This is a genomic window from Methylocystis sp. Se48 (genome assembly GCF_056269425.1).
Genome location: NZ_CM149850.1, coordinates 334,348 through 437,500 on the forward strand (window position 1 = coordinate 334,348; position 103,153 = coordinate 437,500).

Annotated in this window: 97 protein-coding genes, 1 tRNA gene, 2 pseudogenes and 1 other annotated feature (1 of these 101 cut by a window edge); of the genes and pseudogenes, 51 read left to right on the plus strand and 49 right to left on the minus strand. The window is 65.6% G+C overall.

The genetic code is table 11. From position 1 onward, the window contains the following. Positions 1-422 carry the 5' portion of a GcrA family cell cycle regulator gene (locus tag ACV959_RS01670; RefSeq protein ID WP_475738202.1) on the minus strand. The gene continues 106 nt to the left of window position 1, outside the view, so only the first 422 of its 528 coding nucleotides appear in the window; its start codon is at positions 420-422; its stop codon lies off the left edge, out of view. Positions 423-867: 445 nt separating this feature from the next. Between ACV959_RS01670 and ACV959_RS01675 the strand changes: the two genes are divergently transcribed. From ACV959_RS01675 to ACV959_RS01685, 3 genes are read left to right on the plus strand one after another with little or no spacing between them, the layout of a single operon-like run. Then, entirely contained in the window at positions 868-2,064 is a 1,197-nt protein-coding gene (locus tag ACV959_RS01675) for an acetylornithine transaminase (protein WP_475738203.1), read from the plus strand. Next, complete coding sequence (gene argF / locus ACV959_RS01680; protein WP_475738204.1) at positions 2,064-3,008, plus strand: ornithine carbamoyltransferase; 945 nt, start codon at positions 2,064-2,066, stop codon at positions 3,006-3,008. The genes ACV959_RS01675 and argF overlap by 1 nt, the downstream gene beginning before the upstream one ends. Then, positions 3,008-3,961 carry an Hsp33 family molecular chaperone gene (locus ACV959_RS01685; RefSeq protein ID WP_475738205.1) on the plus strand — a complete coding sequence of 318 codons (954 nt, stop codon included), beginning with the start codon at positions 3,008-3,010 and terminating at the stop codon, positions 3,959-3,961. The genes argF and ACV959_RS01685 overlap by 1 nt, the downstream gene beginning before the upstream one ends. Here ACV959_RS01685 and ACV959_RS01690 read toward each other — a convergent pair. After that, a complete protein-coding gene (locus ACV959_RS01690) occupies positions 3,937-5,355 on the minus strand; it encodes a sensor histidine kinase (RefSeq protein WP_475738206.1) in 1,419 nt (472 codons plus the stop codon). The genes ACV959_RS01685 and ACV959_RS01690 overlap by 25 nt on opposite strands. Before the next feature lie 275 nt (positions 5,356-5,630). Between ACV959_RS01690 and ACV959_RS01695 the strand changes: the two genes are divergently transcribed. The 3 genes from ACV959_RS01695 (at position 5,631) to ACV959_RS01705 (ending at position 9,146) form a co-directional block, all read left to right on the plus strand. Further along, a complete protein-coding gene (locus tag ACV959_RS01695) occupies positions 5,631-6,749 on the plus strand; it encodes a hypothetical protein (RefSeq protein ID WP_475738207.1) in 1,119 nt (372 codons plus the stop codon). 76 nt (positions 6,750-6,825) lie between these two features. Then, complete coding sequence (locus ACV959_RS01700; RefSeq protein WP_475738208.1) at positions 6,826-7,560, plus strand: fumarylacetoacetate hydrolase family protein; 735 nt, start codon at positions 6,826-6,828, stop codon at positions 7,558-7,560. Between the two features lie 83 nt (positions 7,561-7,643). Further along, a complete protein-coding gene (locus ACV959_RS01705) occupies positions 7,644-9,146 on the plus strand; it encodes a pyridoxal phosphate-dependent decarboxylase family protein (RefSeq protein ID WP_475738209.1) in 1,503 nt (500 codons plus the stop codon). A 39-nt stretch (positions 9,147-9,185) separates the two neighbouring features. Here the strand turns inward: ACV959_RS01705 and ACV959_RS01710 are convergent, their stop codons facing one another. From ACV959_RS01710 to lspA, 8 genes and pseudogenes are all read right to left on the minus strand, one after another. After that, the gene (locus tag ACV959_RS01710; protein WP_475738210.1) at positions 9,186-9,620 is read right to left on the minus strand and encodes an EamA family transporter; all 435 of its coding nucleotides are present in this window, start codon (positions 9,618-9,620) and stop codon (positions 9,186-9,188) included. Between the two features lie 23 nt (positions 9,621-9,643). After that, on the minus strand, positions 9,644-10,729 hold the full coding sequence (locus tag ACV959_RS01715; protein WP_475738211.1) for a bile acid:sodium symporter family protein: 1,086 nt from the start codon (positions 10,727-10,729) through the stop codon (positions 9,644-9,646). Positions 10,730-10,995: 266 nt separating this feature from the next. Next, positions 10,996-11,823, minus strand: a pseudogene (locus ACV959_RS01720) (IS701 family transposase); the annotation flags it as partial. A gap of 38 nt (positions 11,824-11,861) precedes the next feature. Beyond that, positions 11,862-12,086 (minus strand): hypothetical protein, encoded by a 225-nt coding sequence (locus ACV959_RS01725; protein WP_475738212.1) that lies wholly within the window; start codon positions 12,084-12,086, stop codon positions 11,862-11,864. A 149-nt stretch (positions 12,087-12,235) separates the two neighbouring features. Further along, positions 12,236-13,519: a M16 family metallopeptidase gene (locus ACV959_RS01730; RefSeq protein WP_475738213.1), complete on the minus strand. Its 1,284-nt coding sequence runs from the start codon at positions 13,517-13,519 to the stop codon at positions 12,236-12,238. A 55-nt stretch (positions 13,520-13,574) separates the two neighbouring features. Next, a complete protein-coding gene (locus tag ACV959_RS01735) occupies positions 13,575-14,912 on the minus strand; it encodes a M16 family metallopeptidase (protein WP_475738214.1) in 1,338 nt (445 codons plus the stop codon). 72 nt (positions 14,913-14,984) lie between these two features. After that, complete coding sequence (locus ACV959_RS01740) at positions 14,985-15,689, minus strand: hypothetical protein (RefSeq protein ID WP_475738215.1); 705 nt, start codon at positions 15,687-15,689, stop codon at positions 14,985-14,987. Between the two features lie 113 nt (positions 15,690-15,802). Continuing rightward, complete coding sequence (gene lspA / locus ACV959_RS01745) at positions 15,803-16,315, minus strand: signal peptidase II (protein ID WP_475738216.1); 513 nt, start codon at positions 16,313-16,315, stop codon at positions 15,803-15,805. A 229-nt stretch (positions 16,316-16,544) separates the two neighbouring features. Between lspA and groES (ACV959_RS01750) the strand changes: the two genes are divergently transcribed. The 13 genes from groES (ACV959_RS01750) (at position 16,545) to ACV959_RS01810 (ending at position 27,232) form a co-directional block, all read left to right on the plus strand. Beyond that, positions 16,545-16,832, plus strand: coding sequence for a co-chaperone GroES (gene groES, locus ACV959_RS01750; protein ID WP_475738217.1), 288 nt, complete (start codon positions 16,545-16,547; stop codon positions 16,830-16,832). 43 nt (positions 16,833-16,875) lie between these two features. Next, positions 16,876-18,510 (plus strand): chaperonin GroEL, encoded by a 1,635-nt coding sequence (groL, locus tag ACV959_RS01755; RefSeq protein ID WP_475738218.1) that lies wholly within the window; start codon positions 16,876-16,878, stop codon positions 18,508-18,510. A gap of 338 nt (positions 18,511-18,848) precedes the next feature. Continuing rightward, positions 18,849-18,995 (plus strand): aa3-type cytochrome c oxidase subunit IV, encoded by a 147-nt coding sequence (locus ACV959_RS01760; protein ID WP_475738219.1) that lies wholly within the window; start codon positions 18,849-18,851, stop codon positions 18,993-18,995. Positions 18,996-19,075: 80 nt separating this feature from the next. Beyond that, complete coding sequence (locus ACV959_RS01765; RefSeq protein WP_475738220.1) at positions 19,076-20,209, plus strand: Re/Si-specific NAD(P)(+) transhydrogenase subunit alpha; 1,134 nt, start codon at positions 19,076-19,078, stop codon at positions 20,207-20,209. Between the two features lie 34 nt (positions 20,210-20,243). Continuing rightward, positions 20,244-20,693, plus strand: a complete 450-nt coding sequence (locus ACV959_RS01770; protein ID WP_475738221.1) for an NAD(P) transhydrogenase subunit alpha part 2 — start codon at positions 20,244-20,246, stop codon at positions 20,691-20,693. A 4-nt stretch (positions 20,694-20,697) separates the two neighbouring features. Beyond that, complete coding sequence (locus ACV959_RS01775) at positions 20,698-22,095, plus strand: NAD(P)(+) transhydrogenase (Re/Si-specific) subunit beta (protein WP_475738222.1); 1,398 nt, start codon at positions 20,698-20,700, stop codon at positions 22,093-22,095. A 344-nt stretch (positions 22,096-22,439) separates the two neighbouring features. Beyond that, the gene (locus tag ACV959_RS01780) at positions 22,440-22,856 is read left to right on the plus strand and encodes a DUF2946 family protein (RefSeq protein WP_475738223.1); all 417 of its coding nucleotides are present in this window, start codon (positions 22,440-22,442) and stop codon (positions 22,854-22,856) included. A gap of 169 nt (positions 22,857-23,025) precedes the next feature. Beyond that, entirely contained in the window at positions 23,026-23,670 is a 645-nt protein-coding gene (locus ACV959_RS01785) for a MotA/TolQ/ExbB proton channel family protein (RefSeq protein WP_475738224.1), read from the plus strand. Position 23,671: 1 nt separating this feature from the next. Beyond that, positions 23,672-24,154: an ExbD/TolR family protein gene (locus tag ACV959_RS01790; RefSeq protein WP_475738225.1), complete on the plus strand. Its 483-nt coding sequence runs from the start codon at positions 23,672-23,674 to the stop codon at positions 24,152-24,154. Continuing rightward, a complete protein-coding gene (locus ACV959_RS01795; protein WP_475738226.1) occupies positions 24,151-24,864 on the plus strand; it encodes an energy transducer TonB in 714 nt (237 codons plus the stop codon). The genes ACV959_RS01790 and ACV959_RS01795 overlap by 4 nt, the downstream gene beginning before the upstream one ends. Positions 24,865-24,925: 61 nt before the next feature. Further along, positions 24,926-25,399: an energy transducer TonB gene (locus tag ACV959_RS01800; protein WP_475738227.1), complete on the plus strand. Its 474-nt coding sequence runs from the start codon at positions 24,926-24,928 to the stop codon at positions 25,397-25,399. A gap of 58 nt (positions 25,400-25,457) precedes the next feature. Continuing rightward, the gene (locus ACV959_RS01805) at positions 25,458-26,747 is read left to right on the plus strand and encodes a sialidase family protein (protein ID WP_475738228.1); all 1,290 of its coding nucleotides are present in this window, start codon (positions 25,458-25,460) and stop codon (positions 26,745-26,747) included. A 5-nt stretch (positions 26,748-26,752) separates the two neighbouring features. Next, positions 26,753-27,232, plus strand: a complete 480-nt coding sequence (locus ACV959_RS01810; protein ID WP_475738229.1) for a TlpA family protein disulfide reductase — start codon at positions 26,753-26,755, stop codon at positions 27,230-27,232. A gap of 4 nt (positions 27,233-27,236) precedes the next feature. Here ACV959_RS01810 and ACV959_RS01815 read toward each other — a convergent pair whose 3' ends face one another. The 3 genes from ACV959_RS01815 to ACV959_RS01825 form a co-directional block, all read right to left on the minus strand. After that, positions 27,237-27,821, minus strand: a complete 585-nt coding sequence (locus ACV959_RS01815) for a cob(I)yrinic acid a,c-diamide adenosyltransferase (protein WP_475738230.1) — start codon at positions 27,819-27,821, stop codon at positions 27,237-27,239. A gap of 3 nt (positions 27,822-27,824) precedes the next feature. Beyond that, positions 27,825-28,019 (minus strand): twin transmembrane helix small protein, encoded by a 195-nt coding sequence (locus ACV959_RS01820; protein ID WP_475738231.1) that lies wholly within the window; start codon positions 28,017-28,019, stop codon positions 27,825-27,827. A 61-nt stretch (positions 28,020-28,080) separates the two neighbouring features. Beyond that, entirely contained in the window at positions 28,081-30,540 is a 2,460-nt protein-coding gene (locus ACV959_RS01825) for a TIGR02302 family protein (protein ID WP_475738232.1), read from the minus strand. Between the two features lie 130 nt (positions 30,541-30,670). Here ACV959_RS01825 and ACV959_RS01830 point away from each other — a divergent pair, with 130 nt between their 5' ends. After that, on the plus strand, positions 30,671-31,177 hold the full coding sequence (locus ACV959_RS01830) for a hypothetical protein (RefSeq protein WP_475738233.1): 507 nt from the start codon (positions 30,671-30,673) through the stop codon (positions 31,175-31,177). A gap of 68 nt (positions 31,178-31,245) precedes the next feature. Here the strand turns inward: ACV959_RS01830 and ACV959_RS01835 are convergent, their stop codons facing one another. Continuing rightward, on the minus strand, positions 31,246-32,571 hold the full coding sequence (locus ACV959_RS01835; RefSeq protein WP_475738234.1) for a dihydroorotase: 1,326 nt from the start codon (positions 32,569-32,571) through the stop codon (positions 31,246-31,248). A gap of 94 nt (positions 32,572-32,665) precedes the next feature. Here ACV959_RS01835 and ygfZ point away from each other — a divergent pair, with 94 nt between their 5' ends. Beyond that, positions 32,666-33,496 (plus strand): CAF17-like 4Fe-4S cluster assembly/insertion protein YgfZ, encoded by an 831-nt coding sequence (gene ygfZ, locus ACV959_RS01840; RefSeq protein ID WP_475738235.1) that lies wholly within the window; start codon positions 32,666-32,668, stop codon positions 33,494-33,496. Here ygfZ and ACV959_RS01845 read toward each other — a convergent pair. The 3 genes from ACV959_RS01845 to ACV959_RS01855 form a co-directional block, all read right to left on the minus strand. Beyond that, positions 33,493-35,283: a hydrogenase maturation protein gene (locus ACV959_RS01845; RefSeq protein ID WP_475738236.1), complete on the minus strand. Its 1,791-nt coding sequence runs from the start codon at positions 35,281-35,283 to the stop codon at positions 33,493-33,495. The two genes, ygfZ and ACV959_RS01845, sit on opposite strands and share 4 nt — an antisense overlap. Further along, positions 35,280-36,320 (minus strand): GlxA family transcriptional regulator, encoded by a 1,041-nt coding sequence (locus ACV959_RS01850; RefSeq protein WP_475739730.1) that lies wholly within the window; start codon positions 36,318-36,320, stop codon positions 35,280-35,282. Before ACV959_RS01850 ends, ACV959_RS01845 begins: the two co-directional genes overlap by 4 nt. Before the next feature lie 229 nt (positions 36,321-36,549). Continuing rightward, the gene (locus ACV959_RS01855) at positions 36,550-36,708 is read right to left on the minus strand and encodes a hypothetical protein (RefSeq protein ID WP_475738237.1); all 159 of its coding nucleotides are present in this window, start codon (positions 36,706-36,708) and stop codon (positions 36,550-36,552) included. Positions 36,709-36,931: 223 nt separating this feature from the next. On the opposite strand from ACV959_RS01855, the gene mch reads away from it, so the two are divergent. Then, positions 36,932-37,912 carry a methenyltetrahydromethanopterin cyclohydrolase gene (gene mch / locus ACV959_RS01860; protein WP_475738238.1) on the plus strand — a complete coding sequence of 327 codons (981 nt, stop codon included), beginning with the start codon at positions 36,932-36,934 and terminating at the stop codon, positions 37,910-37,912. A gap of 63 nt (positions 37,913-37,975) precedes the next feature. Beyond that, the gene (locus ACV959_RS01865; protein WP_475738239.1) at positions 37,976-38,953 is read left to right on the plus strand and encodes a RimK family alpha-L-glutamate ligase; all 978 of its coding nucleotides are present in this window, start codon (positions 37,976-37,978) and stop codon (positions 38,951-38,953) included. 176 nt (positions 38,954-39,129) lie between these two features. On the opposite strand, the gene ACV959_RS01870 is transcribed toward ACV959_RS01865, so the two are convergent. Continuing rightward, entirely contained in the window at positions 39,130-40,107 is a 978-nt protein-coding gene (locus ACV959_RS01870) for an SAM-dependent methyltransferase (protein WP_475738240.1), read from the minus strand. A 411-nt stretch (positions 40,108-40,518) separates the two neighbouring features. Here ACV959_RS01870 and ACV959_RS01875 point away from each other — a divergent pair, with 411 nt between their 5' ends. From ACV959_RS01875 to fae (ACV959_RS01885), 3 genes are all read left to right on the plus strand, one after another. Beyond that, entirely contained in the window at positions 40,519-41,424 is a 906-nt protein-coding gene (locus tag ACV959_RS01875) for a triphosphoribosyl-dephospho-CoA synthase (protein WP_475738241.1), read from the plus strand. Between the two features lie 139 nt (positions 41,425-41,563). Further along, complete coding sequence (gene fae / locus ACV959_RS01880; RefSeq protein WP_475738242.1) at positions 41,564-42,073, plus strand: formaldehyde-activating enzyme; 510 nt, start codon at positions 41,564-41,566, stop codon at positions 42,071-42,073. Positions 42,074-42,245: 172 nt separating this feature from the next. Then, positions 42,246-42,815, plus strand: coding sequence for a formaldehyde-activating enzyme (fae, locus tag ACV959_RS01885; RefSeq protein WP_475738243.1), 570 nt, complete (start codon positions 42,246-42,248; stop codon positions 42,813-42,815). Positions 42,816-42,860: 45 nt separating this feature from the next. Here fae (ACV959_RS01885) and ACV959_RS01890 read toward each other — a convergent pair whose 3' ends face one another. Beyond that, positions 42,861-43,565: a HisA/HisF-related TIM barrel protein gene (locus ACV959_RS01890; protein ID WP_475738244.1), complete on the minus strand. Its 705-nt coding sequence runs from the start codon at positions 43,563-43,565 to the stop codon at positions 42,861-42,863. Between ACV959_RS01890 and ACV959_RS01895 the strand changes: the two genes are divergently transcribed. Then, positions 43,564-44,208 carry a hypothetical protein gene (locus ACV959_RS01895; protein WP_475738245.1) on the plus strand — a complete coding sequence of 215 codons (645 nt, stop codon included), beginning with the start codon at positions 43,564-43,566 and terminating at the stop codon, positions 44,206-44,208. The genes ACV959_RS01890 and ACV959_RS01895 overlap by 2 nt on opposite strands. A 9-nt stretch (positions 44,209-44,217) precedes the next feature. On the opposite strand, the gene ACV959_RS01900 is transcribed toward ACV959_RS01895, so the two are convergent. The 4 genes from ACV959_RS01900 to ACV959_RS01915 all read right to left on the minus strand — a co-directional run bounded on the left by ACV959_RS01900 (position 44,218) and on the right by ACV959_RS01915 (position 48,305). Next, entirely contained in the window at positions 44,218-44,772 is a 555-nt protein-coding gene (locus tag ACV959_RS01900) for a PQQ-dependent catabolism-associated CXXCW motif protein (RefSeq protein ID WP_475738246.1), read from the minus strand. Further along, positions 44,769-45,662 carry a substrate-binding domain-containing protein gene (locus tag ACV959_RS01905; protein WP_475738247.1) on the minus strand — a complete coding sequence of 298 codons (894 nt, stop codon included), beginning with the start codon at positions 45,660-45,662 and terminating at the stop codon, positions 44,769-44,771. The genes ACV959_RS01900 and ACV959_RS01905 overlap by 4 nt, the downstream gene beginning before the upstream one ends. Before the next feature lie 161 nt (positions 45,663-45,823). Continuing rightward, positions 45,824-46,288, minus strand: a complete 465-nt coding sequence (locus ACV959_RS01910) for a c-type cytochrome, methanol metabolism-related (RefSeq protein WP_475739731.1) — start codon at positions 46,286-46,288, stop codon at positions 45,824-45,826. 151 nt (positions 46,289-46,439) lie between these two features. Beyond that, on the minus strand, positions 46,440-48,305 hold the full coding sequence (locus ACV959_RS01915) for a methanol/ethanol family PQQ-dependent dehydrogenase (protein WP_475738248.1): 1,866 nt from the start codon (positions 48,303-48,305) through the stop codon (positions 46,440-46,442). Between the two features lie 286 nt (positions 48,306-48,591). Between ACV959_RS01915 and ACV959_RS01920 the strand changes: the two genes are divergently transcribed. Beyond that, the gene (locus tag ACV959_RS01920) at positions 48,592-49,527 is read left to right on the plus strand and encodes a quinoprotein relay system zinc metallohydrolase 2 (protein WP_475738249.1); all 936 of its coding nucleotides are present in this window, start codon (positions 48,592-48,594) and stop codon (positions 49,525-49,527) included. A gap of 67 nt (positions 49,528-49,594) precedes the next feature. Continuing rightward, positions 49,595-50,386 carry a quinoprotein dehydrogenase-associated SoxYZ-like carrier gene (locus ACV959_RS01925; protein WP_475738250.1) on the plus strand — a complete coding sequence of 264 codons (792 nt, stop codon included), beginning with the start codon at positions 49,595-49,597 and terminating at the stop codon, positions 50,384-50,386. Positions 50,387-50,393: 7 nt separating this feature from the next. Here the strand turns inward: ACV959_RS01925 and sorB are convergent, their stop codons facing one another. The 6 genes from sorB to ACV959_RS01955 form a co-directional block, all read right to left on the minus strand. Then, entirely contained in the window at positions 50,394-50,705 is a 312-nt protein-coding gene (gene sorB, locus ACV959_RS01930) for a SorB family sulfite dehydrogenase c-type cytochrome subunit (RefSeq protein WP_475738251.1), read from the minus strand. A 12-nt stretch (positions 50,706-50,717) separates the two neighbouring features. Then, on the minus strand, positions 50,718-51,911 hold the full coding sequence (gene sorA, locus ACV959_RS01935) for a SorA family sulfite dehydrogenase catalytic subunit (protein ID WP_475738252.1): 1,194 nt from the start codon (positions 51,909-51,911) through the stop codon (positions 50,718-50,720). Between the two features lie 107 nt (positions 51,912-52,018). Further along, a complete protein-coding gene (locus tag ACV959_RS01940) occupies positions 52,019-52,174 on the minus strand; it encodes a hypothetical protein (RefSeq protein ID WP_475738253.1) in 156 nt (51 codons plus the stop codon). A 142-nt stretch (positions 52,175-52,316) separates the two neighbouring features. Next, positions 52,317-54,248, minus strand: a complete 1,932-nt coding sequence (gene cobT, locus ACV959_RS01945; protein WP_475738254.1) for a cobaltochelatase subunit CobT — start codon at positions 54,246-54,248, stop codon at positions 52,317-52,319. 135 nt (positions 54,249-54,383) lie between these two features. Beyond that, positions 54,384-54,683: a hypothetical protein gene (locus tag ACV959_RS01950; protein ID WP_475738255.1), complete on the minus strand. Its 300-nt coding sequence runs from the start codon at positions 54,681-54,683 to the stop codon at positions 54,384-54,386. A gap of 90 nt (positions 54,684-54,773) precedes the next feature. After that, positions 54,774-55,001: an FmdB family zinc ribbon protein gene (locus tag ACV959_RS01955; RefSeq protein ID WP_475738256.1), complete on the minus strand. Its 228-nt coding sequence runs from the start codon at positions 54,999-55,001 to the stop codon at positions 54,774-54,776. A gap of 388 nt (positions 55,002-55,389) precedes the next feature. Here ACV959_RS01955 and ACV959_RS01960 point away from each other — a divergent pair. Then, positions 55,390-56,633 (plus strand): annotated as a pseudogene (locus tag ACV959_RS01960) (IS3 family transposase). Next, positions 55,686-55,802, plus strand: a sequence feature (AL1L pseudoknot). Its footprint overlaps the pseudogene before it by 117 nt. A 75-nt stretch (positions 56,634-56,708) precedes the next feature. Here the strand turns inward: ACV959_RS01960 and ACV959_RS01965 are convergent. Then, complete coding sequence (locus tag ACV959_RS01965) at positions 56,709-57,182, minus strand: NUDIX hydrolase (RefSeq protein WP_475738257.1); 474 nt, start codon at positions 57,180-57,182, stop codon at positions 56,709-56,711. Positions 57,183-57,267: 85 nt separating this feature from the next. Here ACV959_RS01965 and ACV959_RS01970 point away from each other — a divergent pair, with 85 nt between their 5' ends. After that, complete coding sequence (locus ACV959_RS01970) at positions 57,268-57,834, plus strand: L,D-transpeptidase (RefSeq protein WP_475738258.1); 567 nt, start codon at positions 57,268-57,270, stop codon at positions 57,832-57,834. A gap of 3 nt (positions 57,835-57,837) precedes the next feature. On the opposite strand, the gene ACV959_RS01975 is transcribed toward ACV959_RS01970, so the two are convergent. The 3 genes from ACV959_RS01975 to groES (ACV959_RS01985) form a co-directional block, all read right to left on the minus strand. After that, positions 57,838-58,878, minus strand: coding sequence for a trypsin-like peptidase domain-containing protein (locus ACV959_RS01975; RefSeq protein WP_475738259.1), 1,041 nt, complete (start codon positions 58,876-58,878; stop codon positions 57,838-57,840). Between the two features lie 76 nt (positions 58,879-58,954). Continuing rightward, entirely contained in the window at positions 58,955-60,580 is a 1,626-nt protein-coding gene (gene groL / locus ACV959_RS01980) for a chaperonin GroEL (RefSeq protein ID WP_475738260.1), read from the minus strand. Positions 60,581-60,625: 45 nt separating this feature from the next. Then, the gene (gene groES, locus ACV959_RS01985; RefSeq protein ID WP_475738261.1) at positions 60,626-60,943 is read right to left on the minus strand and encodes a co-chaperone GroES; all 318 of its coding nucleotides are present in this window, start codon (positions 60,941-60,943) and stop codon (positions 60,626-60,628) included. A 236-nt stretch (positions 60,944-61,179) separates the two neighbouring features. Between groES (ACV959_RS01985) and ACV959_RS01990 the strand changes: the two genes are divergently transcribed. Further along, positions 61,180-61,449, plus strand: a complete 270-nt coding sequence (locus ACV959_RS01990; protein ID WP_475738262.1) for an usg protein — start codon at positions 61,180-61,182, stop codon at positions 61,447-61,449. Between the two features lie 159 nt (positions 61,450-61,608). Here the strand turns inward: ACV959_RS01990 and ACV959_RS01995 are convergent, their stop codons facing one another. The 5 genes from ACV959_RS01995 to ACV959_RS02015 form a co-directional block, all read right to left on the minus strand. Further along, positions 61,609-63,168, minus strand: a complete 1,560-nt coding sequence (locus ACV959_RS01995) for an efflux transporter outer membrane subunit (RefSeq protein ID WP_475738263.1) — start codon at positions 63,166-63,168, stop codon at positions 61,609-61,611. Position 63,169: 1 nt separating this feature from the next. Beyond that, a complete protein-coding gene (locus ACV959_RS02000) occupies positions 63,170-66,334 on the minus strand; it encodes an efflux RND transporter permease subunit (RefSeq protein ID WP_475738264.1) in 3,165 nt (1,054 codons plus the stop codon). Next, positions 66,327-67,334: an efflux RND transporter periplasmic adaptor subunit gene (locus tag ACV959_RS02005; RefSeq protein WP_475738265.1), complete on the minus strand. Its 1,008-nt coding sequence runs from the start codon at positions 67,332-67,334 to the stop codon at positions 66,327-66,329. The genes ACV959_RS02000 and ACV959_RS02005 overlap by 8 nt, the downstream gene beginning before the upstream one ends. Positions 67,335-67,733: 399 nt before the next feature. Continuing rightward, complete coding sequence (locus ACV959_RS02010; protein WP_475738266.1) at positions 67,734-69,113, minus strand: sensor histidine kinase; 1,380 nt, start codon at positions 69,111-69,113, stop codon at positions 67,734-67,736. A gap of 14 nt (positions 69,114-69,127) precedes the next feature. After that, entirely contained in the window at positions 69,128-69,847 is a 720-nt protein-coding gene (locus ACV959_RS02015) for a response regulator (protein WP_475739733.1), read from the minus strand. 305 nt (positions 69,848-70,152) lie between these two features. Between ACV959_RS02015 and ACV959_RS02020 the strand changes: the two genes are divergently transcribed. The 10 genes from ACV959_RS02020 to tnpC all read left to right on the plus strand — a co-directional run bounded on the left by ACV959_RS02020 (position 70,153) and on the right by tnpC (position 81,664). Beyond that, complete coding sequence (locus ACV959_RS02020; protein WP_475738267.1) at positions 70,153-71,808, plus strand: SulP family inorganic anion transporter; 1,656 nt, start codon at positions 70,153-70,155, stop codon at positions 71,806-71,808. A 37-nt stretch (positions 71,809-71,845) separates the two neighbouring features. Then, positions 71,846-73,843, plus strand: a complete 1,998-nt coding sequence (gene hyfB, locus ACV959_RS02025; RefSeq protein ID WP_475738268.1) for a hydrogenase 4 subunit B — start codon at positions 71,846-71,848, stop codon at positions 73,841-73,843. Then, complete coding sequence (locus ACV959_RS02030) at positions 73,840-74,793, plus strand: respiratory chain complex I subunit 1 family protein (protein WP_475738269.1); 954 nt, start codon at positions 73,840-73,842, stop codon at positions 74,791-74,793. Before hyfB ends, ACV959_RS02030 begins: the two co-directional genes overlap by 4 nt. Next, the gene (locus ACV959_RS02035; protein WP_475738270.1) at positions 74,793-75,455 is read left to right on the plus strand and encodes a hydrogenase-4 component E; all 663 of its coding nucleotides are present in this window, start codon (positions 74,793-74,795) and stop codon (positions 75,453-75,455) included. The genes ACV959_RS02030 and ACV959_RS02035 overlap by 1 nt, the downstream gene beginning before the upstream one ends. Beyond that, entirely contained in the window at positions 75,452-76,900 is a 1,449-nt protein-coding gene (locus ACV959_RS02040) for a hydrogenase 4 subunit F (protein ID WP_475738271.1), read from the plus strand. The genes ACV959_RS02035 and ACV959_RS02040 overlap by 4 nt, the downstream gene beginning before the upstream one ends. A 53-nt stretch (positions 76,901-76,953) precedes the next feature. After that, positions 76,954-78,435, plus strand: coding sequence for a hydrogenase large subunit (locus tag ACV959_RS02045; protein ID WP_475739735.1), 1,482 nt, complete (start codon positions 76,954-76,956; stop codon positions 78,433-78,435). A 14-nt stretch (positions 78,436-78,449) separates the two neighbouring features. Then, the gene (locus ACV959_RS02050; RefSeq protein ID WP_475738272.1) at positions 78,450-78,974 is read left to right on the plus strand and encodes an NADH-quinone oxidoreductase subunit B family protein; all 525 of its coding nucleotides are present in this window, start codon (positions 78,450-78,452) and stop codon (positions 78,972-78,974) included. Positions 78,975-79,256: 282 nt separating this feature from the next. After that, complete coding sequence (tnpA, locus tag ACV959_RS02055) at positions 79,257-79,709, plus strand: IS66-like element accessory protein TnpA (protein WP_475736305.1); 453 nt, start codon at positions 79,257-79,259, stop codon at positions 79,707-79,709. Continuing rightward, on the plus strand, positions 79,706-80,062 hold the full coding sequence (gene tnpB / locus ACV959_RS02060; protein WP_475736306.1) for an IS66 family insertion sequence element accessory protein TnpB: 357 nt from the start codon (positions 79,706-79,708) through the stop codon (positions 80,060-80,062). The genes tnpA and tnpB overlap by 4 nt, the downstream gene beginning before the upstream one ends. A 69-nt stretch (positions 80,063-80,131) precedes the next feature. Beyond that, the gene (gene tnpC, locus ACV959_RS02065; RefSeq protein WP_475736307.1) at positions 80,132-81,664 is read left to right on the plus strand and encodes an IS66 family transposase; all 1,533 of its coding nucleotides are present in this window, start codon (positions 80,132-80,134) and stop codon (positions 81,662-81,664) included. A 248-nt stretch (positions 81,665-81,912) separates the two neighbouring features. On the opposite strand, the gene ACV959_RS02070 is transcribed toward tnpC, so the two are convergent. From ACV959_RS02070 to ACV959_RS02105, 8 genes are all read right to left on the minus strand, one after another. Then, positions 81,913-83,733, minus strand: a complete 1,821-nt coding sequence (locus ACV959_RS02070) for a hypothetical protein (protein WP_475738273.1) — start codon at positions 83,731-83,733, stop codon at positions 81,913-81,915. 95 nt (positions 83,734-83,828) lie between these two features. Continuing rightward, entirely contained in the window at positions 83,829-86,414 is a 2,586-nt protein-coding gene (locus ACV959_RS02075) for a TonB-dependent receptor (RefSeq protein ID WP_475738274.1), read from the minus strand. Between the two features lie 97 nt (positions 86,415-86,511). Beyond that, on the minus strand, positions 86,512-87,528 hold the full coding sequence (locus ACV959_RS02080; protein WP_475738275.1) for an outer membrane protein: 1,017 nt from the start codon (positions 87,526-87,528) through the stop codon (positions 86,512-86,514). Positions 87,529-87,692: 164 nt separating this feature from the next. Continuing rightward, positions 87,693-88,094 (minus strand): hypothetical protein, encoded by a 402-nt coding sequence (locus ACV959_RS02085; RefSeq protein WP_475738276.1) that lies wholly within the window; start codon positions 88,092-88,094, stop codon positions 87,693-87,695. Between the two features lie 135 nt (positions 88,095-88,229). Next, positions 88,230-88,841, minus strand: a complete 612-nt coding sequence (locus tag ACV959_RS02090) for a MotA/TolQ/ExbB proton channel family protein (RefSeq protein ID WP_475738277.1) — start codon at positions 88,839-88,841, stop codon at positions 88,230-88,232. Between the two features lie 37 nt (positions 88,842-88,878). Next, positions 88,879-89,616: an energy transducer TonB gene (locus tag ACV959_RS02095; RefSeq protein WP_475738278.1), complete on the minus strand. Its 738-nt coding sequence runs from the start codon at positions 89,614-89,616 to the stop codon at positions 88,879-88,881. A gap of 669 nt (positions 89,617-90,285) precedes the next feature. Further along, positions 90,286-90,552, minus strand: a complete 267-nt coding sequence (locus ACV959_RS02100) for a hypothetical protein (RefSeq protein ID WP_475738279.1) — start codon at positions 90,550-90,552, stop codon at positions 90,286-90,288. Between the two features lie 148 nt (positions 90,553-90,700). Continuing rightward, positions 90,701-91,792 (minus strand): fatty acid desaturase, encoded by a 1,092-nt coding sequence (locus ACV959_RS02105; protein ID WP_475738280.1) that lies wholly within the window; start codon positions 91,790-91,792, stop codon positions 90,701-90,703. A 948-nt stretch (positions 91,793-92,740) separates the two neighbouring features. Between ACV959_RS02105 and ACV959_RS02110 the strand changes: the two genes are divergently transcribed. The 4 genes from ACV959_RS02110 to ACV959_RS02125 all read left to right on the plus strand — a co-directional run bounded on the left by ACV959_RS02110 (position 92,741) and on the right by ACV959_RS02125 (position 95,646). Next, the gene (locus tag ACV959_RS02110; RefSeq protein WP_475738281.1) at positions 92,741-93,694 is read left to right on the plus strand and encodes a choice-of-anchor Q domain-containing protein; all 954 of its coding nucleotides are present in this window, start codon (positions 92,741-92,743) and stop codon (positions 93,692-93,694) included. Between the two features lie 217 nt (positions 93,695-93,911). Continuing rightward, positions 93,912-94,364 (plus strand): helix-turn-helix domain-containing protein, encoded by a 453-nt coding sequence (locus tag ACV959_RS02115; RefSeq protein WP_475738282.1) that lies wholly within the window; start codon positions 93,912-93,914, stop codon positions 94,362-94,364. Positions 94,365-94,838: 474 nt separating this feature from the next. Next, entirely contained in the window at positions 94,839-95,267 is a 429-nt protein-coding gene (locus ACV959_RS02120) for a universal stress protein (protein ID WP_475738283.1), read from the plus strand. 46 nt (positions 95,268-95,313) lie between these two features. Further along, positions 95,314-95,646: a c-type cytochrome gene (locus ACV959_RS02125; protein WP_475738284.1), complete on the plus strand. Its 333-nt coding sequence runs from the start codon at positions 95,314-95,316 to the stop codon at positions 95,644-95,646. 22 nt (positions 95,647-95,668) lie between these two features. Here the strand turns inward: ACV959_RS02125 and ACV959_RS02130 are convergent, their stop codons facing one another. Further along, complete coding sequence (locus tag ACV959_RS02130) at positions 95,669-95,920, minus strand: con-10 family general stress protein (protein ID WP_475738285.1); 252 nt, start codon at positions 95,918-95,920, stop codon at positions 95,669-95,671. Positions 95,921-96,242: 322 nt separating this feature from the next. Here ACV959_RS02130 and scpA point away from each other — a divergent pair, with 322 nt between their 5' ends. Together scpA and ACV959_RS02140 are read left to right on the plus strand one after the other, a co-directional pair. After that, positions 96,243-98,405: a methylmalonyl-CoA mutase gene (gene scpA, locus ACV959_RS02135; protein ID WP_475738286.1), complete on the plus strand. Its 2,163-nt coding sequence runs from the start codon at positions 96,243-96,245 to the stop codon at positions 98,403-98,405. Between the two features lie 88 nt (positions 98,406-98,493). Further along, on the plus strand, positions 98,494-99,174 hold the full coding sequence (locus tag ACV959_RS02140; RefSeq protein ID WP_475738287.1) for a sulfate transporter family protein: 681 nt from the start codon (positions 98,494-98,496) through the stop codon (positions 99,172-99,174). A 16-nt stretch (positions 99,175-99,190) separates the two neighbouring features. On the opposite strand, the gene ACV959_RS02145 is transcribed toward ACV959_RS02140, so the two are convergent. Beyond that, on the minus strand, positions 99,191-100,198 hold the full coding sequence (locus ACV959_RS02145; protein ID WP_475738288.1) for a complex I NDUFA9 subunit family protein: 1,008 nt from the start codon (positions 100,196-100,198) through the stop codon (positions 99,191-99,193). Positions 100,199-100,393: 195 nt separating this feature from the next. Here ACV959_RS02145 and ACV959_RS02150 point away from each other — a divergent pair. The 3 genes from ACV959_RS02150 to ACV959_RS02160 all read left to right on the plus strand — a co-directional run bounded on the left by ACV959_RS02150 (position 100,394) and on the right by ACV959_RS02160 (position 101,871). Then, a tRNA-Leu gene (locus tag ACV959_RS02150) sits at positions 100,394-100,478 on the plus strand. 282 nt (positions 100,479-100,760) lie between these two features. Then, positions 100,761-101,591: an ArsA-related P-loop ATPase gene (locus ACV959_RS02155; protein WP_475738289.1), complete on the plus strand. Its 831-nt coding sequence runs from the start codon at positions 100,761-100,763 to the stop codon at positions 101,589-101,591. Between the two features lie 13 nt (positions 101,592-101,604). Continuing rightward, complete coding sequence (locus ACV959_RS02160; protein WP_475738290.1) at positions 101,605-101,871, plus strand: hypothetical protein; 267 nt, start codon at positions 101,605-101,607, stop codon at positions 101,869-101,871. A 354-nt stretch (positions 101,872-102,225) separates the two neighbouring features. Here ACV959_RS02160 and ACV959_RS02165 read toward each other — a convergent pair whose 3' ends face one another. Beyond that, a complete protein-coding gene (locus tag ACV959_RS02165; protein WP_475738291.1) occupies positions 102,226-103,035 on the minus strand; it encodes a lytic murein transglycosylase in 810 nt (269 codons plus the stop codon). Positions 103,036-103,153: the final 118 nt, after the last annotated feature.

A 103,153-nucleotide genomic window follows, 5' to 3' on the forward strand; every position in this document is an offset into this window, starting at 1 on the left:
GGCGACTTGCCGCCGCAGAAGCGGAATTCCGGCGACGTCGGATCGCCCATTGGCCAGCGGCACATGGACTCGCGCAACTCCATCAGGGTCACGCGCTCCGTCATCGGAATGACGACTTCCTCCTCGGGAACCGCGCGCGCGACCACCATCGCCTGCGGCGCGAATGCGAGCGCGACATTGCCGTGCACGGCGTGTCCCGCCGCGCGGGGCGCGGGGGCGGCGGGACGCGGCGCCGTCTTGGCGGCGCGCGGACGCGGCGCGCTCGCCGTCTTGGCGCGCTCCGCCAATCCGAGACGATGAATCTTCCCGATCACGGCGTTGCGCGTGATGCCGGGTCCAAGTTCCGCAGCGACCTGACTCGCGCTGAGGCCGTCGCTCCATAGTTTACGCAACAGCTCGACGCGTTCATCGGTCCAAGACATGTGTGACCTCCAACCGGCCGGTTCGAGCGCGCATGGCGGAATCAGCCGCCCCTCGCTGCACTGGCGCAAGCCAGCGGCGATATGACGCGCATCGAGACTCGAGAGACGTCGCGCGGAAAGAACGCGACCGCGCCGACGAGAAAATTTACTGGAGCAGTTGAATCATGCGCAAGAGTCGCTGGCAAGCAAAAGGGGGCGTTCTCAACAGGGATTGTCCCCGCTTTCCGTCGCAGGTGTTGCGCGCAAGACTCACTCGCCTCGCAATTGCCCTGGAAAAGCGCCAAATTCGCCCGCGCCGCGCAATCGCTTCGCCGTTTCCGGCGATTTGACCGGACGCGCCGTCCCGCATAAAATCATGTGTCAAATGGCCGCCCTGAAAGGGGCGGCGCTTTGTTTTTGGGCTCGGGCCGCGGCGGGCGGAGTCCTTGTCGCTTGGAGCATGGTTTTGACTTCTGCGCTGTATCCGACCTATGCGCGGGCCGACATCGCCTTTTCGCACGGCGAGGGCGCATGGCTCGTCGCCGAGAACGGCGACCGCTATCTCGACTTCGCCTCGGGCGTGGCCGTTCTGTCGCTGGGTCATGAGCATCCGCATCTCGTCGCCGCGCTGAAGGCCGCCGCCGAAAAGCCCTGGCACGTCTCCAATCTGTTCCGAATTCCGCAGGCCGAGCGCCTCGCCGAGCGTCTCGTCGAGGCGACTTTCGCGGACGTCGTGTTCTTCGCCAATTCCGGCGCCGAGGCGGTCGAATGCGCGATCAAGACCGTGCGCAAATATCATGCGGCGAACGGCCAGCCCGACCGCTATCGCCTGATTACTTTCGAGGGCGCCTTTCACGGCCGCACGCTCGCGACCATCGCCGCCGGCGGAAACCCGAAATATCTCGAAGGCTTCGGTCCGCCCGTCACGGGCTTCGACCAGGTTCCCTTCGCCGATCTCAAGGCGGTCGAGGCGGCGATTTCGGACGAGACCGCCGGCGTGCTGCTGGAGCCCGTGCAGGGCGAGGGCGGATTGCGCGTCTTTCCGAATGATTTCCTGGTCGCGCTGCGCGCGCTCTGCGACGCCCGCGGCCTGCTTCTCGCGCTGGACGAAGTCCAGTGCGGCGTCGGCCGGACCGGCAAGTTTCTCGCCTGCGAACATTCCGGCGTCGCGCCGGACGTCGTGGCGCTCGCCAAGGGCCTCGGCGGCGGCTTCCCGCTCGGCGCCTGTCTCGCGACGCGCGAGGCCGCGAAGGGCATGACGCTCGGCGCGCATGGCTCGACCTTCGGCGGGAATCCGCTGGCGGCGACCGTCGGCGGCGCGGTGCTCGACGTCGTGCTGTCGGAAGGATTTCTCGCGCGCGTCGCCGCGCTCGGCGCGCTGCTGCGCCAGCGTCTCGCGGAGATCGAGGACCGCTATCCGGGCGTCGTTCAGGAGGTGCGCGGCGAGGGGTTGATGTTCGGCCTCAAGACGCGCGTTCCAAACGGCGATTTCGCCGCCGCCGCGCGCGCGGAAGGGTTGCTCACCGTTCTCGCCGGCGACAATGTGGTGCGCCTGTTGCCGCCCCTCATCATCGACGAAAGCCATATCGCCGAAGCGGCGGCGCGCCTCTCGAAGGCCTGCGAGCGCCTGTCCGCTCCGGGCAAACAATTGGGAGCGGCCTGATGACCGCGCATTCCATGACGCGGCCGCGTCATTTTCTCGATCTGTCGGATTTTTCGGGCGCGGAGCTGCGCCATATCCTCGGCCTCGCCAAATCCCTGAAGGCGAAACGCGTCAAGGGCGCGGCGCCAAGCGAGCGGCCGCTCGCCGGCAAATATCTCGCCATGGTGTTCGACAAGCCGTCGACGCGCACGCGCGTCTCCTTCGACGTCGCCATGCGCGACCTCGGAGGCGAGACGATCATGCTCACGGGCGCCGAAATGCAGATCGGCCGCGGCGAGACCATCGCCGACACGGCGCGCGTCCTGTCGCGCTTCGTCGACGCCATCATGATCCGCATTCTCTCGCACGACGATCTCGCGGAGCTTGCGCGCCACGCGGGCGTGCCGGTCATCAACGGCCTGACCAAGCTTTCGCATCCCTGCCAGATCATGGCGGACGTTCTCACTTTCGAGGAGCGCGTCGGCCCGATCGAGGGACGAACCATCGCCTGGGTCGGGGACTCGAACAACGTGCTCGCGAGTTGGGTCCACGCCGCCGCGCGCTTCGGATTCGCGATCAATGTCGCGACGCCGGCGGAGCTCGCGCCGCCGCAGAGCCTTCTCGACTGGGCCAAGGCCAATGACGCGGCGGTGAATGTGACGCGCGATCCCTATGCGGCCGTCGCTGGCGCCTCGGCCGTCGTCACCGATTGCTGGGTGTCGATGGGCGACAAGGACGAGGATTTCCGCCGCCGGGCGCTGGCGCCCTATCAGGTGGACGCGAAGCTGATGCGCGCCGCGGCGCCGGACGCCGTCTTCATGCATTGCCTGCCCGCGCATCGCGGAGAGGAAGTCACGGACGAGGTGATGGACGGGCCGCAGTCGGTCGTCTTCGACGAGGCTGAAAACCGCCTCCATGCCCAAAAGGGCGTGCTCGCCTGGTGCCTCGCGCCGGGGCTCGCCTGATGGCGGAGGCGCCGAGCCGGCCGGTCTCGTCGGAAGCGAGGGACGATCGGACGACGCCCTTCGCCGTGGAGGCGCTCGACCTGCGCGGGCGGCTCGTGCGGCTCGGCCCGACCGTCGACGCAATCCTGAAGCATTACGATTATCCGCCGCGTGTCGCGCGCCTTCTGGGCGAGGCCATCGCGCTCGCGACCCTGCTCGGCTCCATCCTTGAGTCGCACGGCCGTTTCCAGCTCCAGACGCGCAGCGACGGCCCCGTGGACATGCTCGTCGTCGATTACGACGCGCCGGGCAAGCTACGCGGCTTCGCGCGGTTCGACGCGGCGCGTCTTGACGAGATCGCCGATCCGGCGCCGGCGGCGCTGCTCGGGCGGGGCCATCTCGCGCTGACCATCGAGCGCGAGGAGGACGCCGCGCGTTATCAGGGCGTCGTGCCGCTCGAGGGCGAAAGCCTCGCGGAAGCCGCGCATATGTATTTCCGCCAGTCCGAGCAAATTCCCTCCTTCGTGCGGCTCGCGGTCGGCGAGATCGTCACGGCGCGGGGCCGCAGCTGGCGGGCGGGCGGACTGCTTCTGCAATATTTGCCCGCGGCGGGCGCCCGCGTCCGCGACCTCGCGCCCGGCGACGCGCCATCGGAGGCGGAGGCCGCGGAGGAGGACGACGCCTGGGCGGAAGGACAGGCCCTCGCCGGCACGCTCGAAGACCATGAGCTCGTCGATCCTGCGCTGTCGGGCGAGCGTCTGCTGTTCCGGCTCTTCCATGAGCGGGGCGTGAAGGTGTTCGGCGAGCGCGCGGTCGAGGAATTCTGCCGTTGCTCCTCGGCGCGGATCGAGCGCCTGCTGAAAAGCTTCACGCCGCAGGAGCGCGCCGACATGGTGGGCGACGACGGCCGCATCGGCGTCACCTGCGAGTTCTGCGCGACCTACCGCAGCTACGATCCCGCCGATTTCGCCTGATCCGCGCCGTTTGCCGCCGGCGCGGTCACCCGCACTCGCGTTCCGCCTCCCGGCGCGCTGTCGATCTCGAAACCTGCCCCGGCGAGCTGCGCGCGTTCGCGCATCCCCGTCACGCCGAAATGGCCCGGCGCCGGCGCCTGCGGATCGAAACCGCAGCCGTCGTCCTCGACGACCAGCTCCGCGCCGCCCTCGCCGGTTCGCAGCGTCACGCGCACGCGTCGCGCGCCGGAATGGAGTTCGACGTTGCGCAGCGCCTCCCGCAGGACGGCGCCGAACAGCCGCTCGGTCGCGTCCGGCAGGACGTCGAACCCCGTCATGTCGAGCGTCACCGCCAACTCCCCCCATCTCTGCGCAAATTCGGCCGCAATGGCGCGCAAGTCCTTTTCCTCGCGCCGCGCCGCGCGGGTTTGCGCGATGGCGTCGCGCGCTTCCCACAAGCCCTGCCGCGCCTGCGCGTCGAGCGCCGCGAGGGCCGCCCTGGTCTGCGGGTCTCCCGTCGTCTTCGCGATGAGCCGCGCTTCGGCGATCATCGTCACAATCGAGCGCACCAGCGTATCGTGCAGTTCGTGCGCGATGCGCATCCTCTCGTTCGCGACGGCGGCGGCGCGCGCCTCCTCCTGCGCCCTTTCGCGTTCGACCCGCAGCCGCCGCTCGGCGGTCACGTCGCGCGCCACGGCCTGAAATTCGCCGCCCGCCTCGTCGTCGAGGAAGCGCACCTCCCAGGCGAGCCAGACGGCGCGGCCCCGCGCGTCGCGCGCCGCCATTTCGAATGAGGCGGCGCCGTCGGCCGCCGCGCCCAGGCGGCAGGGGGAATTGTCCGGCGCTGGAAAAAGCCTGTCGAGCGCCTCGCCGATCAACGCATCCTGCGGACGGCCGAAAAAGGCCGCGGCCGCGCGGTTGACGAAAACGATCTTGCAATCGGGCCGGAAGCGCAGCACGAGATCGGCGGAGGCTTCGACGATGTCGCGGTAGAGCGCGTCGGCGACGCGCAGCCGCGCCGCCGCGGCGTCCGCCTGTTGCCGCAAAATCTGTCTTTCGCGCCGGTCCGAGGCCATCAGCCGGTCGATCTGCTCGCCGGCGTGGTCCGGCGCGGTGACGGCGACGAAGACCCGCGCGCGCGCGTTCCAGGAGATCGAAACGGTGACGCGCGGCGCGCCGGCCCACGCGCGCACCGAGGGCAGAACCATCTCTCCGCCCCTCTCTCGCAAGTTCTCCAGGTTTCCTTCCATGTGCATCAGCAGCGGCGCGTCGCAGGCGGGCTTTCCGGCGGGCGGCAGCCAGTCGCACAGCGATCCGAGGCGGTTTGCGACGATAAGGCGCTCGTCGAAAATCGCGAGCCCGAACTGCCCGCGCTCCAGCGCCTCTCCAAAAATTTCCTCGTCCGGGAACGGCATGCGGAAAACATAGCCAAGTCCGCGGGCGGCAATCCATATCCGATATGCGCACTTTAGAGAGATTCGCATATCTGGCGGCGGCGCCCCCCCCCCCGCGCGACCGGATCCAGCGCTGCAACCCGGGCTGGACAGCTTTCTTGAACAAGGTTTCAAAATCTCATTGCGACTCGGAGAGAGCGCATTATCCTGTAGAGCCTCAGTTGGGGCGGCGGTTCGCAACGCGTGGCGTTTCCATGTTTGTGCGCCGGAAGCCCAATTTTCGGAGGTTTGCCGCCATGAGCTTCAAAATGTTCGATGTGGTTATTGGAACTTGCTTTTTTTTCACTCTCGCGAGCCTCGTCTGTTCCGGCGTCAGGGAGCTGATCGATTCCTGGCTCGGCACGCGCGGGAAATTGCTCGAACAAACTCTTAGAGAAATGCTGGACGATCCCACGCCGATGGAGACGATCTCCAGGCAAAAGAACCAGAGCGGCCAAACAAAAGAAAAAAGCATACTTCTCCGTTTTTATGATCATCCATTGATTTATTCGCAATTCAAGGGAGATTATCGCGCGCCGATTTTGGAAGAGGACCGATCCGGCGCTAAGTCTCCAGCGCCGCGGAAGGCCAGACTGCCTGCCTACATCGACAGAAAAACTTTTCAAGACGCGCTGTTTGCGGTGATGAAGGACATCGTGGCGGGCGAGGAGACCCCAACGCCCAAGCCGGACGAAGCCGATGATAAAAATAAACAATTCAAGGCTTTGCGTGAAGCCGTCGCCAAGTCCGATTTCAGGGTGAAGGGAGACCCTGACAAAAAAGCGCTCGTCCCCAGTCCCCGGTTACGGAAGGCGTTTCTATGGGCGCTCGACGACGCCGGCGAGGATTTCGAGAAGGCGAAAAACAATCTCGGCGATTGGTTCGAGGCCTCGGTGGAGCGGACGCAAGGACGCTACAAGAGAAATACCCAGGCTTATCTCTTCGGCATCGGGCTGTTCGTCGCCATGGCGCTCAATATGAACGCCGTGGATGTCGTCAAAGAGTTGTATGTCTCGGATCAATTTAGAGACCAAGCGCTGAGCGACGCGATTAAATTTTGGGAAGAGAAAAAAGACCCGCGGCCGGAGAGCGGCGGGGCGCCTACCGGGACGGATGACGGAGAAATCAAAAAGGAGATCGAAAAATATCTCAATCGGCTGGATGAAATCCACGCGCCGATCGGCTGGACGGACGCGGCCCTGGCGGATTTCAAAACCTTCGATCGCGAAAGGATCGCGCTGCATATCGCCGGATGGACGCTCACCGCCATAGCGATGGTGTTCGGAGCCGCTTTCTGGTTCGATCTGCTCAACATGCTGCTGCCGATCAGAACGAGCCGGAGGCCCGAGGAAGGCGCCGAAGCGCGAGAAAAATAGCGGCCGACAGTGCGGCGCCGGCGCTCCCCGAAAAATCGTTTGATTTTTGGCGTCGGCGGCCCCATGGCGTGTCGCCATGCAGTATCCCGCCTTCGTCATTCCCCCGCCGCCGCTCCCCTCGATCGCCGTCGCCGGCGAGACTCGGCGCTTTCCGGTGCGGCGCATTTTCTGTGTGGCGCTCAACTACGCGGAGCATGCGCGCGAGATGGGCAAGGAGCCCGGCGCCGAGCCGCCCTTCTTCTTCGCCAAGCCGGGCGACGCGATCGTCGCGAGCGGGACGGCGATTCCCTTTCCGAGCCTCACCGGCAACCTCCATCACGAGATCGAACTCGTCGCGGCGCTGCGCGCGGGCGGCGCGGACATTGCGCCGGAGCGGGCGCTCGACTGCGTGTACGGCTATGCGGCGGGGATCGACCTCACGCGCCGGGACATGCAGACGGCCGCGCGCAACGCCGGGCGGCCCTGGGACATGTCCAAGGGCTTCGACAATTCGGCGCCCATTGGCGCTCTCCGGCCGGCGGCCGAGATCGGCCATCCGGCGCGCGGCCGCATCGCGCTTTCCGTCAATGGCGCGCCGCGCCAGCAGGGCGACCTTGCCGACATGATCTGGAGCCTGCCGCAGATCATCGCCGAACTGTCGCGCCATGTCGCGCTCGCGCCGGGCGACCTCATCTTCACCGGCACGCCGCCCGGCGTCGGCGCCATGCGGCCGGGCGACCGGGCGGAGGGGACGATCGAGGGCGTGGGCGCGGTCAGCGTCGCATTCGCCCCGGACGGTTGCGCGGACCCGGCAAAGGCGGCTATTGGCTAGCGGTGTGAACCGCCGGGAGACGCGCGGCGTATGCCTCATCTGACCGCCTTTGCGCCGCGAGTAGGGCGCGTGAGCGCCGCGACATGACCAAGCCGGTCGATCTCGACCCCGAGGACTGGGACGCCTTTCGCGCCGAGAGCCATCGCGCGCTCGATCTCATGATCGACTATCTGCGCGGCCTGCGCGAACGCCCGGTCTGGGTTCCGCCGAGCGAGGAGGCGCGCGCCCGCTTCGACCGCGACCTGCCCGCGCAGGGCCGCGACCTCTCCGCCGTGCTCGCGGATTTCGACCGTTACATCAAGCCTTTCGCCACCGGCAATATTCATCCCATGTTCATGGGCTGGGTGCAGGGCGCCGGCACGCCGGTCGGCATGATCGCGGAGATGCTCGCCGCCGGAATGAACTCCAATTGCGGCGGCCGCAACCATATCGCGATCGACGTCGAGCGCCAGATCGCCAAATGGATGGCGCAGGTCTTCGGCTTCCCGCAGGACGCTTCCGGCATTTTCGTCACCGGCACGTCGATGGCGAATTTCCTTTCGCTGCTTGTCGCGCGCGATCAGGCCTATGGCGACAAGGACGTTCGGCTCAACGGGCTTTGCGCGCGCGAGGGCCAGCTTATCGCCTACGCCTCGCGCGAGGCGCACAATTGCGTGCGGCAGGCGATGGAGCTCGCCGGACTCGGGGCGCGGCATCTGCGGCTCATCCCGTCGGACGAGAACCGGCGGATGAAGATCAGCTATCTGCGCCACGCCATTTCCGCCGACCGCGCGGCGGGCTTCCGGCCCTTTCTTGTGGTGGGAACGGCGGGCACGGTGGATACGGGCGCGGTCGATCCGCTGGACCGGCTCGCGGACGTGGCCCATACGGAAGATCTCTGGTTTCACGTCGACGGCGCCTTCGGGGCGCTCGCCGCGCTCTCGCCGCAGCTCAAGCCTTTGGTGAAGGGGCTGGAGCGGGCGGACTCCATCGCCTTCGATTTCCACAAATGGCTGCATGTGCCCTATGACGCGGGCTTCTTCCTCGTGCGTGACCCTGCGGCCCACAAGCGCGCTTTCGCGGCCAACGCCGCCTATCTCTCGCGCGCCCCGCGCGGCCTCGCGGCGGGCGACACCTGGCCCTGCGACCTCGGCCCGGACCTCTCGCGCGGCTTTCGCGCGCTCAAGGCCTGGATCACGATCGAGACCTACGGGACGAAGAAGCTCGCGGACTGCATCGAGCAATGCTGCCGCATGGCGAAGCGGCTCGAAGGCTGGATCGAAAAGTCCGACAGTTTCGTCATGCGCGCGCCGGTCGGGCTCAATATCGTCTGCTTCGGGGTGAAGGGCGACGCCGACGGCTCGCTCGCCCGCGAGATCGTGATGGAGCTGCACGAGCGCGGCGAGGCGGCCCCCTCGCTCACTATTCTCGACGGCGTCCCGGCCATTCGCGCGGCGATCATCAATCACCGCACCCATGAGGCCGACATCGACGCCTTCACGGTCTTCCTCGAGGCCGCGCTGCGCCGCGCCCGCAAGGAGCCGCACGACTTCGGCGCGCTCATCGAGCCGCACGGGCCAGGCAAGACGCGGCTCTCGGAGGATTGAAGCGCCGGCCTGTCCGCGCGCCCGCGATTCCGCTCTCCGTCAGCTCTTGTAGGCGACAAAAACGGCGCCAGCGGCGATGAGGCAGATCCCGAACCAGTTTCTAGGAGAGAGGCGTTCTCCGAGGATGAGCGCCCCGAATATCGCCACGAACACGACGCTCAACTTGTCGATCGGCGCGACTTTTGCCGCGTCGCCGAGCTTCAACGCGCGAAAATAGCAGACCCAGGAGGCGCCGGTCGCGAGTCCCGACAGGAGCAGGAAGAAATAGGTGCGTCCAGAGATTGACCCGGGCGGTTGCCATTGGCCGGTGGCGAAAAGGAATGCGGCGAGCGCGCACAGGATGACGATCGTGCGAACGAAAGTTGCAAAATCCGAATTGACGTTTTCAACGCCAATCTTGGCGAAGATGGCCGTCAGCGCCGCGAAGACGGCCGAAAGAAGAGCCCAGAGCCGCCAGGAGTTGAATTGACCCATCTGCATTCCTTCGCCTTGGCTGATCAATGGCCCCTTTCGGCGGCTGCGGCCTTTCGGCCGCCGAACCGCATCAGGCCGGCGTCGACGGTCGACGCGAACAAGTGCTGGACGAGATTGTAAAAAATGATCGGAAGCATCACCCGCGGGTGATCCGCCAGCGCGACCGACGCGAGAACAAGACCGGAGCCGTTGTTGTTCATGCCAAGACCAAACATGAGAGAGGCCGTTTCCGAGCGGTTCGCCTTCATCAGCCTCGCGACCAGAAGGCCCCCGCCAAATCCCGCAATGCACAGCAGCGCGACGACGGCGGCCGCGATGAAGAGAAAATCGCGGTCCGGCGCGGATACGACCTCCGGCAAAACAAGAGTCGCGTTCGAATAATTCAGGGTGACCAGGACCAGAAAGTTGAAAAGCTTCACATAAGGGAGCATGCGCCCATAAAGGCGATCTCCCAGAAAGGCGCGGAAGGCGATCCCCGACAGGGACGGCAGGATGACCCAGGCGCCGAGAAAAGACATGGCTTCGCCGGAAGCCAATTCATGCAAGTCCTCCGAATAGTCGCCTGCCGTCAGGAATCCGACCGTGTGAAGAACGAGAGGGGTCGTCAGGGGACTGAACAGGGTCGTGACCAAGACAAGGCCGAGGCTGAGGACAAGGCTTCCGCTCGCGTTTTGAGCCCAGGCGGTGGATGCGCCCGCGATCGGCATCGCCGCGACGAGCGCAAGCCCCACCAGCAGCTGCTGCGCCTCCTCCGGATTGTGCCAGAGAGTCATCGTGACGCTGACCCCGAAAATCATGGCGAGCGGCGCGGCGAGGTTTCCAAGAAGGCCGAGGAAGATCATCGGCGCCTTGCGGCCGGCGCTCGCGAGTTCTTTTATCGAAACGCCAAGTCCCGCATTGAAGAGCAGCGCGGCGAGCATGACCGGCGGCAAGGCGAGTTTGATGTCGCCGAAGGGCGTGTGCGCGAGCCCCAAATCCGCCTTGCGGATCCAGAGACCGAACTGAGGGAGGAGCGCCGCCGCGAAATAGGAAATAATAATCAGCCAGATCAAATATTTGTGCAGAAAATGGACCAGCGCCGCCGGACGGCTGTGCGGTTCCGCACTCATTTTCCCTCCTGTCTCTGAAGAGCCTGGTTCGGATCCGAAGCGGCCCGCGACAAAACAGCCCCAAGCTTGTCGGCGCGCGCCCCGCGCCAAGAACTTCAGTCTATCGTGCGCTTTCCGACGGCATGTTTCCGATCGGTTTCGGCCGACGCTGTCGCGGCCCGGGTTGCGACGGTCCCGGAGACGCCCTGACGATCAGCCGCATTTTTGTGTCACGGATGAGACGCCGCCTGCGGCGTCTCCTCGGGACGCGGAAATCCACCGGAGACTGCCGTTTCGGCGCCCGCGCCCGCCGAGAGCCGGCGCCAGGCGGAGGCCGGCAAGCCGTCCGCAATTTCTTTGGCTGCGCCCGAAATCAATTTCGACTTGCCCCAGGAGTGGAACGGCTCGTTGGATTTGACGCCCAGCACGTAGCCTTTGCCAGCGCGCCGCAAGGCCATTTCGATATCGCCGACGCCCTAGACTGTGTCGGCCGCTACGAAGGAGAATGGGACCTTCGCTTTGATCGCTCTTTCGATCATAGCGAGCGCCAGCGCCGGCTTGGTCGCAAAGCCGCCAGACGCGCTGTCGACGATCTCCTGCGGAATATGCGCCTTGGCCATGCGCGCTTTATCCTCGGTCCAGCTCTTGGGCGGATAAAGCTCGCGGTCGATGAACGCATGGCCGCGCTCTGTGGCGCAGCACGCGAAAACGCCGATCTGGCAATTCGCGATCTTCCCCGCTGAGCCTGTATATTGCCGTGCGACGCCGCAGGAGGCCTTACCCTGCTTCAGAAACCCCGTCTCGTCGACAAGGAGAACCGCATCTTCGTCCGCCAAGGCTTCGAGCGCATAATCGCGCACAATGTCGCGCAGCCCATCCGCGCTCCAGCGCGCGCGACCCAGAATTGCCTGCCGCCGCCACGGTCCCGGATCGCCCGCCGCTTCGGCGCGCATCCAGCCCGTCTTGCGCCGCTCTTCGCCCAGCAACCCGTCCAGAAAGCGCTCCGCCAATCGCGCCACGCGCTCCTGCGTGAACAGAGGCCGCATCCGACGCTTCACGTCACGCAGAGACGACGCCCACAACTCCAGCGTCGTTTCGATCGAAGCTCCCGACATCCCATGATCCCCTTGCCGAATCATGGCGTCCCATCGAGTCAGAACTCCAAATATAATGCAACTGTAATGATATAATGCAACTCTAATGCTAAAGCGCGGAGTTGACCAACCGTAGGGGTATCTTCCTCGTGGTCGCTTTCCCAAGCAATTAGGCGTTCAACCGAAACATGCGCTGCTTTTCCTGCATCTTCAGGGCCCACCTTAGCGCGGCTCCGAGCCCACCTCAGCAATTCCCGCTTCACAAGTGCTTTGATGGCAGCCATCTTGCCCCCCATTCAGCAGGACAGCTTTCGGGCGGACACGCCCTGAGCCCTGGGGCGCGATCGTTGACCACAAGCATAGCTTTCCAAAGCATTGAATGATCGATACTCAACATCTCCGCCATACTGGTGCGACAATCCCGACTCTCCCCTCACACCCCCTCGGGCCGTCCCACCATCGTCACCAGCAGCTTGCCGTCGCCGAAGAGCTTCTTCGCCGCGCGCTTGCAGTCCTCCAGACCCACGGCGGCGATCTCGCCGTTGCGCTCGTCGAGATAGCTCGGCTCGAAGCCGTCCTGCTGCAAATGCACGAGCTGGCTCGCGATTTTGGTCGAGGTGTCGAAGCGCAGGGCGTAGGAGCCGATGAGGAACTTCTTGGCCTTGTCGAGTTCGTCCTCGGTCGGGCCCTCCTCGGCGAAGCGGCGGACTTCCTCCTCGATCACGCGCAGGGCCTCGCCGGCGCGCTCGTTCTTGGTGGCGGCGGCGCCGATCAGCATCGGGCACTGTTCGTATTCGTTGAGCTGCGAATAGACGCTGTAGGCCATGCCGCGCTTCTCGCGCACCTCGCGGAAGAGCCGCGCGGTGAACGTGCCGCCGCCGAGAATGTGGTTGGCGACGACGACGGCGAAGTAATCGGGATCGCGCTTGGCGACGCCGGGGCGCCCGAAACGGATCGTCGTCTGGGGAATGTCGAGGTCGACCAGCCGGCGCGACCCGACCCCGGCGATGGTCGTCGCCGGGACGGGCGCGAGATCGTTTCGCGCCTCGAGCGGCCCGAAGGTTTCGTCTAGAAGACCCGACAGCGTCCGCGCGTCGATCGCGCCCACGACGGCGATGTGGAGATCCTTTCTCGAAAACAGCCGCTCGCGCAAGGCCACGAGATCGGGGCGCGAAAGCGTGTCCATCGAGGCGAGATCCCCGCGCGCCGGGCGGCCATAGGGATGACCCGGGAAAGCGGCCTCGCGAAAGGCCTTCGCCGCCATGGCGTCGGGGTCGTTGGCGTCGCGCTTCAGTTCCGCGACGAGCTGGCTGCGCACGCGCGCGACGTCGGCCTCCGCGAGATGCGCCTCGGTGAGCGCGAGCCGCAGCAGCGCGAACGCCTTGTCGACGTTTTTCGACAGCGTCTGCAAATGGCCGGAGATCGCGTCGCGGTCGGCGCCGAAGCCCAGATGGATCGCGAGTTCGTCCACCGCGCGATGAAAGCCGCGCGCGTCATAGTGGCCCGCGCCTTCGTCGAGCAGGCCCGCGAGCAACGTGGCGAGGCCCGGCTTGTCGGCCGGATCCTGCGCCGCGCCGCCGCGCAGCGAAAATTCGAGCGCGACGAGCGGCACGGCGTAGCTCTCGACGAGCCAGGCGGTGACGCCGCCGGGCGTGACGATCCGCTGCACATGCTCGGCGCGGGAGGCCGTGGAGACGGCGGGGGCGTGGGCGGTCATGGGGAAGTCCCGATAAAAGAGAACGGCCGGCGACGCGGCGCCGGCCCGGAAGGGTTCAGGCGGCGTCGGCTGGCAGCAGAAAGCCGGTCACGGCGCGGCGCTTGTCGAGCCATTTGCGCGCGGCGGCGGAGACGTCCTCGGCGGTCACGGCCTCCATGCGCTCGGGCCAGGCGATGACGTCCTCGATGGTGAGGCCCGTGGCCAGCGCCTCGCCATACCAGCGGGCGAGCGAGGCCTGGCTGTCCTGCGCATAGATGGCGTCCGCGACGAGGCGCGTCTTGGCGCGCTGGAGATGCGCGGGGTCGACGGGGGTCTCGGCGAAGCGTTTCAGCACGCCGTCGATCGCCTCGTCGAGTTCCTCGAGCGAGACGCCGGGCGCCGGCGTCGCATAGACCCACAGGCGCGTGTCGTCCACGGCCGAGCCGAGATAATAGGCGCCCGCGCCCACCGCGAGCTTATCCTCCACGACGAGCTTTTCGTACAAGGCGCTGGTCGCGCCGCCGCCGAGCATATAGGCGAGCGTCTCCAGCGCCTCGGCCTCGCCGGGCGCGGCGGTGCGGTAGGACGGCACGAGAAAGACGCGCTCATGCGCAGGCTGCTCGACCTTCTCGTCGGCGAGCGACACGAGCCGATGCGCGCGATGCGGCGGCTCCTTGGTGCGGGCGCGGCGCGGCGGCTCGGCGCGCGCGGGGATGCGGCCGTAGGTCTCCTGGGCGAGACGCAGAACCTCCTCCGCTTCGACGTCGCCGGCGACGATCAGTATGGCGTTTTCGGGCGTGTAGAAGCGGCTGTAATAGTCGAGCGCGTCCTCGCGGCTCAGGCTCTCGATCTCGTGATACCAGCCGATGATCGGCGTGCCGTAGGGGTGATGGGCGAAAAGCGCCGCCTGCACGGCTTCGTCGAGCTGTGCGGCGGGATCGTTGTCGGTGCGCATCCGGCGCTCCTCGAGCACCACCTCGCGCTCGGGCGTCACCACCTCGTCGGTCAGCGTCAGATTGCTCATCCGGTCCGCCTCGAAGGCCATGAGCGTGGCGAGATGCTCCTTGCCGATGCGCTGGAAATAGGCGGTGTAGTCGTAGCTCGTGAAGGCGTTCTCCTGGCCGCCAAGTTCCGCGACGAGATTGGAGAACTCGCCCTGCGGATGGTTTTTGGTGCCCTTGAACATCAGATGTTCGAGGAAATGGGCGATGCCGGATTTCCCGATCGGATCGTCCGCCGCGCCGTTCTTGTACCAAATCATATGGGTGACGACGGGCGTGCGCGCGTCCGGGATGACGACGATCTCCAGCCCGTTGTCCAGTCTGAAATGCGAAACATTGGCGCTGGCGCGCGCCGATCCGCCGGCCGCGCCCGGGGTGAGCGAAACGGTCGGCGGCGTGAGCGACGAGGTCATGAACAGGCCTTTCCCGCGGCGCCCGGCCGCGCAAATCAGGAGACGGTTTCTCCCAATATAGGCCCAAATCCGCTAGTTGTCAGAGCCCTTGAGGAAGCTTGGCATCATACTGGACAAAAGCCCCCCGCCGCCGCTCTGGGCCTGCCCCGCAGGCATGCGGGCGCCGGGCTGCGCCACGGGATCGTTGTCGCTCCCCTCGCCGCCGACATAGCGCAAGGGGTTCCACCAGCTCGTTTTCTTGGCGTCCGTGTCGCGCACCTTGCTCAGATCCTGCGTCGGGCGGCGATAGCCCGAGGGCGGCTCGGTGAGCAGGCGCCGGCTCGGCTCGTCCAGCACCGGTCCGCTGGTGCGGGCGCCAGCGTTGAGCGCGCGCTGGAGGAAACCGGGTTCGTCGTCCGTGCCAGGCGCGTAATCGGGCTTGGGGCCGCGAATGCGCTCGAGGAGGCCCGGATTTTTCTCCGGCGGGGGCGCGTTTGGCACCCTGGCGTAGCGGTCCGAATTGCGGCGGCGCTCGCCGGGCTCGCCCGACGGCCAGCCGCCTGGCCGGTCCGCCGTCTCCTTGGGCGGCGGCAGGTCGCCGATCCGCGGCGGCAGCACGAGCTTTGGCCGTTCGCTGTAATCGATCGACTTGGCGGTGGGATCCGAGGACACCCCGACCAGCTCCATCACGGAGCTGACGGTCGATTTGTCGTCATAAGCCAGCGCCGGCGCGGCATAAGCCGCCGCGAGGCCAGCGAGCGCGCCCAGAGCGTGGCGCCGCGACCGTGCGAGCTTCATGCGTGCAACTCCTCTGCCCCGCAGGGCGATCTGAACGGCCTTCGGGGACGCCGCGCGCCCCGAACGACAGACCATGTGCGCGACTTGTTGGCGATTTAGTGGCGAAGGCGGAGTCACGCGCCCTCTTCGGGCGCGGAAGCGGGCGCGAACAGGCTCTCGTAGAGCAGCAGCGCGACTCCCGCCGTGATGGCGACGTCGGCGACGTTGAAGACGTAATTGGCGAGCGGCCCCACCGGCAGCGTCGTGTGAAGATAAAAGAAATCCGCCACCGCGCCGCGCGTCAGGCGGTCGGCGGCGTTGCCGAGCGCCCCGCCGATGACGAGCCCGAGCGCGAGCGCCGTCAGCCGGTCGCGGGCGCGGGTCATCCAGAAGGTCAGCCCGGCGACAATGACGCCCTGCGCCGCGAGCAGCCCCGCGCGAGCAAACCCCTCGTGCGCCGGAAACAGCGAATAGGAGACGCCGTAGTTCCAGGAGAGAACGACGTCGAGGAAGGGGGCGAGCGCAATCGGCTGCCGGGCCTCGATCCCGAAGACGTCAAGCATCCAGTATTTGTGCGCCTGGTCGAGCAGCGCGGCGGCGAGCGCGGCGAACAGCCCGAGGGCGCGCGGAGACTTCCAGCCGGACAAGGCGCCACTCCCTGACGAGGAGACCTTGCGACGCCTAGTAAGGCCTCGCGCCGCCGGCGGCAATCGGGGGCGTTTCGCTTCCACATCCAATCGCCTTGACTTCGGGCGCGCGCCGCCATATGTCCGGCGCGTTGTTGGCACTCGTCGCTAGAGAGTGCCAGCACATTTCGCTTATGGCTTGCGGCGGGCGCAGCAATGCGCCCCAAGCGCAGAAAAGGAAGACATTGCAATGGCGTTCCGTCCCCTGCACGACCGCGTCGTGGTCAAGCGCATCGAAGGCGAGGAAAAGACCAAGGGCGGCATCATCATCCCCGACACCGCCAAGGAAAAGCCCCAGGAGGGCAAGGTCGTGGCTGTGGGCCCCGGCGCCCGCGACGAGAACGGCAAGCTCAATCCGCTGGACGTCAAGGCCGGCGACCGCGTGCTCTTCGGCAAATGGTCCGGCACCGAAGTCAAGATCGACGGCGAAGATCTGCTCATCATGAAGGAAAGCGACATTTTGGGCATCGTCGACTAACTCGACACCGCCCCAACGCTTACAATTTTCTCAGGAGTTTCAAATGGCTGCCAAAGACGTACGCTTCTCCACCGACGCCCGCGATCGCATTCTGCGCGGCGTGGACATTCTGGCCAATGCGGTGAAAGTGACTCTGGGCCCCAAGGGCCGCAACGTCGTCATTGAAAAGAGCTTCGGCGCGCCCCGAATCACCAAGGACGGCGTCACCGTCGCCAAGGAGATCGAGCTGGCCGACAAATTCGAGAATCTCGGCGCCCAGCTCGTCCGTGAAGTCGCCTCCAAGCAGAACGACACGGCCGGCGACGGCACCACCACCGCGACCGTCCTCGCCGCCGCCATCGCCAAGGAAGGCGCCAAGGCCGTCGCCGCCGGGCTCAACCCGATGGATCTGAAGCGCGGCATCGACCTCGCCGTCGAGGCCATCGTCGCCGACCTCAAGACCCACTCGAAGAAGGTCACCTCCAACGACGAGATCGCCCAGGTCGGCACCATCTCGGCGAACGGCGACCGCTTCATCGGAGAAGAGATCGCCAAGGCGATGCAGAAGGTCGGCAACGAGGGCGTCATCACGGTCGAGGAGGCCAAGAGCCTCGAGACCGAGACGGACATCGTCGAGGGCATGCAGTTCGATCGCGGCTATCTCTCGCCCTACTTCATCACCAACGCCGAGAAGATGATCGCCGAGCTCGACGACGCTTACATTCTCATCCACGAGAAGAAGCTGTCGACGCTGCAGCCGCTGCTGCCGATTCTCGAGGCGGTCGTCCAGACCGGCAAGCCGCTCGTCATCGTCGCCGAAGACATCGAGGGCGAGGCGCTGGCCACGCTCGTCGTCAACAAGCTGCGCGGCGGCCTGAAGATCGCGGCCGTGAAGGCGCCGGGCTTCGGCGACCGCCGCAAGGCCATGCTCGAAGACATCGCCATCCTCACGGGCGGCCAGATGATCGCGGAAGACCTCGGCATCAAGCTCGAGAACGTGACGCTCCCCATGCTTGGCAAGGCGAAGCGCGTGCGCATCGAGAAGGAGAACACCACGATCATCGACGGCGCCGGCGACAAGAAGGACATTGAGGCGCGCATCGCGCAGATCAAGTCTCAGATCGAGGAGACGACCTCCGACTACGACCGCGAGAAGCTCCAGGAGCGTCTCGCCAAGCTCGCGGGCGGCGTCGCGGTGATCCGCGTCGGCGGCGCGACGGAAGTCGAAGTCAAGGAGAAGAAGGACCGCGTCGACGACGCCCTCAACGCCACCCGCGCGGCGGTCGAGGAAGGCATTTCGCCCGGCGGCGGCGTCGCGCTGCTGCGCGCCATCAAGGCGCTGGACGGCGTGAAAACCGAGAATGGCGACCAGAAGACCGGCGTCGAGATCGTGCGCAAGGCAATTCAGGCTCCGGCGCGCCAGATCGTCGACAACGCCGGCGGCGACGGCGCCGTGGTGGTCGGCAAGCTGCTGGAGGCGACCGACTACGCCTACGGCTTCGACGCCCAGAAGGGCGAGTACGGCGACCTCGTGAAGCTCGGCATCATCGACCCGACCAAGGTCGTGCGCACAGCGCTGCAGGACGCCGCCTCGATCGCGAGCCTCGTCATCACGACGGAAGCCACGATCGTCGAGGCCCCTAAGAAGGAAACCGCTCCGGCGATGCCGGCCGGCGGCATGGGCGGCATGGACTTCTAAGTCCGTCCAACGCGAAAATTGGCGAGCCCCGGGGAAACCCGGGGCTTGTCGCGTTGCATCATCCGCGTCGCCCAGAAGGATTCCCTTACGCCGCGCGTTGGGGAACATCGGCGGATTGGAAGGAAAAATTTACTTCGCCCTTGCGAAACGGCCGACCAAGGATCCCCGAACGCCGAGCGGCCGATTTCATGCGGGACCGGGGATGGGGGCCATTGTGCGCTCGCGACGAAAGCGCGCGGTCGCCAGGCGTTGCGATACGCGGCCCGCTCGGTTAGCATTCGCCCCGAGCGCGGCGGGTCTGTTCGCGCGTCAAACCGCAAGTTTTGGGAGAAGCTTCGATGGCGAGCAATCGCGGGTCGGCGTCCATGGACGCGGACTGGGCCGAACACGTTAAGACTTACAACGGTTTCCTCTGGCTGCTCAAATTTTCGGCGGCGGCCTCGGCGATAACGCTGCTGGCGCTTTTCTTCCTCTTCGCGCGGTAAAACGCGCCCAGCCCCTCACGCCAAGCCGTCAGGGGCTCCCGTGACGGCGACGGTTTTCGATTTGCAAACCGGAGTTCGTCATGCGCATCGCCGTATTGGCTGAAACGGACAAGAACGAGCCGCGAGTCGCGGCGACGCCTGAAACCGTCAAGAAATTCGTCGGTCTCGGCGCGGAGGTTGCGGTGCAGGCCGGGGCCGGCGCCGGGGCTGGCGTATCGGACGCCGACTACGCCGCCGCCGGCGCGCTCATCGGTCCCGACCCCGCCACGACCCTCGCCGGGGCGGACGTGCTGTTGCGCGTGCGCCGGCCTGCGGCGGCCGAACTCGCCGGCGCCAAGCAGAACCTCGCCGTCATCTCGATCATGGACCCCTTCGGCAATGAGTCGGCGCTCGCCGATCTCGCGAAAGCGGGCGTCATCGCCTTCGCCATGGAGTTCATGCCGCGCATCACCCGCGCGCAATCCATGGACGTCCTGTCCTCTCAGGCCAATCTTGCGGGCTATCGCGCAGTGATCGACGCGGCCGCCGAATACGGGCGCTCCTTCCCCATGATGATGACCGCCGCGGGCACGGTGCCGGCCGCCAAGGTCTTCGTCATGGGCGTCGGCGTCGCGGGCCTTCAGGCCATCGCCACGGCGCGCCGCCTCGGCGCCATCGTGACCGCGACCGACGTGCGTCCGGCCACGAAGGAGCAGGTCGAGTCGCTCGGCGCCAAATTCCTCGCGGTCGAAAACGAGGAGTTCCAGCAGGCGCAAACCGCCGGCGGCTACGCCAAGGAGATGTCGAAGGAATATCAGGCCGCGCAGGCGGAGCTGACTGCGAGCCACATCGCCAAGCAAGACGTGGTCATCGCCACGGCGCTCATCCCCGGCCGCCCGGCGCCGCGGCTGATCACCGCCGACATGGTGCGCTCCATGCGCGCCGGGTCCGTGATCGTCGACCTCGCGGCGGAGCGCGGCGGCAATTGCGAGCTGACGCGGCCGGGCGAAACGGCGATCGAAAACGGCGTGAAAATCGTCGGCGCGCTCAATCTTCCGGGCCGCATGGCCTCGACCGCCTCGAGCCTCTACGCCAAGAATCTGCTCGCCTTCGTCGAGACAATGATTTCGAAGGATACGAAGCAGCTGTCGATCAACTGGGACGACGAACTCGTGAAGGCGACCGCGCTCACGCGCGACGGCGTCGTCACGGACGAGCGCTTCAAACAGGCCTGAGCCGAAAAATCCCTCCAACACAGGGCGTCGAACAATGACCGATTCAACGCAGCAATTGCTCGAAAAGGCGCGGGCCGCGGCGGAGGCCGCCCGGCAGATGGCCGAACAGGCCCAGCAATATTCCGACCAGATCGCCCAGACCGCCGCGGCGATGACCTCGCACGGCCTCGCCGGCGGCGCGATCGACCCCGTCGTCTTCCGGCTGGCGATTTTCGTGCTCGCAGTTTTCGTCGGATATTACGTCGTCTGGTCCGTGACGCCGGCGCTGCATACGCCGCTGATGTCCGTCACCAACGCCATTTCCTCGGTCATCGTGGTCGGCGCCCTGCTCTCGGTCGGCGTCGAGGCCTCGAGCGTCAACGATACGGGGGCGGGCTGGGCGCGATGGTTCGGCTTCGTCGCGCTAATCCTCGCCTGCGTGAACATCTTCGGCGGCTTCCTCGTGACCGAACGCATGCTCGCCATGTACAAGAAGAAGGGCTGACGCCATGAGCGCCAATCTCGCAGCCCTTCTCTACCTCGTCGCCGGCGTGCTGTTCATCCTCGCGCTGCGCGGCCTCTCCTCCCCCGCAACCTCCCGCGAGGGCAACCGCTACGGCATGATCGGCATGGCCGTCGCCGTGGCGACGACGCTGCTCCTGCATCTGCCGCCCTTCTTCGGCTTCGTGCTGATCCTGGTCGGCGCGGCGGCCGGCGGCGGCGTGGGCGCCTATGTCGCGCAGCGCATTCCGATGACGGCGATGCCCGAACTCGTGGCCTTCTTCCATTCGCTCGTCGGCCTCGCCGCCGTGCTCGTGGCGGGGAGCGCCTTTTTCGCGCCCCACGCTTTCGGCATCGGCGCGCCTGGCCATATCGAGGGCGGCAGCCTCTTCGAAATGTCGCTCGGCGCGGCGATCGGCGCGATCACCTTCACCGGCTCGATCATCGCCTTTCTCAAGCTCTCCGAGCGTATGAGCGGCAAGCCGATCCTGCTGCCCGAGCGCCATACGATCAACATCATGCTCGGCGTGGCCCTCGCGGCGCTAATCCTGCTGTTCGTCATGACGGAGTCGGGCTTCTGGCTGTTCCTGCTGATCCTCGTCTCCTTCGTGCTGGGCGTGACGCTCATCATCCCGATCGGCGGCGCGGACATGCCGGTGGTCGTCTCCATGCTCAACTCCTATTCGGGCTGGGCGGCGGCGGGCATCGGCTTCACGCTCGGCAATCTCGCGCTCATCATCACCGGCGCCCTCGTCGGCTCCTCTGGCGCCATCCTCTCCTACATCATGTGCAAGGGGATGAACCGCAGCTTCATCTCGGTGATTCTCGGCGGTTTCGGCGGCGAGACGGTCGCGGCGGGGGGCGCAAAGGAGCAGCGCAACGTCAAGCAGGGTTCGCCCGAGGACGCCGCCTATATCATGCAAAACGCCGGCAAGATCATCATCGTGCCCGGCTACGGCATGGCGGTGGCCCAGGCGCAGCATGCGCTGCGCGAAATGGCGGACCTTCTGAAGAAGGAAGGCGTCGAGGTCAGCTACGCGATTCACCCGGTCGCGGGCCGCATGCCGGGGCACATGAACGTGCTGCTCGCCGAAGCCAATGTGCCTTACGACGAGGTCTTCGAACTCGAGGACATCAACTCGGAGTTCGGACAGGCTGACGTCGCCTTCGTCATCGGCGCCAACGACGTGACGAATCCAGCGGCGAAAACCGACAAGTCCTCGGCCATCTACGGCATGCCGATCCTCGACGTCGAGAAGGCGAAGACGGTGCTCTTCCTCAAGCGCGGCATGGGCTCCGGCTATGCAGGCGTGGAGAACGAGCTGTTCTTTCGCCCGAACACCATGATGCTCTTCGGTGACGCCAAGAAAACGGTGGAGGCGATCGTCAAATCGCTCTCGCACTGACCTGGCGCCGCGGACATGGCGCCAAGGGCATGGCGCCAAGGACATGGCGCCGAGCGGAAAAAAGACGCCTGGGAGGAAACTCCCGGGCGTCTTTCATTCCGTCTCCAAATGCGGCGGGCGTTGTCGGCGAACGGACGCGCCGGCGCGGCCGCATGAAGGTTTTGCGCCGCAATTCGTCGCCAATGACGTTTCCGCGCCGCCGCGCGCATCTCGCGGGATGAACCCGCTCCGGCCCCGACGACGTTAACCATCGCCGGACGAACGTCCCAAAAAGCCTCTTGGACTCGACCGCGCGCGGGTCGCCGCGCGTTGTCAAAGATTAAAAAATCCATTAAGAGGCTTTTATGTCACAGTTGCGCATCATGGGCGTCAATATGCGCGCGGCGATCGCGTTCGTCGCGGCATGGGCGCTGATGTTCAGCGTCGCAACTACTGGCGCGGTCGCGGCCAGCGCGAACGACATCGTTCTCAAAAACAGCGGCGCCGCGCGCGTCGGCCTCTTCGCCTGTTTTAAGCGTCATATGACGCAGGGCGCCGCCGCCGAAGACGAAAAGACGTCGCAAAAGCAGGGCTCCAGGAGCCATCATTGTCCCTGCTGCCTCGCGGCCCACGCCGCAGCGGCGGTTTTGCCGGATCGGACCGATGTCGGAATCCGGTCCACCGCGCCGCCCGCGCGATTCAATCACGTCGTGGCACCGTCGCGCGCGCCGGCGAGCGTCGCGCTCCGCGCGGTCAATGGCGCGCGGGCGCCGCCCGCCTAATTTGGAACTCTTCCGATCGGCTCAGCGCAGCATTGGCCCTTGCGGCGCATGCTTTAAGATCGCCGATCCAGGGACGCCGTGGCTGCGTCCGGATCTGAACGCGAAAAATAGAAATCGGACGTCGGCCGTCGCGCGGAAGCGCGCGCGGCGTCAAGGATGAGTGAGTTCCATGGATCATACGTCGCTTTCCCCTCTCGCCATGTTCATGAACGCCGGCGCCGTCGGCAAGGTCGTCATGGCGATGCTGCTGCTCGCTTCGGTCTGGACCTGGGTTCTGATCATTGAAGCGACCGCCGCCGTCATCCGCATCGGCAAGGCCACGAAGGAAGCCCGCGCGGGCGGTTCCGCCGGCCTGCTCGAGCCCATCGCCGCCGCCGGCCGCGAATCTCTCGCGCTCGATCTTCCGGACGAAACGATAGGCGACAAGCGCGAGCGCATCGCCGAGAACATGAGTCGCGCGGCGCGCGAGTTCCTCACCAAGGCGGAAGGCGGCCTGCCGAACCTCGCGGTCATCTCCTCCGTCGCGCCCTTCGTCGGCCTGTTCGGCACGGTTTGGGGCATCATGACGAGCTTCGCCGGCATCGCCCAGTCGCAGGACACAAGTCTCGCGGTCGTCGCGCCAGGCATCGCGGAAGCGCTCGCCGCCACGGCCTATGGCCTCGCGGCCGCCATTCCGGCGTCCGTTGGTTACAACCGCATCGGCGCCGCCTTCGCCCGCCTGGGCCAGCAGGTCGCGCATTACATCGAGGACGAGGCGCTGCGCATGACAAGCCAGCCCAACGCCCGCCGCCAGTCGCAGAAGGAGGCCGCATAACATGGCTCTCCCCTCCCGCTTCAAAAACAACAATGACCTCTACCAGCCGCTCGCCGACATCAACGTGACGCCGCTCGTCGACGTCATGCTCGTGCTGCTCATCATCTTCATGGTGACGGCCCCGCTGCTCGCGAAGGGCGTCAAGGTCAACCTCCCGCAGGCGAGTTCGGCCCAGCCGATCAACCAGAAGGATCCGATCGTCGTCACCGTCGGCAAGGACGGCAAGACGTCGCTTGGCGCCGACGAGGTGTCTCCGGAGGCGCTGATCGACGGCATTCGCGCCATGATGGGCGACGACCGCACCCGCGTCGTGCATGTGCGCGGCGACACCGAGGCGGTCTATGGCGAAGTCGTCGCGGTGATGGACCGGCTCGCGACGAATGGCATCACCCATATCGCGATCATGACCAATTCGCGCAGCAAGACCGGCTCCGCCGCCAAGCCGGCCGCCGCGCCCGCGCCCGCCGGAGGAGCCGCGAAATGACGGATTTCGCCTTGAGTCCCGAATATGCGCGCGGGCGGGAAGGGCCGCCCGCGGGTCCGCCGCCGGTCAATCCGCCCTGGCTGCGGCCGGTGGCGATCGTGGCCATCGTCGCCGCCCACCTCGCCGTCTTCGCGGCCTTCATCCTGGGGCCGAAGCCGGAGCCCCTGTCGCTCGCCGAACATTACGTCGATATCGAAAGCGGCGACTTCATCGAGCAGCAGGAAGTAAGCGCAGCGGAGGATACGCCGCCCCCGGTGACGGTCGACCAGCCCGATCTCGCGCTGCCGCCGCCGGTGGTGATGGACCCTGACGCCGTTCCGCTCGCCGTGAAGAAGGACGACGTCGACAAGGTCCAAAAAAAGCAGGAAGAGCGCAAGGAAGTCGAGCGCGCCGAGCAGCGCCGCGAGGCGCAGGCCCGCCGTCACGCCGGTTCGCCGGAAGGCCGCGGCCAATCCGGCGGCGCGGCCTCCGCGACCTGCCTCGCCCATGTGGCCGCGTCGCTGCGCGCACATACGCCCGGCGCGACGAGTCTCGGACCGGGAACCGCCCATGTGACGTTCCACGTCAATCCGGGCGGCGGGATTTCGGGCGTGTCGGCTTCCGGCTCGACCCCAGCCCATGCGGCGCTGGCGCGGCGCATCGTCGCCTCCTCGCGCGGTCCCGGAAACTGCGGCTCGGCCTTCGTCAGCCAGGCCTTTGCGTTCCATTGACGCGGGCGCGGCGAGCGCCCTTTTTCGGCTCGCCGCGTTCCTCATGTTTGGAATTAGAATCATGACTTCATTCCGTCTGGGCGGCGCCGCGCTCGCTTGTCTCCTCGCTCTTGGCGGCGGAGCGCGGTCGGAAGCCGCAAAACCCGCCGCGCCGCCGTCTCCGGCGGCGCCCGTACCCACCCCGAAGCCCACCCCCGCGGCGCCTGTCGCCGCGCCGGCCCAGAAGCCCGCATCGCCCCCGCCCGCCGCCGCGAGCGTCGCGCCCGCGGCGCAGGCCGGCATGTCGCAGAGCAAATATCTCAGCGCGCTCTACAGCGAGATCGCGAAGCGCACGCCTCAGGACAACGCCGCCGGCCCCGGAGAAGTGACCGCAAGTTTTGTCGTCGGACCGACCGGCAAGGTCGAGAAAGTCACGATCGACAAGACGACGAGTCCCGCCCATGCCGAGATCGTGAAGAAGATTTTGGCGGGGGTGACGGCGCCGCCGCCGCCCGGCGGCTCGATGGACGTGGGGCAGACCTTCCGGTTCCGTTGATCGCACAGAACCCCTGGAGCAGGGCTGTCCGACCGGACGCCCGTCGAAAGGCAAAAAAATGCAGCCGACCTCCGCCTTCGCGCGCCGCGCGCGCCTGTTCGCCGCCGCCGCTCTCGGCCTCTCGACGGCCGCCCACGCGGAGACCGCCCCGGCCGACGCCGGAGCGGCGACGCCGCCCGCCTCGCGCATGGACCACGCCCATCCCGCGCCCGCCTGCGCCGACCCGAAGCCGGACTGCGCCGCGACGGTCAATCCATCGTTCGACAGGAAAGGCCGGCTCTGGCTGGCCTTCTCCGTCGGAAAGTCGGTCTATGTCTCATCTTCCGCCGACGGCGGAAAAACCTTCTCCGCGCCCGCGACCGTCGCCACGGTCGGCGACGGGGTCATCGACGCCCATGGCGACGCGCGCCCCAAAGTCGTCGCGCTGGACGACGGAACGCTTATCGCGAGCTACGCCACGCGGCCCGAAAAGCAGATGATCGGCACGATCTTCACCGCGCGCTCGACGGACGGCGGCAAAACCTTCTCCGCGCCCCAGGCGATGCTGTCAGAAGGCGGCCAGCGTTTCGAGAGCTTCGTCGTCACGCCCAAGGGGCGCGTCTACGCCGCCTGGCTCGACAAGACCAATCTCCTCAAGGCCAAGGCGGAGGGCAAGGAATTCCACGGCAGCGGCGTCGCCTTCGGCTGGTCGGACGACAGGGGCCAGACCTTCGCTGGCAAGAAAATCCTGATGGATCACGCCTGCGAATGCTGCCGCATGGCCGCGGCGCTCGACCGCGACGGCCTGCCCGTCTTCGCCTGGCGGCAGGTCTTCGACGGCGACATTCGCGATCACTACGCCGCAAAGCTCTCGGCGGATGGCGCGACGCTCACGGGCGGCCGCGTCTCCGACGACGACTGGGCGATCAACAGCTGCCCGCATCACGGCCCCGGCCTTGCCGTCGACGGCGCCGGCGTCTGGCACGTCGCCTGGTTCACCAAGGGCAAGAACCGTCAGGGCCTGTTCTATGCGCGCAGCGCCGACGGCGGCAAAAGCTTCTCGGCGCCGGAGAAATTCGGCGACGACGCCAGGGCGCCCGGCCATCCGGTCCTCATCGCCGCGAAGGGCCGGCTCTACCGCGTCTGGAAGGAGTTCGACGGAACGACGACGACGATCCCGATGCAGCTCTCGCGCGACGGCGGCAAGAGCTGGAGCGCGCCGCGCGTGATGGCGCAGACGGCGGACGCCTCCGATCATCCCGAACTCGTCGCAAGCAAGGGCGCGGCCTATCTCTCCTGGGCGACGCACAAGGAAGGCTACCGGCTGATCCCGCTCCCGAGAGACGAAAAGAACGCGGCGGCCCGGTGATCGCAATGCTTCGAGTCATTGCCTGCGTCCTCGCCTTCGCCCTTGCCTCGACCGGCGCCGGCGCGCTCGAGTTCAGGCCCTACCGGCGCGGCGACTTCGCCGCGCTCGTCGGGGCGCACGCCGGGCGGCCGCTGATGATCCACTTTTGGTCCCTTGCCTGCCCGCCGTGCCTCGCCGAATTGCCGCATTGGGCGAAGATGATCGACGCGCGCAAGGACATTGACGTCGTGCTCGTGAACACGGACGGCGAAGAAGACCAGCAGCGCGCCGCCGCCCGGCTCGAAAAGGCCGGGCTGACGAAAGCTGCGCATTACGTCTTCGCAGACGATTTCGTCGAGAAACTCTATTTCGAGGCGGACAAGAGCTGGCGCGGCGAACTGCCCTTCACCGCGCTCGTTGCGCCCGACGGCGCCGTGACCACCGTGACCGGCGCGATCGACGACCCGCTGGTGACGAAGTGGCTGGAGAAGCGCGGCGGGAAGTGACGCCTCAGCGCGTCGCGCCCGGCTTCCACAGCACGTCGCCCCTCTCGCGGTTCACATAGCGCGAGGCGACGAAGAGAAAATCCGACAGGCGGTTCACATAGGCGAGCGCGGTGGGCGAGAGCTCCTCGCCTTCCGTCTCCATCAGCGTCACCATCACGCGCTCGGCGCGCCGGCAGATGGTTCGCGCCATGTGGAGATGCGCGGCCGCCGCCGTCCCGCCGGGCAGCACGAAGGAGCGCAGGGGCGCGAGGGCGGCGTTGAGTTCGTCGATCTCCTTTTCGATCCGCTCGACCTGCGAGGGGACGATCGCGAGGCGCATCGCCGGATCGAGCGGGTTCTCGGGATCGTGCGGCGTCGCGAGTTCGGCGCCGAGATCGAAGAGATCGTTCTGGATGCGCTCCAGCATGGCGTCGAGCGCCGCGTCGCGCGGCTCCAGCGCGAGGCGCGCGACGCCGATCGCGGCGTTGGTTTCGTCGATCGCGCCATAGGCCTCGACGCGAATGTCGTCCTTGCGGCGGCGCGCGCCCGTCGCGAGCGAGGTGGCCCCCGTGTCCCCGCCCCGCGTGTAAATCCTGTCAAGCTTGACCACCGGTCACCGCCCCCGGAAATAGAGAACCGTCAGCGCCAGCGCGATCGCGACGAATTGCAGGCCGACGCGCCAGCGCATGAGCGTCTGCGAGCGCTCCGGCGACCCCTCGCCGCCGCGGATCATGTTGAAAAAGCCCGCGAGGAGCACGAGAAACACCGCCGCCGCGACGATGAAGACCAGAATGTTCGAAAAGGCCATGAGGCTCCCCGCGGATTGGTTTCGAGCCAAGTAGAGAAGCCCCGGCGCGAGAGCAAGCCGTTTATCGCCGCAGCAGCCGCTGCAGATAATCGAGCTCCTCCGCCGGCCGTTCCGGCTGCCCGAGACGGCGGCGCAACTCTTCCTGCACGCGGCGGGCGCGTTGCGTCGGCGGCAGGCCGAGCGGATCGTATTTTTCGCGCGAGGCGTTCTGCCCGTGATTGCCGGAACGGCCGAGCGGGTCGCGGCCCTTGCCGTAGCGGCCGCGTGAACGGCCGGCGCCCTTGCCCTGCCCGTCTTCGCCCTCCTGGCCTTCGCCGCGCATCGCCTCGGCCATTTTGTCCGCGCCCTTGCGCAGCGCGTCGACCGCGCGGCCCTGCGCGTCGACGGCCTTGCCGCGCCCCTCCCCGTTGGGACCGAGCGCCTGCTCCGCCTCCTTCATCGCCTTGCGCGCCTCGTCGAGCTGTTCGCCGGCCTCGCCCGCCTCGTCCCGGAGCGCGTCCTGCTGGCGCTCGAGCTTTTCGCGCAGCGCCTTCTGGCGTTCGCGCTCGGCGCCGGACTCCCCGCCCGGCTGTTGCGGCTGGCCCTTCCTCCCGCCGCGCTGCGGCTTGCGGTCCTCTTCGCCCGCGGGATCGTTCATGCCCTGGAAGGTGTCGTCGCGCAGTTGCTGCTCCTCGCGCGAGAGCTGGTCGAGTTCGCTCAGCGCGCGCTGCATCTGGCGCCGGCGCTGGCTCTGCGCGGCGCTCTCGCCGCCGCCCTCCTCGGCCGTCTGGGCGTTTTCCATGATGTCCTGCAACTCGTCGAGAAGCTTCTGCGCCTGCGCCGCGTCGCCCGATTTCGCCGCTTTCTCGATGTCGTCGAGCATGCCCTGCAAGTCTTCGGGCGTGACGCTGTCGGGATCGTCCGCGCTTTCGCGCGGCGGCGCGCCCGGCTGCCGGGGCCGGGCGCCGAGCTGCTCCAGAAACTTGTTCAACGCCTCGCGCAAGTCCTGCGTGCGCTTGGCGATTTCCTCGTCGTTCGCGCCGCGCGCCATGGCGTCGCGCAGCGCCTGCTCGGCGGCGCGGAGGTCGCGTTCGACCTGCGACATGTCGCCGTCCTCGAGGCTCAGCGCCATCGCCCAAAGCATGTCGGCGACGCCGCGCAAGTCGTCGTCGCTGCGCCGCCCTTCGAGGCCGCGGCGCGCGGCGCGCAGGCCGAGATGGATCGCCGAGGGCGTCTGGAACGCCTCCGGCGCGAGAGAGAGCGCCTCGAGCGCGGCGCGCACGCTGGCGCGCGCTTCCGGATCGAGCGCGAGAATGCGCCGCTGCTCCACGAGCGCCCGCGCCAGCGGCTTCACGAAGCGGCGCTGCGGCAGCGTCGTTTCGATCGCATCGGAGACGCCCTCGTTCCCGGCGGCGTCTTTCGCCACGAGCCGCATCGTGACCCGCGCGCCCGCATAGGGACTGTCCGCGAGATCCAACGTCGCCCGGCCCTCGCCGAGGCCCCCTGGCCCCGCCGGCGGCTCGAGCGGCAGGCGCGGCGGCTCGTAAAGCGCCCGGCGCCCGCCCGTGGCTGAGAAAACGGCCTCCGCGCCGACGACGCCGTAATCGTCGTCCACGCGATAGGAGAGCGTCATGGAGCCGCGCGCATTGTTGCGGGGCGCGCCGTCGACGGCGATCGACGGCGGACGATCGGGCGTCGCCGCGACGTCGAAAGTCCGGCCGTCCGGGAGCGACAGCCGCGCCGGGCCGGAGAGCCTGTAGAGGCGATTTTTCCGCTCGGCGCCCTCGCCGGGAGTGAGCGCGCCATCGACGGCGACGGAGGCGTCGGCGGGCCGCAGCCGCAGCAGCGAATTGACCGGCGCCTCGACCGCCCCTCCCTCCTGCGGCAGCACGATCGGCGGCTTGCCCGTGTAGGCCGGCGGATCGAACCAGGCGTCGACGCGCTGGGAAGGCCCCAGAAAACCGCCGGCGCGCCAGTCGAAGGCGGCGGCGATCCGCGCGCCCTTCTCGTCTCCCGCGATAAATCCGGCGGCGACGGCGGCCACGAGCGCGGCGGCGCGAAGCGCGTAAGGGTCTCGCTCCGGCAGGCGCGGACGCGGCGGGGCGACGGGCGTTCGCGCGAGCGCCGCCGATAGCCGCCGGCGATGAAGGCTCCACAGCGCGACCGTGGCCGCATCGGCGCCCTCGGCGCCCGCGAGCGTGTCGTCGAGCGAGGCCGCGGGCTTCAGCGCCCCGCCGGCGGCGGCGTCGAGCCGGGCGGCGGCGGCGGCCCGGCCCGGCAGGCCGCGGGCGATCTCGCGCGCGACGAGGAACAGCCCGGCGAAGCCGAAGGCGGCGACGCCCGCCATCCGCCCCTCGAGCGGCAGCGCGCGCCAGAGCCCGAGCCAGGAAAGCGCGACGAAGAACAGTCCGAGGGTCGCGAAGGCCGCGGCGAGCCGCAGCGCGCGTTCGGCGAGGAGCGCCCGGGCCGAGCGCCTTAGCGCGGCGTCGAGGGTCGCGTCGCCTGCGGGGCGCCGCGCGTCATTCTCGGGAAGTTCGTCCATTGGCGCTCCGGCGGGACGGCGAATTCCGTCCAGATGGCGGTTCGACGGCGACTATACAATCCCGCCGCGCAAACGCTAAGAAAAGGGGTCCGAATTCGCCTTTTGGGCGGCGGGGCGGTTAAGATGGCCCATGATCCGCCCCCGCAAGGCCGCGCCCGATCTCGTCTCGGCGCCGCTCACAGACCTCGCCGTCCTACCCCGGCCGACGGCCGCGATCTACGACAAGATCCTCGCGGCGCTCGAAAAGAACGACGTCGAGGCGCTGCGCATCCCGATCGACTGGAACGAGGTGCGTCCCCTCCTCGCGAAGAGCGGAACCTTCCCGGCCGGGACTGATCCGATCGAGATCCTGAAGGCGCTCTCCTTCGACCGGAAGGGGCGCGAGACTGTCGCGATCGCCCGCGCCGTTCTGTCGCAGCCCTTCGTGAAAATCGTGCGCGGGCCCGTGACGCTTTTCGAATGGCCCGCCTTCGCGCGTCATCCGGCTCCGCCCGCGACCGAAGAGGAGGCGCGGATGCGATGGGCCTGTGTGCGTTTCGCGGATCTGGCCCGCTCCAACGCCGAGGGGCGGCCGCGTCCGCTTCGCATCGGCGTCGCCGCCGACGGCGTCTGGCACTATTTCTGGAGCGAGGATTGATCGACCCGACGGAAGGAATGGCGCCATGATCGCAAACAGGGATCGACGGCGCGCCTGCCTCACGTAAGCTACAGCGCCGCCTGGAACCGGATCGGCCTTCCCGTCGAAGGCGTGACTAGCTCGCCCTCCCACATCACGCGCGCGCCGCGCACGAATGTTCCCACCGGCCAGCCCGTCGCCTCCATGCCGTCGAAGGGCGTCCAGCCGACGCGGGACGCGACCCAGGAATTGCGGATCGTCTCGCGGCGCGCGAGATCAACGACGGTGAGATCGGCGTCGTAGCCCTTGGCGACGCGCCCCTTGCCAGCCATGCCGAAGAGGCGGTTCGGCCCGGCGCTCGTCAGATCGACGACGCGCGCGAGCGTGAGTTTTCCCTTGTTCACGGCGTCGAGCAGGAGCGGCACGATGGTCTGCACGCCGGGCATGCCCGAGGGGCTTTTCGGATAAGGCTGCGCCTTTTCCTCCAGCGTATGCGGCGCGTGATCCGAGCCGATCACGTCGACGACCCCCTGCCGCAGGCCCTCCCAAATCGCGTCGCGATGGCGGGCCTCGCGCACCGGCGGATTCATCTGCGCCAGGGTTCCGATGCGTTGATAGGCTTCCGCGTCGAGCACGAGATGATTGGGCGTGACTTCGACGCTGGCGATGTCCTTGTGCTGCGCGAGCAGCGCGATTTCTTCCGCCGTGGTGACGTGCAGAACGTGAATGAGCGCCCGCTTCTCGCGCGCGATGCGCAGAAGCCGCTGCGTCGAGCGCAGCGCCGTCTCCACGTCGCGCCAGACGGGATGCGAACCCGGATCGCCCTCGACGCGCAGCGGCTTGCGTTCTTCGAGGCGATCCTCGTCCTCGCTGTGGAAGGCCGCGCGGCGGCGGGTGTGGGACAAGACCTCGGCGACGCCGGCGTCGTCCGCGACGAGGAGCGAGCCCGTCGACGACCCCATGAAGACCTTGACCCCGGCCGCGCCCGGCAGACGCTCGAGCTCGGAGAGGTCCTTGGCGTTTTCATGCGTGCCGCCGATCCAGAAGGCGAAGTCGCAATGCATTCGGCCAGTCCCGCGCGCGACCTTGTCGGCGAGCGCCGCCTCGCTGGTCGTCAGCGGGTTGGTGTTCGGCATTTCGAACACCGCGGTCACGCCGCCCATGACGGCGCTGCGCGAGCCGGATTCGAGATCTTCCTTGTGAGAAAGGCCCGGCTCGCGGAAATGCACCTGCGTATCGACGACGCCGGGGAGGATATGAAGGCCCCGGCAGTCGATTCGTTCGCCCGCCGCGGCGCGGGAGAGGTCGCCGATTTCGGCGATCTTGCCGCCGCTGATTCCGACGTCGCGCAGGCCTTCCCCGTCCTGGTTGACGAGCGTGCCCCCCGAAAGGATGACGTCGAAACTTTGCGGCATGGATGGCGCCTCGCTTGCAATTTTCCCGCCTCTAGATAAGCGCAGGCGGCTGACGCGCCAAGCGTGCGCGATCCGACAAGATGGGACCGACATCATGACAACGGCGATCCTGCTCGAGGACCGCGGCGTAATCGACGTATCCGGCGAAGACGCGGCCAGATTCCTTCACAATCTCGTAACGAACGACATTCTGTCGCTGACGGCCGGTCAGGCGCGTTTCGCGGCGCTGCTCACGCCGCAGGGGAAAATCCTTTTCGACTTTGTCGTCTTCGCGCTGGGAGAGGGGCGTTTCCTCCTCGATTGTCCGCTTTCGCTCGCCGCGGATCTCGCAAAGCGGCTGACCATGTACAAGCTTCGCGCCAAAATCACGGTCGCCGATCTGAGCGACCGTTTGGAGGTCGTCGCCTTTCCCGACGCCGACGCGCCTCCGGCCGTCGCGGCGGTCGCAGCCGCGCCCGATCCGCGCGCCGCAGCGCTCGGCTGGCGGGCGATCGCCGAAAAGGGAAGCCTTCCCGCGCCCGGCGCGCTCGCGGATTACGAGACGCGCCGCATTCGCGCCGGCGTTCCGAAAGGCGGGGTGGATTTCAACTACGCCGACGCCTTTCCGCACGAGGCGGACATGGACCTCCTCGCGGGCCTCGATTTCAAGAAGGGCTGCTATGTCGGGCAGGAGGTGGTCTCGCGCATGAAGCACCGCGGCCTCGTGCGCAAACGCGTGACGCCTTATCGCGCGGCGGGCGGCGCGCCCGCGCCGGGCGAGGCGATCCGCGCGGGCGAAATCGAGATCGGGATTACGGGGTCGGCCGCAGGCGAAGAAGGCCTCGCCCTCATCCGCCTCGACCGCCTCGCGGACGCCAGAGAGAAAGGCGAGCCGCCGACGGCCGGGGGGGTCGCTCTGGAGTTCAGGGAGCCCCCCGTGAATTAGACCGCCAGCGACATGCCCGTCTCGACCGGCGGCGGCGCCGGCAAGGCGTCGGGCGCGCGACCTTTGTAGACGAATTTCCGCCGCGCGAGGTGATAGGCCGGATCGGGGCCAAAGAAATTGACGTTCATCCGCGCGAGTTCCTCCGCGCGATAGTTGGCGAGCGGCTTCACGCGTTCGTCGCGCACGCGCTTCTCGTGCTTTTCGCGCAGGAGACTCCAGAAATCGAGGCGGCGTGCGATCTCGACCGCCAGCGTCGCGACGCGCCGTTCGAATTCCGCGACGTCGCCGCCGAGAACCTCGTCGACGAAGCCGATCGCCTTCGCCTCCGCCGTTCCCATTGGCAGACAGGCCTCGGTCAATTCCCGGGCGCGGTCAGGCCCCACGCGCCGGGGTAGCGCGTAAGTCCAGTATTCCGAACCGTAGAGGCCGCCCATGCTCTTGTAATGCGGATTGAGCACCACGCCCTCGCGCGCGACGACGCGATCCGCCGCGAGCGCGAGGATCGCGCCGCCCGCGCCGGCGTTGCCGCGCATCGCGGCCACCACGACATGCGACATGGTGTTGAGGATTTCACAGACGAGATCGTCGATGGCGTTGATGTTGCGCCAGGATTCGAGCGCGGGGTCCTCCGCCGCCTCGATGACGTTCAAATGGATGCCGTTGGAGAAGAAATCCTTGCCGCCATGCAGGACGATGACGCGCGTCGGCCGGGCGCGCGCGAAGAGGAAGGCGTCGCGCAGGCGGTAGCATTGCTCCGTGCTCATCGCGCCGTTGTAGAATTCGAAGAAGATGTGGCCCACGCCGTTGCGCTCGACGTAGCGGATTTCGCGGTAGGTGCGGCAGTCGATTTCCGCGACGACGGGCAGGACCGCCTCGGGCACGCCCCGCAGCAACGGACCCAACGCCTGCGCCGCCGGCAGTTTGATCCCCGCGATGGGACAGAACTCCGCGTCGCAGAAGGCGCAGCCCATTCCGGCGCCCGCGAGACGGCAATTCGCCTGATGCGCGTCGGCGCGCGCCTTGAGATGCGTGATCCAAACGGCGCCGTCGACCGTCGCGCGGCAGATGGCGCCGTCGCGTTTCGCGACAATGCTTCCCGGCGTCCCCCTGAGCCGATCTTCGTGATGCGCGCCATAGAGGAACATGGGCAGGCCGAAGAGCGAATCGAGGACGCCCGGCGCGCTGTCGGCGGCCCTGATCTTTCGCACGACCGCATCGGTCGAATCCCGCATCCAGTCGATCGCGCGGTCCTTCTGCGTCATCGCCGGACGCAGCCGGCCGCGCACGCCGGGCCGCGAATAGTCGAGCGGCGTCGGACGGAATCCGCCGGACGCGAATTTCTCCACCGCCTCCAGAACGCCGCGCACCGCGGCTTCCGTCACCTCGTTGCGATAAAGCCCGCCCTTGGCGTCGGCGACCGGAGGCAGCGGAAATTCATGGCTCGCCCAGATCGGCCCGGCGTCCATTTCGGCGGCGGCCTGCAACACGGTCACGCCCCAACGCCCCTCGCCCTCCATGATCGCCCAGTCGAGCGAGGACGGCCCGCGGTCGCCGACGATGCCCGGATGCACGATGAGACAGACGCGCGTCGACCAGATCGCCTCCGGCACGGCGGCCTTCAGCATCGGCGCGACGATGAGGTCCGGGTTTTCGGCCGCGACGGCGCCGAGCATCGCCCGGTCGCTGTCGGCGATGGAGACCGACACTTCGTGGCCGCGCCCCGTCAGCTCGATCAGCAGGCGCTGGCTGAGACTGTTGTGCGCGGTCGTCAAAAAAAGGATCTTCATATTTCCCCTCCATTGCCTGAAAAACTCGTCTGGAATCGTTCCCGGTATTCGTGCGGCCCCACGTCGAGATGCCGCCTGAAGGCGCGCCGCATGCGCTCGATCGTCGCGAAGCCGGAAATTTCGGCGATCGTCTGGAGGGACAGACGCGATTGCTCAAGCCGGCAGCGCGCCGCCTCGACGCGCGCATATTCGACGAAGCGGGCGGGCGTCATGCCGGTTTCGGCGAGAAAGCGCCGCGCGAAATTGCGCGGGCTCATGGCGACCTGGCTCGCGAGCCGCTCGACAGTGAGATTTTCGCGGGAATTGCCAAGTATCCAGGACTTCAGCTCGGCGATGTCGCGGCAGCTGGTTTCTTCCCCCTGCAGAAAGGGGCTGAACTGCGTCTGCCCGCCGGGGCGGCGCAGAAAGACGACCAGCATTCCCGCGACCATGCGCGGCGCCTCGCGGCCCAGATCCTCTTCGATCAGCATCAAGGCGAGGTCGATCCCGGCGGTGATGCCGCCGGAGGTGTAGACGCCGCCATCGCGCACGAAGATGCGGTTGGGTTCGACGACGAGGGAGGGATAGGCGGCCGCGAGCTGGTCGCAAAACATCCAGTGGGTCGTGACCCTGCGATTTTCCAGCAAGCCGGCGCGGGCCAGCAGGAATGCGCCGGTGCAAACCGAGGCGAGGCGCCGCACGCGGGAGGACATGCCCTTGATCCAGTCGATCAGCGCCTGATCCGCACAGGCCGCGACGGGATCCTCCCCGCCCACGACGATCAATGTGTCGAGCCCGCCGGCGATGTCCGCGCAACCATGCGGCGCGAGAACCGTCAGCCCGCATTTGCTTTCCACCAGGCCGCGCGCGGCGGCGATGACCAGTAATTCATAACCAGGCTCGTTCTCCCGGCCTGTCATTTCCATAATACGATTCGCGTAATAAAAAGCATCCAAAGGACCGCACAAATCGACGATTTCGAAGTTGTCGAAAATTAAAAGCCCAATTCTTCTGACACGCTGGGGAATTTCTCGACTGCCAGCAGTTCTTTTGTAAATATCTGGATCAAACGGAAGCTTTACATTGTTCATGAACTCTATTGTCTCGCCGGGAACGGCGAACCGCAACGACAAAATCAGATCGAATTCTGCCATTTCCCCAACCGCACCGCCTCGACGGCTTCCGGGGATGGGGCGGGTCGACGGCCGCCGGGCGCGGCAAGGCGCGCCGCGCGAAGGTCAGCGCCGCGGCGCGGCAAGTTTCAGCAAACGATATGACGCCGGAAAGTCAGCGGTGGACCACGTCCAACGCCACGTCGAGGGCGCGCACGACGCCGACATTCGCGAGGATCACGCCCATGACGGCGATGATGACCGCGGCGAGATCGCGGAAGGGAAACTTCTTCGGCCGGGCGGCGGCCTCCTGATCCGCAAATCGCATGTCCATGTCATCATCCCCCTCCGCCCGCGCAGAGGCCGCGTAAGCGGTCTTTGCGAAACCTATGTGACGGAGGTTAAAAACCCTCCGATCCTGTCGCACGGCCGGGCGGCTTTCGTTTCGGTACAAAGCCCGATAAATTCCCGCCCGCCGCCGCCAACGGACTGGTCTGTGATATTACGCCAAAATCAAGACTGGTAGAGCCACAGAAAATTCAAAGGAAGGACCACAAGTGAGCGCAAGCGAAAACTCGGGCGGCCGCGCGACGGCCAGCGTCAACTCTCTGGCGGGCGAGATCGTCGACCGGCTCGTCGCCGGCGCCGGGCGCTATCGCGTGTCGGCGTCGCGCGGCAGCCTCGGGGAGTTGCTGATCGACGCGGGCGCCAAGACGGCGGGCGGCGTGGATGCGGGGCTGTTGCTCACCGAAATCTGCATGGGCGGACTGGGCAGGGTCACGCTCTCCCACGCGCCGGGAGCCGCGAAATGGCCGTTCTGGCTGACGGTCGCGAGCAATGATCCGGTCGTCGCCTGCCTCGCCAGCCAATACGCCGGCTGGAGCCTGCAACACGATAAATTCTTCGCGCTCGGCTCCGGGCCCGGCCGCGCCCAGGCGCGCGTCGAAAAGCTCTTCGAGGAGCTGCCTTACAAGGATCAGGCCGATCGCGTGACGATCGTGCTCGAATCGGGCTCCCCGCCGCCCAAGGAGGTCGTCGAAAAGGTCGCCTCGAAGTCCGGCGTCTCGCCCGACAAGGTCGCCTTCGTCTATGCGCCGACGCAGTCGCTCGCGGGCAGCGTGCAGGTGGTGGGGCGCGTTCTGGAGGTGGCGCTCCACAAGGCGCACGAACTCCACTTCCCGCTCGAGAACATCGTCGACGGAATCGCAACCGCGCCGCTCTCGCCGCCGCATCCGGATTTCGTGCAGGCCATGGGCCGGACGAATGACGCAATCATCTACGCCGGCCGCGCCCATCTCTTCGTCAAGGGCCCGGCTGCGGCGGCCAAGGAGCTCGCCGAAAAGCTGCCGAGCCATAACTCCAAGGATTACGGCCAGCCCTTCGCGGACATCTTCAAGGCCTACAAGGGAGACTTCTACAAGATCGACGGCAGCCTGTTCTCGCCGGCGGAAGCGCTGGTGACGGCCGTCGAGACCGGCGAGACCTTCCGCGCCGGCAAGATCAACGAGGAACTGCTGGACAAGTCCTTCGGGGCTTAACTGATTCGCCCTCCGATGAGGGACGGTCGCGCGGCGGCGCGGGGCGGGGTGAAAACAGGAATCGTGACGTCAGACCGCCCCGCCCCCGCCCGAGCGCCTGCGCCGGTCGACCTCCCCCGTCAGGGGAGAGGCGGCCGTCCCCGCGTCGCCGTCTTCACCGACAAGCTCGACTGGCATGTCGACCATACGCTCGCGGCCTTTCGCGCGCTGGGCGCGACGCCGGCGGCCGTGCGCCTGTCCGCCTGCCGGATCGACACGGCGCAACCCCACGGTCTCGCCATTCCCGGCTTTCGCGCGCTTCCCGATCTCGCCGTCGTGCGGGCGATCGGCGACGGTTCGCTGGAGGCGATCACCATGCGGCTGGGCGTGCTGCACGCGCTGGAGGCGCTCGGCGTTCCGCTCGTCAACGGGGCCCGGGCGATCGAGCGCTGCACAGACAAAAGCATGGCGAGTTTCCTCCTTGCGCGCGCGGGACTGCCCGCGCCGGAGACCTTCGCCACGCAGAACCGAGCCCAGGCGCGCGCCATCGCGCGGCGGGAGGCGCCGAACGGCCCGCTCGTCTTGAAGCCGCTTTTTGGCGCGCAGGGCTGGGGCCTGCGGCTGATCGAGCGGGAGAGCGACATTCCCTCGCTCGAAGAGGCGCGCGGCGTCTTTTATCTTCAGCGCTTCGTCGGGCCGGACCGCCCGCCTTATGAAGACATGCGCATCCTCGTGTCGCGCGGGCGGGTCGTCGCCGCGATGCGGCGGCGGTCGAGCCACTGGATCACCAATGTCCGACAGGGCGCCCGCCCCGTCGAAACGGCGCCAACCCCCCAGGAGCGCGACCTCGCGCTCGCGGCGGCGGAAGCCATGGGAACGATTGTGGCCGGCGTCGACCTCATAGTCGGCGCCGACGGACGGCCGATGGTTCTGGAAGTCAACTCCATGCCCGGCTGGAGCGGCCTGCAGCGCATCACGCCCTTCTCCATCGCCGGGCGGCTGGCGGCCGACGCGCTCGCCGCGATTCCCTCTCCCCGCGACGCAGCGAGCGGACTCGGGTGAGGCCTCATTAATTGAGATAGGATGCGAGGGCGGCTGAGATTAGCTGGCAGAGGAGACGCGGGAGAATCTGTCGTAGCGGAATGCTTCTCGCAAACCAGTCAGATTGAGCACGAGTTGGGAACGCGATCAACGAGCGTCAGATCGAGAAACGCATTAGGGTCCAGCCCCATACTCTCTCAAGGCAGCGTCGGATTTCTAACGCAGAATGAGGCAGTCCAATGTCTGTAATACCTTGGATTGGCCAGCGGCGCCTTACGTATTACCGCAAAGCACATCGTAGGCTTAATTATGCCCAAGTCGATTAAAATTTCATTAAGAAATGCGATCTGATCGATAAATAACTTGTCTTCAGGTGAATGCATATCGAAGTTGTGACCGTAGAGCCTGTCGATGAACGTGTCTATCACGCCGCCGTCAGCCACAAAACTCTCGAAATGAAAGCGGCCCACAAGTAAGGGAAGGATGTCCTGTGCTCTGATGCCCTCGTTGGAGTTTTGCGACCAATCACGATCATCACACTGCTCGTCGCGCCGTTTCGAAACCATATTGTACTTATAGCGATCCGGCGCCCGCGACCATAGATGATTGATAACCTCTAATGCCTCCGGCCAACGTTTATGACCATTGCGACCGATCATATCGGCCATAACAAATCTGCCATCTGCCGGCATCATCCGGAGTACGTTGTCAAAAAGCGCCTCCAAATTCTCGATATGATGAAGGGAATGGATCGCTATAAAACAATCGGTTTCACCGCCCAACCAAGACGCAGCATCCGTTTCATGACAACGCATTACGTCGCTCAATCCCTCCTGTTCAATTTTTGCGTTCGCAGCATTCACCCTAACGGGCGATAATTCAAGACAGTCGTATCGCTCTAACCTACCCGCCTTGTAAAGCATTTTTGCTAGGGCTATATCACGGACGCATGAACCACTGCCGATCCCTAATATACGCAACTTTTGTCTATTTACTTTGGTCACGCTATTAAATAGGAACTCGTCGATTGTTCTTGCGCCAGTCACCGCAACAATCTTCTTCAAAAAATATCTGGTCGACCAGTAATGAAATATCTGAGGCAATGGCGTAAGCACCCCTGCCTGAGAAAATAACCGGATTTCATTCTGTATTTTATTTTCGCGCGGAAGCATCATCTTGTTATCCCAGCACGTTTCGCGAGCGTCGTCAAATAGCCCAAGCGAGATATCTACCGCCGTTACCTCGGTTTAGATCAAGGGCTATCACAAATGCCCGATGTGAGCCCATTCACAAATCCCTACCAAAGCGATGGCCTCTCGCTTATCGATGATTTTTAGGTGCTCTGGCTCTATGAAGGATTCCCGGATCGACATCGCACCTTATTCGCACGCGGCCCCCCTTTTTGGCAATGCGGCTTTATCGGAATGCATGATCGCTTGCCTTCAAAGCTACGGCTTGTTTGGTCAGGAAACCCTTTCTGCCGCGGGCCCTGATGGTAATCCGCCGATGAGGCTCCTCCCAAGGGCAAGGACCGAGCCCACGTCGCTTTCCCTTCCGCCATTTCAGCGGATCATGAGCAAAACGATTTGACCCGTCCTCCCGCCCCCCACGCCGACTTCCTCCCTGCGAGCGAGGAGAGGGCGCAGGCCGTCGCTCGCGCCTTCGTGCAGGCCTGCGAGGCGGAGCTCGAGGCGCCGAAGCCCGGCAACGTCCATCATTTCGCGCCCGGCCACGGCATGGAGGCGAAGGACTTCATCGACAGCGCCCGCGCCGCCGCGCCCTTCATCGCCGCGTCCGGCGCGAGCGTCGGAGACCGCATTCTCCGCGCTATGGAGGCGACGTGGGCCGCGGTGCGCCAGAACACCAATCTCGGCATCGTCCTGCTCTGCGCGCCGCTCGCCCATGCGGCGCTCTCGGCGCGAAGCGCCGACCTTCGCCGAGAAACCGCGCGCGCGCTCGACGCGCTCGACGTCGCGGACGCGGAGGCGGCTTTTCGCGCGATCAGCCTCGCCAATCCCGCAGGCCTCGGCGCCGCGGAGGCGCACGACGTCGCTGGCCCGGCGGATGCGACGCTGCTCGACGCCATGCGCGCCGCCGCGAGCCGCGACCGAATCGCCTTTCAATACGCCAATGGCTTCGTGGATGTTTTCGAGACCGGGGTCGAGGCGCTGGCGCGCGCCCGCGCGCAGGGCCATGACGCGCCGCGCGCGACGCTCGATGTCTACATGGCCTTTCTTTGCGCCTTTCCCGACAGCCATATCGCCCGCAAATACGGGCGCGCCCGCGCCGAGGCGGTTCGCGACGAAGCGCGGGTCGCGTCTGCGCAAATGGCGGGCGCCGCGTGGAGCGACGTCTGCGCGGCGGCCCTTTCCTTCGACCGCAAGCTGAAGGAAAGGAAGCTCAATCCAGGCACGAGCGCGGATCTGACGGTGGCCGTTCTTTTCGCCGATCGGCTTGGGGCCATCTTGGCAAGCGCGCCCAAAAATGTTTGAGTCCGCGCCGCGCGGGGTGGTCTCGCGGCTATCTGGCCAACCGGTCGGGCCATCTCAGCCTGACGCCGAAAACGAAGGATAGGGGCGATCGCGGCGCGAGGCGCGCGGACGCTCGGGGGAACCTGGAAAGGAAACGCACATGGCAGTGATCAACAAGATGCTGGTCGGCGAGTCGCTGGTCGGCGAAGGCAACGAAGTCGCCCACATCGACCTGATCATGGGTCCGCGCGGCTCGGCCGCCGAGCTCGCTTTCGCGAACGCGCTCGTCAACAACAAGGACGGCTTCACGACTCTTCTCGCGGTCGTCGCGCCGAACCTGCTCTGCAAGCCGAACACCATCCTGTTCAACAAGGTCACCATCAAGGGCGCCAAGCAGGCCGTCCAGATGTTCGGCCCGGCGCAGCACGGCGTCGCCAAGGCCGTCGCCGACTCGGTCGCCGAGGGCGTGATCCCGGTCGACGAGGCTGACGACCTGTTCATCTCGGTCGGCGTGTTCATCCACTGGGACGCCAACGACGACAAAAAGATCCAGGACTACAACTATCAGGCCACGAAGGAAGCCATCGCCCGCGCGGTGAAGGGCGAGCCGAAGGCTGCGGAAGTCGTCGCCAAGCGCAACGACGCCAAGCACCCCTTCGCGCCGAACTGAGTTCGGACGCCGTCAGCGTTATCTTTCGGGGGGCCGGCTTCGGCCCCCCGTTCAGCCGTACTGTCAGAGGCGCCGCGACACAGCCGGGCCTCGCATAAAGGGTCGGGCTCCGCGCGTGCGCTAGAGAACAAGACGCCGCTGGGACGCGAACAGCACCGGGAGGGATGGGAATATGTCGTTCTTTGAGAAGATTCTGGGCGCGCTGTTTCCGAAGCCGTCGAGCGGCTTCGGCGGATCGCCGAGCGCGAAGACGGGCGTCGGCGAGTCGCTCGTCGGCGACGGCAATGAAGTCGCCCACATCGACCTCATCATGGGTCCGCGCGGCTCCGCCGCGGAGAAGGCCTTCGCCAACGGCCTCGTGAACAACAAGGACGGTTTCACGACGCTGCTCGCGGTGATCGCTCCGAACCTGCTCGTGAAGCCCTACACCATGATGTTCAACAAGGTGACCATCAAGAACGCCAAGCAGGCCGTCCAGATGTTCGGCCCGGCGCAGCACGGCGTGGCCAAGGCCGTCGCCGACTCGGTGGCCGAGGGCGTCATCCCGCTCGACAAGGCGGAAGATCTGTTCATCTGCGTCGGCGTGTTCATCCACTGGGACGCCAACGACGACCAGAAGATCCAGGACTTCAACTATCAGGCCACCAAGGAAGCCATTGCCCGCGCGATGAAGGGCGATCCGACCGCCGCGAGCGTTCTCTCCGCGCGCGTCACGGCCAAGCACCCCTTCGCCGCCAACTGATTCGCGCCTGCGACGCAACGACAGGGGAGCCCGCGCGCGGCTCCCCTATTTTTTTGCGCTGAACCTTGCAAGCTCCGCGGCGGTCAGGCGCCCGGCATGAAGGGCCGAGGCGACGAGCGCGCCAGCCGCGCCACGACGGCCGAGCGTCTCGAGATCGCTGGCGTTCCGCACGCCGCCTGCGGCATAGACCGCGCGTTTTTCAGACAGCGAAACGATTTCCGCGAGACGGACGAGATCTGGGCCGCAATCGCCGCCGACGCGCGCGAGCGTCATGACGATCACCCGCGGCGGCCAAAGCTCCGGCCGCGTCTGCAATTCCGGCGCGCCGAGAAAGCGCGCGCCCGCAAAATCGAGCGAAAGAACAATGCGGCGGGAGTCGCGCATCGCGGCGAGCGCGGCGAGGTCCGTGAAGCTTTCGCTGCCGACGACGACGCTGACATTGGCGGCGACAAGCGCGGCCTCCAACTCCGCGCCGCGACGCAGTCCGGCGTCCACCCACAGGTCGAGGGCCGGATACGCCGCGCTGATTGCGGCGATCGCGTCCCGGTTCGGAGCCCTCCCCTCGATCGCGTCGAGATCGGCGACATACAGCGCGCGAAAGGGGAAAAGAGACATGAGGCCGCGCGCGACGTCCAAAGGAGCGCTCGTCGGCGCGAGGGACGACGCGATGGGGCGATAGTCGGAACGGCGGCCCGCTATGGCGCGAACGACGGCGCCCTCGCGAATATCGATGACGGGAATGACCTGCATGAGGCATTATAGGCGCATGCGTTCGACGATTCATGCGCGACTGCGTCTCGCCTCGCGGCTCCTCCCGCTTCTCTTCACGCTCGATGCGGCTTTCGCCGAAACAAAGAAGGGCGATTGGCCCTGCATGCAGGTGCGCGTTCCCGAGATCGCTCTGGGGAGCGTCTGGAGCGGCCCCTCGATCGACGTCGAGCGGAAGAGTTGGCGGGACGACGGCGTCGTTTCGGAACTCGTGTCGCGGATCGCGGCGCGGCGCACGCCAATCGAGGAGGCGAAGAAACTCATCGACGCGTTTGCGCGGGGCGCCGGCGCGGATCGAAAGGCGCGGCTGACGCTGCTTTTCGCCGGCGTTTACGAAAGAATGAACGACGAGCGGCGCGAGGTCGTGTCCGGCCTCGACCGTTTCGGGCGCCGGCTGAAGGACATGGCGGAAAAAACACGGGAGGAGACTGAGGCGCTCCGCGAACTTCAGGATCGCAAGCCGGCGGATCAGGAAGCGATCCGCAAGGCCGCCGAGACGTTGCAATGGCGCCTGCGCCTTTTCGAGGAGCAGCGCAAGATGGCGACCTACGTGTGCGAGAGCCCGGCCCTGATCGAGCAGCGCTTCGGCGCGCTGGCGCGCATGATCATGGCGGCGATGGACTGAGCCGGACGGCTACTCTCGCGGCTCCGGCTTCCGCTCTTCGAGCGGATGGCCCGCCGCCGCCCACCCGTCGGTGCCCTCAGGATACCAGGAGACGTTCGAATAGCCGAGCGTCAAGGCGCGTTTGGCGGCGTTCCACGACATCCAGCAATCGGCGAGGCAATAGAAGACGAGCGGTTTTCGTCGGTCTCCCCCGCTCGCCTTTTCCAGCCCCTTTTCGAAATAGCGCCGCGTCGCATCCGAGATCGCGCCATAGCCCGTGTCAGGCAGCCAGAAGCTGCCGGGAATGTCGAAACGCGGTTGCTCGCGCCAGACCGCGTTTCTGGGCAATCCTTCGGGTTTCGGCGCATGCGGAAGCGCGTCGATGAAAGCGGCCGCCTTCTTCGTCCACAAATCGTGGGCCTTCGCGGTGTCGATGACCGTCGCGCCCGTCAGCGTCTCCGGAACCGGCGCCCGATAGGCCTCCATGCGATAGCCTTCCGGCTCAGGCGCGCGCGACGGCGTTTCCGCCCGCGCCGGGCCGGCGAGGAGGCCGATCGTCGCTGCGGCGGCGAGCGCTCCCTTCATGGCGCCCGGGGGATCGGCCGGCCGCTTTCGTCGAGCATGGGCACGCCGTAGTCTTCGAGAATTTTGTCGATCTCGCTCTTGTTCTGCGCGATCAGCGTATTGAGTTCGCGCTTCCAGTTCTGGTCCGAATGTCGGACGCCGAAGGCGATGCGGAAGGCCATGCGCGCGCCTGGCGTCTCTGGCAGCGGCGCAGCGACGAGCCGGCCGGCGGACTTCTTGACGTAATAGCCCGCGATCGGCCCCCACAGGAGCGCCGCGTCGATTCGCCCGGTCTCTAGGTCGTGGATCATCGTCGCGCTCGAGGACTCGACGCGCGTGTCGATCATCAGCGGATAGGGCTTCACGAGCCCGATCATGCCGTTCCTCGCGAGGATGTTCCCCGGGGGCGTATTGGCGACGAGGCCAATTTTGCCCTTCTTTTCCTTCAGGCGCGGATCGTCGAGATCCTTTATCCCGTCGAGATCGGAGCCCGCGCGCGTCACGATGGCGTAGGTCGTGCGGTAATAGGGATTCGTCGGCTGAACGAGGTCGTTGCCTTGCGGCATGCCAAGAATGACGTCGCAGAGATGGGCGTTGAGCGTGTTGCGCACGAAGCCCGTGGCTCCCGGATAATAGGCGTAGGCGAGCTCCTTGTGGAGCTTCGCAGCGAGGAACTCGGCGATCTTGTTCTCGAAGCCTTCGCCCTTCTCGTTCGAAAAAGGAAGATTGTTCGGATCGGCGCACACCCGCAGAACCTTCGGATCGATCAGCTCGATCCCGCCGGCGTTGTCCGACCCTTTGGCGCCGGCGTCCGGACCCATATGTTGCGCGACGGCGGAAGCAGCGGCGAGGCTGAGAGCGAGGACGAGCGCGGATCCGCGCCAGCGCCGTTCGAATCTTTTCTGCCGCATGACCTGATTTCACTCCCGACCTGACGAGCGCCTCGGCGCTCCCGCACCAAAACTGTTTGTCAGATAGTCACGCTTTACGGGTTTGACCAAGAAAAAAATTGGCCCGGAAACCATAATGGCGTCCGGGCCAGAACGTCAGGATCTCATTAGAGAACCGCGACTTACTTCTTCATGCACTCGGCTTCGGCTTTCTTGAAAGCCTCGGGAGCCGCTTCCTTCTTCTCCGGACGGCCAGGCTGGATGGCGCCGGTCGAGAGCGCGCGGAGATAGATGTAGAGATCGTCGATGTAGCAGACTGCGTTCTTGTTGTCGGCGAAGGACGGCATCACACTGTTGCCATTCTGACGGCCGCCGATGACGATGCCGGCGAATTCGGCGTAGTTGAAGCGCTTCACCGACTCCTTCAGCGCCGGGGCGTAGGTCGAGCCGCCGCCGTTCGGGCCGTGGCAGACGTGGCATTCGGCGTGATAGCGGCGATAGCCGGAGAAGGTGTACCAGTCCACCGTTCCGTCAGGCGCGACGTTATAGGTGGGATCGCCCTTCGCGTCGAAATATTTGCCGTCCTCGGATTTGACGGCCTTGGGATCTCCGGGCGCCTCGGCCAATGCGGAGGTTCCCACAAACATCATGACGCCCAGGGCCACGGCCCCGGCAAGCGACGATCTCATTACTCTCTCCCTGTCAGTTTTTTCACCATCTAAACGTTGGCGCCCGGCGACGCCCATATCTCCTGGGATCGCCGAGCGCCAGCGTTTTAGGTGCGACCTTCCGTCCTGTTTAGTTAGGCAGGGCGAAGACGGTCAGCACGCCGCCGAGCGCGGTGTAGTTGGCGAGCGAGGCGTAGTTGCCCACGGCGCCGAGGCCTTCGTTGGACTTGGACAGTCCGGCCGCGAGGCCGATGCCGGCCCAGCCGCCGACGCCGGACAGAACCGCGACATACTGCTTGCCGCCCGACTCATAGGTCATCACATTGCCGATGATGCCCGACGGAGTCTTGTATTTATACAGCTCCTTGCCGGTCTTCGTGTCCACCGCCTTCAGATAGCCCTCCAGCGTCCCGTAGAACGTCACGCCGCCGTCCGTCGACACCGCGCCGCCCCACGCCGAGAACTGCTCCTTGTTCGACCACACGATCTTGCCCGTCTTGGCGTCCCAGGCGATGAAATTGCCCGTGTGGTTCGTGCCGTCGCCCAGAACCTTGCCCGCCGGGAACATTTCCAGCGTCGCGCCCACATAGGGCTGGCCCGCCGTGTAGCTCACGCGGAACGGCTCATAGTCCATGCAGACGTGGTTCGTCGGAACCAGGAACAGACCCGTCGCCGCGTCATAGGACGCCGGCTGCTGGTCCTTCGAACCAAGAGCCGCCGGGCAGACGTTCTGCGTGTTCACGTCCTCGCCGTTGTGCTGCGTCGAATATTTGTCGACAACCAGCGGACGCCCATAGGTCTTCGACGACTTGTCCATGTCGACCTTGGTCGCCCAGTTGGTCGCCGGATCATATTTCTCCGCCACCAAAAGCTCGCCGTTCGTCCGGTCCAGCGTATAGGCGAAGCCGTTGCGGTCGAAGTGGACCAGCGTCTTGACCTTCTTGCCGCCCATCTCCTGGTCGGCCAGGATCATCTCGTTGATGCCGTCATAGTCCCACTCGTCGTGGGGCGTCATCTGATACAGCCATTTCACCTTGCCGGTGTCCAGGTCGCGCGCCCAGATCGTCATCGACCAGCGATTGTCGCCCGGACGCTGAACAGGGTTCCACGTCGAGGGGTTGCCAGAGCCGTAATAAACCAGGTTCAGCTCGGGATCGTAGCTATACCAGCCCCAGGTCGTGCCCCCGCCCGTCTCCCACTGATTGCCTTCCCAGGTCGTGATCCCCGAGTCCTTCTCCACCGGCTTGCCCAGATGCGTCGTCTTCCCCGGCTCGATCAGCGTGTCGGCGTCCGGGCCCATCGAATAGCCGCGCCACACCTGCTTGCCGTCCTTCACCGAATAGGCCGTAATGTGGCCGCGCACGCCGAATTCGCCGCCGGCAATGCCCACGAACACCTTGTCCTTGAACACATGCGGAGCCGCCGTCGACGTCTGGCCCTTCGACGGATCGCCGTTCTTCACCGACCAGACCACCTTGCCCGTCTTCGCGTCGAGCGCCACCAGCGTCGTGTCCGCCTGAGCCAGGAAAATCTTGCCGTCGCCATAGGCGAGGCCACGGTTCACCGTGTCGCAGCACATCACCGGAACAACCGACGGGTCCTGCTTGGGCTCATATTTCCACAAAATCTGATGCGCCGGGTCCTTCGCGTCCAGCGCATAGACAATGTTCGGGAACGGCGTGTGAAGATACATCACGTCCGTCGTAATCGTCTTGCCCGACGAATCCGTCACCTGCACATTGTTCAACACCAGCGGCGCGCCTTCATGGCCGCGCAATACCCCCGTCGAAAACTGCCACGCCGGCGCAAGCTTCCCAACATTCTCCGTCGTAATCTGCTTCAATCCAGAATGACGAAGATTCCAGTAGTCCCCCGTCGGCAAAGCCCATTGCTTGGGATCCTTTTGAAGGGCCAGCAACTCGTCGTCGGCGTTCGCCGCGCCGGCTGCGAACAGCGCGAGAATACCAACCGAGGTCGACAACAACAGCTTATGCATGAGCTTTTCCTCCTGACGACGCCGTGGCGCGCCTTATCGTTGCGCCGCCGCCGACGTCGCGCCTCTCAAGGGCGCCTCGACATTGGGAAGGCGTTTTCCGTTCGTTTCCCGCGCCGATCGTGCGAACAAACTCACCGGCGTCGAGAAGCTCCCGGTTCCCGTCCGGGAAGCGTCTTTTAACTCGGAAACGGCGGGATAATATGTCGCGAACGGGCGAATCGCAATCGCAAAAAACGCCGGATTCGCCGCGAGACTCCGCAGAGTCCAAGCTCCAAGGCAAATCAGCATGTTGCGTGCATTTTTCGCGCGTTTCGCACTGCTCTTTCCGGCTTTTTTTCCCGGCTGCGGAGCCCTCGCGGCGCCGTCCTTCACACTCGCGGAGATCGCTCCGGGCGTCCTGGCCCATCAGGGCGAAACAGCCCTGATGACCCGGGAAAATTTGGGTGGAATCGCCAATCTCGGCGCCATTGTCGGCGAGGAGGCGGTCGCGGTGATCGACACGGGGGGGAGCCTTTATGAGGGCGAGGCCTTTCTCGCTGCGTTGCGCGAAAAAACGCAAAAGCCGATCCGCTATGTCGTCAACACCCATGCGCATCCCGACCATATTTTCGGCAACGGCGCCTTCGCCGGCGAGGGCGCGACCTTTGTCGGCCACAAAAACCTGCCGCGGGCGCTCGCCGCGCGAAGCGATCACTATCTCGCCGCCTTCCGCGCAATCATGGGCGATGCGCTCGACGGGGTCGTGATCGTGCCGCCGACGCTTACCGTCGCCGAAACGGCGACGCTCGACCTTGGCGGCCGGAAGCTCGCCTTGCAAGCCTGGCGCACCGCGCACAGCGAGGCCGACCTCACCGTGCTCGACGAGAAAACGGGCACGCTCTTTGCCGGCGACCTGTTGTTCATGAAGCATGTGCCGGTCGTCGACGGGAGCCTGCTCGGATTTCTCGACGTCGCCGACCGGCTCGCGGAAGTGAAGGCCGCGCGCGTCGTGCCGGGCCACGGCCCCATGGTCGCGCCCTGGCCCGAGGCGCTCGAGGAAGAGCGCGCCTATCTCATGCGGCTTACGGCCGATCTGCGCGCCGCGATCAAAAAGGGCGAGAGCGTGAAGGAGGCGGCGAGGACGGCCGCGAGCGGAGAGCGCGGCAAATGGCGGCTCTTCGAGGATTACAACGCCCGCAACGCGACGGCGGGATTTGCGGAACTGGAATGGGAGGAGCCGTGAGCGACTTTGTCTCACGCTCGCCCGCCCGACTTGCGGTAATCTCTCGCCAATGACCGGGAGAAACCCCATGCCCAGAACCCGCAAGGCGCTCGGCGCCGCTCTCTTCGCCACCCTCGTCGCCATGGCGGCGCGCGCCGAATCGAACGCGCCCGACCCCTGGCCGGGCCTCGTGACGGATATTTTCCAGGGGCGCGCGATCGCGCCGGCGGACGGCGTGATTTCACTGGAGGCGCCCAAACGCGCCGAGGACGCGGCCATCGTGCCGATGACGATGCGTTTCGCGGACCCTGGGAAGGTAAGGGTCGCGACGCTCGTCATCGACCAGAATCCCATGCCCATGGCGGCGAGCTTTACGCTCGGCGACAAGGCCGGCGTCGATTTCATCGAAACCCGCGTGCGCGTGAACAGCTACACCAACGTCCACGCCGTGGCGGAGACGCGCGACGGCAGCCTGCGCTCAGACGTGAAATTCGTGAAGGCCTCGGGCGGCTGCTCCGCCCCCGCCGGAAAGGATCCGGACGAAGCCCGCGCCGACATGGGCAAGATGAAATATCGCGAGTTCAAAAGCGCCGTCCCCGGCAAGCGCGAGGCGCAGGTCATGATCCGTCATCCCAACAATTCCGGGCTTCAGATGGATCAGATCACCCGCGCCTATACGCCCGCCCATTACGTCGACACCGTCGAAGTGTGGCAGGGCGACGAGCTGATCTTCAAAATGGAGGGCGGGATTTCGCTGTCGGAAGATCCCAACTTCCGCTTCACTTACGCCCCCAACGGCGCGAAGACGCTGCGCGTCGTGGCGCATGACAATCAGGGCGGCGCCTTCAAGGCCGAATGGCCGATCGCGGACGCCTCATAACGCGGGCTCAGTAGGCTGCGGAGAGATAATCGACGATCTTGCGCGCGTCGGCCGGGTCGATCGGCGCGCCATAGGACTTGATCATCTTGTCCACCTCGCCTTCCCAGAACGCCCGCCCCATCTTCGGCGGCTGGGAAAGAATGTAATCGACCGAATGGCAGACCGCGCATTGGGTTTGCGCGGTCTCCTTGCCCGGACCCGGGCGCAGCTCGGCGGTCTCCTCCGGAAGTGCGTAGGCAAGCGGCTTCGCGGCGCAGGGCGAAGACAGCGAGAGGGCCACGGCGGCGGCGGCGGCGGCGGCGGAACATGACAACCGCATCGTAGTCTCTCCTCAAAACGCCTCGACGCGCACCGTCTCGACGACATTGCGCATATAGCCGGCCGGATTCCACAGGGGCTCCAGAGGCTGCGCCTGCCCCGCGCGGTTGACGGCAAGCGCCTTCAATTCGTGACGGCCCGCGGGAAGCGACAATCCGATCCGCCAGGGACGGAAGGAATAGCGTCCGAGATCGTCGCCGAGCTGCGCTTCCCGCCAGCTCCGGCCGCCATCGGCGGAGACGAGCACGTGCCGGATCCCCTCGCCGCCGTCGAAGGCCATCCCCCGCACGATGGTTTCCGCATGGGCGCGAATCCGCGCGCCGTCGGCGGGATGGGTGATGAAAGAGCGCGTATCAAAGCGCTTGATCGGCGTCGTCGCGGCGGCGGGTCGGCCCGGAGGCGCGCAGGCGCAGGCGTTGTCGGGGATGCGATAGGCGCGCGACATCCAGTAGCCGTCGAAATTCTGGTCCAGCACGACGATCTCGGTCAGATGCTTGACCCAATAGGTTCCGTAATAGCCCGGAACGACGAGCCGCAACGGATAGCCGTTCAGCCAGGGGAGATCCTCGCCGTTCATGGCGTAGGCGACCATCACCTCGCCGTCGCCGGCGTGGCCGATATCAAGCGCCTTTGCGAAATCAGGCGTCGCCGGCAGCACGGGTCCGTCGAGACCGTTGAAGAGGGCCTGTCGCGCGCCCGCCGCGACGCCCGCCTTCTGGAGAATCGCCGAGAGCGGGACGCCGCGCCAGCGGGCGTTCCCCATGGCGCCGTGGCCGAGTTGGCCGCCGCCGACGCGCGGCTCGACGAATCCGCGGCTATTGCCGGAGCACTGGTTGACTGCGACGATCTCGACCGGTTCGAAACCGCTTTTGAGTTCGGCGAGCCCAAGGGAGAGCGGGCTGCGCACTTTTCCTTTCACCTCGAGCCGAAAGGTCTCCGGGTCGATGGAGAGCGGAATGTCGGCGAGGTGGTAACGAACGAAAAAGGCGTCGTTGGGCGTGATGACGCTCTCGTCGAAGACTCTGAACGGCGTTTCCAGCTGAGGCGGCCGGGCGGTCAGCTGAATGAGCGCGCGCTTCCCCGGATAGCGCGCCAGAGGTCTTTCGCCATTGGCGAACGGTAGAAAGATGCGCTCCCCCGCCGTGGCCGGCGACGTTGCGCCAACAGCCACGGCGCCAGCGCCGAAGAGCAGCTTTCGTCTGTCCATCCCTGTCCCCGTCGCCTGCCGACCGGACTCGCCGATCGGAATGACAGACGCCATCGCCGGCCGCACAGGCAGGCGCTTCGCCAACAGGGCGGAAACGTCGCGTCTGCTCAGCCCAGGATCGTCACCGCCGCGCAAAAGGCGAGCGGCAGGGTCGCCAGCGCGCAAATCGCCGTCACGCAGGCCACTTTCTGGAATTCGGGCGCTTCATTCCGAGCTTTTCTCACCAACGCCATGGCGACTACTCCCCAAGCAACGCGTCTCATTTTTTTCGCGCGCTCATTGACGTTGACGCGCCTCTGTTAACGCGCGGGCATGGGGAAAGGTTTCATTTTTAGCCAAGCGGCGCCGCGCGAACGCCGCTTTTTCGACATGATGATTAATTCGTGAAGGGCGGCCGGCGCTCGCTTACCGGATGGCGAGCGCGGGCTGTCCCACCCGACCGCGCGCGGGAAGCGGCGCCGGGGCCTGACGGCCGCCTTCGCTGAAGAGTTCCGCGAGTTTTTCCGTCATCGCGCCGCCGAGTTCCTCGGCGTCCACGATCGTCACGGCGCGGCGATAATAGCGGGTGACGTCGTGGCCGATGCCGATGGCGATCAGCTCCACCGGCGACCTGGTCTCGATGTCGTGGATCACCTGGCGCAGGTGGCGCTCAAGATAATTCCCCGGATTGACAGAGAGCGTCGAATCGTCGACCGGCGCGCCGTCGGAGATCATCATCAGAATGCGCCGCTGCTCGGGCCGCGCCAGCAGACGCCGATGCGCCCAGTCCAGCGCCTCGCCGTCGATGTTTTCCTTCAGCAGCCCCTCGCGCATCATCAGGCCGAGATTGCGCCGCGCCCGCCGCCAGGGGGCGTCGGCCGCCTTGTAGATGATGTGGCGAATGTCGTTGAGGCGGCCGGGGTTCGGCTTCTTGCCCTCATTGATCCACAGTTCGCGGGACTGGCCGCCCTTCCAGGCGCGGGTGGTGAAGCCAAGAATCTCCACCTTCACCCCGCAGCGCTCCAGCGTGCGGGCCAGAATGTCGGCGCAGGTCGCGGCGACCGTGATCGGGCGCCCGCGCATGGAGCCGGAATTGTCGAGAAGCAGCGTCACCACCGTGTCGCGGAAATCGGTGTCCTTCTCGCGCTTGAAGGAAAGGGGCTGCTGCGGGTCGACGATCACGCGCGGCAGTCGCGCCGGATCCAGCATTCCCTCCTCGATGTCGAATTCCCAGGAGCGGCTCTGCTGCGCCATCAACCGGCGCTGAAGGCGATTGGCGAGCCGGCCGACGACGGACGACAGGTGCAGGAGCTGCTTGTCGAGAAAGGCGCGCAGACGGTCGAGCTCCTCCGCGTCGCACAGCTCTTCGGCGCGCACGATTTCGTCGAAACGGGTGGTGTAGGCGTGGTAGTCGGCGCCCGAACGGTCGGCGGCGGACGTCGAGGGGCGGCGCGCGTCGGCGGCCTCCTCCATGTCGCCCTCGTCCGATTCTTCCGCGGATTCGCCATAGGGCGCCTCGGCGGATTCGCTTTCCCCCTCCTGCTCGGAGTCTTCCGCGGCCAGCGCCGTTTCCATCTCGGCGGCGCTCTTGGCCTTGTCTTCCTCCTGCTCGGGCTGCTCGCTCTCGTCGGGATTCTGCGGGGCCTCCTCGCTCTCGTCCTCGGCCTCCGTCTCCTCCGGCGCCTCGGCCCCGGCCATGTCGAGATGGGAGAGGAGTTCGCGCACGATCTGCGCGAAATAGCGCTGGTCCTCAACGGCGCCGACCAGCCGGTCGAGATCTCGGCCGACCCGCTCCTCGAGCAGGCCGCGCCAGAACTCCACGATCCGCGCGCCATGCGGCGGCGGCGCGAGGCCGGTGATCCGCTCGCGGGCGATGAGCGCCAATGCGTCCTCGAGCGGCGCGTCCTCGCGGCTCGTGATCTTTTCGGAATGGCTGCGCGTGTAACGGTCCTCGAGCATCGCGCCGATGTTGGCGGCGACGCCGGCCATGCGCCGCGCGCCGATCGATTCCACGCGCGCCTGCTCCATGGCGTCGAAGGCGGCGCGCGCCTCCATCGTCTCCGGCGCGTAGCGGCGATGCACCGAGTCGTCGTGGCAGGCGAGACGGAGCGCGATCGAATCGGCCTGGCCGCGCACGATCGCAGCCTCTTTCGCGGAAAGCTTCCGCGGCGGCTCCGTCAGGCGGGCCTTGGCGCCCCCCTCGGACGTGACGAGCGAGGGGCGCTCGGGCGCGAATTGCACTTCGAGCTTCGGGTTTCTCGCCATGGCGCGCATGGCGCCGGCGATGGCCCTCTTGAAGGGTTCCTGCGGAGCTTCTTTGGGCGAGGCGGGACGGCGGTTCGTCGGGGCGGGCGGCATTCAACACTATATGCGCAAGCGACGGACAAGGAGCAAGCCCGCGGGCGTCCGGGAAGAAGCGCCCGCGGGCTCGACGACTCGACGCCCGGAGGCGGAGCCGTCCCCGCGCCCGCCCCTCGAGGCGCGGCGGCCGCATCAATGGAAGTGCGGGCCTTGGTGATAGTCCCAGTGGCTGGGATGCCAGTCGTAGTGGTCGTAATGGCGGTCCCAATGCCCCGGATGCCAGTCATAATGGCCGAAACTCGGCCGGCAGACCCAAACCGGGCCGTTCCAGCCGCTGATCCAGCGGCAGCCAGCCTTGTCGACCAGAGCGCCCGACGCCTCCGGCAAGACCTGCATCACCGGCGCGGCGCGGACCGGGCCCGCCATGGCCGGAACGAAAAGCGCGCCCAGGGCGGCCGCGCCGGCGAAAGCGATTATCACAGTTGCGTTCATCTGCCCCTCCTTCAAACCGGTCGCCACGTCGCGGACCGTGGGAGGAAGGTGGCATGCCGCAGGGCGGCGCGCCGTGCGCCGCCGCACGCGTCACAACTTGCGTTCGGCCTTGCTGAAATTGGAGAGATCGCCCGTGGCGGCGGCCGCGCGCCGCCAGGAGCGCGCAATGGCCGGATATTTGATTTCCTTGCAGATGCGCGAAACCTGCCGGGTCAGCTTTTGCGATTGGCAGGCGGGACATTCCGGCGCGTCGGATCCGCGCGCCAGAAGCTCGAACTCGGCGGCGCAGGCGTCGCAGGAATAGGTGTAGAGGGGCATGGTCGTCCTCGTGGAAAGGGCTTGCGCCGCTTGTTAAGCAAGGACCGTTCCCTCCACGGCTCCGGGCTGTTGAAAACGATATAAAACATTGACTTATACGCATGACGCCAACCAGGTTCCGCGACGGAGGGGCAGCGTCCGAAGGGCGCGGTTCGGACAAAATGTCTAAAACGAGCCGGTCGCGTCCTGCGGCCGATGGAAGGCTTCGCCGCCGCCCCGCCCGGAACGGCGGCGGGCGATCACGGCCATCCCCAAAAATAGGGCGATCTCCGGAAATAGTTCTGCCCGCTGCGCAAAATCTCGATGTTCCGGGCAATCGTCGGATCGTTCGGCGCCATTTCCGCGGTGAACCGCGCCGGGTATGGCGGAGGCCCCAACCCTTGAGAGGATGGGGCATGGAAGCAAAGAGAAGACATTGAACAGATTTTCACGTGAAGTTCGCGAGCGGGCGGTTCGGATGGCGCTGGAGCGTCAGGGGGACCATGCCTCGCAATGGGCGGCGATCGCTTCGATTGCGGGGAAGATCGGCTGCACGGGAGAGACGCTGCGGAGCTGGGTTCGCCAGGCGGAGCGTGACAGCGGCCAGCGGGTGGGTTTGACGAGCGACGAGCGCGCCCGACTGAAGGCCCTGGAGCGGGAGAACCGCGAGTTGCGGCAGGCCAATGAAATCCTGCGCAAGGCGTCGGCTTATTTTGCGGCGGCGGAGCTCGACCGCCGGTCGAAACCATGATCGCTTTCATCGACGCGCATCGAGAGGCGCACGGGGTCGAGCCGATCTGCAAGGTCCTGCCGATCGCCCCGTCGACCTATCGCGCGCACGCGGCGCAGCGGCGCGATCCCAAGAACGCATCAGCGCAGGCGCGTCGGGATGCGGGGCTTCGGGAAAAGATCCGGCGCGTTTTCGAAGCGAACTTCAAGGTCTATGGCGTCCGCAAGGTGTGGCGGCAAATGCGCCGGGAGGGAGAGAAGGCGGCGCGATGCGCGGTCGAACGGCTGATGCGGGAGATGGGGCTACGGGGGCCGTGAGCGGCAGGCTGGCAAGGACGACGCTGAGCGACCGCAAGGCGCCCTGTCCCCTGGACAGGGCGAACCGGCAGTTCCAGGCGCCGCGGCCGAATGCGCTGTGGGTGGCGGACTTCACGTATGTCGCCGCCTGGCAGGGCTTTGTCTACGTAGCCTTCGCGATCGACGCCTTCGCCCGGCGGATCGTCGGCTGGCGCGCCTCACGCACGGCGCATACGGGCTTCGTCCTCGACGCGTTAGAGCAGGCGTTGCATGAGCGCCGACCGGTTCACGGCGGCGGCCTTGTGCATCATAGCGATCGAGGCGTTCAATACGTCGCCATAAAATACACCGAGCGGCCTCGCCGAGGCCGGCGTCGAGCCCTCGGTCGGCAGCGTTGGCGACTCTTGCGACAATGCGCTCGCCGAGACGATCGACGGGCTCTACAAGGCCGAGGCGATCTGGCGGCGCGGGCCGTGGCGGAATTTCGAGGCCGTCGAATTCGCCACGCTCGTATGGGTCGACTGGTTCAACAATCGCAGGCTGCTCGAACCAGTCGGGAATATCCCGCCGGCAGAAGCCAAAGCGCGCTATTATGCGCAACTCGGGGAGCGCGCCAGGCCGGCGTGACTCAAACGGATTGGCCTCCGCCAAACCCGGGGCGGTTCAGTTCGCTGCTCTGAGCGGCTTTTGGCGGGCCCGGCGTCAGCCGCCGCGCGGGCGCGCGACATGCGCCGCGAGCGCCTCCAGAATCGGCCGCTGTCCCTTCGTGATTTTCGTCATCGCGACGGGGAACGGAAACCATTCCAGCCGGTCGATTTCCGGAATGTCGATCATCCGGCCGGATTTCGGCGGCCATTCGACGCGGCAGAGATTGCTTCTGGCGCCGGAGGGATCGACGTCGCGCCGCTGCGCGAAGGCGACGACCCGCTTGCCGCTCGGCTGCGGAAAGACGCCGAGCGCGATGAGTTCGCCGTCGAGGGCGATCCCCGTCTCCTCGAGAAATTCGCGCCGCGCCGCGCTTTCAGGATCTTCGCCGTCGTCGATTTCGCCTTTGGGGATCGACCAGGCCCCTTCGTCCTTCTTCGCCCAGAACGGGCCGCCGGGGTGGGCGAGCAGCGCCTCCAGCCCCCGCGCCGTTTCGCGAAACAGAAGCGCGCCGGCGCTGCGTTTTTTCATCGCGAAGCCTCCGCTTTCCGGACTTCAGCCGCAATCGTCCCCGATTGCTCGCGCAATGCAAGCGATGCGGAGATAGGGAGAAAAAATGACGCAGACGCGCAGACTTCTATGCGGGACGCTCTTTGGGTTGGCGGCCGTCCTTCCGGCGGCGGCGAGCCCCTTCGACCGCGGGCCGATCGCGGATTTTCTGACGATCTTCCGCCAGTCGGCGATTCCGAAGCAGCTCGTGATCTGGCGGCACCCGGAATACAAGCCCGGCACGGTCGTCGTCTCGACGAAGGAACGGCGGCTCTATTACGTGCTCGGCGGCGGTCAGGCGATCGAATATGGCGTGGGCGTGGGGCGCGAGGGATTCACATGGTCCGGCGTCAAGACCGTCACCCGCAAGCGCGAATGGCCCGACTGGCGCCCGCCCGCGCCGATGCTGAAGCGCCGTCCCGACCTGCCGCGCCACATGCCCGGCGGCGTCGACAATCCGCTCGGCGCGCGGGCGCTCTATCTCGGCTCCAGCGACTATCGCATCCACGGCTCCAACGAGCCGGACACGATCGGCGCGGCGGTGTCGTCCGGCTGCATCCGCATGACCAACAACGACGTGATCGACCTCTATTCCCGCGTGAAAGTGGGCACGAAGGTGGTGGTGCTGAAGTAGGCGTCAGCGGAGCGCCGACTTCTGCGCGGCCTCGATCCGCAACCGCGCCTGCATGGGCGCCCCGCCGCGGCGGAAGAGTATCTCGATTTCGCTTCCCGCCGGCATGACGCCGAGCAGGGCGCGCAACTGTGCGGGCGACGAAATGAGGCGCCCGTCGACCGAGGCGATGACGTCGCCCTTCGCGAGTCCCGCGAGCGCGGCGGGCGAACCGGGCTCCACGGCGACGATTTCGGCGCCCGGCCCCTTGCCGGCCGGCGCGCGGATCGACACGCCGATATGGCCGCGATGCACTTCGCCGCTCTCGACGAGCTGCGCCATGATGCGCCGCGCCATGTCGATCGGAATGGCGAAGCCGATGCCATGGCTCGCGCCGGACTTGGAGAGAATCGCGGTGTTGAGGCCGACGAGGCGGCCGTCCAGCGTGACGAGCGCGCCGCCCGAATTGCCGGGGTTGATCGAGGCGTCGGTCTGGATGAAATCCTCATAGCCCTCAATGCCGAGCCCGGCGCGGCCCATGGCCGAGACGATTCCCGAGGTCACGGTCTGTCCGAGCCCGAAAGGATTGCCGACCGCGAGCACGAAATCGCCGACTTCGAGCGAGCGGCTGTCGCCCATGGGCACGGCGGTGAGATTGTCCGCCTTGATCCGCAAAACCGCGACGTCCGTCGCCCGGTCCTTGCCGACGAGCTGCGCGCGAAAGGTCCGGCCGTCCTTCGTCGTCGCCTCGATGACGGACGCGCCGCGAATGACGTGTTCATTGGTGAGAACGAGGCCGCGCTCCGCGTCCACGATGACGCCCGACCCGGCCGAGGTCGTCTCGCGCTTGAGGCGCGTATTGGGAATTTCGAAAAATTCCTGAAGCACCGGATCGACGACGGTCGGCACCTCGACCGATTCGATGCGCTTTGTCGCGATGTTGACGACGCCAGGCGTCACGGCGCGCACGACGGGCGCAACGGACGCCTTCTGGCCGGCGGGAATGGCGCCGGCCTCGGCCGTTGCGGGCAGGAGAAGCAGGGAGAGGAGAAGGAGGCGAAGAATCATCGTCCGTCACACTCCCGAAGACGCAGGTCGAAATCATGGCGTCCGCTCGTGAGCGGACGCCCTTTTCGCTTATGGTTCAGAAATCCATACCGCCGCCGGGCATGGCGGGCGCGGATTCCTTCTTGGGCAGCTCCGTGATCATGGCTTCGGTCGTCACGAGCAGGCCCGCGACGGACGCGGCGTCCTGAAGCGCGGTGCGCACGACCTTGGCGGGGTCGATGACGCCCTTCTTGAAGAGGTCGCCGAATTCGCCCTTCTGGGCGTCGAAGCCATAGCCGTAGTCGGTCGCCTCCAACAGCTTGCCGACCACCACGGCGCCGTCGCCGCCGGCGTTGTCGACGATCTGGCGCGCCGGAGCCTGAATCGCCTTGCGCACGATCTCGACGCCGGTCTGCTGATCCGGGTTCTCGACCTTGATCCCGTCGAGCGCCTTCAGTGCGCGCAGCAGCGCGACGCCGCCGCCCGGCAGAATGCCTTCCTCGACCGCCGCGCGGGTGGCGTTGAGGGCGTCGTCGACGCGGTCCTTCTTCTCCTTGACTTCGACTTCCGTCGCGCCGCCGACGCGGATCACCGCGACGCCGCCCGCGAGCTTGGCGAGACGCTCCTGGAGCTTCTCGCGGTCGTAGTCGGAGGTCGTCTCCTCGATCTGAGACTTGATCTGCGCGATGCGCGCCTCAATGTCCTTCTTGTCGCCGGCGCCGTCGATGATCGTGGTGTTCTCCTTCTCGATGCGCACGCGCTTCGCCTTGCCAAGCATGGGGAGCGTCACGTTCTCGAGCTTGATGCCGAGGTCTTCCGCGATCATCTGGCCGCCCGTGAGGATGGCGATGTCTTCGAGCATGGCCTTGCGGCGGTCGCCGAAGCCCGGCGCCTTCACGGCCGCGATCTTCAGGCCGCCGCGCAGCTTGTTGACGACGAGCGTGGCCAGCGCCTCGCCTTCCACGTCTTCCGCGACGATGAGCAGCGGCTTGCCGGTCTGCACCACGGCTTCGAGAACCGGGAGCATGGCCTGAAGGTTGGAGAGCTTCTTCTCGTGGATCAGGATGTAGGGATCCTCGAGCTCCGCCACCATTTTCTCGGCGTTGGTGACGAAATAGGGGGAAAGATAGCCGCGGTCGAACTGCATGCCCTCGACGACGTCGAGCTCGGTCTCGAGGCTCTTGGCCTCCTCCACCGTAATGACGCCCTCGTTGCCGACCTTCTGCATGGCTTCCGCGATCATCTTGCCAATCGAGGCGTCGCCATTGGCCGAAATCGTGCCGACCTGCGCGGTCTCCTCGCTCGACGTGATCTTCCTGGCGTTCTTCCTGAGATCCGCGACGACGGCTTCCACAGCAAGGTCGACGCCGCGCTTCAGATCCATCGGGTTGAGCCCGGCGGCGACGGCCTTGGCGCCTTCCTTGGCGATGGCGGCGGCGAGCACCGTGGCGGTCGTCGTGCCGTCGCCGGAAACGTCGTTTTGTTTCGACGCGACTTCACGGACGAGCTGGGCGCCGAGATTCTCGAATTTGTCGGCCAGCTCGATCTCCTTGGCGACGGTGACGCCGTCCTTGGTGATTCGGGGCGCGCCGAAGCTCTTTTCAATGACGACGTTGCGGCCCTTGGGGCCCAGAGTCACTTTCACCGCATTGGCCAGAATGTCTACGCCGCGCAGCATGCGGTCGCGGGCGTCATGCGAAAACTTCACGTCTTTCGCAGCCATTTCTCACTCCTTCAGAGACATGAGAGGTTGAACGTTATCGCTTGATCAGGCGGCTTTCTTCTGCGCTTCAGCCGGCGCGTCGACCACGCCCAAAATGTCGCTTTCCTTCATGATGAGCAGATCTTCGCCGTCGATCTTCACCTCCGTCCCGGACCATTTGCCGAAGAACACGCGGTCGCCGACTTTCACGTCGAGGGGAACGAGCTTGCCGTTCTCGTCGCGGGCGCCGGGGCCGGCGGCGACGATCTCGCCCTCCTGCGGCTTCTCCTTTGCGGTGTCGGGAATGATGATGCCGCCCTTGGTGCGCTCGTCGGCTTCGATGCGGCGGACGAGGACGCGATCGTGCAATGGGCGAAACTTCATGAAGCTTCTCCTTTTTGCGGGTCACTGGTCAGCGAAATCGGGGCGCTTACCGCCCCGGCGAGCGAGGTGGTGAGCGCCCGCGCGGTCTTCAAGAGGGCGCCGCAAAAAAATCAGCACTCACCGGCATATGCTGCTAATAGATTGTTTTGCAATCGGTTTCATGGCGCGGGAGTTGCATTCGTTCCACAGTCGCCCTTAGATTTCTTCGCGACGTTCGGGACGGAAAGGAGAATGGCATGGCGTCCAGCGAATTCCGTTTGCAGATGCAGGGCTACGGGCTCACCACGGCGAACATCCTCTACCGCCTGCCCGATCATCCCGCGATCATCCAGTCCTATGTCTGGCAGAACTTCGATCTTCATCCGCATTTTCCGGAATTGAGAAAATTTCTCGATTTCTGGACCCGGAGCCTCGACGGACCGCTTCACGCCGTGACGATCGCGCACGCCCATCTCATCAAGCCGACGGAGATGCGCCTCGTGAACGGCGAGTTCCTGGTGCATTGAACGGCGCGAGCGGGGCTCCGCGGCGGGCGCCCGCTTTCAGAAAGCTTTACGGCTCCCGCCATCGCCCTGTCCCGCGACGGGATTTCAGGGACAGGATGGGGACAAACCGCGTTCGAATCAGGGCCGGCTGAAGCGCGGCCGTTCATTCTTAACGAAGACTTACTTCGCGTCGCTGCGATTCCACCAGCCGCCGCCGAGCGCCATGAAAAGGGCCGCCGTATCGGAAAGCCGCGTCGCCTCCGCCTGGACGCGCGACAGCGAGGCGAGCAGATAGGCGCGTTGCGCGTAAAGCACGGCGATCTGAGAAACCTGTCCGTATTTGAGCTGCATGCGGACGATGTCGAGGTTGCGTTTCGCGGCGTCCTCCGCCTTGCGCGCCGTCGATACCGCCTTGGCGTCGGATTGCAGCGAGCGCAGCGCGTCGGCGACATTCTGGAAGGCGTTGATGACCGTAGAGCGATATTGCGCGTCCGCCTGTTCCAGCGCGGCTTCCGCCGCCTTCTGCTTGTTCAGGAGCGACATGCCGTCGAAGATCGGCTGCGAGAGATTGGCCGCCGCCGAATAGAGGCCCGTGCCTGGCGTGAAGAGCTGCGCCATGTGAAAGGCGCTGGCGCCGACGTTGGCCGAGAGCGTGACGTTCGGCAGCCGGTTGGCGATGGCGACGCCGACCGCCGCCGACGCCTGGTGCAGATTGGCCGCCGCCGCCCGGATGTCGGGCCGCTGCGCGACGAGTTGCGAGGGGACGCTGACCGGCGCCGTCGCGGGCAACTTGAAGTTCGCGAGCTCGAATCTTTCGCCCGGCCCTTCAAACGAAAGCCGGCCGGCGAGGGCGGTCAGCAGGTCGCGTTGCACGGCGAGCTGCTTTTCGAGCGGCGGCAGCGTCTGTTCCGCCTGCGCGAGCGCGGCCTCCTGGGCGATGACGTCCGCCTTTGCGATCGAGCCGAAGGCATATTGCCTGTTCAGGATATCGAGCGACTCGCGCAGGATCGAGATGATGTTCTTCGTCGCCTCGATCTGCCCGCGGATAGAGGCTTCCTGTATCGCCGCGACGACGACGTTCGTCGTCAGGGCGAGATGCGCGGCCTCGAGTTGCCAATTTTGCTGTTCGGTCTGCGCCTCGAGCGACTCGACCGCGCGCGCATTGCCGCCCCAGACGTCCGGCGTGAAGCTGACCGTGAGCTGCTTCAGGAACAGGCCGTAAGGGGCGTTGGGAGAGTTTTGAGGCGGATTTGGCACCGGAATCCCGGTGATGAAGTTGCCGGGCGTCGGAAAGGCCTGTCGGAAAATTGTCGGGTTGACCGAGTTGTACGAACGATTGTTGGATTCCAGATTCTGGCTGTCGTTGGAGGTCAGCAGCACCTGCGGATAGAAGCCGCCCTTCTGCGCCTCGGCCGTGAAATAGGCGATCCGAACCGCCGCTTCAGCCGCCTGTAGCGAGGGGTTGTTCTGCAACGACTCCCGCACGAGCGCGTCGAGCGGTTTGGATTTGAAAACCGTCCACCACTCGGCGGGAATGTCCTTGCCCTGCGCGAAACGCTGGCCCTCGCCCGGAGACGCCGTGGGCTCGGGCGTAAAACGGCTGGCCTCCGGCGCCGGCGGCGGCGCATAGTCGGGGCCGACCGCGCAGGAGGCCAGCGCGGCCGCCGCCAGCAGGCATGCCGCGGAAAGCGCGTGCGGGCGGCTCGACAGGATGGCGTTTCTGGAGACGTTTCCCGTCATCTCACGCGGCCTCCCGGGCGGCGGCGGCGGACACCCGCTTCTCCACAAAGCGCTCGATGACGAAATACAGCGTCGGCAGAATGAAGAGCGTCAGAAGCGTCGCGACGATGAGGCCGCCGACGATGACGGTCCCCAGTCCGCGCTGGACGTCGCTGCCCACGCCTGTCGCGAGCGCCGCGGGCAACATGCCGACCGCCGGCACGGTCGACGTCAGCAGGACCGATCTGAACCGCTCGGCCGCTCCGTCGAGAACGCCGTCGCGAAGCGCCGAAACCTCGTCGCCCGCCACCTCCTCGGTCTGAATGGCGGAGCCGAGCTGGCGCGCGCGCGCCGAGGCGACATGCACCGCCGTCAGTCTGTTGAGATGCGACAACATGATGATGCCGTTTTGCACGGCGACGCCGAACAGGGCCAGGAAGCCAACGCCGGTCGCGACGTTGAGCGTCTCGCCCGTGGCATGCAGGGCGAGAAGCCCACCGAGCGCAGCCAGCGGAACGATCGCGAGAATCAGCGCCGCGTTCCTCAGCTTGCCAAAGCCCACATAGAGAATAAGCAGCATGAGCACGAGAACGACGCCGACGATCGTCGCAAGGCGCGCGCCGGCGCGCTGCGCATTCTCGAACTTGCCGCTCCAGACGACGCTGACGGCGCGGGGATCGTAATGAACCGTCTTTGCAATCTTCGCCTGCGCTTCCGCGAGATAGGAGGAGAGGTCGCGATCCGCGTAATCGACCCGGACGGTCAGCACGCGCCGGGTTTTTTCATGCGAGATCGCGCTCTCGCCGTTCTGTAGTGAAATCTGCGAGATCTGCGAAAGCGGAATTTGCGCGTTCGACGACGTCTTCACGAACAGGCCGCTCAGCGCCTCGGGGCTGTTGCGCGACTGCGGCGGATAGCGAACCGTCATGTCATAGGTGCGGTCGTTGACGTAGATCTGGCCGATCGAGGCGCCGCCGACGCCGATCTGGATGAGGCTGGAGACGTCGGAAACGTTGATTCCATAGCGCGCGGCGGCGGCGCGGTCGACGTGGAAGGCGATCTGCGGAATCGGCGGCTCCTGAACGATCGAGGACTGCGTCGTTCCCTGCACGTCGCGCAGAACGTCGACGATGGCGCTGGCGATGCGCCGCGTCTCCTTCAGGTCTTCCCCGAAGACCTTGACGACAAGGGCGCTGTGCGCGCCGCTCACGAGTTCGTTCACATTGTCGATGATCGGCTGGCTGACGCCAATCTCCATGCCCGGCAATTCGCCGAGCCGTTTGGTCAGGCGCTTGACGAACTGGTCCTTGCTCTCCCCGGGGGGCCACTGGTCATAGGGCTTGAGGCCGATGGGCGCTTCGATATGGCTCGGCGTCCAGGGATCGGTGCGGTCGTCGTTGCGGCCGACTTGCGTGATCGAGTAGGAGACCTCCGGGAACTCCAGCACCGCGCGGCGCAACTCGCTGGCCATTTCGTTGGCTTTTTCGAAGGAGACGCCGCTCGGCAACTGCACCTGCAGCCAGAGCGAGCCCTCGTCGAGATTGGGCAGGAAGTCCCGGCCGATGGTGGCGCCGGCGACGCCGAACCCGGCGATGGCGAGGGCGGTCGCGGCATAAACGGCGCGCGGCTGACAGAGGCAATAGGCGAGCGCCCGCCTGTAACGCGCCTCCAGCGTTTCGAGAACACGGTTGCGGAACGGCTCGGAAGGTTTGCGCAGCGCCAGATAGCCCAGGCTCGGGACGAGCGTCAGCGTGTAGAGCAGGGCGCCGATCAGGGCGTAGACGATGGTGTAGGCGACCGGCGAAAACAGGCGCGCCTCCACGCGCTCGAGGCCGAGCAGCGGGACATAGCCTGCGATGATGATGACCGTCGCGAAGAAGATCGGCTTGATGATCTGGCCGACGACGAACTGCACGTCGACAACCTCCAGCTCGCGCGTAGGATTGTGCTCGCGCAGCCGCAGGATCGCCTCCATCACAATGATCGCGCCGTCGACGATGATGCCGAAATCGATCGAGCCCAGCGACAGAAGATTCGCCGGCAGCTTGGTGAAGTTCATGAAGATGAATGCGACGACCAGCGAAATCGGGATGGTCAGCGCGACCACGATGGCGCTGCGCGGGCTGCCCAGAAAGGCGATGAGCACGACGAGAACCAGAACCACGCCCTCGACGACCGTGTGGCCAACCTTGGAGACCGTCGCCTGGACGAGTTCGTTGCGGTCCATGTAAGGGACGATGGCGACGCCCTGGAGCGCAAGCTGTGCGTTGAGTTCGTCGAGGCGGGCGTGCAGCGCCTTCAGCACATGCGAGGCGTTTTCCCCCTTGAGCATCTGAACGACGCCCTGGATCGCGTCGGGGTTGCGGTCCTTGCCGAGCATGCCCTCGCGTTCCTGATGGCTGTATTTCGGAACGCCGACGTCGCGCGTGAGGACCGGCACGCCGCCATGCTCCGAGATGACGATGTTGCCGAGATCCTCCTTGTTGCGAATGAGGCCGATGCTGCGAATGACATAGGATTGCTCGCCGCGCGTGATGCGGCTGCCGCCCGCGCTCGCGCTGTTGGCGACGATGGCGCTGGTGATGTCGGTAAGGCCAAGATTGTAGCGCTCGAGCGAAACCGGATCGACCTCGAGCTGGAACTGCCGGGTGAGGCCGCCGAAATTCGCCACGCTCGCGACGCCCGGCACCTGGTTCAGCGCCGGCAGGACGATCCAGCGCTGGATTTCGGACAATTCCTCTAGGTTCTTGACGTCCGATTCCAGCGTGTAGCGAAGAATTTCGCCCGTCGGGCCGGTGAGCGGTCCGAGAACCGGCTGGATGTTGGGCGGCAGCGAGACCTGCGCGACGCGCTCCAGCACGCGCTGCCGCGCCCAATAGTCCTCCACCCCGTCGTTGAAGACGAGCGTCACGAGCGAGAGCGCGAAGGTGCTCGTCGAGCGGATCGTGAACAGGCCCGGCGTGCTGGCCAGCGCGCGTTCGAGCGGAATCGTGATCTGCTGCTCGACTTCCTCGGCCGCGAGCCCCGTCGCCTGCGTCGAGACGATGACGGTGACGTCGCCGATCTCGGGATAGGCTTCAAGCTTGAGCTGCGTCCAGGAATACAGGCCGTATAGGAAAACGATCGCGGTGACGAGCATCACGATCAAACGGCGCCGCAGACAGAGTTCGACGATCCGCTCAATCATTGAGCAGCACTCCGCCGCGAACGACGATCCGCTCGCCGGCCGCCAGACCCCGCACAATGGTCGCGCCCTCGTAATCCGACTCGGGAATCACGGGCTTTCGACGAAAGGCCCAGGGCGCAGTTTCGACAAAAACGCTCGTCGTGTCATTGACCATGAACAGCGCCGAGGGCGGAACGAGGACGGTCTGCGTCGGCGGCGCGAAGAAGCGGACCGTGGCGAACATGTTCAGCTTGAAAATCCCGTGCGGATTGTCGAACGAAATGCGGACCTTGTTGCGCCGCGTGTCTGGTTCCAGCAACTGGCTGATGATCTGAACCCTGCCGGAAAACACCGCGCCGGGATAGGCTAGGAGCGAAACTTCCACGCGCTCGTCCATCTGCACGAAGGACAAATCTTTTTCCTGGACGTTGGCCGTCACCCACACCTTTTCGAGGTTCGAGATGGTCATCATCGACTCGGTGGCGTTATCGATGAAGTCTCCCGGCGCCGTCTCGAGCGACGTGATCGTGCCGTCGATCGGCGCCGTCAAGACGATTTGCCGCTGTCCCGTCACTTCGCCGCTGTCGCCGATGACCTCGAGCCGCGCTTCGGCGCGCTTGAGCTCGGTCGCGGCCTGGCGGTAGTCGTTCTGCGCCTGTTCGAGTTCGCGCAGGGCGAGGCCGCCCGCCTTGTTGAGGCCGACGGCCCGGTCCATGGCGCTTTTAGTGAGCTTCACGGTCGCGCGCGCTTTCTCGGCGTCGGCGACCGCCTGCGCCAGATCGCCGGAATCCAGCGTCGCGAGGCGCTGTCCCTTCTTGACGGCGTCGCCGAGCGCGACGTTCAATTCCCTTACGCGGCCAGCCACCGGCGCAAGCACCTTGACTGTGCGGGTCGGGTCGGCCTCCACTGCGCCCGTGACGACCCGGCTGCGGGTGATGCTTTTCATTTCCGCCGGCGCGACCACGATGCGGGCGCGGTAGGGAGAGCCCTCCGGCACGAAGATCGCACCGTCGCGTTTCACGAGCGGGGCCTGGTTCTGGAGCGCGCCATGCGCCGGCCCGCTCGCGCGTTTTGCCTCGCCTGTCCCGAGCGCCCAAAGTCCTGCGAGGAAAATGAGGGCGGCCGCGACCGCGATCGGGAGTCGAGCGCGCGGCGGGATCGTCCGAAAAGTTTCGGCAAACATCATGGAGGCGTGTTTTTTTCGAGGGGTGAACCGGTTTCGCGCAGCGCCCGACCTTATGACCATCGTCGACAAGGCGGAAGGACGCGTCATTCCAACTGCACAACTTTTCAACTGCATAACTTTTTCAGATTAGTCTAGGTCCGAATTTTATCGCCGATGTGTCTCCTCGGAGAAAAAGCCGTGGTTGCCCCGACAGTCGAACGCAGGGCGCCACGTCGTCGGCGGGCGCCGCCCGTTTCAAGGTTCGGCGGCGCGCGGCAGCGTCACCCGGACGACGAGCCCCCTCGGCGCGCGGTCGAGAAGCGCCACGGTCCCCCCGTGATGCTCGACGAGCGATCGCACGATGGACAGGCCGAGGCCGAAGCCGCTGTGATTGTCCATGGTGCGCGCAGCCTCGCCGCGGACGAACGGCTCGAAGACGCTCGGCTTCTGTTCGTCGGGAATGCCGGGACCGTTGTCGGCGACGTCGACCTGCAGCCTGTCCGGGGCGACTTCAGCGATCGAGATCTCGACGCGCTCGGCGTGATTGACGGCGTTTTCGACGAGATTGGAGAAGACGCGCTGCATCTCGGTCAGCGAGCCGAGGATCATTTGCCGTCCGCCGCCGCGATAGGCGACATTGCGGCCGATGTCGGAAAATTGATCGGCGACCGTTTGAAGGACGCTGTCGAGGTCGATCTTGGAGTAGTCGGATTTGTCGCTCTCGGCGCGCAGATGCTGCAAATTTTTGTGCAGCATGGCGTCCATAAGGCCGATGTCCCGCCGCATCTTGCCGCGCAGATCATTGTCGCCGATGAACTCCGCGCGCAGGTTCAGCCGCGTGATGATGGTTTTCAGATCGTGGCTGACCGCCGCGAGAATCCGCGTTCGCGTTTCGATCATCGAGCGGATTCGTTCCTGCATCCGGTTGATGGAGCGGGTCAATTCTCGGATTTCCTTAGGTCCGCGCTCCGCCATCGGGCCGTCGCCATCGCTGTCGCCGGGGAATTGCTCGGCGTGTCTCGCCAGTCGGATCAGCGGCGCGACGATCGCGTTCGACGCCCAGACCACGAGGATGGTGGTGCAAAGAAAAAACAGCAGCGCCGACAAGGCCCAGGGCGTCAGCAGAAAAGGCGTGCCAGGCTCCGGCTGCCAGAGCCAGCGCCATACGGAGCGGGGCGGTTTGCGATGCTGCGAAATCGAAATGAGCGCATAGCCGCCCCCCTGCAGGGCGACGGCCAGAACGCCGGGCGCGCCGTTCCCGGGCGCGGAGGCGGCGAAAACGTCGGCGTCCGGCCACAGATCGGCGCGGACAAGCCGAACCTCGTTGCTAAATTCCCGGTCGTCGGACGCGTCGTCCGCCTCGACGACAGGCGGACGCTCGTTCTGGAAATATATATTGGCGAACGGCGCGGCTTTCGAGAAATCGGAAAGCAGCGCCCGCCGCGCGTCCGCGGGCGCCGCGTTCAGCGCGAGGATGACGCTCGCGATGAAGTCCGACTGGTCGACAATGTGCCGGCGTCCCTCGACGTCGAGGAGGTGGAACGTCACCAAAACGACCGTCTGAAAAGTGACGATCGAGGCCAGAATCAGAAGCGCGATCTGACCCGCAAGCCGATCGGGTCGAAGCCGAACCATGAAGCTCCGCAGCCTCATGCGCGAATGACGGTCGCGGACATCATATAGCCCTCGGACCGGATCGTCTGGATGATCGAGGGATTCTTGGGATCTTTTTCAATCTTTTGCCGCAAGCGGCTGATCAGGACGTCGATGCTTCGTTCATAGGGGCCGGCGGTCGGCCCGTGCGTCATGTTGATCAGCTGGTCTCGCGTCAGCACCCGGTTCGGATTTTCGCACAAGGCGTGCAGAAGGTCGAATTCCGCGCCGGTCATGGCGACTTTCATGCCCATCGGCGAGACGACCTCCCGCGACAGGAGATCGATGCGCCAGCCGAGAAACTGGTAGGCCTGACGGGGCGCGCCGTCGTCGACGCGGTTCGGCGGCTCCGTGCGTCTGAGAACGGCGCGGATGCGGGCAAGGAGTTCGCGGGGATTGAAGGGCTTCACGATGTAATCGTCCGCGCCCATCTCCAGACCGAGGATCTTGTCGACGTCCTCGCTCTTCGCCGTGACGATGATGATGGGCATGTCGAGCGTCGCGCGGACGCGGCGGCAGATGGAAAAGCCGTCTTCGCCCGGGAGATTGAGATCGAGGATGAGAATGTCGAAGCGCCGGCTGGCGAGCTTCCCGTCCATCTCCGACCCGCTTGGCACGACCGTCACGGCCATCGCGTTGTTTTCGAGATATCGTGAAATCAGTTCGCCGATCTCGGCGTCGTCTTCGACAAGGAGAACCGAACCCTGGTTGCTCATGGCCGTCGTATGCCCTTCGATGTCGTTGCGGATCGGGGCGCGCACGATGGCGCCGCCCCCCTATAACGCGTCGCGGGCAATCTGTCCGGCGATTGTGACCTGGGGCCTCTGTCGAGACACGGATCAGAAATAGTTTTCCGCAGTGCGAAAAATTCCGGAAACAGCCCCCTGCGAGGGTTCGGCGTTCGCCAATCCTCCTCGTCAAGGGAGCTGAATGCAGCGCCTTTCTGATTGTCGCTGTCCACGCGGCGTCCCGTCATCCCGCGAGCGTTCAGTTCTATCGATTTTCCCGGAGATCCGACATCATGACCAACGCAACGCTCTCGGAGCGGACATTCGAGGCGCCCTCGACTGGCGTTTCCGGTCTCGCGCAGAATTGGCGCGCGGACATTCTGTCGGGCTTTCTGGTGTTTCTCATCGCTCTGCCGCTGTGCCTCGGCATCGCCATGGCGTCGGGATTTCCGCCCCAGGCCGGCGTCATCACCGCCATCGTCGGCGGTCTGCTGGTGTCGCGCATCAATGGCTCTTTCGTCACGATCATGGGCCCGGCGGCGGGCCTGATCGTCGTCATTCTCGACGCGGTGCAGGAACTCGGCGGCGGCGACGCGCTGGCTGGATATCGCTACACGCTCGCGGCGATTTTCTTCGCCGGCCTTATCCAGATTCTCATGGGCGTGATGAAGGCCGGCAAGATGAGCGCGTTTTTCCCGTCCTCGGCCGTGCACGGCATGCTGGCGGCGATCGGCATCATCATCATGGCGAAGCAGATCCACGTCATGCTGGGCGTGAAGCCCGACGCGCAGTCGCTCTTTGCGACCATCGGCGCGATCCCGTCCAGCCTGCGTGAAATGAATCCGGAGGTCGCCGCCATCGGCTTCCTCGGGCTCGGGATTCTCGCACTGTGGACGCTCGTCAACAGCCCGCGGCTGAAAATGATCCCGGCGCCTCTGATCGTCGTGCTGCTCGGAATGGCGCTCGCGAAATACTTCGTTCTCGATGACGAGCACAAATATCTGTTCCTTCCGAGCTTCGAGTTCCTGCCGCACCACGAGTTCACAATCGGGCCGAAGTTCCTCGTGACGTTGCCGCAGAATTTCCTGGCCGGTTTCGCCTTTCCGGACTTTTCCCGCGTCGGCGGGATCGATTTCTGGCGCCACGTCTTTACGATTTCGCTCGTCGGCAGTCTCGAAAGCCTCCTGAGCGCCGCCGCCGTCGACAAGCTCGATCCCTGCAAGCGCACGTCCGATCTCAACCGGGACGTCGCTGCGGTGGGGTTGGGCAATGCGATCTGCGGGCTGATCGGCGGGCTGCCGATGATCGCGGAGATCGTGCGCAGTTCGGCGAATGTGAACAATGGCGCAAAGACCGGCTGGGCGAATTTCTTTCACGGACTGTTCCTGCTCGTCTTCGTCGCCATGTTCCCCAGAATCCTCCACGAAATCCCGCTCGCCTCGCTGGCCGCGCTGCTGGTGTTCACCGGCTACAGGTTGGCGTCGCCCCGCGAGTTCCGGAAGACGCTCGAAATCGGCTGGGATCAGCTCGGCGTTTTCCTCGTCACCATCGTCGGCGTGCTGGCGACGGACCTGCTCGTCGGGGTCGCCATCGGCGTTCTCGCGGAATTCGTTCTGCACTTCTGGCGCAGCGTCAACTGGCGCGAGGTCTTCGGCGTCCGGCGCGACATTCGGGAGGCGGAGCCCGGCGTGTTCCATGTCGCGGTGAGCGGCGCGGCCTTTTTCGCCAATTATCTCGCGCTCAAAGGCGACCTCGCGCGGATCCCGGCCGGAAAGTCCGTCATCTTCGACGTCTCGCAGGCGTCGACGATCGATCACACCGTCATGGAGAACCTTCATCACTTCTGCGAGGATTATCGCAACAGGGGCGGTTACGCCGAAATCCGGGGGCTCGATCGACTCGTCGCCACATCCGATCATCCGCTCGCGCCGCGTCGGCGCGGCGCGTGACGCAAGCCGCGCGCGGTCTGTCGATCCGAGGATTCATATGCAGCTGACCTTCCTGCTCCTGTGCGTTGCGGCCCTGTTCTGCGTCAGCGGGATGTCGATCGTCCGTCGCGGAGAAGAGCGTCTCGGCGAGCGGGTCTATGGTCTGGTCGCCGCGCTTTGCGTGGCGATGTTCCTCGCGGTCGTCGTTCCGCGAGGCGCAAGCTTCCTCGAGACGACCCTGCCGTTCGGCTTGCCGTGGATCGGGGCGCATTTCCGGCTCGACGCGCTCAGCGCGTTCTTTCTCGCCGTCATCGACATCGGCGGCGCGGCGGCGAGCGTCTATGCGCTGGGCTATGGCGCGCATGAAAGGAGTCCGACGCGCGTCCTGCCCTTCTTCCCGGCCTTCGTCGCGGGGATGAGTCTCGTCGTTCTCGCCAGCGACGCCTTTACCTTCCTGTTCGCGTGGGAATTCATGTCGCTCTCGTCATGGGCGCTGGTTCTCGCGCATCATGAGGACGTCGAGAACCGCAAGGCGGCCTATGTCTATCTTCTGATGGCGAGCTTCGGCACGCTGTGTCTGCTCATGGCCTTCGGCGTGCTCGGCGGCGTCGGCGGCGCCTATGATTTCGCCAGCATCCGGGAGGCGTCGAAGGAAGGTTGGACGGTGGGCGTCGTTCTGACGCTAGCGACGCTCGGCGCCGGCTCCAAGGCCGGCCTCGCGCCGCTCCACATCTGGCTTCCGCTCGCGCATCCGGCGGCGCCGAGCCATGTTTCCGCGCTCATGAGCGGCGTCATGACGAAGGTCGCCGTCTATGGTTTCATTCGTATCTTCTTCGATCTCCTCGGTCAGCCGTCGTTCTGGTGGAGCGTGCATCCGCTCGTGTTCGGCGCGGCGAGCGCGCTCATCGGCATCCTGCTCGCCACGATCCAGAGCGATTTGAAGCGACTGCTCGCCTACAGCACCATCGAGAACGTCGGCGTCATTTTCGTTGCCCTGGGTTTGGCGCTCGCCTTCAAGGCGAATGGTCAGGCGCTGCCGGCGGCGCTTTCCTTCACGGCCGCGCTGTTTCACGTGTTCAACCACATGCTGTTCAAGAGCTTGATGTTCTTCGGCGCCGGCGCGGTTCTGGGCGCAACGGGCGAGAGGGACATCGAACGTCTCGGCGGGCTCATCAAGGGAATGCCCCGAACCGCCTTCCTTTTTCTTGGCGGCTGCGTCGCGATTTCCGCTCTGCCGCCGTTGAACGGCTTCGTTTCGGAGTGGATGATCTTTCAGGCGATCCTGCTGAGCCCCTCGCTGCCGCAATGGATCCTGAAACTCATTACGCCAGCCGTGGGCGTCACGCTCGCGTTGAGCGCCGCGCTGGGCGCCGGCTGCTACGTACGCGCATACGGCGTCGCCTTTCTCGGCCGTCCGCGCTCGCGCGCGGCGGAATGCGCGAGGGAAACCGACGACTGGTCGCTCGCCGCGATGGGCGCGCTTCTCGCGCTCTGCCTGCTCGCCGGCGTGCTGCCGAGCGTCATGATCGACACGATCTCTCCAGCGGCGGCGGAATATGTCGGCGGGCGCATGCCGACGCAAGGCGCCATCGCCCGGCTGACGATCGCGCCCGTCGCCGAGAGTCGCAGCTCCTACAATGGGCTTCTCGTTTTCGCCTTCATCCTGTTTTCCGCCTTCGGCTCCATGCGGTTCATCGAGCGATTCTGGCCGACCCGCGGGCGGCGCGCGCCGGCCTGGGACTGCGGCTATGTCGAATCCAGCCCTCTCACGCAATACACGGCGAGCAGCTTCGCGCAGCCCGTGCGCCGCGCGCTGGGCAATATCGCCTTTTCGACGCGAGAGATCCTCGACATGCCGCTCCCCGGCGAAACGCGCGCTGCGCGACTGACGGTCCGGATCGACGATCGTTTCATGGACTATCTCTACGAACCGGCGTCGAAGGCCGTCTGGTTTTGCGCCGGCAAGCTGAACGGCGTCAATTTCCTGAGCATTCAGGAATATCTCGGGCTGGTTTTCACCGTTCTCGTGGCCCTTCTCGTCGTCGTCGCGCTATGACTTTCCTCTCCGATCTCGCGGCGCAGGCCGCGCAGATGTTCATCGTGCTGGCGCTCTCGCCTCTGCTGATCGGGTTCACGCGCAAGGTGAAGGCCCGTCTTCTGCGGCGCCGCGGCGCACCGGTTCTGCAACCCTATTACGACCTCCTGCGCCTGCTGCGTAAAGACGTCGTGCTGGCGCAGAACGCCTCCTGGCTTTACCGCGCGGCGCCTTATGTGATCTTTGCGACGACATGGGTCGCGGCGTCGCTCGTCCCCACCTTCGCGACGGGACTGACGTTCAGCTGGACGGCAGATCTTCTGGCGCTTACGGCGCTCTTGGGCAGCGCGCGCTTTTTTCTTTCGCTCGCGGGGATGGACGTCGGAACGAGCTTCGGCGGCATAGGCTCGAGCCGCGAGGCGATGTTCGGCTCTCTCGCGGAGCCCGCGACCGTGATGATCGTCTTCACGGTGGCGCTCGTCGCCGGCTCCACCCAGCTTTCCGAAGTCGCTTCCTACATGGCGACCAATCCGCAGCTGCGCGTCGCCGTCGGATTCGCTCTCATCGGCTTCGTCATCGTGGCCATTGCGGAGAACGGCCGGATACCGGTCGACAATCCGGCGACGCATCTCGAACTGACCATGGTCCATGAGGCCATGATCCTCGAATACTCCGGGCGGCATCTCGCGATCATCGAACTTGCCGCGGCGCTGAAGCTTCTGCTCTACACGTCGCTCATCGCCTGCGTGTTTTTTCCATTCGGCATCGTTTCCCATGACGCGGGCCTGGGCGCCATGGCGACCGGCGCGGCGATCTATGTCGTGAAGCTCCTCACCGGAGGATTTCTTCTCGCCCTGTTCGAAACGTCGACGGCGAAGATGCGCGTTTTCCGCGTGCCGGATTTCCTGGGCGCCGCGCTGATGCTGGGCCTGCTCGGAACGCTCGTCGTCTTTCTCACCCGGAGCCTTTGATGCCGCAGGCCTCGCTCGACATTGCGCAGCTGCTCGCCGGCGGAATCGTTCTCGTGAGCTTCATGCTGCTCTATCAGGACCGGCTTTCGGGACTGATCAACGTCTTTGCGCTGCACGCTCTACTTTTGACGCTTTCGGTGGGCTGGCAGGCCTATGTGCAACAGGCGCCGCATCTGTATCTGACGGCGAGCATCGCGCTGATCTTCAAGGGGCTGATCATTCCGCTCAGCCTGCACAAGATCGTGAAGCGTCTGGGCATTCATCGAACGGTCGAGGTCGTAGGCGGCGTCGGCCCGACGATGTTCGTGGGCATTTTCCTCGTCGCGCTGTCGCTGGTGATCATGGTTCGGACGACGGCCGACGCCAATCCCTATGCGCGGGAAGACCTCGCCTTCGCGCTGTCCATCGTTCTCCTCGGATTGCTCATGATGGTCACGCGGCGAAACGCCGTCAGCCAGATCATCGGCTTCATGTCGCTCGAAAACGGCCTGATCCTCGCCGCGGCGGCGGCGAACGGCATGCCGCTCGTCGTGGAGATCAGCGTCGCGCTGTCCGTGCTGATCGCCTTCATCGTCATCGGAATCTTCCTGTTCCGGATTCGGGAGCGTTTCGACACGGTCGATCTGTTCGAGCTTGATCGCGTGCGGGGAGAACGCCGATGATTTCCGAGGTTTTCATGGTGTCGAACGCGCTCGTCGCGATCCCCGCGGTCGCGGCCGGCGCGCTCGCCTTCCAATCGGATTACCGGCGTGCGGCGCAGATCAATACCATCGCGTCGGGCGCGACGCTTTTTTATGCGCTCGTCCTCGTCTTCAAGGGCGAGGAGACGGGCAGTTTCCTGACCGTCGACGATCTCAATATCGTCTTCGTCGCGCTTTCGAGCTTCATCGGCTTCACGACCAGCCTGTTCAGCGCCGGCTATATTTCGCACGAAGTGGAGATCGGCCGGCTGACGCCCAACAATCTGCGCTTTTACCACGCGATGTATCAGTCGCTGACGTGCGCGATGAATCTGGCGCTTCTCGCCAGCAATATCGGCCTGATGTGGGTTTCCGTCGAAGTCGCAACGCTCTTGACGGTGCTGATGGTCGGTATTTATCGCACGCGCGACGCGCTTGAGGCGGCGTGGAAATATTTCATCCTCGGCAGCGTCGGGATCGCCCTGGCGCTTTTCGGCACCATCCTCGTCTATATGGCGGCCGAGCCGGTGCTGGGCGAGGGTTATGACGCCATGGTCTGGGCGTCGCTGATGCGGGAGGCGGCGCATTTCAGTCCGCGGCTGCTCAATGTGGCCTTCGTGTTCCTGATGCTTGGCTATGGGACGAAGGTCGGCCTCGCGCCGATGCACGCCTGGCTCCCTGACGCGCACGCCGAAGGCCCGACGCCCATCTCGGCGGTGTTGTCGGGACTGTTGCTGAATGTCGCGCTCTATGCCGTCCTGCGCTTCAAGATGCTGCTGACGGCGAACGCCGCCGCGATTGCGCCGGGCCCGATGCTGATCGCGCTGGGACTCTGCTCGCTGATTTTCGCGGCCTTCATGCTCTACCGCCGCGACGACGTGAAACGCCTGTTCGCCTATTCCTCGATCGAGCACATGGGGCTTGTGGCCGTCGCCTTTGGCGTCGGCGGTCCGCTCGCCAATTTCGCCGGCCTGTTGCACATGGCCATGCACAGCCTGACGAAATCGGCGATCTTCTTCGCCGTGGGGCATGTCACGCAGGTCAAGGGAACCCAGAAGATCGCTGAGATCCGCGGGCTGACGGAAAGTCATCCGATCCTCGGCTGGAGCCTGGTCATCGGCGTGCTGGCGATTTGCGGAATGCCGCCGCTTGGCGTGTTCATGAGCGAATTCCTGGTGGTCAGCTCCGCCTTCGCCGCGCAGCCGTGGCTGGCGGCGCCGCTCGTCTTCGGTCTCCTGCTTGCGTTCGGCGCCTTGCTGATGCGCTTGACGAGCATGGCCTTCGGCGCGCCCTCGGCGAGCGTGGGCGAGATACGGGCGTCGATCGCGCCGCTCGTCGCGCATCTCGCGCTGGTGCTGCTCGCGGGATTTTATTTGCCATCCTACCTTGTCGGCTGGTTTCAGAACGTCGCGCGGCTGCTCGGATAGACTGAGAGGAGCGTCCGGTGCTTTTCACCCACGAGGAACAGCAGATTTCAGACATGCCGGAGCCGGCGTCGCGACCATGGCCGCGCGAAACCGTCGATGAATTCGAATGGCGGCGCGCGGCCGAGGCGCTGGCGAAAGGGCGTTGCGACCTGCTGAGCCTCTGGAGCGACGGCGCCGGCGTGTTGCTGGCGATTTTCGACACGGAAGAAAAGAACGTCCGAATTCTTTCCCTGGCCTGCGAAAGCGGCGTCTATCCGTCGATCGGGCGCCATCATCCGCCCGCGCTGCGATTGGAGCGCGCGATTCGCGATCTCTACGGCCTCGAGGCCGATGGCGCGCCGGACCGGCGCGGCTGGCTCGATCACGGCCGTTGGGGCCTGCGTCATCCGCTCGGCGCGGGAACCGCGCTCGAAACGACGAGCGATCCCTATCGGTTTCTGCCCGCCGAGGGCGAGCCGCTGCATCAAATCCCCGTCGGCCCCGTCCATGCCGGAATCATCGAACCGGGGCATTTCCGTTTTTCCGCGAATGGCGAAACTGTCGTGCGTCTGGAGGAGCGGCTCGGCTTCGTGCACAAGGGGATCGACCGTCTCATGGCGGGCGCGTCGATCGATCGGGGCGCGGCGCTCGCCGCCCGCGTGTCCGGCGACAGCACGGTCGCCTACAGCCTCGCCTTTGCGCGGGCGGTCGAGGCGGCGCTTGGAATCGAGCCGCCGCCGCGCGCGGTCTATCTCAGGGCGCTGATGGCGGAGCTCGAACGGCTCGCCAATCACATCGGCGACATCGGCGCCATCTGCAACGACGCGGCTTTCTCGCTGATGCACGCCCATTGCGGCGTGGCGCGCGAGCGCGTCCTGCGGGCCTCGCAGGCCTGTTTCGGCCACCGGCTGATGATGGACCGGATCCGTCCCGGCGGCGTCAGCGTCGATCTCGACGCTGCGGGGGTCGCGCAACTCGTCGCGCTGGTTGAATCGTTGAAGGCGCTGACGCCGCGTTTCATCGCGCTCTATGGCGACACCACCTCGCTTCAGGACCGCACGGTGGCGACGGGCGTGCTGAGCTGCGAGCTCGCGCGACAATATGCGGCCGGCGGCTTTGTCGGCCGCGCCTCGGGTCGCCGTTTTGACGCGCGCCGGACGATCGGCTACGCGCCCTATGCGTCGCTCTCCTTCGATCTCGGCGCCTCGATCGACGGCGACGTCGATGCGCGCGTCTGGGTGCGCTTCGACGAAGTGAAATCCTCGCTGCAGATCATCGAGCAAATTCTCGACTTGCTGCCGCACGGAGCGATCGCCAGCGACCTCCATGCTGTCGAGGGCGTGGGCGGCGAGGGAGCGGCGATCGTCGAAGGGTTTCGCGGCGACGTCTTCGCGTGGCTGAGGATTGCGGGCGGCGTGATCCGAAGCGCGCATCTGCGCGATCCGTCCTGGTTTCAGTGGCCGCTGCTCGAAGCGGCCATCAAGGGAAACATCGTCGCGGATTTTCCCCTCTGCAACAAATCGTTCAATTGCTCCTACGCGGGGCATGATCTCTAGCGAGCGGCTCGACGATGCGACAGTTTCTTTTCCAGGGCCTGTTTCGCCCGCCGCTGACGGAAGCCCCGCCGAAGGCGGACGATCAGACGCTCGCCGAACTCGGGCGGACGCTGGCGGGAGCTGCGCGGCGCAAGCTTGGACGCAGCCTCGCGATCCGCGAGGTCGACGCCGGCTCCTGCAACGGCTGCGAACTGGAAATCCATGCGCTGAGCAACGCCTTTTACGATCTCGAGAGATTCGGGCTGCGTTTCGTCGCCTCGCCCCGTCACGCCGACGTGCTGATGGTCACGGGGCCGGTCACGAAGAACATGCGCGAGGCGCTCGAGCGGACATATGCGGCGACGCCTGATCCCAAATGGGTGGTCGCGGTCGGCGACTGCGCGTTCGACGGCGGCGTATTCGCGGGGAGCTACGCCTGCGTGGGCGCGGTGTCCGAGGTCGTTCCGGTCGACCTCCACATCCGCGGCTGCCCTCCGGACCCCATGGCGCTTCTCAGGGGCCTGATCTCCCTGGTCGAAGAGACCTCGCCGCGCCGGTGAGGGGCGCGGTCGTTTCGCCCGCCGCCGACCGACCGGCCGACGCGCCGCAATGGGTTCGAGCTGGGTCGCAAACAGCGAATTGACGCCGCCGCCCGCCGTGTAATCATAGACATGCGCCGAGGCGACGAGCTGTCGCTGCGGATGGACGGGAAGATGGGCGAGGAATTGGCTGAGGCCGCCGCTGAGCTCAACCCGCCAAGAATGATGGTAAGCGCTGTTCTGCTCGCACCTGTTTTGAATGAGTTGGGGCGACGATAATCGGAGCGAAAGGGGCTCCGACACATGTCGATTTCAGAGCGTAAGCATATGTCGGAGCCTGAAGCAGCTCCGATGCGGCGGATCGAGGTTTTCACGGGCGCGGGACGCCGGAGAACGTGGGGCTCCGATCAGAAGGCGGCGATCGTCGCTGAGAGCTTTGCGGAGGACGCGAGCGTTTGTGAAGTGGCGCGGCGGCACGGTCTGACGGCGCAGCAGCTTTTTACGTGGCGTCGTCAGGCGCGCAAAGAGACCGAGGCTCGCGCGGACGCAGGCGCGCCGCCATTGTTTGTTCCGGCAATCATGCAAGGGCCTGCGCCCGCGCCGCCGGCGAAGCGCAAACGCCGCGCCGTCGACCAGGAAATTGGTTCGACGCCGACGATCGAACTTGAAATTGACGGCGTTACGGTTCGGGTCGGACGCGGCGCGCAAGCGAAGACCATCGCTGCGGTGATCCGGGCGTTGAAAGTCGCCAAATGATCGGCCCGACGGGCGCGGTGCGCGTGATGGTGGCGACGAAGCCTGTCGACTTCCGCAAGGGCGCAGAGGGTCTCGCGGCGCTGGTGCGCGAGACGATGCAGTGCGATCCCTTCGACGGCGCGATCTACGTCTTTCGCGCGAAACGGACGGACCGCATCAAGCTGGTCTTCTGGGACGGCACGGGCGTGTGCCTCTTCGCCAAGCGGCTGGAGGATGGCGAGTTCCGCTGGCCGAAGATCGAAGACGGGGTGATGCGGTTGTCGGCGGCGCAATTTTCGGCGCTGCTGGAGGGGCTGGACTGGCGGCGCGTCCACAGCGTGAAGGAGACGCCGGCGCCGGCCTTGGCGGGATGATCTGCGACACAATGAATCAGGGCGTCGAAGAGCGTCGAAAGACCGCAGAAAATATGGTCTTCTGTGTCTATGGCGCAGGCGGTCGAGACGCTTCCCGACGATCCGAATGAACTGAAGGCGATGCTCCTCGCCGAGCGGGCGCGCAACGAGCGCCTCGTTCAGATCATCAAGGAGATGCAGCGTCATCGCTTCGGACGGCGCGCAGAGACGCTTCCCGATGACCAGATGCTGCTGGCGCTCGAAGAGGTCGAGCAGACGGAAGCCGGCGCAGCGGCGGAGGGGGAAGCCAAGTCCGCCGCCGAACGCGAGAAGGCGTCCAGAAAGCGCCGCACGAACCGAGGCGCGCTGCCGGCGCATCTGCCGCGCATCGAGACCGTCGTCGATGTCGAGGACTACGCCTGCCCCTGCTGCAAGGGACTGCTGCACAAGATCGGCGAAGACGTCTCCGAGCGGCTCGACATCGTCCCGGCGCAGTTCCGGGTGCTGGTGACGCGGCGTCCCAAATACGCCTGCCGCGCCTGCGAGGGCGCAATCGTGCAGGCGCCGGCCCCGCCGCGGCTGATCGAGGGTGGACTGCCGACCGAGGCGGCAATCGCCCATGTGCTCGTCTCCAAATATGCCGATCACTTGCCGCTTTATCGCCAGGCGCAGATCTACGCCCGACAGGGGATCGCCCTCGACCGTTCGACGCTCGCCGACTGGGTTGGCCGCGCCGCCTGGCATTTGCGGCCCGTTCATGAGCGGCTTCTGGAACACATCCGGTCGTCGACGAAAATCTTCGCCGACGAGACGACGGCGCCGGTGCTCGACCCCGGGCGGGGCCGCACGAAAACCGGCCAACTTTGGGCCTATGCCCGCGACGACCGGCCATGGGGCGGCGCCGATCCGCCGATCGCCGTCTATGTCTATGCGCAAAACCGAAAGTCCGAGCAGCCGCTCGCGCATCTCGCTGGCTTCACGGGCGTCGTGCAGGTCGACGGTTACGCTGGCTATCGCGCGCTGGCGCACAAGAACAGCGTGGCGCTGGCCTTCTGCTGGTCCCATGTCCGCCGGCGCTTTTACGAACTCGCCGCGGCAGGTCCTGCGCCGATCGCCAGCGAGGCGCTCGAACGCATCGGCGCGCTCTACGCCATCGAGAGCGACGTCCGCGCGCAGAACCCGGATGACCGGCGCGCGGCGCGACAGGAGAAATCCCGCCCGATCCTCGACGCCCTCGAGCCATGGCTGCGTGAAAAGCTCGCGCTGATCAGCCAGAAGACCAGGCTCGCCGAGGCGATCCGCTACGCGCTCTCGCGTTGGGACGGCCTGGCGCGCTTCATCGACGACGGGCGCATCGAGATCGACTCCAACATCGTCGAGCGCGCCATCCGCCCCATTGCCCTCAATCGCAAGAACGCGCTTTTCGCGGGCTCAGACGGCGGCGCAGAGAATTGGGCGATCGTCGCCTCGCTCATCGAGACCTGCAAGCTCAATGGCGTCGATCCGCAGGCCTATTTGGCCGACGTTCTCGTGAAGATCATCAATGGCCATCTCGCGAGCAAACTCGACGAGCTCATGCCCTGGGCCTACGCGCAGCCGGTCGCTCTCGAAGACGTGGCCTGATAACAGCGGTTACGAATGATGGGCGGCGTCGCTCCCTGCGCGCGAAAGACGTTGATCCGCGCCGGCATGCCGGCCGCAGCCGATAATCAATCTCCGCGCAGAAAGGCCAAGGCCGCGCCCGGGGTCGGATCGGGCTCGGTCCTGCCGAAATGAACGACGGCGCGCGGCCTCGGTACCGCGCGCCGTTGTCGAAGCCCTCGAGCGGGCGGCGGGAAACCCAAGGAAGTCCCCCCGCCCGCCGATCGTCGTCAGGGGACGATGTCGGTCGCCGGGTCGAGGCTGGCGACGCCCGAGAGGCCGATCTCGAAATCCGCCGTCCGGTCGCCGTTCACGTCGCCCGACAGCACGCCGGCGGCGAAGCGAAGCTGGCCGGGGGCGCCGCTGAAGGGGCTCGCGCCAATGAAGGTGAACGGCTGATCTCCTGCGAGCGCCGTATTGGCGTCGATGCGCGAGAGGTTGATGCGGTCGACGCGCGTCGTGAAGTCGGTGATTACGTCGCGGTTCGCTCCGACGACCGAGTCAGCGAGGCGAGAGAACATGAAGGTGTCGACGCCGCCGAGGCCGGTCATCGTGTCCTTGCCGAGGCCGCCTTCGATCACATTCGGCCCGTTGTTGCCGCTCAGCGTGTCGTTGAAGTTGGAGCCGGTGAGATTTTCGATCCCCGTCAGGAGATCCAGTCCGGCGCCGACCGTGTTCTGCCGCGTCGTGAGGGCGAGGTTCACGACCACGCCGGCGGGCGCGCGCGAATAGGACGCCGTGTCGACGCCCAGGCCGCCGTCGATCGTGTCGTTGCCCGGCCCGCCCTCGATGATGTTCCCGCCGGCGTTCCCGGTCAGCGTGTCGTTGAAGGACGAGCCGATCAAAGCCTCCATCGAGTTCAGCGTGTCCACGCCCGCGCCCACCGTGTTCTGGGGCGCGGTCACGGCGAGAGAAACCGTGACGCCCGCGGTCGCATTCTCATAGGAAGCCGTGTCGAAACCGGCCGCCCCGTCGATGACGTCGTCGCCGGGGCCGCCCTCGATGACATTGGCCGAGGCGTTGCCGGTCAGCGTGTCGTTGAAGGAAGAGCCTCTCAGATTTTCGATTTGCGTCAGCGTGTCCACGCCCGCGCCGAGGGTGTTCTGCGGCGTTGCGAGCGCGAGGTTGACGACGACGCGGGAGGGCGCGGTTTGATAGGACGCCGTGTCGATTCCCGCTGCGCCGTTGATGGAGTCATTTCCGAGGCCGCCCTCGATGACGTTGGCCAGGGCGTTTCCGGTCAGCGCGTCGTCGAAGCGCGAACCGATGAGGTTCTCGATCTGGATGAGCGTGTCGACGCCCGCGCCGAGCGTGTTCTGCGGCGTTGCGAGCGCGAGATTGACCACGACCCGCGAGGTCGCGCGCGCATAGGAGGCCGCGTCGATTCCTGGGCCGCCGTTGACGCTGTTCTTTCCGCGTCCGGCCTCGATCGTGTCGTCGCCGGCGCCGCCGGCGATGATGTCGTCCTGCGCGGTGCCGACGATAATGTTGTTTCCGGTCGAGCCGTTGAGATGGATCGTGTCGGTTCCGCCCACTTCTCCGAGGCCCGGGTAGGTATAGGGCCCCCAGACCGCGCCATAGGGGATCATGTCGGTCTTGAAGACCCAGCCGGAGGCGTCGAAATTCGAGTTGCCGGCCACGAGATTGACCGTGATGTCCTGATCGCCCCAGGCGCCGTAGATTCCGAGGTTGTTCGGCAGAAGGCCGGGGCCGAACTGCGACGAGGAGAAGATCGCCTGGCCCGGCATTTCCATGAGCATGTAGTTGAAGGCGAGGATCTCCATGTTGCGGATCGTCGCCGTCGAAAAGTTGAAATTGTCGGCGGGGAAATCGATCCCCGACATGGTTTTCGTCACCCACAGCGTGTCGGTCCCGCCCGCGCCGTCATAGGTGTCGCCGGGAATGTAGGCGCGCCGGTTGACGATGAAATTGTCCGCCCCTGCGGTCCCCACAAGCGGATCGACATTGGGCGTCGCGTAATAGTCCGCCGCAAGAGCCGTCCCGGCCGAGAACGACAATGCAGTCATCGAGAAAATCGCCGCAATTTTCATAGCCTGCCTCCCTTTCGGGGTCTGGAGTGACGCATTGCGATCCGCCGGCGCATTGAGCTTTTTCGTTGAAGGGGATCGCTGCGGTCTCATCGTCGTCAGAACTTCACAGTCAGTCCGGCGACGAAGTTTCTCCCCATCCCCGGAACCGGGCTGGGAAGGGGGAAGGAGCTCAGGCCCGTATTCGTCCAGGCCTTGTATCCGGTGATATAGAAGCCGCCGAGCGCGGGATAGTAAAGCGAATTCGCGATGTTCTCGACCGCGAAGTCGAGCCGGTAATTCGACCATTCGTAGCTCGAGCGGAAATTCAGCAACGCATAGGCCGGAGTCTGTAGCTCGTTGCGCTGAACCGAGACGTGGGTCTTGGCGCCGACGATCTGAAGTTCGAGCGCGCTCGACAGTCCGCCGAGCTTGTGTTCGACGCCGAGCCGCGTGTTGATCGGCATGATGTTGTAGAGACCGTCGCCTTTCCTCTGCGCGTTGGTGATGAGATAGCAGAGCTGGTCGGCGTAGACTGAGGCGAGCGTGGGCGGATTGGCGGAGGCGAAGAAGTTGCAGCTGCGCGGGTCGCCGGTGTCGAGGTTTCGGCCGTAAGTGTAGCTGGCGAGCGCCGTGCCATAGACGCGGCCCCAGTCCGGATCGTCCAGAAGCTTCATGCGGCCGGAGAAATCGACGCCCCAGATGATGGCGTCATGGTTCCTGAACTGAAGCTCCTGGAAGACGTAGGGGCCCGGCAGCGCAGGGCCCGTGAAGGCGAAGCTGCCGACGCGGTTCGCGTCTATGTAGTCCTGGATGAAGGAGTAATAGGGCGCGATACGCGCTTCCCATTCCTTCTTCGGATCGCGCCAGGAGCCCGTGACGGAGAACGTATGCGCAATCTCGGGAACGAGATCGAGATTGCCGACATAGCCGTTGGCGTCGCCGAACTGGTTGATCATCGCCGCCGTCATTGTTCCGACGCCCCAAGCGTAGCGCTCGTAGAGATTGGGCGACCGCGTCTTGCGGGAGTAACCCGCCTCATATAGCGAATTCTCATTCGGCTTGTATCGAACCTGCGCCGTGACGTCGAAATTGATGTCGGTGCGGCGATGGTTGCGCGCGTTGAACTGTTGCGCCGCGACTGCGTCGGGATTGAGCATGACCCCCTTGATCCAGAAGTCGCCGATCCGCATCGGCATGATCGTGGGGTTGTTGGGATCATAGGCCGCCGCCTCGCCGGCGTTGCTGAAGACGATGTCGTTGCGCAGGCCGACGAGCGTCGACCACTCCGGCGTCCATTTGGCTTCCCATTCCGCGAAATGGCCGAGGCGGTTGCGTATGCCGTTGCGGATGTTCCACTGCGTGTACGGCGTCATCATCAACATGGTCATGTCGGTGATGGTCGGATCGGGAAACATGAAGGTGGTGTTGTCCCGCGCCGTCATGATCCCGCCGCCAGGAATGGGCTCCCACCAGTCGTTGAGTTTGAATCCGTGAAACTCGCTTCCGATGCGGAACAGATGATCGTCCGTGACGGGGTGATCCAGTTTCAGCGAATAGCCGTAGTTGATGCCGAAGGTGGCCATCGGCATGTAGTCGGGCTGCTTGTCGCCCAGGAATCCCATGACGTGGGAGGTGTTGTGCCAATAGAGGCGCGCGTCGAGGAAGCCCCAGTTCGTCGGTCCCTGATATTTGCCTTCCACCTGATAGCCGCGGTTCGCGGTCATATCCATGCGCTGGTTGGCGAAGCCCTGATAGGGGATATTGGAAATCGCGCCACGCAGCGACAGCAGATGGCCGTCGTTCTGATAGGCGATGGTTCCCTGGTGATTTTCCGAAATGAAATTGGTCGAGAGAATTTTGGCGTCGTTTCCGCCGGCGCGGTAGTTCGTCGCGCGCGACCAGGAGCCGTTGTAGAGAAAGGCGAAGCGATCCGTCGCCATGTTGACGACCGCCGAGGCGCCGATCCCGGTGTTGTTTGAGCGGAAGTAGTTCGACGTTTCGCCGGTGACCAGCACCCCTTCCCCCGGGCCGAGGCGGATCGCGCCCGGCGCGAAGAATGGCCCCGCAGCCGGCGGCGCGCCCTCGGTCTGCGGCCGCGAGGGGGCGCCGGGCGCGGCCGGCGCCGCGGGAGACGCGCTGCGGAAAACCGGCGAGCGCGGTTCGGCGATGATCGTGCCGCCGATGGAGTCGCCGCCCTTGCTGACGGGAACGACGCCGGAATAGACCTCGAGCTTTCCGACGCTGCTGGAGTCGCCATAGGAGAGCGGCGGATTCATGTGGTTGGCGCAGGCGGAGGTGATGCTCACGCCGCCGGTCAGAATCTTGATGCGGTCGTCCGCCATGCCGTGCAGCACCGGCAGGCGCGAGACGCCGCCCGCTTCATACATGCTGACGCCGGGGGTACGCTCGAGCAGTTTCGTCGTATCCGCCGAGGCCGGCCGCTCCATGTCGATCCGCGTCGCGTCGACGACGCTGGCTTCCTGCGGCGCGGGCGCGGGCGCGGGCGCCGGAGGCGGCGGCGCGGGCTGCGGGGCGGGCGCCTCCACGGGCGCGATCGTTTGCCGGACAGGCCGGGCTGGCGCGGCGTGTCGCACGCGCGTCGCCGCGATGGTGATGTCGGGGAGCGCCTGCTGCGCGGAGGCGGAAGACGCGCAAACGAGCGCAAGGACGCTGGCGCTGCGGGCGAACATTCTGCGGGACATACCCACTCCCCGGATTACGCTTTGCCTACGAGGAAGGTTCGCCGTCCGGCGCGAGGCCGGAGGGCGAACCGATCGCATTTGCCTGAGGGGAGGCCGGTCAGTATTTGGCGATGACCGGCGCCGAGCCCCAGTTGAAGTGGTAGTTGACGCCGGCGCGGGCGATCACCCCGTCGAAGCGCACGCGCGTCGACGGGAAGTAGATCTGCGCGTCTGGAACGGCGCGGGCCATCTGCGCCGGCGCGTTGGACGCCGCCGCGACGGAAGCGCCGTTCAGCGTGAGCGAGCCGAGGTCGTAGTAATAGGCCTCGGCCTTGACGCTCCAGTTGGGCATGAACATCCACTCGAGGCCGCCGCCGGCATTCCAGCCGACGAGCGTCGTCGAGGTGTGGCCGGAGCCGAAGGCGACCTGCGTGTAGGGGAATGTGATCATGCCGCCGTAGCAGGCGTCCGTCGGCGTGCCGCACCAGTTCGAGACCGAGGCGTAATTCGCATTCGCCCAGGCGCCGCCGTAGGTCAGGCCGCCCGTGGCGTAGACGAGCAGCGTCGGCGTGAACAGATAGCCGATGCGGCCGCGCACCGTGCCGAACCAGTCAAGGCCGGCCTGGATCGTGCCGCCGCCGACAGTGTTGCGGGTGCCGTGCGGCATCAGCATCATGCGACCCATCGAATAGAGGTCTTGGCCGACGCCGGCGTAGCTGCCCGAGCCGCGGATCGCCGAGCCCTGCATGTCGGCTTCGAGGCCGATCACGACATTGGAGCCCCACTGATAGTTGTAACCGATCTGGCCGCCGCCGATGAAGCCGTTCGGGCTGAGGCTGGCCGTGCCGCTATTGGCCATCATGAGCCCGCCGTAGCCGGCGACGAGCAGGGGCGGCCAGCCTGGCTGGTTGAAGTAGCTCGTATAGAACTGGTCGTAGGCGTTGCCGATGGTCGTGGCGTTGGTGCCCGTGCCGAAACCATAGCCCGCGTTGAGACCGGCGTAGAAGCCCGTCCACATTGGAGGCGGCGGCGGAACGATGGCCGGCGGCGGCGCCTTTCTCGATGGCAGATCAGCGGCGGCGGCCGAACCGGCCGCAACCGCGAGCGCGAGCAGGGAGATCGTTATGCGCTTCATTTTGCAAGTCTTTCTCGTATCTCAAGATACAGGGAGGGGCCGCGCGGGAGCGCGGCTATCCCGGTCATGGGAGGATCTCAGAAGTCCAGTCCCCGTGACGTGGGATGGCGTTTCGGCGCGCGGACGGGGAAGAGATTCGCGTCAGGCGCCGCGAGCGGGGAAGATCAGGCGCGCGGAGGCGCTGTCGACGACCAGGCGCTTTTCCAGCCTGAGAGCGCGATGCCCGAAGGCGGGGCGTCATTGTAAGGACAGCGCGCGTCTTCTTCAGGCGTCAGGATCGCGATAAGTTTGGCGGCGCCGGAGAGCGCGGCGGCGTCAGCGGTTTGGTCCGGGCAGAAGGCGCAGCACTGCGTCTGATGATGCCCGTCTTGGACCGGCTGATCATGGTCCGAGACCTTCTCGCAGATGACGCGCGACGCGTCTTCGTCTGCCGCCTGCGCAATTGCGGCGGTCGTCTCCGACGACGTCCGGTGCAGCGTCGCCCCGGCGAAAGACTGCAGTGCGAGCAGGCAAATTACCGCGCAGGCGAATATCGCCTGCGCAAGGGGATTTCTGCTCGTCCGCATCGTCGACATGGCGTCATGGTAACGTCAACGCGCGTTAAAACGCAATGCGACCAGAGATGTCCGCAGAATTGATTAGAATTCTGTGGCGCAAAAGACACATGCTTGACAATCGTCATGAAATTCCCGCGGCGCCGCTCAGTCGGCCGTTTCGGCCGACGCGACAAGCTCCGCTTTGACGTAAAGCGCGATGTCGTCGCCGACGCGCGAAAAAGCCGCGCCGATGCGATTGTAGCCGATCGCCGCCGGAATCGCGGCGGCCAGACCATAGGCGGTCGCGGCCAGCGCCTCGGCGATGCCCGGCGCGACGACGGCGAGGCTCGTGTCCTGCGTCTGAGCGATTCCCGAAAAGCTCGACATGATGCCCCACACCGTGCCGAACAGGCCGACGAAGGGGCCGACCGAGGAGACGATCGCGAGGCTGGCGAGGCCGCCGCGCGCCGATGACATGAACTCGCCGGTCGCCCGGTTCAACTGCTCGAGCATGCGCCTTCTTTTCTGCTTGCCGGTTTCGCCGGGCAGGGTGACGCGCCGCGCCATCTCCCCTTCCTGGGCGATCGGCCACAAGACCCCGACTGGCCCGCCGGCGCGCGCGGACTCCAGCGCCTTGGAAATGCGCAGGACGACGAACACGCCGTCAATGATGAGAACCCAGGTCCAGACCGAGGCGAGGACGAGGATGGCCATGACGGCTTTGCTCACCGGCCCCGCGCTCAGGAACATCTCGGTTGGCGACAATGAAACATGCATTGGGCGGCCTCGTTTGACGGTTGGCGAGTCGCGTCGCTCATTCGAATGTGATGCGCTGGCTCGCGAAGACCGAGCCGCAACTGCTCAGCCCGCGGGACGAAGCGACAATGCGGCGCGCCAGCGCGGCGTGCGCCGGCGTCGAACCGGAGGCGGAGACTCCCGATATGCCGCCGCCGACGTTAACGTAGAAGGTGACGAAGGCCGTGCCGGGACCGAGGCTTGTCGAGCCGGGCATGTGCCGCCGCATCGAGGCCGCGACGCTCGCGAGGCAGGTCGCCTGCGAGGCGCCCGCGCCCGTCCCGCGGCCGCCCGGCAATCCGGCGCGCCGCCCGGCTTGGCCCTCGCGGCGCTCGCCGCCTTTCGCGGCGGACTCGTTGCGTTCGCTCTTCTGCTCCGTCTTCTTTGCTTTTTCGGCGGCTTCCGGCTTCGCCGGAAGCGTAGGCGTCTCCGGCTCCATCACCAGCGGCGGCGGCAGCGCGAAAGCCGCGTCCTGCCGAACCTCGGGAACGATGGCCGCCTCCGCGTCGCCGCCGTCATTCGCCTCGATCGCCTCCGCGTCGATGAAGTCGCCCTCCCGGACCAGTTCCGCGTCGATCGCGCCGAGCGCGGCGAACTCCGGACGAACCCAGGTCATGAAGGCGGCAAAGAAACACAGATGCGCGAGGACCACGACGGCCGCCGAGGACGGTTGGAGCCAGCGCGGGCGGAGAGGCGGGCGTTGATCTTCGCACTCCTGCCGGCCCTTCGTCCCCGGGCGCAATACGAAATCTGTCATGCGGCGGCTCTTCGAAAAGGGATGTCGTTGTGGCGAGGCCCGGCTTCCGGCGAAGGCTCGGGAAGCGGAGACCGCGCATTCGATGGCGCAATCGCGAGGGGGCGATGGGCCCCCGGAATGGCTCGGGGCCGCGTCGCGCGCCGGCGCGGCCGGCGTGCGCCTCTCGCGCGCGGTGTTAGGCGAAAAGAGCCGGCGGCGGCCGCGGGGCCCGCGCGGGATCGCCTGTCGCCGTGACGATCGGGCGTCGCGCGACGGCGAATGGCGTCTGACGAAAGACGGCCGGGCGGTCGACCGTCGCCAATCGGAACGCGACAGCGGGCGCGCCGACCGAGGCGTCGTTCAGGACGCAGCATTGGGTCGGATCGTGCCGGGAGTGGGGCGCCGCAGGCGCGTCGGCGCTTCCGCCGGAGTCATGGCGCGCGAGGCATGCGCCGGCTGCCGCATCCTCGCCGATCGCCGGCGCCGCGTCCGCGACCGCGGAGAGCAAGAACTGCGCGAAAATCAGGAGAGCGAGGACCGCGGCGAGACGCGTCGCTTTGAAAAAAGGCGATATGCCGATTTGCCTCACAGCCGCCACTCTGATTTCAGGGGCTAAGGCTAGGTTCGAAACCGAAACGGGTCAAGACGCGCAGGAAGGGCGGCTGGCCGAATGCGTCGGTTGGCTGCGCGTCAGCCGGTGATCTGATAAACGTAATTGGGCGTAACGCCATGCTTGCGGGCGATTTCGGCGACCGGCACCCCGCGCTTGCGTTCGGCCGCGATCGTCTTCCGGAAGGCGATGAGTTCCTTTCCTCTTCTGCGCGAATTTTTCTTCGCCGCAGGACGCGCGGCGCCGGCGCGGCTGGTCCTGGGCTTCTCCTCCGCCGCTGCGAGCAGTTTTTGCGCAATGGCGACGATCTTGCGCAGTTCGGCGATTTCACGAGCGGAAAGGGACATTGGATCTCACTGATGAGCGATCGCCTGCATGGCCGAGAGGATTTCGACGCGTCGGCGGAAAAAAAATCGGTAGACGCCGCCAGAACCCCTTTTTCAAGAAAGCGCTGGGTCGGTCCGCGCGGCGTCTCTTGCGTCTCCTGGACTCGGCTCAGGCGCGCGCCGCCTCGTCAAGGGCGGTCAGAACCGCGCGCATCGCCTCGCGATTCTCCAGTTCTTCATAGGCGTAGCCGCATTCCTGCATGGCCTTCCGGGTCGCATCGCGCATCTTGCTCAGATTGCGCCGGGCCATCGTCGGAAACATGTGATGTTCGATCTGGCTGTTGAGCCCGCCGGTGAGCCAGTCGAGGAGCTTGGAGCTCGGCGTGTTACGCGTCGAACGCGCCTGCCGGTCATAGAAGCCTTTCGCCTGCGTGGCGTCATAGATCTCCATGCCGGTGTGGTTGAGCACGAAGACGCCCGCAAGAATGAACCCGCCGAGCAGCTGCGCGGCGGCAAACCACGCCCAGCCGGTCCAGGCCGGACCCGGCGTCAGGAAACCGGCGAGCGTCAGCCCCAAAACCCAATGGGCGACGCACAGCGCGCCCTCCAGCGGCTTGCCGCGCCGGAAGGCAGTGTCGATGCTCTGCCAGCTCCAGTTGAAACGCGCGAGCGAGAGAAGCGGGAAAAACAGCGGCACCTGAAAGCGCGGCATCACCAGCGCCATGAGCTTTTCCCAGCCCGACTTTCTGGACTTGTCGTTGTAATCGACGAGCGCCTTGTCCCACACGATCCACGGCACCGAGTCGATGTCGCCGTCGATCGGCGTGAGGACGCCGTCCTCCGACATGCGGCATCCATTGGGGAAGGAGTGGTGCAGTTCGTGCTTTTCGACCCACCAGGCCGAGCCGAAGCCCTGGAACAGCGAGACGAGGCCGAGCATGAACCGCGGCTTGGCGTCATCGCGGGGGCCCCATTGATTATGGGCGACGTCATGGCCGAGATAGGCGGTGCGGGGATAGTGCACGGCGAGCGCAAGGGCGCCGGCCGCGGCGGCTGCGCCGCCCTGCGACAGCAGGGCGAAGGCGAAGGCGGGAACGGCGACGAGTTCGACGCCGCGCAGCGCCTGCTCCCAGAGCGGAACGTGAAAATATCCCTTCTCGCGCGCCAAGGTCTTCAGCGCGGCCATGCGCTGCGCCAGCCCTCTTGCATCCGGTTCCCCCAGTTCCCGATGGCCGGAAGCCTGTCCGATAACGTCGCTCAATGTTTCCCCGCAGCGCCTGATTTGGCTTATCTTTCGTTGTGCCGCGGAAGTTCAATCGGCTATGCCTTCGCCCTTGTCAAACGCCTTCTCGGGAAAAAATTGAACGCAATGCGCGTCCAGTTCGGTCCCAAGTTGCACTATCCTTAGGAATTTGCTTGCCCTTCAGAAAATCTCGCGTCGAAAGGGCGCCGGTCGGCGGCGCGCGTCCGGACGTCGGGCGCGCTCGGCTTTCGCGACATTCGTGCGGGAAACGATGGTCGGCGTTTCCGTTTTTGCGTCGCACGGGCGGTTTCATCGAAAGCGCACGCGGCGTCGGGACGACAAATCAATTTCCACAAGTTGTGAACTTATTCGGGCGTCCGGCGCGGCCTTGAAATCCGCCGATGACGCAGTTCGCGCAGAATGCGTGGCTCGTCGATTGTGCGATCGCGAAAAGGGACGATCCGGCGGATGGCTTTCGAAGCTCCCGCGTCGCCTGTCGCGCCGACGCGCCGCGATCGCCTTGGACGGCGGCGCCTGCGACGGATTGTCGCGACCGCCGTTCCGATTGCGCGGCCGTCGCCAGCCTTCTTTCCCTTGGCCGATATTAGCCAAGATGAAGATGTCGACTCGGGTAATTGCATAACAGTTTAATAACGCAGTCAGCGGTTGCTTAGGCCGCCTTCGCTAAAGGAAAGCCGTGGCGCGCAAGCGTCCTCGCCCCGTCAAATCTGCCGATTTTGAGGTAGTCAGATGCGTCTTTCCGTGGCTGTTTCCACTTTACTCGTAGTCTCGTCAGCTGCTCTGGCGCGGCCGCCCAAGAAAACGCCAGCTCCGCCCGCAACGCCTCAAACTTACTATATATCGACTGCTGGAACCGACGCTTCGGGGTGCGGATCCACGACGTCGCCTTGCCGGACGATCGGCTACGCGGCGGCGCGCGCGATCCCGGGAGACACCTGGGTCGTCATGAACGGAACCTATGGACCGCCGGCGTCCTGCACCGATCCCAACAACAGCATGTACGTTACGATCAATTCCGCCGGCTCGTCGTCGGCTCCGATCACGCTGAAGGCGCAGAACAAATGGGGCGCCGTTCTCGACGCCCAGATGAGGTGTCATTCGGTGATCAACTTCGGATCCAACTCCGCCTGGTGGGTAATCAAGGATTTCGACATCACCGGCGGCTATTCCGGCGGCGTCTGGTCTAACAGCAACGGCGGCAGGAACATCAAGATCGTCGGCAACCACATCCACCACATCGGAAACCGGCCAAATACGACGAGCATCGGCGAAGTCGGCGTCTACACAGACGCAGGCGCGATCATGTGGATCGACGGCAACGTGATCAACGACGTCGGCCGCACGGACGACACAGGTTCCGCTTATTCCAACTCATACGATCACGGAATTTACAGCCACGGTGCGATGACCATCGTCAACAATGTGTTCTATCGCGCCCTCTGGGGATGGCACATTCAGACGGCGTCGAGCTTCTCGGGCTTGATCGCGAACAATACGTTCGTAGGGCCGAACATGTATCCGCGCGCGGCCAAGGCGGGTTCGATCATGCTCTGGGACGTCGCGGGCGGCTCCATCGACATTCGCAACAACATCTTCTCGCGCCCGATCGGCCCCGCCGTCGCCAGTTACGCCTTCGGCCCGCGCGGCTGCTATCTCGACCACAATCTGACGGATGCGAGCGCAGTTTACGACAATGGCGCGTCCTGCAGCGTGAGCGGCAACGCCGTAGCGACCGATCCCGCGCTGAGAAACGCCTCGCTGTCGTCGCCCGACGTTCATCTGCAGGCGGGAAGCCCGGCGATCGACGCCGGCGCCGTCGTCGCACAGGCGCCCGCCGACATGGACGGCGTCGGCCGGCCGCAACGCGCCGCCTATGATCTCGGGGCGGCGGAATACTGACGTCGCGCGCGCATGCGCGCCGCGAGGGAGCCGCGCGGGCGAGGGCATTGGCCGCTCGTCCGCGCGGCTTTCTTCTTTTGCCATTAAGATGCCATTAAGATGGTTCGTTGGCCATTCGTCGTCCTTGCGCCGCGGGACGCGCGATGTATCAATTGAGCGCCGCGCGCCTCATGGCGTTTTTGCCGCGCAGCGTCTCACGCAAGCGATCGGGCGTCTCATGATCGACGACAAGGGATTTCCCGATACGATCGTGCAAGAGCACTATGTGACGTTCCAGCACGAATTCATCGAGTTCCTTGTGGCGCAACTCATCGATTTCCGGCAAGTGTTCAACGGCGATCTGGACGAGTTGCTGATCTTCACCTTCGTATCCCGCTACTATTTGCGAGAGGAGCGCGGCCGGCTCGCCGAGCGCGATCAGGACGGCCGCTGGCTCGCCGCGCCGACGACTTCGCGCATTGCGGAAATGACCGGCATTCCCAGAGAAACGGTGCGCCGCAAATTGCTGACGCTGCAATCGCGCGGCCTGCTCGAAAGGGGCGAACAAGACAAATGGCGCATTTCCGTCCGTGACGACCAGCCGATCATCCGCACCGTCTATGCGGAATTCTGGCGACGGGAAATGAGACGGCTCGTCAGGCTCGTGAGAGCGCTGAAGCCCTATGTCTGAGGAGGTTGCGGCTCCGAAAAGAAAATGGGCCGCCAAGGTTGGCGGCCCAAGTCTGGGAGGACGCCCAAGGAGGGCGACGCCAGCGAGGGGGGATCGCCAGCTCACGCCACATTTATTTGGCGCCGCCGTCGCGTCAATCCGGCGGCGCCCATAATGGGCGCAGAAGCTTGGCGATGGACAAAATGTCGCCCGGGCGTCCGCGAGACCGCCGAGAATGAACGAAATGACCAGCGAGAACGCGCCTGCCAAATTGAGCATGCGGCCCGCCAGGATATGAGCGCCCCGTCCGGGCGCGCGGCCGGTCGGCGAGGGCGGAAGTTGCAACGTTGGCGCGCAACATCCAATGCGGCATTATAGCCGACGAACGCTCGAACGATCGCGCGTGCGGCGACGCTCCTTGGCGTTCGCGCCCACGGGGCGAGCGTCGCGTGCAGGCGGCCGGCAAAGTTGAAAAAAGATGAGAGGGAGGCGGCGATGTACAAAAAAATTCTCGTGCCCGTGGATCTGGGCGAATCCGAAATGACGCAACTCGCTCTCGACGCGGCGGTCGCGCTCGCGAAGAGCGCGCCCGATGCGCAACTGCGGCTCGTCAACGTCCAGCCGCTCGTCCCAGTCGCCTTCATCGATTACATTCCGCCGAACTTCGACGAGGAAATGCGCGAGGCGGCGGAAAAGGATCTCGCCGCCATCGCCGACAAGATTGAGCTTCGCGGCGCGAAGCCGTCGACCATCGTCCGCTTTGGCGCCGTTTATCCGGAAGTTCTCGCGGAGGCGGAGGACTGGGGCGCGGATCTCATCGTCGTCGGCTCACACCGTCCGACCATGGCGACCTATCTCCTCGGCTCCAACGCCAAGACGATCGTGCGCCACGCCAAATGCTCGGTCCTCGTGGTGCGCAAATAGCTTATCGGCGTGACAGCGGGGGGCGCGGCTCTATAGAATTGGGCAAATGCTACGATTCGTGTCGCTCTGCGCCCTTCTCGCTTTCGCCGGCCCCGCGTTCGGCGCGCCCGCGTCGAAAGGTCTTCTATTGCGCGGACGCATCCTCGCCGAGCGAAACTGCGGCGGCTGCCATGCGGCGGGCTCCGCAGGCGCGAGCCCCAACCCCAAGTCGCCGCCGTTCCGTGAGCTTGCCCGCAGATACCCTTTAAGCAACCTGGAGGAAGCTTTGGGCGAAGGCATCGTCGTCGGCCATGAGGGCCTGGACATGCCGCAATTTCGCTTCAGCGCCGAACAGATCGACGCGCTGCTCGCTTATTTGGGGTCGATCCAGAAGCGGTGACTTCAGCGCGCCTGGCCGCAGCTCAATGACTGCGTTCGGCCTTGCCGCCCTTCACGCCCGCTTCCCGCGCGAGTTCGCGGTCGACTGAAAAAGACCGCTTCGAGCTATCGACATTTGCCCCGCCCTTGCGTCCGGCGTTGGCGGCGAGATCCCTGTTGACCGAAAAGCTTCGCTTTTCATCCGGAACCGATTTCCCGCCCTTGCTCGCGATTTCCCGCCGCCGTTCAGGGCTCATCGCTGCAAAGCCTCTTCGAAGCTTAGCCTTTTCGCCCATTTCTGCCCCCCCCAATAAAAAATAACTGTAAAGCCCCGTTCGCCCCTGAATTAAAAATTACCTTGATTGTCTTCAAAAAGTAAATTGAAAAATGTATTACTAAAGCTTGGGCGTTGACGTGAACTTGAGCATTATTTTGCAGAGACGATGGCCATCTATGTTTCGCAATGTCGCCGAAGCTACAATTTTTCCCAATTATTTCCTTTTCAAGTTATTGATTTTCGGCCTGGCGCGGGGGTCGCGCCGCGCGCGGCCGTCCGCCGCCTTTGCGCTGGCGGGGGCGGTGGTCTAAAACGCCTTGAAACCAAAGTCCGAGGAAGAAATGTCCGCGATCCCCGATTTCGCCAAAATCCCCTTCGCCGCCACGACCATTGCGCAAGACGCGCCCGCCCGCAGCTGGCTGACGCCCGAGGGGATCGAGGTGAAGAGCGCCTATGGTCCGTCGGACGTCGAGGGCCTTTCCTTCATCGACGGCTATCCGGGCGTCGCGCCTTTCGTGCGCGGGCCGTATTCGACCATGTATGTCGCCCAGCCCTGGACGATCCGCCAATACGCCGGTTTCTCGACCGCCGAAGACTCCAACGCTTTCTACCGCCGCAATCTCGCCGCCGGCCAGAAGGGCCTGTCCGTCGCCTTCGACCTCGCGACCCATCGAGGCTACGATTCGGACCATCCCCGCGTCATGGGCGACGTCGGCATGGCGGGCGTCGCGATCGACTCGATCTACGACATGCGCACGCTGTTCGACGGCATTCCGCTCGATCAGATGTCCGTCTCCATGACGATGAACGGCGCGGTGCTGCCCGTTCTCGCGCTCTTCATCGTCGCGGCGGAGGAGCAGGGCGTCTCGGCCGACAAACTCACCGGCACGATCCAGAACGATATTCTCAAAGAATTCATGGTGCGCAACACCTACATCTATCCGCCGGACCCCTCCATGCGGATCGTGTCGGACATTTTCGCCTACACCTCGAAGCATATGCCGAAGTTCAACTCGATCTCGATCTCCGGCTATCACATGCAGGAGGCGGGCGCCTCGGCCGATCTCGAACTCGGCTACACCCTCGCCGACGGCGTGGAATATGTGCGCGCCGGCGTCGCGGCGGGGCTCGACATCGACGCCTTCGCGCCGCGCCTCTCCTTCTTCTTCGCCATCGGCATGAATTTCTTCATGGAGGTCGCGAAGCTGCGCGCCGCGCGCCTGCTCTGGGCGCGGCTGATGAAGGATCTCGGGGCCAAGTCTGAAAAGAGCCTGACGCTGCGCACCCATTGCCAGACCTCCGGCTGGTCGCTCACCGCGCAGGACGTTTACGTGAACTCGATCCGCACCTGCGTCGAGGCGATGGCCGCCACTCAAGGCCACACGCAGTCGCTGCACACCAACGCGCTGGACGAAGCGCTCGCTTTGCCGACCGACTTCTCCGCGCGCATCGCCCGCAACACGCAGATTGTTCTCCAGCAGGAGAGCGGCACGACGCGCGTGATCGACCCCTGGGGCGGCTCCTATTATGTCGAGCGCCTCACCGCCGAACTCGCCAAGAAGGCCTGGGCGCATATTGAGGAGATCGAGAAGCTCGGGGGCATGGCGAAGGCCATTGCCGCGGGCGTGCCCAAGCAGCGCATCGAGGAGGCCGCCGCCAAGACGCAGGCGCGCATCGACAGCGGGACGCAGGTCGTCGTTGGCGTCAATAAATACCGCCCCGAAAACGACGCGAAGCCGAACGTTCTGAAGGTGGACAACGCCGCCGTGCGCGCCGCGCAGCTCGACAAGCTGAAGCGCCTGCGCGCCGAACGCGACGAGGCGGCGACGCAGGCCGCGCTCGACGCGCTGACCGAGGGCGCGACCTCCGGCGCCAATCTCCTCGACCTCGCCGTGAAGGCGGCGCGCGCCAAGGCGAGCGTCGGCGAAATCTCCTTCGCGCTGGAAAAGGTCTTCACGCGCCACAAGCCGAAGGCCAACGTGATTTCCGGCGTCTATGCGAAGGAAGCGGGCAAGGACAGCCAGCAGGTCGGCCGCGTCGTCGGCATGACCCGCGACTTCGAGGAAAACACCGGCCGCAAGCCGCGCATCCTCGTCGCCAAAATGGGCCAGGACGGCCACGACCGCGGCCAGAAGGTCATCGCCTCGGCTTTCGCCGATATGGGCTTCGACGTGGTGATCGGCGATCTCTTCGCGACGCCCGACGAAGTGGCGCAGAAGGCCAAGGAGGCCGACGTGCATATCGTCGGCGTCTCGACCATGACCGCCGGCCATCTGACGCTGACCCCGGAGCTGCGCGACGCGCTCGCGCGCGTCGGGCGCAGCGACATCATGATGGTCGTCGGCGGCGTTATTCCGCCGGACGATTTCCAGGCCCTCTATGATTTCGGCGCGGCTGCGATCTTCCCGCCCGGCACGAACATCCCGGCGGCGGCCGAGCAACTGCTGCACGAGTTGAACATCCGGCTCGGCTTCGCGCAGCGCGAGGTGGCGAAGGCGGGGTGAGCGCCGTCCGCGCCGCCCTCTTGCGCCGGCGCGGCCGCATCGCCATGTGACCAGCGGCCGCCGGGCGGGCGGTTGCAAGAGGTTGCGCATGACCGTCATGTTCGACGCCGCTCTGGCGGCGCTGCGAGAAATCGTCTCGCCGCCCTTCCGCAACGTCCTTCTCAAAAGCGTCGGGATGACCATTCTCTTCCTGGCGCTCGCTTGGGTCGGTCTCGACAGGCTCGCGCTCGCCTACATCGCGGTCGATCATCCCTGGCTGCAACTCGCGCTGACCTATGCGACAGGCGTGGGGCTGTTTCTTTTCCTCGCCTTCCTGCTCGGTCCGATTTCCGTGCTCGTGGCCGGACTGTTTCTCGACGATCTCGCCGACGTCGTGGAGGCGGATCTCTATCCGCCGGACCGGCGAGGCCGGGCGATTCCCGCCGCGCAGGCTATTCTGATGGGCGCCAAATTCGCCGCCGTCTCGGCGGGCGTGAATATTCTGGCGCTGTTTCTGCTGCTCGTGCCGGGGCTCAACGCGGCGGCGTTTCTGCTCGCCAACGCCTATCTGCTCGGGCGCGAATATTTCCTTTTCGCCGCGACGCGCTTCCGCTCGCTCGAGGAGGCGACGGCGCTCCGCCGCCGCTTTGCGCCGCAGATTTTCGTCGCGGGTCTGTTCATCGCCGCCTTTGTGGCGACGCCCGGGCTCAACGTGCTGACGCCGCTTTTCGGCGTCGCCTTCATGACGCGCATTCACAAAATGCTGTCGCCGGAGCGCCGGGGACGCTGACGTTCCGGCGCGCGCGTCACGCGCCGAGGCGTTGCGCCTGATACTGGCCGGTCTTGCGATAGCGATAGAGATAGGTGGGAACGATCGCCTCGATCGACTGCGGCTGAATGCCCAGTCCCTGAAGCGTGCGGCCCTCCTTGACCGCCGCGTCGCTCACGACATTGTCGTGCTTGAGCAGTTCGACCTGATCGGCCGTCATGCGCAGCATCGTCGGGAAGAGGCCGAGCGACAGTTTGGCGAGGAGCTGGGTGATCGCGGCGACGAGCTTGCCGGTCCCGAAGGAGAGCTGGACGATGCGGCGATCGCGTTCGGTGACCTTCAGGACATAATCGACGAGCGCCGCGAAGGTCTTCTTTTCCGGCCCGCCGAGTTCGTAGATCGCGCCGGCCTTTGCGCGGCCGGCGAGAGCGGCGGCGACCGCTTCCGCCACGTCGCCGACATAGACTGGCTGGAACGCCGTCTGCCCGCCGACGACCGGAATGACCGGGAAATAGCGAGCCATGGTGGCGAAGCGATTGAAGAATTCGTCCTCCACGCCGAAAATCACGGAGGGACGCAGGATGACGGCGCCGGGAATTGCGGCGAGAACCGCCGCCTCGCCCTCGGCTTTGCTGCGGCCATAGGCCGACGCCGAATTCGGGTCGGCGCCGATCGCCGACACATGCACGAAGGCGTCGATGCCGGCGACTTTGGCCGCTTCGGCGATCGTCCGCGCGCCTTCGGCCTGGACCTTCGCGAATTTCTGCGCGCCGCTCTCAGCTAGAATGCCGACGAGATTCACGACGGCGGAAGCGCCATGCAGCGCTGCGGCCACCGATTCGGGATGGCGGACATTGGCCTGCACAGCCATGACCTGACCGACGCGGCCCGCGGTCTGGAGATGAAAGGCGAGATCCGGGCGGCGGCAGGCGATTCGCACGCGCCAGCCGTCGCGCGCGAGCGCCCGCACGACATAGCGCCCGACGAAGCCTGATCCGCCGAAAACCGTCACCACGCGTCCCGCGCCCACGTTCACGCCGCTCATCGCTCTCTGCTCCGTTCCCGCGCCGGCAGGGCCGGCCAACATGCGTCGCCCGTGCTCTAGCGAAAAACCGCCGGGAAGGAAATGCGGCGCCGCCGCAATCGGGGCGACTTTTCGGGCTTTGCGCCTCTGGCGCGGCTTTTTCGCGCAGGGCGCATTGACAGACCCGCCGCGGCGCCCGTAAGAGAGCGCCCACGTGCCCAGGTGGCGGAATTGGTAGACGCGCTGGTTTCAGGTACCAGTGGTGAAAGCCGTGGAGGTTCGAGTCCTCTCCTGGGCACCAGTGCTTTGCCGGTTGGCGTTCGCCATATATCGACAGATTCCCCATTTTCTGACAGACTTCCTGTCTCGGCGTCCGCGGCCGATCGCTTTTGCGCGCGAGCCGCCGCGGCAGAAGGGAACGCCTTATGACGCGCCCGGCCTTGCCGATCCCAAATGGACGGAAAATGAGTTGATCGGGTTCAACCTCTAACATCCCATCCTCATCAACCGGCGCTATCGTCGCGACGCGGCAAGCCTCTCCGATCTCGTTGATGACATCGCCGCCGAAGGCCATGGGCTGGTCATGCTGATGGGCAAGGGCGGCGTCGGCAAGACGACGCTGGCGGCGGCGGTCGCCGTCGAGCTGGCGCGGCGTGGGCTTCCGGTTCACCTCACCACGTCCGATCCCGCCGCGCATCTGGCCGAGACGCTGCACGGCTCCATGGCGCATCTGACGGTCAGCCGTATCGACCCGCACGCCGAAACGGGGCGCTACCGGCAGGAGGTGCTGCGGACGAAAGGCGCACACCTCGACGCGCAAGGGCGCGCCCTGCTCGAAGAGGATTTGCGTTCGCCCTGCACCGAGGAGATCGCCGTCTTCCAAGCCTTCTCCCGCATCATCCGCGAGGCGGGCGAAAAATTCGTGGTCATGGACACCGCGCCGACCGGCCACACCCTGTTGCTGTTGGACGCGACGGGGGCCTATCACCGCGAAGTCGCGCGGATGCTGGACGCCAGGGGCGCGCATTACACGACGCCGATGATGCAGCTTCAGGATCCCAAGCGGACCAAAGTGCTGCTCGTCACCTTGGCAGAAACGACGCCCGTCCTCGAAGCCGCCAGCCTGCAAGCCGATTTGCGGCGCGCCGGGATCGAGCCATGGGCATGGGTCGTCAATAACAGCGTCGCGGCGGCGCGCCCGCGCTCGCCCCTCTTACGCAAGCGCGCCCAAAACGAGCTGGCGGAAGTGGAAAAGGTCGCGACGACTCATGCCGGCCGCTATGCCGTCGTGCCGCTGCTTGAGGAAGAGCCCGTCGGCGTCGAGCGTCTCCTCAAACTGGCCGCCCCGGTTAGGGATGAACCGCCAATGGCGCCTTTTGGGAAGCCATTCGCGCGGAACGCCCTGACCTTGTAAAGGGGTTCAACCCTTGGGAGCGGAGTTCGACCCCGCGCGGCTGCGCGCGATGCTCAACGAGGCTGGAATCGAGCAGACCGAGGTCGTCGCGGAAGCCGGAAGCCACCCGCTCAATTCTCCCGAGGATTGGCGGCTGATCGCCACGGGCGGCGGCTATCGCGGTACGATCGCCCAGCTTGGCGGCGCGACGTTGGCTTGGGTTCGCGCGAAAAATCTCACGGTCTTGGATGAATGCGAGACGATCGCAACCAGCGTTCTCTACAGCGTGACCGTCAAATAGGGGCGATAGCCGCATTACGAATTGTATGAAGGTCAGGAAATGGCGCCTGACGTGGAGATCGTTCCTGCTGGAGACGTCGAAAGGGCTCCAAGCGTCAGATTTTATCCACTGGCTGCGGCAGCCGGCCGGGTCGACGGGCGGACGTTTCACGCAACCGACAAGATGGCATATTTGTTGGCATAAAAATTCTCTGCACCAATAAAATAATTGATAATCAATTATTTAATAGCATGTTTCGATGCCGTTTCTGTCCCGTCCCTCAGAGCGCTCGCCGTGGCTGGCCACGCGGGACGATCGCCCTTGCGGGTTTTTCATTTCGCCTGCGACGAGGGACGCCGCCGCGCGCCATGCGATCTACTGCGAAAGCTTCGTCGCGAATAATGCGAGAGTCTTCGCGTAGACTCGCGCCTGATTCCATTCCAGCAGAACCGGAAAATTGGGTTCGTTTTCCTCCCACCCCGCCCTGGCGCGCCAGCCCTTGCCTCTCAGATAGTTCGCCGTAGAAGCCAATGCGTCGGGAACGGAACGCGCCAAATCGCGTCGTCCGTCGCCGTCGAAATCGACCGCATAGGCGAGGTAGGAGGAGGGCATGAATTGGGTCTGCCCGATCTCGCCGGCCCAGTCTCCGCGCATTTGCGCGGCAGGGACGTCGCCGCGCGCGACCATTTTCAGCGCGTCCTTCAGCTCCTGCGCGAAGTGCGCCGAGCGGCGGCAGTCGTAGGCGAGCGTCGCGAGCGACTGCATGATTCGAAAACGCCCGTTGTCGGCGCCGAAGCCGGTCTCGAGCCCCCAGATCGCGACGAGAACGGGCCCCGGCACGCCATAGCGTTCCTCGATCTGGCGCAGCAGCGCCGCATGGCGCTGGAGCAGCGATTTGCCCCGCGCGAGCCGCGACGGCGTGACGAGCCGCCCGGCGAAGCTATCGAAACTCAGCCGAAAGACCTTTTGTCCGCGGTCCCGGGAAATAATGGCCGGATCGTAGACGACGCCGGCGAAAGCCGTCTCGATCGTCCGCCGAGAGATCCCCTCCGCGGCCGCTTCCTGCTTGAAGTCGTCGAGCCAGGCCTCGAAGCCGCCGGGACCGTCGCCGCAGGGCGCGGCGCCGGCGCTGGCGGCCGAGATCAGCAAGGTGAGCGCGGCAGTCGGAAGCCGGCGGGCGTTCATCGGGCGTCTCCGGAAATTGCATTCGGACGAGCAGCCTAGCTTTGCGCCGGCGCGCGCCGCAAGCGGTGGGCGTCATTCAAAATGTCACAATTATTCCGATCTATTGCGCGTTGCGGCG

Coding starts and splice junctions, on each gene's coding strand:
- argF (WP_475738204.1), top strand. CDS start 2,064: ATGACCGCGCATTCCATGACGCGGCCGCGTCATTTTCTCGATCTGTCG.
- ACV959_RS01685 (WP_475738205.1), top strand. CDS start 3,008: ATGGCGGAGGCGCCGAGCCGGCCGGTCTCGTCGGAAGCGAGGGACGAT.
- ACV959_RS01690 (WP_475738206.1), bottom strand. CDS start 5,355: ATGCCGTTCCCGGACGAGGAAATTTTTGGAGAGGCGCTGGAGCGCGGG.
- ACV959_RS01695 (WP_475738207.1), top strand. CDS start 5,631: ATGAGCTTCAAAATGTTCGATGTGGTTATTGGAACTTGCTTTTTTTTC.
- ACV959_RS01700 (WP_475738208.1), top strand. CDS start 6,826: ATGCAGTATCCCGCCTTCGTCATTCCCCCGCCGCCGCTCCCCTCGATC.
- ACV959_RS01705 (WP_475738209.1), top strand. CDS start 7,644: ATGACCAAGCCGGTCGATCTCGACCCCGAGGACTGGGACGCCTTTCGC.
- ACV959_RS01710 (WP_475738210.1), bottom strand. CDS start 9,620: ATGGGTCAATTCAACTCCTGGCGGCTCTGGGCTCTTCTTTCGGCCGTC.
- ACV959_RS01715 (WP_475738211.1), bottom strand. CDS start 10,729: ATGAGTGCGGAACCGCACAGCCGTCCGGCGGCGCTGGTCCATTTTCTG.
- ACV959_RS01725 (WP_475738212.1), bottom strand. CDS start 12,086: ATGGCTGCCATCAAAGCACTTGTGAAGCGGGAATTGCTGAGGTGGGCT.
- ACV959_RS01730 (WP_475738213.1), bottom strand. CDS start 13,519: ATGACCGCCCACGCCCCCGCCGTCTCCACGGCCTCCCGCGCCGAGCAT.
- ACV959_RS01735 (WP_475738214.1), bottom strand. CDS start 14,912: ATGACCTCGTCGCTCACGCCGCCGACCGTTTCGCTCACCCCGGGCGCG.
- ACV959_RS01740 (WP_475738215.1), bottom strand. CDS start 15,689: ATGAAGCTCGCACGGTCGCGGCGCCACGCTCTGGGCGCGCTCGCTGGC.
- groES (WP_475738217.1), top strand. CDS start 16,545: ATGGCGTTCCGTCCCCTGCACGACCGCGTCGTGGTCAAGCGCATCGAA.
- groL (WP_475738218.1), top strand. CDS start 16,876: ATGGCTGCCAAAGACGTACGCTTCTCCACCGACGCCCGCGATCGCATT.
- ACV959_RS01760 (WP_475738219.1), top strand. CDS start 18,849: ATGGCGAGCAATCGCGGGTCGGCGTCCATGGACGCGGACTGGGCCGAA.
- ACV959_RS01765 (WP_475738220.1), top strand. CDS start 19,076: ATGCGCATCGCCGTATTGGCTGAAACGGACAAGAACGAGCCGCGAGTC.
- ACV959_RS01770 (WP_475738221.1), top strand. CDS start 20,244: ATGACCGATTCAACGCAGCAATTGCTCGAAAAGGCGCGGGCCGCGGCG.
- ACV959_RS01775 (WP_475738222.1), top strand. CDS start 20,698: ATGAGCGCCAATCTCGCAGCCCTTCTCTACCTCGTCGCCGGCGTGCTG.
- ACV959_RS01780 (WP_475738223.1), top strand. CDS start 22,440: ATGTCACAGTTGCGCATCATGGGCGTCAATATGCGCGCGGCGATCGCG.
- ACV959_RS01785 (WP_475738224.1), top strand. CDS start 23,026: ATGGATCATACGTCGCTTTCCCCTCTCGCCATGTTCATGAACGCCGGC.
- ACV959_RS01790 (WP_475738225.1), top strand. CDS start 23,672: ATGGCTCTCCCCTCCCGCTTCAAAAACAACAATGACCTCTACCAGCCG.
- ACV959_RS01795 (WP_475738226.1), top strand. CDS start 24,151: ATGACGGATTTCGCCTTGAGTCCCGAATATGCGCGCGGGCGGGAAGGG.
- ACV959_RS01800 (WP_475738227.1), top strand. CDS start 24,926: ATGACTTCATTCCGTCTGGGCGGCGCCGCGCTCGCTTGTCTCCTCGCT.
- ACV959_RS01805 (WP_475738228.1), top strand. CDS start 25,458: ATGCAGCCGACCTCCGCCTTCGCGCGCCGCGCGCGCCTGTTCGCCGCC.
- ACV959_RS01810 (WP_475738229.1), top strand. CDS start 26,753: ATGCTTCGAGTCATTGCCTGCGTCCTCGCCTTCGCCCTTGCCTCGACC.
- ACV959_RS01820 (WP_475738231.1), bottom strand. CDS start 28,019: ATGGCCTTTTCGAACATTCTGGTCTTCATCGTCGCGGCGGCGGTGTTT.
- ACV959_RS01825 (WP_475738232.1), bottom strand. CDS start 30,540: ATGGACGAACTTCCCGAGAATGACGCGCGGCGCCCCGCAGGCGACGCG.
- ACV959_RS01830 (WP_475738233.1), top strand. CDS start 30,671: ATGATCCGCCCCCGCAAGGCCGCGCCCGATCTCGTCTCGGCGCCGCTC.
- ACV959_RS01835 (WP_475738234.1), bottom strand. CDS start 32,571: ATGCCGCAAAGTTTCGACGTCATCCTTTCGGGGGGCACGCTCGTCAAC.
- ygfZ (WP_475738235.1), top strand. CDS start 32,666: ATGACAACGGCGATCCTGCTCGAGGACCGCGGCGTAATCGACGTATCC.
- ACV959_RS01845 (WP_475738236.1), bottom strand. CDS start 35,283: ATGAAGATCCTTTTTTTGACGACCGCGCACAACAGTCTCAGCCAGCGC.
- ACV959_RS01855 (WP_475738237.1), bottom strand. CDS start 36,708: ATGGACATGCGATTTGCGGATCAGGAGGCCGCCGCCCGGCCGAAGAAG.
- ACV959_RS01870 (WP_475738240.1), bottom strand. CDS start 40,107: ATGATGCTTCCGCGCGAAAATAAAATACAGAATGAAATCCGGTTATTT.
- fae (WP_475738242.1), top strand. CDS start 41,564: ATGGCAGTGATCAACAAGATGCTGGTCGGCGAGTCGCTGGTCGGCGAA.
- fae (WP_475738243.1), top strand. CDS start 42,246: ATGTCGTTCTTTGAGAAGATTCTGGGCGCGCTGTTTCCGAAGCCGTCG.
- ACV959_RS01895 (WP_475738245.1), top strand. CDS start 43,564: ATGAGGCATTATAGGCGCATGCGTTCGACGATTCATGCGCGACTGCGT.
- ACV959_RS01890 (WP_475738244.1), bottom strand. CDS start 43,565: ATGCAGGTCATTCCCGTCATCGATATTCGCGAGGGCGCCGTCGTTCGC.
- ACV959_RS01900 (WP_475738246.1), bottom strand. CDS start 44,772: ATGAAGGGAGCGCTCGCCGCCGCAGCGACGATCGGCCTCCTCGCCGGC.
- ACV959_RS01905 (WP_475738247.1), bottom strand. CDS start 45,662: ATGCGGCAGAAAAGATTCGAACGGCGCTGGCGCGGATCCGCGCTCGTC.
- ACV959_RS01910 (WP_475739731.1), bottom strand. CDS start 46,288: ATGTTTGTGGGAACCTCCGCATTGGCCGAGGCGCCCGGAGATCCCAAG.
- ACV959_RS01915 (WP_475738248.1), bottom strand. CDS start 48,305: ATGCATAAGCTGTTGTTGTCGACCTCGGTTGGTATTCTCGCGCTGTTC.
- ACV959_RS01920 (WP_475738249.1), top strand. CDS start 48,592: ATGTTGCGTGCATTTTTCGCGCGTTTCGCACTGCTCTTTCCGGCTTTT.
- ACV959_RS01925 (WP_475738250.1), top strand. CDS start 49,595: ATGCCCAGAACCCGCAAGGCGCTCGGCGCCGCTCTCTTCGCCACCCTC.
- sorB (WP_475738251.1), bottom strand. CDS start 50,705: ATGCGGTTGTCATGTTCCGCCGCCGCCGCCGCCGCCGCCGTGGCCCTC.
- sorA (WP_475738252.1), bottom strand. CDS start 51,911: ATGGACAGACGAAAGCTGCTCTTCGGCGCTGGCGCCGTGGCTGTTGGC.
- ACV959_RS01940 (WP_475738253.1), bottom strand. CDS start 52,174: ATGAGACGCGTTGCTTGGGGAGTAGTCGCCATGGCGTTGGTGAGAAAA.
- cobT (WP_475738254.1), bottom strand. CDS start 54,248: ATGCCGCCCGCCCCGACGAACCGCCGTCCCGCCTCGCCCAAAGAAGCT.
- ACV959_RS01950 (WP_475738255.1), bottom strand. CDS start 54,683: ATGAACGCAACTGTGATAATCGCTTTCGCCGGCGCGGCCGCCCTGGGC.
- ACV959_RS01955 (WP_475738256.1), bottom strand. CDS start 55,001: ATGCCCCTCTACACCTATTCCTGCGACGCCTGCGCCGCCGAGTTCGAG.
- ACV959_RS01965 (WP_475738257.1), bottom strand. CDS start 57,182: ATGAAAAAACGCAGCGCCGGCGCGCTTCTGTTTCGCGAAACGGCGCGG.
- ACV959_RS01970 (WP_475738258.1), top strand. CDS start 57,268: ATGACGCAGACGCGCAGACTTCTATGCGGGACGCTCTTTGGGTTGGCG.
- ACV959_RS01975 (WP_475738259.1), bottom strand. CDS start 58,878: ATGATTCTTCGCCTCCTTCTCCTCTCCCTGCTTCTCCTGCCCGCAACG.
- groL (WP_475738260.1), bottom strand. CDS start 60,580: ATGGCTGCGAAAGACGTGAAGTTTTCGCATGACGCCCGCGACCGCATG.
- groES (WP_475738261.1), bottom strand. CDS start 60,943: ATGAAGTTTCGCCCATTGCACGATCGCGTCCTCGTCCGCCGCATCGAA.
- ACV959_RS01990 (WP_475738262.1), top strand. CDS start 61,180: ATGGCGTCCAGCGAATTCCGTTTGCAGATGCAGGGCTACGGGCTCACC.
- ACV959_RS01995 (WP_475738263.1), bottom strand. CDS start 63,168: ATGACGGGAAACGTCTCCAGAAACGCCATCCTGTCGAGCCGCCCGCAC.
- ACV959_RS02000 (WP_475738264.1), bottom strand. CDS start 66,334: ATGATTGAGCGGATCGTCGAACTCTGTCTGCGGCGCCGTTTGATCGTG.
- ACV959_RS02010 (WP_475738266.1), bottom strand. CDS start 69,113: ATGGTTCGGCTTCGACCCGATCGGCTTGCGGGTCAGATCGCGCTTCTG.
- ACV959_RS02015 (WP_475739733.1), bottom strand. CDS start 69,847: ATGAGCAACCAGGGTTCGGTTCTCCTTGTCGAAGACGACGCCGAGATC.
- ACV959_RS02020 (WP_475738267.1), top strand. CDS start 70,153: ATGACCAACGCAACGCTCTCGGAGCGGACATTCGAGGCGCCCTCGACT.
- hyfB (WP_475738268.1), top strand. CDS start 71,846: ATGCAGCTGACCTTCCTGCTCCTGTGCGTTGCGGCCCTGTTCTGCGTC.
- ACV959_RS02030 (WP_475738269.1), top strand. CDS start 73,840: ATGACTTTCCTCTCCGATCTCGCGGCGCAGGCCGCGCAGATGTTCATC.
- ACV959_RS02035 (WP_475738270.1), top strand. CDS start 74,793: ATGCCGCAGGCCTCGCTCGACATTGCGCAGCTGCTCGCCGGCGGAATC.
- ACV959_RS02040 (WP_475738271.1), top strand. CDS start 75,452: ATGATTTCCGAGGTTTTCATGGTGTCGAACGCGCTCGTCGCGATCCCC.
- ACV959_RS02045 (WP_475739735.1), top strand. CDS start 76,954: ATGCCGGAGCCGGCGTCGCGACCATGGCCGCGCGAAACCGTCGATGAA.
- ACV959_RS02050 (WP_475738272.1), top strand. CDS start 78,450: ATGCGACAGTTTCTTTTCCAGGGCCTGTTTCGCCCGCCGCTGACGGAA.
- tnpA (WP_475736305.1), top strand. CDS start 79,257: ATGTCGATTTCAGAGCGTAAGCATATGTCGGAGCCTGAAGCAGCTCCG.
- tnpB (WP_475736306.1), top strand. CDS start 79,706: ATGATCGGCCCGACGGGCGCGGTGCGCGTGATGGTGGCGACGAAGCCT.
- tnpC (WP_475736307.1), top strand. CDS start 80,132: ATGGCGCAGGCGGTCGAGACGCTTCCCGACGATCCGAATGAACTGAAG.
- ACV959_RS02070 (WP_475738273.1), bottom strand. CDS start 83,733: ATGAAAATTGCGGCGATTTTCTCGATGACTGCATTGTCGTTCTCGGCC.
- ACV959_RS02075 (WP_475738274.1), bottom strand. CDS start 86,414: ATGTCCCGCAGAATGTTCGCCCGCAGCGCCAGCGTCCTTGCGCTCGTT.
- ACV959_RS02080 (WP_475738275.1), bottom strand. CDS start 87,528: ATGAAGCGCATAACGATCTCCCTGCTCGCGCTCGCGGTTGCGGCCGGT.
- ACV959_RS02085 (WP_475738276.1), bottom strand. CDS start 88,094: ATGCGGACGAGCAGAAATCCCCTTGCGCAGGCGATATTCGCCTGCGCG.
- ACV959_RS02090 (WP_475738277.1), bottom strand. CDS start 88,841: ATGCATGTTTCATTGTCGCCAACCGAGATGTTCCTGAGCGCGGGGCCG.
- ACV959_RS02095 (WP_475738278.1), bottom strand. CDS start 89,616: ATGACAGATTTCGTATTGCGCCCGGGGACGAAGGGCCGGCAGGAGTGC.
- ACV959_RS02100 (WP_475738279.1), bottom strand. CDS start 90,552: ATGTCCCTTTCCGCTCGTGAAATCGCCGAACTGCGCAAGATCGTCGCC.
- ACV959_RS02110 (WP_475738281.1), top strand. CDS start 92,741: ATGAACGGAACCTATGGACCGCCGGCGTCCTGCACCGATCCCAACAAC.
- ACV959_RS02115 (WP_475738282.1), top strand. CDS start 93,912: ATGATCGACGACAAGGGATTTCCCGATACGATCGTGCAAGAGCACTAT.
- ACV959_RS02120 (WP_475738283.1), top strand. CDS start 94,839: ATGTACAAAAAAATTCTCGTGCCCGTGGATCTGGGCGAATCCGAAATG.
- ACV959_RS02125 (WP_475738284.1), top strand. CDS start 95,314: ATGCTACGATTCGTGTCGCTCTGCGCCCTTCTCGCTTTCGCCGGCCCC.
- ACV959_RS02130 (WP_475738285.1), bottom strand. CDS start 95,920: ATGGGCGAAAAGGCTAAGCTTCGAAGAGGCTTTGCAGCGATGAGCCCT.
- scpA (WP_475738286.1), top strand. CDS start 96,243: ATGTCCGCGATCCCCGATTTCGCCAAAATCCCCTTCGCCGCCACGACC.
- ACV959_RS02140 (WP_475738287.1), top strand. CDS start 98,494: ATGACCGTCATGTTCGACGCCGCTCTGGCGGCGCTGCGAGAAATCGTC.
- ACV959_RS02145 (WP_475738288.1), bottom strand. CDS start 100,198: ATGAGCGGCGTGAACGTGGGCGCGGGACGCGTGGTGACGGTTTTCGGC.
- ACV959_RS02155 (WP_475738289.1), top strand. CDS start 100,761: ATGCTGATGGGCAAGGGCGGCGTCGGCAAGACGACGCTGGCGGCGGCG.
- ACV959_RS02165 (WP_475738291.1), bottom strand. CDS start 103,035: ATGAACGCCCGCCGGCTTCCGACTGCCGCGCTCACCTTGCTGATCTCG.